Origin of the sequence: Chitinophaga sp. S165 (assembly GCF_003182155.1) — a bacterium.
In the GTDB taxonomy this organism is placed as follows: Bacteria; Bacteroidota; Bacteroidia; order Chitinophagales; family Chitinophagaceae; genus Chitinophaga.
This window is the reverse complement of record NZ_QGTG01000007.1, coordinates 230,687-346,029: the sequence shown is the minus strand read 5'-3', so window position 1 is coordinate 346,029 and position 115,343 is coordinate 230,687. Positions and strand designations below refer to the sequence as shown.

Annotated in this window: 102 protein-coding genes and 2 tRNA genes (2 of these 104 running past the window's edge); 54 read left to right on the top strand and 50 right to left on the bottom strand. The window is 44.6% G+C overall.

Annotation, left to right across the window (positions count from 1 at the left end; translation table 11 throughout):
• Positions 1-418 carry the 3' portion of a YqgE/AlgH family protein gene (locus C7475_RS24640; RefSeq protein WP_110056070.1) on the top strand. It extends 137 nt beyond the left edge of the window, so the window shows 418 of its 555 coding nt (coding positions 138-555); its start codon lies beyond the left edge, outside the window; the stop codon is at positions 416-418.
• 635 nt (positions 419-1,053) lie between these two features.
• Here C7475_RS24640 and atpC read toward each other — a convergent pair.
• Positions 1,054-1,305, bottom strand: a complete 252-nt coding sequence (gene atpC, locus C7475_RS24635; protein ID WP_110056069.1) for an ATP synthase F1 subunit epsilon — start codon at positions 1,303-1,305, stop codon at positions 1,054-1,056.
• A 24-nt stretch (positions 1,306-1,329) separates the two neighbouring features.
• Positions 1,330-2,832 (bottom strand): F0F1 ATP synthase subunit beta, encoded by a 1,503-nt coding sequence (gene atpD, locus C7475_RS24630; protein ID WP_110056068.1) that lies wholly within the window; start codon positions 2,830-2,832, stop codon positions 1,330-1,332.
• 657 nt (positions 2,833-3,489) lie between these two features.
• On the opposite strand from atpD, the gene C7475_RS24625 reads away from it, so the two are divergent.
• Positions 3,490-4,971, top strand: coding sequence for a DUF6600 domain-containing protein (locus C7475_RS24625; RefSeq protein ID WP_110056067.1), 1,482 nt, complete (start codon positions 3,490-3,492; stop codon positions 4,969-4,971).
• An 8-nt stretch (positions 4,972-4,979) separates the two neighbouring features.
• Here C7475_RS24625 and C7475_RS24620 read toward each other — a convergent pair whose 3' ends face one another.
• The 5 genes from C7475_RS24620 to C7475_RS24600 form a co-directional block, all read right to left on the bottom strand.
• On the bottom strand, positions 4,980-5,501 hold the full coding sequence (locus C7475_RS24620) for a GNAT family N-acetyltransferase (protein ID WP_110056066.1): 522 nt from the start codon (positions 5,499-5,501) through the stop codon (positions 4,980-4,982).
• A gap of 815 nt (positions 5,502-6,316) precedes the next feature.
• Entirely contained in the window at positions 6,317-6,919 is a 603-nt protein-coding gene (locus tag C7475_RS24615; protein ID WP_110056065.1) for a hypothetical protein, read from the bottom strand.
• Between the two features lie 36 nt (positions 6,920-6,955).
• Positions 6,956-8,431, bottom strand: coding sequence for a TolC family protein (locus C7475_RS24610; protein WP_110056064.1), 1,476 nt, complete (start codon positions 8,429-8,431; stop codon positions 6,956-6,958).
• Positions 8,424-9,776, bottom strand: coding sequence for an ABC transporter permease (locus tag C7475_RS24605; protein ID WP_110056063.1), 1,353 nt, complete (start codon positions 9,774-9,776; stop codon positions 8,424-8,426). Before C7475_RS24605 ends, C7475_RS24610 begins: the two co-directional genes overlap by 8 nt.
• Positions 9,777-9,780: 4 nt before the next feature.
• Complete coding sequence (locus C7475_RS24600) at positions 9,781-11,031, bottom strand: efflux RND transporter periplasmic adaptor subunit (protein WP_110056062.1); 1,251 nt, start codon at positions 11,029-11,031, stop codon at positions 9,781-9,783.
• 211 nt (positions 11,032-11,242) lie between these two features.
• On the opposite strand from C7475_RS24600, the gene C7475_RS24595 reads away from it, so the two are divergent.
• Entirely contained in the window at positions 11,243-12,403 is a 1,161-nt protein-coding gene (locus C7475_RS24595; RefSeq protein ID WP_110056061.1) for a hypothetical protein, read from the top strand.
• 168 nt (positions 12,404-12,571) lie between these two features.
• Here the strand turns inward: C7475_RS24595 and C7475_RS24590 are convergent, their stop codons facing one another.
• Positions 12,572-13,963 carry a response regulator gene (locus C7475_RS24590; RefSeq protein WP_158286611.1) on the bottom strand — a complete coding sequence of 464 codons (1,392 nt, stop codon included), beginning with the start codon at positions 13,961-13,963 and terminating at the stop codon, positions 12,572-12,574.
• Positions 13,964-14,228: 265 nt separating this feature from the next.
• Here C7475_RS24590 and C7475_RS24585 point away from each other — a divergent pair, with 265 nt between their 5' ends.
• The 9 genes from C7475_RS24585 to C7475_RS24545 all read left to right on the top strand — a co-directional run bounded on the left by C7475_RS24585 (position 14,229) and on the right by C7475_RS24545 (position 24,099).
• Positions 14,229-16,331 carry a M48 family metallopeptidase gene (locus tag C7475_RS24585; protein ID WP_158286610.1) on the top strand — a complete coding sequence of 701 codons (2,103 nt, stop codon included), beginning with the start codon at positions 14,229-14,231 and terminating at the stop codon, positions 16,329-16,331.
• 122 nt (positions 16,332-16,453) lie between these two features.
• Positions 16,454-18,316, top strand: coding sequence for a DNA polymerase III subunit gamma/tau (locus C7475_RS24580; RefSeq protein WP_110056058.1), 1,863 nt, complete (start codon positions 16,454-16,456; stop codon positions 18,314-18,316).
• A gap of 86 nt (positions 18,317-18,402) precedes the next feature.
• Entirely contained in the window at positions 18,403-20,037 is a 1,635-nt protein-coding gene (locus C7475_RS24575) for a pyruvate dehydrogenase complex dihydrolipoamide acetyltransferase (RefSeq protein WP_110056057.1), read from the top strand.
• A 165-nt stretch (positions 20,038-20,202) separates the two neighbouring features.
• On the top strand, positions 20,203-20,592 hold the full coding sequence (locus C7475_RS24570; RefSeq protein WP_110056056.1) for a VOC family protein: 390 nt from the start codon (positions 20,203-20,205) through the stop codon (positions 20,590-20,592).
• A gap of 117 nt (positions 20,593-20,709) precedes the next feature.
• Positions 20,710-21,216, top strand: coding sequence for a GbsR/MarR family transcriptional regulator (locus C7475_RS24565; protein WP_110056144.1), 507 nt, complete (start codon positions 20,710-20,712; stop codon positions 21,214-21,216).
• Positions 21,217-21,279: 63 nt separating this feature from the next.
• On the top strand, positions 21,280-22,224 hold the full coding sequence (locus C7475_RS24560; protein WP_110056055.1) for a TIGR01777 family oxidoreductase: 945 nt from the start codon (positions 21,280-21,282) through the stop codon (positions 22,222-22,224).
• A gap of 84 nt (positions 22,225-22,308) precedes the next feature.
• Positions 22,309-22,677, top strand: coding sequence for a CoA-binding protein (locus C7475_RS24555; RefSeq protein ID WP_110056054.1), 369 nt, complete (start codon positions 22,309-22,311; stop codon positions 22,675-22,677).
• 200 nt (positions 22,678-22,877) lie between these two features.
• Positions 22,878-23,351, top strand: coding sequence for a ribonuclease H-like YkuK family protein (locus tag C7475_RS24550; RefSeq protein ID WP_110056053.1), 474 nt, complete (start codon positions 22,878-22,880; stop codon positions 23,349-23,351).
• Between the two features lie 349 nt (positions 23,352-23,700).
• Entirely contained in the window at positions 23,701-24,099 is a 399-nt protein-coding gene (locus tag C7475_RS24545; protein ID WP_110056052.1) for a hypothetical protein, read from the top strand.
• An 18-nt stretch (positions 24,100-24,117) separates the two neighbouring features.
• On the opposite strand, the gene yihA is transcribed toward C7475_RS24545, so the two are convergent.
• On the bottom strand, positions 24,118-24,726 hold the full coding sequence (gene yihA / locus C7475_RS24540; protein ID WP_110056051.1) for a ribosome biogenesis GTP-binding protein YihA/YsxC: 609 nt from the start codon (positions 24,724-24,726) through the stop codon (positions 24,118-24,120).
• 80 nt (positions 24,727-24,806) lie between these two features.
• Here yihA and ubiE point away from each other — a divergent pair, with 80 nt between their 5' ends.
• The 5 genes from ubiE to C7475_RS24515 all read left to right on the top strand — a co-directional run bounded on the left by ubiE (position 24,807) and on the right by C7475_RS24515 (position 30,768).
• Positions 24,807-25,541, top strand: a complete 735-nt coding sequence (gene ubiE / locus C7475_RS24535) for a bifunctional demethylmenaquinone methyltransferase/2-methoxy-6-polyprenyl-1,4-benzoquinol methylase UbiE (protein ID WP_110056050.1) — start codon at positions 24,807-24,809, stop codon at positions 25,539-25,541.
• Positions 25,526-26,215, top strand: coding sequence for an outer membrane beta-barrel protein (locus C7475_RS24530; RefSeq protein ID WP_233259951.1), 690 nt, complete (start codon positions 25,526-25,528; stop codon positions 26,213-26,215). Before ubiE ends, C7475_RS24530 begins: the two co-directional genes overlap by 16 nt.
• 54 nt (positions 26,216-26,269) lie before the next feature.
• Positions 26,270-27,613 carry a dihydroorotase gene (locus C7475_RS24525; RefSeq protein WP_110056048.1) on the top strand — a complete coding sequence of 448 codons (1,344 nt, stop codon included), beginning with the start codon at positions 26,270-26,272 and terminating at the stop codon, positions 27,611-27,613.
• 192 nt (positions 27,614-27,805) lie between these two features.
• Positions 27,806-29,137: a DNA mismatch repair protein MutS gene (locus tag C7475_RS24520; RefSeq protein WP_110056047.1), complete on the top strand. Its 1,332-nt coding sequence runs from the start codon at positions 27,806-27,808 to the stop codon at positions 29,135-29,137.
• Positions 29,138-29,223: 86 nt separating this feature from the next.
• Entirely contained in the window at positions 29,224-30,768 is a 1,545-nt protein-coding gene (locus C7475_RS24515; protein WP_110056046.1) for a YifB family Mg chelatase-like AAA ATPase, read from the top strand.
• Positions 30,769-30,772: 4 nt separating this feature from the next.
• On the opposite strand, the gene C7475_RS24510 is transcribed toward C7475_RS24515, so the two are convergent.
• Positions 30,773-32,902, bottom strand: coding sequence for a translation factor GTPase family protein (locus tag C7475_RS24510; protein ID WP_110056045.1), 2,130 nt, complete (start codon positions 32,900-32,902; stop codon positions 30,773-30,775).
• 222 nt (positions 32,903-33,124) lie between these two features.
• On the opposite strand from C7475_RS24510, the gene C7475_RS24505 reads away from it, so the two are divergent.
• From C7475_RS24505 to C7475_RS24495, 3 genes are all read left to right on the top strand, one after another.
• Positions 33,125-34,882, top strand: a complete 1,758-nt coding sequence (locus C7475_RS24505; protein WP_110056044.1) for an ABC transporter ATP-binding protein — start codon at positions 33,125-33,127, stop codon at positions 34,880-34,882.
• 14 nt (positions 34,883-34,896) lie between these two features.
• The gene (locus tag C7475_RS24500) at positions 34,897-35,310 is read left to right on the top strand and encodes a DUF983 domain-containing protein (protein WP_110056043.1); all 414 of its coding nucleotides are present in this window, start codon (positions 34,897-34,899) and stop codon (positions 35,308-35,310) included.
• An 88-nt stretch (positions 35,311-35,398) separates the two neighbouring features.
• Complete coding sequence (locus C7475_RS24495) at positions 35,399-35,884, top strand: hypothetical protein (RefSeq protein WP_146217643.1); 486 nt, start codon at positions 35,399-35,401, stop codon at positions 35,882-35,884.
• A gap of 59 nt (positions 35,885-35,943) precedes the next feature.
• On the opposite strand, the gene C7475_RS24490 is transcribed toward C7475_RS24495, so the two are convergent.
• The 5 genes from C7475_RS24490 to C7475_RS24470 all read right to left on the bottom strand — a co-directional run bounded on the left by C7475_RS24490 (position 35,944) and on the right by C7475_RS24470 (position 43,623).
• Positions 35,944-38,397 (bottom strand): TonB-dependent receptor, encoded by a 2,454-nt coding sequence (locus tag C7475_RS24490; RefSeq protein WP_110056041.1) that lies wholly within the window; start codon positions 38,395-38,397, stop codon positions 35,944-35,946.
• Between the two features lie 99 nt (positions 38,398-38,496).
• Positions 38,497-38,799, bottom strand: a complete 303-nt coding sequence (locus C7475_RS24485; protein ID WP_110056040.1) for a hypothetical protein — start codon at positions 38,797-38,799, stop codon at positions 38,497-38,499.
• A 210-nt stretch (positions 38,800-39,009) separates the two neighbouring features.
• Positions 39,010-40,584: a DUF1501 domain-containing protein gene (locus tag C7475_RS24480; RefSeq protein WP_110056039.1), complete on the bottom strand. Its 1,575-nt coding sequence runs from the start codon at positions 40,582-40,584 to the stop codon at positions 39,010-39,012.
• Positions 40,585-40,605: 21 nt separating this feature from the next.
• A complete protein-coding gene (locus C7475_RS24475) occupies positions 40,606-42,252 on the bottom strand; it encodes a DUF1800 family protein (protein ID WP_110056038.1) in 1,647 nt (548 codons plus the stop codon).
• 195 nt (positions 42,253-42,447) lie between these two features.
• A complete protein-coding gene (locus tag C7475_RS24470) occupies positions 42,448-43,623 on the bottom strand; it encodes an acetyl-CoA C-acyltransferase (protein ID WP_110056037.1) in 1,176 nt (391 codons plus the stop codon).
• Positions 43,624-43,732: 109 nt separating this feature from the next.
• On the opposite strand from C7475_RS24470, the gene C7475_RS24465 reads away from it, so the two are divergent.
• Positions 43,733-43,806 (top strand) — tRNA-Lys (locus C7475_RS24465).
• A gap of 276 nt (positions 43,807-44,082) precedes the next feature.
• On the opposite strand, the gene C7475_RS24460 is transcribed toward C7475_RS24465, so the two are convergent.
• Positions 44,083-44,991 (bottom strand): hypothetical protein, encoded by a 909-nt coding sequence (locus tag C7475_RS24460; protein WP_110056036.1) that lies wholly within the window; start codon positions 44,989-44,991, stop codon positions 44,083-44,085.
• Positions 44,992-45,308: 317 nt separating this feature from the next.
• On the opposite strand from C7475_RS24460, the gene C7475_RS24450 reads away from it, so the two are divergent.
• The 3 genes from C7475_RS24450 to C7475_RS24440 all read left to right on the top strand — a co-directional run bounded on the left by C7475_RS24450 (position 45,309) and on the right by C7475_RS24440 (position 46,668).
• Complete coding sequence (locus C7475_RS24450) at positions 45,309-45,578, top strand: hypothetical protein (protein WP_110056034.1); 270 nt, start codon at positions 45,309-45,311, stop codon at positions 45,576-45,578.
• A 189-nt stretch (positions 45,579-45,767) separates the two neighbouring features.
• Entirely contained in the window at positions 45,768-46,196 is a 429-nt protein-coding gene (locus tag C7475_RS24445; protein ID WP_158286609.1) for an SMI1/KNR4 family protein, read from the top strand.
• 73 nt (positions 46,197-46,269) lie between these two features.
• The gene (locus C7475_RS24440) at positions 46,270-46,668 is read left to right on the top strand and encodes a hypothetical protein (RefSeq protein WP_110056032.1); all 399 of its coding nucleotides are present in this window, start codon (positions 46,270-46,272) and stop codon (positions 46,666-46,668) included.
• A gap of 443 nt (positions 46,669-47,111) precedes the next feature.
• Here the strand turns inward: C7475_RS24440 and C7475_RS24430 are convergent, their stop codons facing one another.
• Positions 47,112-47,651, bottom strand: coding sequence for a hypothetical protein (locus C7475_RS24430; RefSeq protein ID WP_110056030.1), 540 nt, complete (start codon positions 47,649-47,651; stop codon positions 47,112-47,114).
• 426 nt (positions 47,652-48,077) lie between these two features.
• On the opposite strand from C7475_RS24430, the gene C7475_RS24425 reads away from it, so the two are divergent.
• The gene (locus tag C7475_RS24425) at positions 48,078-48,686 is read left to right on the top strand and encodes an SUKH-4 family immunity protein (protein WP_110056029.1); all 609 of its coding nucleotides are present in this window, start codon (positions 48,078-48,080) and stop codon (positions 48,684-48,686) included.
• Positions 48,687-48,707: 21 nt separating this feature from the next.
• On the opposite strand, the gene C7475_RS24420 is transcribed toward C7475_RS24425, so the two are convergent.
• Positions 48,708-49,190 carry a GNAT family N-acetyltransferase gene (locus C7475_RS24420; protein ID WP_110056028.1) on the bottom strand — a complete coding sequence of 161 codons (483 nt, stop codon included), beginning with the start codon at positions 49,188-49,190 and terminating at the stop codon, positions 48,708-48,710.
• A 168-nt stretch (positions 49,191-49,358) separates the two neighbouring features.
• Between C7475_RS24420 and C7475_RS24415 the strand changes: the two genes are divergently transcribed.
• Positions 49,359-50,090 carry a hypothetical protein gene (locus C7475_RS24415; protein ID WP_110056027.1) on the top strand — a complete coding sequence of 244 codons (732 nt, stop codon included), beginning with the start codon at positions 49,359-49,361 and terminating at the stop codon, positions 50,088-50,090.
• Positions 50,091-50,813: 723 nt separating this feature from the next.
• Here the strand turns inward: C7475_RS24415 and C7475_RS24405 are convergent.
• On the bottom strand, positions 50,814-52,367 hold the full coding sequence (locus tag C7475_RS24405; protein ID WP_110056025.1) for a phosphatase PAP2 family protein: 1,554 nt from the start codon (positions 52,365-52,367) through the stop codon (positions 50,814-50,816).
• Between the two features lies 1 nt (position 52,368).
• Entirely contained in the window at positions 52,369-53,331 is a 963-nt protein-coding gene (locus C7475_RS24400) for a transporter (protein ID WP_199236282.1), read from the bottom strand.
• 424 nt (positions 53,332-53,755) lie between these two features.
• Here C7475_RS24400 and C7475_RS24395 point away from each other — a divergent pair, with 424 nt between their 5' ends.
• Together C7475_RS24395 and ppsA are read left to right on the top strand one after the other, a co-directional pair.
• A complete protein-coding gene (locus C7475_RS24395) occupies positions 53,756-54,211 on the top strand; it encodes a MarR family winged helix-turn-helix transcriptional regulator (protein WP_110056024.1) in 456 nt (151 codons plus the stop codon).
• A 7-nt stretch (positions 54,212-54,218) separates the two neighbouring features.
• Entirely contained in the window at positions 54,219-56,825 is a 2,607-nt protein-coding gene (ppsA, locus tag C7475_RS24390) for a phosphoenolpyruvate synthase (protein WP_110056023.1), read from the top strand.
• Between the two features lie 69 nt (positions 56,826-56,894).
• On the opposite strand, the gene C7475_RS24385 is transcribed toward ppsA, so the two are convergent.
• A complete protein-coding gene (locus C7475_RS24385; protein WP_146217642.1) occupies positions 56,895-57,425 on the bottom strand; it encodes a hypothetical protein in 531 nt (176 codons plus the stop codon).
• A gap of 159 nt (positions 57,426-57,584) precedes the next feature.
• Between C7475_RS24385 and C7475_RS24380 the strand changes: the two genes are divergently transcribed.
• Together C7475_RS24380 and C7475_RS24375 are read left to right on the top strand one after the other, a co-directional pair.
• A complete protein-coding gene (locus C7475_RS24380; RefSeq protein ID WP_110056021.1) occupies positions 57,585-58,139 on the top strand; it encodes a Crp/Fnr family transcriptional regulator in 555 nt (184 codons plus the stop codon).
• A gap of 108 nt (positions 58,140-58,247) precedes the next feature.
• Positions 58,248-58,637 (top strand): RidA family protein, encoded by a 390-nt coding sequence (locus C7475_RS24375; protein ID WP_110056020.1) that lies wholly within the window; start codon positions 58,248-58,250, stop codon positions 58,635-58,637.
• Between the two features lie 21 nt (positions 58,638-58,658).
• Here C7475_RS24375 and C7475_RS24370 read toward each other — a convergent pair whose 3' ends face one another.
• Both C7475_RS24370 and C7475_RS24365 read right to left on the bottom strand, forming a co-directional pair.
• Positions 58,659-61,184 (bottom strand): T9SS type B sorting domain-containing protein, encoded by a 2,526-nt coding sequence (locus C7475_RS24370; protein WP_110056019.1) that lies wholly within the window; start codon positions 61,182-61,184, stop codon positions 58,659-58,661.
• Positions 61,185-61,337: 153 nt separating this feature from the next.
• A complete protein-coding gene (locus C7475_RS24365; RefSeq protein WP_110056018.1) occupies positions 61,338-62,819 on the bottom strand; it encodes a hypothetical protein in 1,482 nt (493 codons plus the stop codon).
• Positions 62,820-63,068: 249 nt separating this feature from the next.
• Here C7475_RS24365 and C7475_RS24360 point away from each other — a divergent pair, with 249 nt between their 5' ends.
• Positions 63,069-64,016: a hypothetical protein gene (locus C7475_RS24360; protein WP_110056017.1), complete on the top strand. Its 948-nt coding sequence runs from the start codon at positions 63,069-63,071 to the stop codon at positions 64,014-64,016.
• Positions 64,017-64,072: 56 nt separating this feature from the next.
• On the opposite strand, the gene C7475_RS24355 is transcribed toward C7475_RS24360, so the two are convergent.
• The 3 genes from C7475_RS24355 to C7475_RS24345 all read right to left on the bottom strand — a co-directional run bounded on the left by C7475_RS24355 (position 64,073) and on the right by C7475_RS24345 (position 67,043).
• Positions 64,073-64,585, bottom strand: a complete 513-nt coding sequence (locus tag C7475_RS24355; protein WP_146217641.1) for a hypothetical protein — start codon at positions 64,583-64,585, stop codon at positions 64,073-64,075.
• Between the two features lie 215 nt (positions 64,586-64,800).
• Positions 64,801-65,994: a serine hydrolase gene (locus C7475_RS24350; RefSeq protein WP_110056015.1), complete on the bottom strand. Its 1,194-nt coding sequence runs from the start codon at positions 65,992-65,994 to the stop codon at positions 64,801-64,803.
• A 260-nt stretch (positions 65,995-66,254) separates the two neighbouring features.
• The gene (locus tag C7475_RS24345) at positions 66,255-67,043 is read right to left on the bottom strand and encodes a hypothetical protein (protein WP_110056014.1); all 789 of its coding nucleotides are present in this window, start codon (positions 67,041-67,043) and stop codon (positions 66,255-66,257) included.
• A gap of 111 nt (positions 67,044-67,154) precedes the next feature.
• On the opposite strand from C7475_RS24345, the gene C7475_RS24340 reads away from it, so the two are divergent.
• Positions 67,155-67,703, top strand: a complete 549-nt coding sequence (locus tag C7475_RS24340; protein WP_110056013.1) for a hypothetical protein — start codon at positions 67,155-67,157, stop codon at positions 67,701-67,703.
• 85 nt (positions 67,704-67,788) lie between these two features.
• Here C7475_RS24340 and C7475_RS24335 read toward each other — a convergent pair whose 3' ends face one another.
• A complete protein-coding gene (locus tag C7475_RS24335) occupies positions 67,789-68,208 on the bottom strand; it encodes a BrxA/BrxB family bacilliredoxin (RefSeq protein WP_110056012.1) in 420 nt (139 codons plus the stop codon).
• A gap of 343 nt (positions 68,209-68,551) precedes the next feature.
• On the opposite strand from C7475_RS24335, the gene C7475_RS24330 reads away from it, so the two are divergent.
• The 10 genes from C7475_RS24330 to C7475_RS24290 all read left to right on the top strand — a co-directional run bounded on the left by C7475_RS24330 (position 68,552) and on the right by C7475_RS24290 (position 78,211).
• Positions 68,552-69,412, top strand: coding sequence for a DUF2911 domain-containing protein (locus C7475_RS24330; protein WP_110056011.1), 861 nt, complete (start codon positions 68,552-68,554; stop codon positions 69,410-69,412).
• Between the two features lie 32 nt (positions 69,413-69,444).
• Positions 69,445-69,894 (top strand): protein-disulfide reductase DsbD domain-containing protein, encoded by a 450-nt coding sequence (locus C7475_RS24325; protein WP_110056010.1) that lies wholly within the window; start codon positions 69,445-69,447, stop codon positions 69,892-69,894.
• A 312-nt stretch (positions 69,895-70,206) separates the two neighbouring features.
• Positions 70,207-71,886, top strand: a complete 1,680-nt coding sequence (locus C7475_RS24320) for a protein-disulfide reductase DsbD (RefSeq protein ID WP_110056009.1) — start codon at positions 70,207-70,209, stop codon at positions 71,884-71,886.
• A gap of 35 nt (positions 71,887-71,921) precedes the next feature.
• Positions 71,922-73,163 (top strand): peroxiredoxin, encoded by a 1,242-nt coding sequence (locus C7475_RS24315; protein WP_110056008.1) that lies wholly within the window; start codon positions 71,922-71,924, stop codon positions 73,161-73,163.
• A 90-nt stretch (positions 73,164-73,253) separates the two neighbouring features.
• Positions 73,254-74,207: a hypothetical protein gene (locus C7475_RS24310; RefSeq protein WP_110056007.1), complete on the top strand. Its 954-nt coding sequence runs from the start codon at positions 73,254-73,256 to the stop codon at positions 74,205-74,207.
• A 331-nt stretch (positions 74,208-74,538) separates the two neighbouring features.
• Positions 74,539-74,709, top strand: a complete 171-nt coding sequence (locus tag C7475_RS33045; RefSeq protein WP_158286608.1) for a hypothetical protein — start codon at positions 74,539-74,541, stop codon at positions 74,707-74,709.
• A 262-nt stretch (positions 74,710-74,971) separates the two neighbouring features.
• Positions 74,972-75,979 carry a bestrophin family protein gene (locus C7475_RS24305; RefSeq protein WP_110056006.1) on the top strand — a complete coding sequence of 336 codons (1,008 nt, stop codon included), beginning with the start codon at positions 74,972-74,974 and terminating at the stop codon, positions 75,977-75,979.
• An 88-nt stretch (positions 75,980-76,067) separates the two neighbouring features.
• The gene (locus C7475_RS24300) at positions 76,068-76,526 is read left to right on the top strand and encodes a carboxymuconolactone decarboxylase family protein (RefSeq protein WP_110056005.1); all 459 of its coding nucleotides are present in this window, start codon (positions 76,068-76,070) and stop codon (positions 76,524-76,526) included.
• Positions 76,527-76,558: 32 nt separating this feature from the next.
• The gene (locus C7475_RS24295; RefSeq protein ID WP_110056004.1) at positions 76,559-76,900 is read left to right on the top strand and encodes a YciI family protein; all 342 of its coding nucleotides are present in this window, start codon (positions 76,559-76,561) and stop codon (positions 76,898-76,900) included.
• 66 nt (positions 76,901-76,966) lie between these two features.
• Complete coding sequence (locus tag C7475_RS24290; RefSeq protein ID WP_110056003.1) at positions 76,967-78,211, top strand: RNA polymerase sigma factor; 1,245 nt, start codon at positions 76,967-76,969, stop codon at positions 78,209-78,211.
• A gap of 9 nt (positions 78,212-78,220) precedes the next feature.
• Here C7475_RS24290 and C7475_RS24285 read toward each other — a convergent pair whose 3' ends face one another.
• The 11 genes from C7475_RS24285 to C7475_RS24235 all read right to left on the bottom strand — a co-directional run bounded on the left by C7475_RS24285 (position 78,221) and on the right by C7475_RS24235 (position 90,167).
• A complete protein-coding gene (locus C7475_RS24285; RefSeq protein ID WP_110056002.1) occupies positions 78,221-78,997 on the bottom strand; it encodes a succinate dehydrogenase cytochrome b subunit in 777 nt (258 codons plus the stop codon).
• 82 nt (positions 78,998-79,079) lie between these two features.
• A complete protein-coding gene (locus C7475_RS24280; protein WP_110056001.1) occupies positions 79,080-79,436 on the bottom strand; it encodes a YciI family protein in 357 nt (118 codons plus the stop codon).
• A 275-nt stretch (positions 79,437-79,711) separates the two neighbouring features.
• Positions 79,712-80,467, bottom strand: coding sequence for an SDR family oxidoreductase (locus C7475_RS24275; protein ID WP_110056000.1), 756 nt, complete (start codon positions 80,465-80,467; stop codon positions 79,712-79,714).
• Positions 80,468-80,787: 320 nt separating this feature from the next.
• Positions 80,788-83,997 (bottom strand): sigma 54-interacting transcriptional regulator, encoded by a 3,210-nt coding sequence (locus tag C7475_RS33330; RefSeq protein ID WP_233259950.1) that lies wholly within the window; start codon positions 83,995-83,997, stop codon positions 80,788-80,790.
• Positions 83,998-84,238: 241 nt separating this feature from the next.
• The gene (locus tag C7475_RS24265) at positions 84,239-84,616 is read right to left on the bottom strand and encodes a helix-turn-helix domain-containing protein (RefSeq protein ID WP_110055999.1); all 378 of its coding nucleotides are present in this window, start codon (positions 84,614-84,616) and stop codon (positions 84,239-84,241) included.
• A 107-nt stretch (positions 84,617-84,723) separates the two neighbouring features.
• Positions 84,724-85,500 (bottom strand): alpha/beta fold hydrolase, encoded by a 777-nt coding sequence (locus C7475_RS24260; protein ID WP_110055998.1) that lies wholly within the window; start codon positions 85,498-85,500, stop codon positions 84,724-84,726.
• 25 nt (positions 85,501-85,525) lie between these two features.
• Positions 85,526-86,509, bottom strand: coding sequence for a hypothetical protein (locus tag C7475_RS24255; protein WP_110055997.1), 984 nt, complete (start codon positions 86,507-86,509; stop codon positions 85,526-85,528).
• Positions 86,510-86,895: 386 nt separating this feature from the next.
• Positions 86,896-87,348 (bottom strand): hypothetical protein, encoded by a 453-nt coding sequence (locus tag C7475_RS24250; protein ID WP_110055996.1) that lies wholly within the window; start codon positions 87,346-87,348, stop codon positions 86,896-86,898.
• Between the two features lie 110 nt (positions 87,349-87,458).
• Complete coding sequence (locus C7475_RS24245) at positions 87,459-88,166, bottom strand: LytTR family DNA-binding domain-containing protein (RefSeq protein ID WP_110055995.1); 708 nt, start codon at positions 88,164-88,166, stop codon at positions 87,459-87,461.
• A complete protein-coding gene (locus tag C7475_RS24240; RefSeq protein WP_233259949.1) occupies positions 88,163-89,203 on the bottom strand; it encodes a sensor histidine kinase in 1,041 nt (346 codons plus the stop codon). The genes C7475_RS24245 and C7475_RS24240 overlap by 4 nt, the downstream gene beginning before the upstream one ends.
• 88 nt (positions 89,204-89,291) lie before the next feature.
• The gene (locus tag C7475_RS24235) at positions 89,292-90,167 is read right to left on the bottom strand and encodes an AraC family transcriptional regulator (protein WP_110055993.1); all 876 of its coding nucleotides are present in this window, start codon (positions 90,165-90,167) and stop codon (positions 89,292-89,294) included.
• A 217-nt stretch (positions 90,168-90,384) separates the two neighbouring features.
• On the opposite strand from C7475_RS24235, the gene C7475_RS24230 reads away from it, so the two are divergent.
• A complete protein-coding gene (locus tag C7475_RS24230) occupies positions 90,385-92,910 on the top strand; it encodes a family 16 glycoside hydrolase (protein WP_199236281.1) in 2,526 nt (841 codons plus the stop codon).
• A gap of 2 nt (positions 92,911-92,912) precedes the next feature.
• Positions 92,913-94,964, top strand: coding sequence for a glycoside hydrolase family 127 protein (locus tag C7475_RS24225; RefSeq protein WP_110055992.1), 2,052 nt, complete (start codon positions 92,913-92,915; stop codon positions 94,962-94,964).
• 101 nt (positions 94,965-95,065) lie between these two features.
• Here the strand turns inward: C7475_RS24225 and C7475_RS24220 are convergent, their stop codons facing one another.
• From C7475_RS24220 to C7475_RS24210, 3 genes are all read right to left on the bottom strand, one after another.
• Complete coding sequence (locus tag C7475_RS24220; protein WP_110055991.1) at positions 95,066-95,479, bottom strand: OsmC family protein; 414 nt, start codon at positions 95,477-95,479, stop codon at positions 95,066-95,068.
• 139 nt (positions 95,480-95,618) lie between these two features.
• Positions 95,619-96,029 carry a nuclear transport factor 2 family protein gene (locus C7475_RS24215; protein WP_110055990.1) on the bottom strand — a complete coding sequence of 137 codons (411 nt, stop codon included), beginning with the start codon at positions 96,027-96,029 and terminating at the stop codon, positions 95,619-95,621.
• Between the two features lie 11 nt (positions 96,030-96,040).
• The gene (locus C7475_RS24210) at positions 96,041-96,580 is read right to left on the bottom strand and encodes a TetR/AcrR family transcriptional regulator (RefSeq protein ID WP_110055989.1); all 540 of its coding nucleotides are present in this window, start codon (positions 96,578-96,580) and stop codon (positions 96,041-96,043) included.
• A 232-nt stretch (positions 96,581-96,812) separates the two neighbouring features.
• On the opposite strand from C7475_RS24210, the gene C7475_RS24205 reads away from it, so the two are divergent.
• Both C7475_RS24205 and C7475_RS24200 read left to right on the top strand, forming a co-directional pair.
• The gene (locus C7475_RS24205) at positions 96,813-98,138 is read left to right on the top strand and encodes a cytochrome P460 family protein (RefSeq protein ID WP_110055988.1); all 1,326 of its coding nucleotides are present in this window, start codon (positions 96,813-96,815) and stop codon (positions 98,136-98,138) included.
• Between the two features lie 102 nt (positions 98,139-98,240).
• Entirely contained in the window at positions 98,241-99,116 is an 876-nt protein-coding gene (locus C7475_RS24200) for an NAD(P)-dependent oxidoreductase (RefSeq protein ID WP_158286607.1), read from the top strand.
• 124 nt (positions 99,117-99,240) lie between these two features.
• Here C7475_RS24200 and C7475_RS24195 read toward each other — a convergent pair whose 3' ends face one another.
• Both C7475_RS24195 and C7475_RS24190 read right to left on the bottom strand, forming a co-directional pair.
• Positions 99,241-99,531 carry a hypothetical protein gene (locus tag C7475_RS24195; protein ID WP_110055986.1) on the bottom strand — a complete coding sequence of 97 codons (291 nt, stop codon included), beginning with the start codon at positions 99,529-99,531 and terminating at the stop codon, positions 99,241-99,243.
• 132 nt (positions 99,532-99,663) lie between these two features.
• On the bottom strand, positions 99,664-100,641 hold the full coding sequence (locus tag C7475_RS24190) for a c-type cytochrome (RefSeq protein ID WP_110055985.1): 978 nt from the start codon (positions 100,639-100,641) through the stop codon (positions 99,664-99,666).
• A gap of 302 nt (positions 100,642-100,943) precedes the next feature.
• On the opposite strand from C7475_RS24190, the gene C7475_RS24185 reads away from it, so the two are divergent.
• Positions 100,944-101,855: a glycosyl hydrolase gene (locus C7475_RS24185; protein WP_110055984.1), complete on the top strand. Its 912-nt coding sequence runs from the start codon at positions 100,944-100,946 to the stop codon at positions 101,853-101,855.
• Positions 101,856-101,934: 79 nt separating this feature from the next.
• Here the strand turns inward: C7475_RS24185 and C7475_RS24180 are convergent, their stop codons facing one another.
• Complete coding sequence (locus tag C7475_RS24180) at positions 101,935-102,978, bottom strand: aldo/keto reductase (RefSeq protein ID WP_110055983.1); 1,044 nt, start codon at positions 102,976-102,978, stop codon at positions 101,935-101,937.
• A gap of 220 nt (positions 102,979-103,198) precedes the next feature.
• Between C7475_RS24180 and trxA the strand changes: the two genes are divergently transcribed.
• Together trxA and C7475_RS24170 are read left to right on the top strand one after the other, a co-directional pair.
• A complete protein-coding gene (trxA, locus tag C7475_RS24175) occupies positions 103,199-103,495 on the top strand; it encodes a thioredoxin (protein ID WP_110055982.1) in 297 nt (98 codons plus the stop codon).
• Between the two features lie 148 nt (positions 103,496-103,643).
• The gene (locus C7475_RS24170) at positions 103,644-104,519 is read left to right on the top strand and encodes a lipase family protein (RefSeq protein WP_110055981.1); all 876 of its coding nucleotides are present in this window, start codon (positions 103,644-103,646) and stop codon (positions 104,517-104,519) included.
• 155 nt (positions 104,520-104,674) lie between these two features.
• Here the strand turns inward: C7475_RS24170 and C7475_RS24165 are convergent, their stop codons facing one another.
• Together C7475_RS24165 and C7475_RS24160 are read right to left on the bottom strand one after the other, a co-directional pair.
• Positions 104,675-105,211 (bottom strand): carboxymuconolactone decarboxylase family protein, encoded by a 537-nt coding sequence (locus C7475_RS24165; protein ID WP_110055980.1) that lies wholly within the window; start codon positions 105,209-105,211, stop codon positions 104,675-104,677.
• A gap of 107 nt (positions 105,212-105,318) precedes the next feature.
• On the bottom strand, positions 105,319-106,182 hold the full coding sequence (locus tag C7475_RS24160; protein ID WP_110055979.1) for a pirin family protein: 864 nt from the start codon (positions 106,180-106,182) through the stop codon (positions 105,319-105,321).
• Between the two features lie 290 nt (positions 106,183-106,472).
• Between C7475_RS24160 and C7475_RS24155 the strand changes: the two genes are divergently transcribed.
• The 4 genes from C7475_RS24155 to C7475_RS24140 all read left to right on the top strand — a co-directional run bounded on the left by C7475_RS24155 (position 106,473) and on the right by C7475_RS24140 (position 111,560).
• Positions 106,473-108,008 carry a TROVE domain-containing protein gene (locus C7475_RS24155; protein WP_110055978.1) on the top strand — a complete coding sequence of 512 codons (1,536 nt, stop codon included), beginning with the start codon at positions 106,473-106,475 and terminating at the stop codon, positions 108,006-108,008.
• Positions 108,009-109,093: 1,085 nt separating this feature from the next.
• Positions 109,094-109,167: transfer RNA gene (locus tag C7475_RS24150), tRNA-Glu, on the top strand.
• 443 nt (positions 109,168-109,610) lie between these two features.
• A complete protein-coding gene (locus tag C7475_RS24145; protein ID WP_110055977.1) occupies positions 109,611-110,150 on the top strand; it encodes a hypothetical protein in 540 nt (179 codons plus the stop codon).
• 255 nt (positions 110,151-110,405) lie between these two features.
• Positions 110,406-111,560, top strand: a complete 1,155-nt coding sequence (locus tag C7475_RS24140) for a hypothetical protein (RefSeq protein WP_146217640.1) — start codon at positions 110,406-110,408, stop codon at positions 111,558-111,560.
• On the opposite strand, the gene C7475_RS24135 is transcribed toward C7475_RS24140, so the two are convergent.
• The 3 genes from C7475_RS24135 to C7475_RS24125 form a co-directional block, all read right to left on the bottom strand.
• Positions 111,543-112,568 (bottom strand): hypothetical protein, encoded by a 1,026-nt coding sequence (locus C7475_RS24135; RefSeq protein WP_146217639.1) that lies wholly within the window; start codon positions 112,566-112,568, stop codon positions 111,543-111,545. The genes C7475_RS24140 and C7475_RS24135 overlap by 18 nt on opposite strands.
• 67 nt (positions 112,569-112,635) lie before the next feature.
• Positions 112,636-112,953 (bottom strand): hypothetical protein, encoded by a 318-nt coding sequence (locus tag C7475_RS24130; RefSeq protein WP_110055974.1) that lies wholly within the window; start codon positions 112,951-112,953, stop codon positions 112,636-112,638.
• 98 nt (positions 112,954-113,051) lie between these two features.
• Positions 113,052-113,501: a MauE/DoxX family redox-associated membrane protein gene (locus tag C7475_RS24125; protein ID WP_110055973.1), complete on the bottom strand. Its 450-nt coding sequence runs from the start codon at positions 113,499-113,501 to the stop codon at positions 113,052-113,054.
• Positions 113,502-114,018: 517 nt separating this feature from the next.
• On the opposite strand from C7475_RS24125, the gene C7475_RS24120 reads away from it, so the two are divergent.
• Positions 114,019-114,426, top strand: a complete 408-nt coding sequence (locus C7475_RS24120; RefSeq protein ID WP_110055972.1) for a hypothetical protein — start codon at positions 114,019-114,021, stop codon at positions 114,424-114,426.
• Positions 114,427-114,931: 505 nt separating this feature from the next.
• Here the strand turns inward: C7475_RS24120 and C7475_RS24115 are convergent.
• A protein-coding gene (locus C7475_RS24115) for an MFS transporter (protein WP_110055971.1) crosses the window boundary here: on the bottom strand, positions 114,932-115,343 show its 3' end. Its footprint extends 836 nt past the window's final position; only the last 412 of its 1,248 coding nucleotides appear in the window; its start codon lies off the right edge, out of view; its stop codon occupies positions 114,932-114,934.

Below are 115,343 nucleotides of genomic sequence, written 5' to 3'. Positions count from 1 at the left end.
TGACCAACAGTTAAGTGACCTTGTACCCGAAGTACTTGTAAACGATATTAAAATTTACTACGGAGGTCCGGTACAGATAGATACCATCCATTTCATACATCAGCAGCCGGAGCTGATCAGAGGCGGCTTTGAAATTCAGCACGGAGTGTATTGGGGTGGAGAGTTTGATCAGGTAGTATCATTGATCAATAACGGCCAGCTGGACTTAAACAAGATCAAATTCTTTATTGGCTATTCCGGTTGGAGTGGCGGACAGCTTGAAAATGAGCTGAATGAAAAGTCATGGATCCTGTCAGAAAGTAATGTGCCGATCATATTTGAAGAAAAGGAACAAAATATATGGCAGCAGGCTTTGAAGAACCTGGGCAGTAACTTTGCCATCATGGCCAATTTCCCGATAGATCCACTGTTGAATTAACAACGTATATCCTCCTCCGTATGCCGGTAAACCAGCATTAATACCACTTGTGGAAAAAAAAGTTAAAAAAATTATTATAGGCCTACACTTTGAGCCACAATGACTAACGTCTGTGGGTGCATTACCATTGTCATCCCCCCTTGTCCCAAACGAGGATATTTAAAAAAAATCAAATATCTTGCTTAAGCAAAAAAGTAATGTAGTCAGAGCATTCTGTTGTTTGTAAACCTGCTATAGGACACCGTAGGGAAGGGAACTAATATAAGCCGAAACGAATACAATACCTATGAAGGACAAACCAGATCACGTTTACACCTTCCTGGATATATAACAAAAATCTAAAACAATTGACATAAGTAGTGACCCTTTTTTCAATGGGTCCGGACTTTGTTTTTAAACGGTTTAAGCAATAAAATCATTCAAGAGACATAAAATATTCATTTTCATAGGAACAGGCCCTAGTGCCGCAGCAGAATTCATTTTCTGCGCAGCCTGGACCTGATTTGTGCAACGCCCTGGCCAGTAATCTTGCTGCGCCCCTAAACAGGGTTATTTATTAATTAGATTGGAATAGTTAGGACAAAAAGAAAGGCCGGGTAATCCTACCCGGCCTGTTTCTTTTTACAACGAAATATTTATTTCACTTCCGCACCTTCTACAAGCACAGTCGCTTTATTTCTGTATACTTCAACAAAACCACCTTCTATGTTATAGAATTCGCTCTGTGACTTATCTTTCAGCACCTTCATCCTGCCTTTACCCAGGGCAGCGATCAACGGTGCGTGCCTGTCCAGCACTTCAAAGAGACCGTCAATGCCTGGCAGCTGTACACCATACACTTCGCCGGAATACAGTTTTCTTTCAGGTGTTAATACTTCTAATAACATATTAAAAGTTAAGGGTGAAAAATATTAGTTTTTAGCTGCTTCCAGCAGTTTCTTACCTTTCTCGATAGCTGCGTCGATGTTACCTACCAGGTTGAATGCTGCTTCAGGATACTCATCTACTTCACCGTCCATGATCATGTTGAAACCACGGATAGTTTCTTCGATAGGTACCAGTACACCTTTCAGACCAGTGAACTGTTCTGCTACGTGGAATGGCTGAGACAGGAAACGCTGTACACGACGTGCACGGGATACTGTCAGTTTATCTTCGTCGCTCAGTTCATCCATACCCAGGATCGCGATGATGTCCTGCAGTTCTTTATAACGCTGAAGGATCATTTTCACTCTCTGAGCACAGTTGTAATGCGCTTCACCTACGATGTTCGGAGACAGGATGCGGGAAGTTGAATCCAGCGGGCTCACAGCAGGGTAGATACCAAGGTCGGAGATCTTACGATCCAGTACCGTAGTAGCATCCAGGTGGGCGAATGTTGTAGCCGGAGCAGGGTCAGTCAAGTCATCCGCAGGTACGTAAACGGCCTGTACGGAAGTGATTGAACCATTTTTGGTAGAAGTGATACGCTCCTGCATCAGACCCATCTCTGTAGCCAGTGTAGGCTGATAACCCACCGCAGAAGGCATACGGCCTAACAGCGCGGATACTTCAGAACCTGCCTGGGTGAAACGGAAGATGTTGTCAACGAAGAACAGGATATCCTTACCACCACCTGCAGTACCATCTCCATCACGGAAATATTCTGCCATTGTCAGACCAGATAAAGCCACACGAGCACGTGCGCCAGGAGGTTCGTTCATCTGACCGAAGATGAAGGTAGCCTGAGATTTCTTCAGTTCTTCCTTGTCTACTGCTGTAAGATCCCATCCGCCATGTTCCATGGACTCCAGGAATTTACCACCATATTTTACGATACCTGCTTCGATCATTTCACGCATCAGGTCATTACCCTCACGTGTACGCTCACCCACACCAGCGAATACGGACAAACCTTCGTAACCTTTCGCGATGTTGTTGATCAGTTCCTGGATCAATACGGTTTTACCCACACCAGCACCACCAAACAGACCGATCTTACCACCTTTTGCATAAGGCTCGATCAGGTCGATCACTTTAATACCGGTGAACAGTACTTCTGTATCTGTTGCCAGATCTTCGAATTTAGGCGGCTTACGGTGAATAGGATAACCATTGCTGCTGTCTACATCACCCAAGCCATCAATAGCCTCACCTACCACGTTGAACAAGCGGCCTTTGATGCCATCGCCCACTGGCATTTTAATTGGAGTACCCTTGTCGGTAACTGCCATTCCCCTCACAAAACCATCTGTAGAGTCCATTGCTACGCAACGAACGCTGTCTTCACCAAGGTGCTGCTGTACTTCCAGCACTACCTTCTGACCATTTTCGCGGGTAATTTCCAGTGCGTTGTAGATTTCGGGCAACTTTCCATCAAAGTGGACGTCCACCACGGGACCGATAATTTGCTTGATCTTACCTGTGTTAGGCATATTTTTAAGAGGTTTATAAATGCTTAAAATGAGCGGTTTATTAAATTTGGCGCAAAGGTAATTGTTAATAGGGGAAATTCAAAAAATAGTAAAGCCTACCATGGACGATCATCCACAGACTTTAATTATCAATTGTAAGTCAATTAGTTCTTAAAGTGTTAGGCGAAGAATGTATTCTGCAAGATAGCGTTTTTAACTTATACACGACCACCACTCATCGATAGATAATATTTTTTTATTATAAGCGATTCATGATATTAGAAATACCACTAATGGTTAGCCGTACTAACTGCCTCATCCCTCTCCCACTCATCTTCCTCCCATATCAGTCCCGGCTTTTCACTAACATTTTTTTAACGGTTTTTGTGAAGGATTTGCTAAAAAAACGCCCTACCAAACTGATCAAACCCTCTGTAGACAAGGAATCAGGGTTTCAGGCACAGATATTGATTTATTTGAGTCAAGCTAACAATCTGACACCGTTACATCAAAATAGATAGATGCGCAGGCCAGCTTTCAGCCTTAACAATTGATCAACTGTTATCATACCACGCATTCTTCACAATTAAAACTTACGGTCTTCTAGAACTAATCGCTATACAAACTTCGTTTCGGGACAAATTATAAGTTGCCACACCCTTTTTAAAACAATCAGATATGAAAAACATAAAACATTATATCACCCTCTCTGTAGTTGCTGTTTTAATGGCTGTTACGGGCGTATCATGCGCCACTTCGCGGTCAGCCCCACAGCAGGCACAGGTTTCTATATCAGGCTTCTACGATGCCCTGAGCCCATACGGCCGCTGGACCAGCTATGGTAGCTACGGTCAGGTATGGATCCCTAACGCAGGTCCTGACTTCCAACCTTACTCCACCGCCGGTCACTGGGTATATTCCGACTACGGCTGGACATGGGTTTCCGATTATGACTGGGGATGGGCCCCCTTCCACTACGGCCGCTGGGCTTTCGATGATGCCTATGGCTGGATGTGGGTACCAGGCACCGAATGGGGACCTGCATGGGTAAGTTGGAGGAACAGCCCCGACTATTACGGATGGGCGCCTTTAGGACCGGGTATGACAATAGGCGTAAGCTTCAATATCCCTGTCGGATACTGGTCTTTCGTACCTTGTCAGTACATCACCAGCCCTTACGTACACCGGTATTATGTGGATAGAGGCAGACGTGTAAATGTGTATAACAATACCACCATCATCAACAATACGACTATCATCAATAACCGGACATACTACCGTGGCCCTGCTACCCGTGACGTGGAACGTTACACCCGTAACGAGATCCGTCCGGTACGTGTAGTGAGCGATAACCGTCCCGGTCGTGCAACTGTTGACCGTGACCAGGTAAGGATGTACCGCCCGCAGGCATCTTCATTACGTCCTTCACGTTCAGGTAACGCAATTACCAACGGCGGCCGTGATAATAACGACAGGAACAATTCCGACAGACCTAATACTCCCGGCAGAACAGTACGTGTAGACAGGAATAATGATGGTCGTCCGGATAACGTCATAGACAGGAACAACGACGGCAGGGCTGATAATACCCTGCCAGGCAGAACGATAGACAGGGGTATCACCCGTCCTGGCAACATTCCGGACAGAAGCAACAACAATGTTCCAGACAGGAATAACAGCAATGTTCCCGGTAGGATTAATGATCCCCGTACTAACAGACCGGACTTTGACAGGAATAATGATGGCCGCCCGGACAATAACGTAAGGCCTTCAAATCCGGCTACCAGACCGGTTACGCCGGCACCGTCTGCACCTGTAACCAGACCTGCCACACCGGCACCGTCTGCACCAGTTACAAGACCGGCTACGCCACCGTCATCAGCTAATCCGGTTAACAATAATCCAAGACCTGACCGTGTCAATATGCCAGCGCCTCGTCCGATGACGCCGACTCCGGCCCCTGGTCCGACCAGCAGGCCGCCACAACCGCAGATGCAGCGTCCGCAGCCACAGGCTCAACCTCGTCAGGCAATGCCACAGCCACGTCAGATGCAGCCGGCGCCACGTCCTCAGATGCAACCGCAACCGAGGCAACAGCAACAGGCAGCTCCTCAACGTTCCGCTCCGGCTACCCGTGGTGAACGAGGCAACAGAGGGTAACGGCTTAACTAGCAGCCATAGACTTCAAGATAAATTTCACTATTGATTTTTGTGAAGGTATGTTCCTCCGGGGACATACCTTTTTGCATTAACAGCATGTTAAGCGGCGCCCCTCCCACCTGGTAAGGAGGCTGCAGATAGGGATATGCATAAGCTTTAAAGCCCAGTCCTTCATAAAACCTGATACGCCTTACCGCATCATCAGAATGCGGTGGCTCTACTTCCAGCACGATACGTGGATACTTCTGTTCCATCAATCGCATTACTCGACTACCGATTCCACTACCCCTCATTTCCAGCGCTATAGCAAAATGTTCTACGAACACAAAATCAGTCAGCTGCCAGTAAAACACGAAACCGGCATATACCTCATCATTCTCAAGCAATGCCAGCCGCAATGCGCCATTATTCAGCAACAATTGCTGTGCTGGCAGATTACGCCTTTCTTCGTGCGGAAATGCCTGCTCGTATAGCGCTGCAACATTATCCGGTATGGTTACCGGGGATATTAAATTCCGAATCGTTAACATCCACGCAAAGGTAATTCAAGTAATGCTGTACCGGGCTGGTTTTATCAGCTTCGGATGGGACATAACCTGCGGCGTTACTTCCAATCTTACGCCTAATGCTGACTGACGGCATAAACAGCCTTCTGAACCGGTATAAAATGCTTCCTGATAGTACCTGATCTTTCTAATAACTCATAAACAACTCATAGTTTTCCCGTATATGTCCCATATATATCCCATACCTCTTAAATATGGGATATATATGGGACATATATGGGACATCTCTGATAACAGGCTATGGTAGCGACTCCACAGCACTAAATTTAAATACTTACTTTATAAGACATTAATAGTAAGTCCATATTAGTTTACATATGATCTATATACGATCATAGAAAGTTGTAAATGACCATTTTGCGGTGTATACTTTTGAGGAAAGAAAGGTAGCAATGACCATTATGAAGCAGCGGCGGGGCCAGATGGAGACTGCGGGCCTTCGCCCATTTGAGAGCCCGAAACGTTTGATAGGGGTTACATAGCGCTCAAACAGCCCAAACGTTTGATAAAGCCTGATAGCAGGCCTCGAAAAGGGGCATCAGCCCGCAGTCCCATACTGGTACCGCCGCGTATCGCCCACTCATGAAGCATTGCGACTAGTATATTCAAGAAAGACAAAATGACATAAAGCTCTACCAAGTGCCTGTTTCAGCAATACCGCTTCTTCGACGCTTCTTCGATGCTTCTTCGACGCTTCTTCGATGCTTCTTCGACGCTTCTTCGATGCTTCTTCGACGCTTGTTTGACAAGGCCTTAAACTGTGACATTATTACAGCTTACTACTGAGGAGTACACAAATAAGGATCGGGATTACCGGGAGCAGTCGGTTTGTTTGCAGACCAGCAGAAGTTCATTGGCTGGCTGGTAATACTGAGAAGCTTTATAGCGACCTTCTGCCCTTTACGGCTGGAAGATGCATCAACGGATTTTGAGCCCTTTGCAGGCACGTCATTGATGGTATATTGCTCGGTTTTGAAGACTTCGCCACTTCCCCGCATATAGTCAACAGAGACTACGACGTTATCCAGCGGATACTCAGATTGATTCCGTACAATGACCTGTAAGTCTTTGATACCTCCAAGAAAGCCCGTGCGGTAATCGCTGGTAGTTACAGCAATGAACTGTTTCCAGTTACGACGATAATACGTACGTCTTTCGACAAACGTACCTTCAGTACGTTCACGCACTTCGCTCCTGTCGGCAATCTGACGGGCCGTATTACTGTTTACATCAAGCGAGTGCCTGAGATCACGGTTCTCGTTCAATAACCGCTCATTTTCTGATAGTACCTGCTTTACACGTTTCTGCTGCCTGGAATAACTCAGGGCAAGGAAGATGATCAGAAAGATAATTATAACGGTGTAACCTGCATGTCGCTTCATATCAAGCGAGTAGAAAAAATAATGCCAAGTCCGGTTTTATTTTTCCGCGAACTCATATTTTATCTTCTGCGACTTCTCAAAGTCATATAGCGTGAGCAACCTTACTGTGTAGTAAGACGTCCAGAAAGAACGCAGTGCATTTATGTAGTTCTGATTAGCCTGGTTCTTCTCTTGTTGGGCAAGGTTCAGGTCAGTGATGGATATTTTTCCGATGTAGTAACGCTGCTTGGTGATCTCATAACGTTGCTTTGCAATAGTATCTGCTTTGGCAGCACTTTCAAGCAGTTTACGCTGAATATTGAATTGTTGTGTTTGCAGATAGATCTCCTGTTCGAAATTGCGCTCCTGCTGCTGAATGTCAACTTCCACCAGTTCCTGGTTCGCTTTCGCCTGTCTGATCCTGTTACGTGCTTTTCCCCAATCGATGATCGGGATGGAGAGCCCGACAACCAATAACTGGTTTTGCTGTAAATTACCACCACCATATGCATTCTTAAAACTATTCCCCTGCCGCGCCTGTCCGAAGTTGGCAGAGAGATTTAACTGATAACTGTTATTACCCCGGGCTTCAGCCACTTCCTGTTCTGCCTCCAAACGCTGACGGCGGAACGACAGTACAGCCTGTCTGTTGTCCTGTGCTTCACGTTGAGCAACATCCAGCGGGATCTGCAATGATGGTATTGTATCTGGCAGTGATACCTGTACGCTCGTACCCTTCGGTAACGATAGGAATTGCGTTAGCTGCCTGTAAGCAATCTCCTTATTCAGTGTTGACTGTTCCAGGTTGTTGCGGGCATTCAGCAGGTTCAGTTCTATTTGCAACAGCTCATTCTCAGCGATCTTTCCCAGCTCAAACCTGCCCTTTGATATGCGGTACAGCGTATCGGTATTGTCTACGTTCTGCTGGAGGATCAGCTCCTGTTGTTGCGCCATCAGGGCATCAAAGAAATACCCCGATGCTTGCAGCCCAGTATTCTCCAGCGCTTCCACATATTGCTTTTTCGACTCTTCGTATAGCAATGGCCGTATGCGCGCATCCCAGCGATAAGGATTATACAATAGCATCGGTTGCGCATAACTTACAGAGAAAGGAGTGGACAGATAGCTGACAGCTGAAGTAGGATCAAATACGTCATTACGTTGAAGATTGGTAGCTACAGACAGTTGTCCTCCGGTGAACGGTACAATCTGATCAGCTACAAGACTGGTAAAGGTAGAAGAATAAGAGCTACGGCTGAAAGCGTAAGTACCATCCGGTTGACGGATGCTCTCAATGTTACCAAGAAAGCTACTGTTGTTGGTTGCCTCCAATTTTAATTGCGGACGGCGGCCGGAAACATAGTATTTATACGCATACAGGCTGTTTAACGCACTGCTGCGGGCTTTATAATAAGAGGGCGATTGTTGCTGCGCCTGTTGCACAACACCATGTAAGGACAATGTTTGTTGCGCGTGGGTAACAGTAACGGTGAATAATCCGCAAATAGTAAACAGAATAGGTATTTTAGTCATGTCGCAAACATTCTATCGGGTTCTTATGAGCCGCCTTGCGGGCAGGAGAAATGCCAAAGATGAGTCCTACGGCAGATGCCAGCACGAAGGACAGGATGATGGATATCGCTGATACAATTGTGTGGATGTCGGCAAGTTTATCTACCAGATAAGCACCCGACACACCGAGTATAACACCGATCACCCCACCGGTAAGACTGATCAGTACCGCCTCAAACAGGAATTGCATTACAATGTCTTTTTTCTGGGCGCCCAATGCCATACGGATACCGATCTCACGGGTACGTTCCAGCACAGAGGCCAGCATGATATTCATGATACCGATCCCTCCTACCAGCAGGGAAATACCTGCAATGGCGCTTAGTACGATATTGAATACGTCTTTTGTCTTCTGTTGCTGTTTCAGCAATTGTTCGGGAATGGTGATCTCAAAGTCAAGCACGTCATTATGCCGGCGGCGTAACATGCGGCTGATGATAGTAGCCGATTCTGACAATGATTCCGCTGCATGTACCTGTATCACAAGTTGGTCCAGCTGATGGAAGATCTTGTTTTCAGGTGCTTCATTACTTCTTCCGAAGAACATGCCATTGTCGCCGGCACCCAGGTATAACGAAGGGTTCTTGTAGCGAACGAGGGATGTTTGTATAGGTATGTAGATATCCAGGTTATAGTCCCTGATACCCAGATTTTCTTTAGTGGATTTGCTGATGGTTTTGGCTTCTGTTACGCCGATGATCTTCAGCCATTGTGCACCGCATTTAATTGTTTTGCCTATCGGATCTTCCGAGATGAAGAACTTACGTTTCACATCACTACCGATAATACATACACCTTCACCGGCTACACGTTGCCGTTGATTGAATACGGTACCTTCACCTATTTTAATATTGTTGATATCAAAGAATGCGGGTTCCACTCCCACTACTTTCAGCTTGCTGCTTTTACTGCCGTAAATGATATCCTGTTCCAGTATCATTTCCGGGCTGATAGTGGCTACAGTGGGAATAATGCGGCGGATACTCTCAGCATCTGCAAGACTAAGCCCTTTAGAAAAGCGGTTCTTTTTAGCTTCTGTTTTAGCAGCACTTTCCTTATCGTCCGACTGTTGCTGTTGGTCCTCGTCTTTTTTCTCTTCCACTTTAGGTTTGATAACAATGTTATTCACCCCTACAAGCTTCATCTGATCGAGGATCTCGGCCTGCGCGCCGCGGCCAATGGCCAGCATAGCAATAACGGCAGCCACACCAAAAATGATTCCAAGCGCAGTGAGGAAAGAACGCAACCGGTTCGCACCGATAGAATCCAGGGCGATATAGAGATTGTTGAAATTGCGGTCCAGCATTACATTATTTTAATGTCGTTATTTTCATGTCTTTTGCTGATGCCGGTTCGGAGAGATACACAACATCTCCTTCAGCCAGCCCCTTTTCAACAATGACCTCTTCATCATTGGACTTGCCCAGTCGTACCTGTTGTTTGGATATATTGCCTGATTTCCTCAGATAGACATAACTGGTTTTACCGTTGGCAAAAACTGCTTCCAGTGGAATGATCAGCTTACCTGGCAATTCACTTATCAGGATATTATTGGAGGTGGTCATTCCGGGTTTGAGAATGGAATCGACCTTATTGAGTTTTATATTGACTTCAAAAACTTTGGCAGTAGCACCCGGGCGGGTCTCACCGATATTAGCCACCGTCTTCACCACGCCTTCCATCTTCACTTCGGGGAATGCATCCAGCCCCATGGTAACCTTTTGCGCCTGATGTATTTTACTGATGTCTACTTCATTAATATATACTTTAGACAGCATCGTTGAAAGGTCCGGAAGCATGGCCACACGCGGGTCCCATGACCGCACAACGGAGCCTGTTTTCTTCTTGCCGCCGCTGGCCCAGTCACTGATGTATACAAGCAAACCGTTCTTTGGCGCTTTAATAACAAAGCGGCTTTTCAATTCTTCCAGCCTTCCTATTTGCCGGCTGAATTCATCCGCTTCGCGATGTGCCTGTATCATTTTTGTGGCAGCCTGCTGTTGTTTGATCTTGTAGTTATCTTTCATCTGCACGAGGTCTCGCTGTGCCTTTTCAAGATCAATTTCGGCCTGCCGGATAGTAGCGGGAGGCTCGTACTTGCTCAGTTCCAGGGCCAGTTTCTTCTGTTCCATCTGGAATTGCAGATTGGTCATCTGATCACGAGCCTCCCTTAAAGTAAGTGCTGTATCCAGTGCCGTTTGAGTAACTGTTGAACTTGACTTCTCGAAGGATAGCTGCCCATCGCTGATACGTTTATTCACCAACGTTGGGTCCAATGTGGCAATGTAATCGCCTTCTTTTACATGGGAACCTTCGGCCACCATATCCTGGATCTTGATCTCATCATAGATCTGGTTTGCCTGGAGATCAGCAGGCGCAGAGATATACACGGTATTTTCCGCCTGCAGCTCTCCTGAACTGTTTACCACATCACGGAAATTACCTTTGCGTACTTTGGCGGTAATACTGCTGTCGGCAGCCTTACCAGAGAACATAAAATAACAGATCGCAAGAACAGGAATAATAATGGCAGGTAGCAGCCACCTTCGTTTTTTTAGCATAAGTGGGTAAATGGATTATGAAAGGCCGGGACACTATTTAACTACAGACACGTTATAAAAGTAATCGTCCATTTGAAAAATAAATGTTAAAAGTACGCGCTTAAGCAACCATTATCGACGGATGACGTACTTACATGCCCCATTCCCTGTACACTATCGACTATCGACTATCGACATTAAACACTATTTTTGCACCTCAAATTCGCTCCCTATGGAATTGGTGATCGTTAATAATAAGAAGACAGCAAAGGAATTTATTGATACCCATGTGGCTTTAAATAAGCAGATTCCCGAATGGATACGTCCGCTTGATAAAGATATTAACCAGGTATTCGATCCGGAAAAGAACAAGGCTTTCCGGCAGGGAGAGTGTGTGCGCTGGATCCTTAAAGACGATCGTGGTAAACTGATCGGACGTATTGCAGCCTTTGTGAATAAAAGATATAAGACCAAGGGAGATACCCAGCCTACCGGTGGTGTGGGCTTTTTTGATTGTATCAATGATCAGGCAGCGGCTAACCTCCTGTTTGATACCGCCCGTGAATGGCTGAAGGAAAGAGGGATGGAAGCCATGGACGGTCCTATTAATTTCGGAGAGCGTGACCGCTGGTGGGGCCTGCTTGTAGATGGATTCTATGAGCCTTTGTACGGCATGAACTTTAATCCGCCTTATTATCAGCAGTTAATGGAAACATATGGCTTCCAGCCATTCTTCCACCAGATCTGTTATGCGATGAGCGTGGATACACAATTACAGGATAAGTTCTTTGCACGGCATGCGTCCATCGAGAAAGATCCCGGCTACCATGCTGAATATATCGACAAAAAGAACCTCGCTAAATATGCAGAGGACTTCAGTATCGTGTATAACAAAGCGTGGGCGGGCCACCAGGGCGGCAAGGATATCAGCAAACAACAGGCACTGAATATATTCAAACAGATGTCTGCCGCTATGGACGAAAAGGTTGTCTGGTTTGTCTACTATAAGAATGAGCCCATCGCCTGCTGGCTGAACCTGCCGGAACTAAACCAGTTCTTCAAACATATGAACGGGAAGTTCGGCCTGTTCCAGAAATTACAGTTCCTGTACCTGAAACTGATGAAACGGTGTAAGAAATTTACGGGTATCGTATTCGGTATAATACCGGAATTTCAGGGCAAAGGCGTGGATGCTTATATGATAGTGGAAGGAGCCAAAATAATCCAGAAGGAACTTCCTTATACGCAATATGAACTGCAATGGATAGGCGATTTCAATCCGAAGATGTTGAACATTGCTGAGAGCCTGGGTACTCAGCCCAGCCGGAAGCTCACTACTTACCGTTACCTTTTTGACAGAACGAAAGAGTTCCAACGTCATCCTATTCTCTAAAACAGGAGCGATCCAACGCTGTACATACAGATTGTCCAACAGGGGTTAAATGAGCCGGTTACCGTCTGAAATAGCCTGCTTAAAGCGCCGATTGTTCCATGTACATTAAACGCTGATGCCTTAGAGCGCAACTTGTTAAGGCTTTCAGACCGGGCGACGGACCGTCTTTCAGTATTTGGCGTCAATTGTATTGTTTGAAGGAAGCGGCCGGAGGTGGCGGACAATAACATTATAAATATCCTTTTCCCTGAAGGGCTTCAGGAGATAGTCGTTAAATCCGGCTTCCATAAATTCCTGGTTTCCAGGCATGGAAGTATCTGCTGTCAGTGCCAGTACGGGCACCTGGGCCTTGAGCAGGTCTTTATCCCCACGTATCTTTTTAACCACTTCCATACCTGTCATGCGGGGCATTTGCAAGTCAAGCAGCACGATATCGTAATTATTATTAATAAATAACTCATAGGCAGCTACACCGTCAGACGCCTTATCAAAACGGCAATGCCAGCGGGTCAGGATCTTTTCCATGAGCGCCAGGTTCATCTCCTGATCATCCGCCACCAGCGCATACCGGCCATTCATGCAATGACCGGTCATCTGTTCTGCCTCCTGCTGTGTAACGATGATCGTTTGCGGAACCGGCGCTACTTTGTAGCTGATAGAACAGCAAAAACAACTGCCTTTTCCGGGAGAGGTTTCTACGGTTAATTGCCCATTGTGCAGATCGACCAGTGCGCGGACCAGCGCCAGCCCGAAACCCGCACCATGCACAGCGCCTGCAATTGGAGGCGTATTGTGCATATATTGATTGAATATAAAGGGAAGCCTTTCGGGTGCGATACCTTGCCCTGTATCCGTCACCTGCACATCTACCCGCACTTCTCCTGCCGGCCGTTTATCTACGCGCATATGGCAGTGTACGCTTCCGGTATCAGTGTATCTGATCGCGTTTTCGGTCAGGCAGGTGAGTATCCGGTATAGACGTTCACCGTCACCACTTACTTCCAGCAGTTGTTCCCCATCATAGACAACGTCAAATGCAAGATGTTTGCTATGGGTAAGAGGCGATAATCTATCCGTTACAGTATTCAATATTTTATAAGGTGAAAATGAATAATTATCAAGACGCAATTCACCTTTCTGCAACCAGTCAAGTTCCTGGATGTTTTGTTGTATCTGCATCAGCATGCCTGCAGCATTTTCTACAGCATTGAGTAATTCCCTTTGATGTGGGTCCAGGGCGGTATATGACAACTGTTCACTGAAACCAATAATGACATTAAGAGGGGCGCGCACTTCCTGGCTGATATTATTCACAATATCCAGCCTGGCATTTGGGGTTCCGTTCCCGGTACGATTTATGTATAATATCTCTTTCCGGAGATAACGGATATAAAACAAGAGAACGACCACTGTTACCACCAATAACAGCAACAATAAAGATGACGGGCCGATGATAGCTATAACTGCCGGAACAGATATGTCATTGACTGAAGGGGCATTTACGATCACGAACAGAGGAAGGATATTAGGGATTAATCCAAAAGCAACCGATAGATACATCGTATGCATTTAAAAGTTGAAAAAACGTTGGCATTAGACTCACAATTAATAAGAGTTCCTGACTCTCCTAAACCGGTCTTTTAACAGGTTAAATCGATGTACCGAATTTAACTAAAAGCGATGAGACTGAAAATTATTTCCCGCTCGTGTTATGTTCCGGCATGGAAATAAGAATTATATTTATAATGAGCTGAGAAGATTCACCATAACCTGTTGATACTATGTCCAACAACCAATGCGGAGGCTCCCAAGAACTGTTGTGTATATGAACAATACAGCGTCAGGTACGTACTTTAAACAAGAGGTGCTACGAATGACGGGCGGTGTCCTGTTGTTCTATGTTACCTATATCATTTTATTGTTATGCTCATTCCTGCTGATGGCAGCTTGTATATGGAGCGGAAGCTCGCTTATTGTATATGCTTCCTATCAGGGTTTGTCCGGCATTTTTACTTCAATCGCGGGTGCAGCATTATTGCTACTGGGAGTGCTGCAGACAATTTTCATTATGCTGTTCCTGTTCAGCAGGCATAAGACCGTTGTACCCTACCGTACAGTTGTTACAGAGCAGGAACAGCCGGTGTTGTTTGATTTTATATACAAACTTGTAGAGCAAACAAAGGCGCCATTGCCGAAAAGAGTTTATCTCGTACCGGATGTCAATGCGGTAGTATTTCACTCTCCCGGTATTATGGGACTTTTTGGCGAGGCGGACAAGAACCTGGTGATAGGACTTGGTATGGTGAACAGTCTAAACATCAGTGAGTTCAAAATGGTGCTCGCGCACGAATTCGGCCACTTCTCACAACGTAGCATGAAACTGGTCCTGCACGTATATACGATTAACAGGATCATCTACAATATTCTTTATGAAAACAGGAGCTGGCGCAGTGCAATCATATGGCTATCCAACAAAGGTCTGTTAGCAGCGTTATTCTCGCGTGTGTTTGTATTGCTGGCTGCAGGGCTGCATTTTCTTTTCCGGCAGATGCATGAACTGATCAACCGGCAGTATATGCGCTTAAGCCGTGAGATGGAGTTTCAGGCAGACGAAGTGGCGCTTTCAATTTGCGGAACAGACACTGCCATCTCCGCCATGCGACGTGCTGAAATGAGCAATGCCTGTTTCCAGCAATTATTGCAGCGCACAACATCATGGGCGCGGCAACAGCGGTTTATCCGGAATATCTATGAAGCGCACAGCATGCTTATAAAATATCATGCAAAGCAAAACAGTACGCCGCTGGACCATCAGCAGCTGCCACAGTATGATGATGATCAATTCGGAACGACCGTGAAAAGCCAGGTGCAGTTCCGTGATAAGTGGGCATCCCATCCGACGCAGGAAGAACGTGAACAACGTTACCTGGCAGCCGGTATACCCGGTGTGAAGATCCCTCAAAGTGCATGGACGCTGTTCCATGATGCGGAAACCTTACAGGAACAGATGTCACATCAGATCTATGATGTACTGGCACCGGAAGAAATGCCGGCACAGTGGTCTTCCGCAGAAGATTTCATCAGGGAGATCGAAACGTTCCATGAGCAATATGCCTTTCCTGCGCCGTATAACAACTATTATGACGACAGGCCTTTCTCTGACATACCTCCCGGCAGACTGGAACCTTTTTCGGAGGAAGAACAAACTTTATATACGCTGTCTACCCTGTATACGAAGTCGCACCGGCAACGGATCCGGCATTATTTCCGGGATGTGCAGGATGCCGCAACCTTACAGGCAATTATCAGTGGAGAGATACAGGTGACGCAGTTCACTTATGAAAATGTACAGTACCGCAATCATGAAGCGCTGAAGGTCCTGGATAAATTACACCAACAAATAACCAGGGACAAACAATGGCTGCAGGAACAGGACCTGATGGCCCTCCGTTACCACTATACGTTTGCGTTGCAACATGCACTGGAAGCAGCAACCAATTTGCAGGAGCAGTACAGGCGTATACTTTCCCATCAGGTAAAGGCGAATGCCCTTAATGAGATTGCCGGCGTCATCATGGAAAGCATTCCCTCCTTTTATGGAGGTAACAATATGTCGCTGGAAAAAGCAGATGCCCGTCTGGGGATACTCCGGCAGGAAGCGGAACAACTGCTGCACCTGTTACAGGAGCTGTTGTTTCAGCATAATATCAGCGACCAGTGGGAACCTGAGTTACAACAAAAGGTGACGCATTTTATACAATACCAGTATTCATATATGCTGCAACATCCCCCGTTGCCGGAAGAACTGGAAGCGATGTATGATATCAGCGCCAGCGTATCCGACCATTACAACAACAGCATCATCCTGATGAAAAAAGACTTCCTTTATCGTTGTCTCGACTTCAGTGAGCTGTCTGTTCCTCATTGACGGTTTACTTTTCTTAATATGTAAGTTATTACCATAGCGGCAGGTACTATGAACTATCAGTTAGCAGCTAGGGACTATGGACAATTTTGTGTACTTTCGGCCCTCGCGAATGCGTTGTATATATGGAGAATTTTATCGTTTCAGCCCGTAAATACCGTCCACAGAATTTTTCAACCGTAGTCGGACAATCACATATTACGACCACCCTTAAAAATGCGATCCGTAATAATCAGCTGGCACACGCCTTCCTGTTCTGCGGTCCGAGAGGTGTGGGAAAAACAACCTGTGCCCGTATCCTGGCCAAAACAATCAACTGTGAGAATCTGCAACCTGATGGGGAAGCATGTAATCAATGTCATTCCTGTACGTCTTTCAATGAAGGAAGTTCCTTCAATATCCACGAACTGGATGCTGCGTCCAACAACTCGGTAGACGATATCCGTACGCTGGTGGAGCAGGTACGTTTCGCTCCACAGGCAGGAAAATATAAGATCTATATCATAGATGAGGTCCACATGCTCAGTTCCTCCGCATTTAATGCGTTCCTGAAAACGCTGGAAGAACCGCCTTCTTATGCCATCTTCATCCTGGCTACCACAGAAAAGCATAAGATCCTCCCTACCATTTTGAGCCGGTGTCAGATCTTTGACTTTAAACGTATCACCATCCAGGATACGGTAGATCATCTGCAGGAGATCTGTCAGAAGGAAAGCATTCAGGCGGAATCTGACGCGCTGCACCTGGTAGCGCAGAAAACCGATGGTTGTATGCGTGACTCACTCAGTACGCTGGATAAGATCGTCAGCTTTACCGGCGGACATCTGACTTACCAGAATACGCTGGAGCACCTGAACATCCTGGATTACGACTATTTCTTTAAAATAATGGAGGCGGTATTGCAACAGGATGTTGCCACTGCCCTATTGATATTTGACGAGATTCTCCAGAAAGGTTTTGAGGGGGATAACTTCCTGAACGGCTGGTCGGAGTTTCTTCGTAACCTGCTGATGAGCAAGGAGGAGAAAGTGCTGCACCTGGTAGAAGTATCCGGTAATCTTAAGGACAGGTACAAACAGATGTCGGGCAAGGTAAGTCCTTCTTACCTGATCACGGCCCTGCACCTGTTGAATGAGACGGAGATCAATTATAGGATGGCTCGAAATAAACGCCTGCATGTGGAAATGGCGCTGATCAAGCTGTGTTTCCTTCAGCAGGCCGTTACCTTAGTCAGCGATGATCAAACCGGGGAGGTAGTAAAAAAAAAACTGGTAGCTGATGGCGCAGTACCACAGAAATTAAGATCCTCCTTCATACAGGCCGCACCTGCGGCCAAAAATATGGCAGGACAACCGGCCACCAGTGGCTCTATTGCCGCAAATGAGGCCCGGCTGACCATAGAAACACCACCACCGGCTTCTAATCACAACGTACAGCAAACGCCAGTACAGCGTCAGGCGCAACCTGTGGCAAACCCGGTTACAGCGGGAACGGCCACGACATCAAAACCGGCGCAGCCTGCGGCTCCGCAAACCAAGCTGACAGGTCTTGCCGCTATGAAAGAGGCACTGGCAGCAAAACAAGTGACAAAGGCGGTACAGGAGATCATTCCAATGACCCTGGGCGCGCTTCATGTGTATTGGGAAGAATTCATCGACAGGTTCAGGCAGGCTAACAAAATGACAGTCGTGAGTAATCTCGCACTGGCTGTTATCGACATGGCCGGACCGGAAGAAATCACCATTACGAGCAGGAATATTGTGCAATTCCGCTTCATGGAAGAAGAAAAACTGGCCATTTCGGCTTTTTTCAAAGAAAAATTTCACAACCCGGCTCTCGTGCTGACCTTGCACCTGGATGAGACCCAGCAGACGGTGGATATTGGCCCCGCGCCGCTTTCCAGCCGGGAACAGTTCCAGAAAATGACGGAAAAATATCCGCTGATAAAGGAACTGAAAGATAGATTGAATATGGAACTGGATTTTTAAAGAAGGTTTACGGAAATATCTTCCGTAATCTAACTTTCACAATTCGCATTTCTTTTGTAGGTTTGGGCAAAATTTGGAATAATACTATGGCAGAAGTTATCAGAATGCCCCTTTTGAGTGACACAATGACTGAAGGGGTGATCGCGGAATGGCATAAAAAGGTAGGTGATACCGTAAAAGCAGACGACGTAATTGCTGAGGTGGAAACAGATAAAGCCACCATGGAAGTGATGGGCTATGTGGAAGGTACCCTATTATATATTGGTGTCGAGAAAGGTAAGGCTGCTAAAGTAAATGAGATCATAGCAATTGTAGGGAAACCAGGTGAGGATTATAAATCTTTACTCGGTGGAGGTAATAATAATGGCCAGGCAGCAGCGGAAGCCAAACCAGCAGCGCAGGAAACTGCAGCTCCGGCTCCGGTGGCCAGCAGTGCTGACAGCGCAGCTGCGGCAGAAGCACTGAAAAACGCTACCGTTATCCGTATGCCGCTGTTGAGCGACACCATGACGGAAGGTAAGATCGTAGCCTGGAACAAAAAAGTAGGCGATACCGTAAAAAGCGACGATGTACTGGCAGAGGTAGAAACCGATAAGGCTACCATGGAAGTGATCGGTTATGCGGACGGTGAGCTGTTATATGTAGGCGTAAAAGAAGGTGATGCCGCTAAAGTAAACGGTATCATAGCAATAGTAGGTAAGAAAGGCACTAATGTAGATGCGATCCTCGCAGCTGAAGGCGCCGGTGGTGCAAAACCAGCAGCACAGGCAGCACCAGCAGCTACTCCGGCTGCACCTGCAGCTCCTGCAGCCACTCCTGAGGTTTCAGAAAACAAGGACGGACGTGTGAAAGCATCTCCACTGGCTAAGAAACTGGCTGAAGAAAAAGGCATCGACATCAGTAAGGTTCCTGGTTCCGGCGACGGTGGCAGGATCGTGAAGAAAGACGTTGACAGCTTTGTTCCATCCGCAGCTCCGGCAGCAACCAAACCAGGTGCAGCTCCGGCAGCGAAAGTTGCAGCATTCACTCCAGCTGGTCAGGAAGGTCATACCGACGTTCAGCTAAGCCAGATGCGTAAGGTGATCGCTAAACGTCTGAGCGAAAGCAAATTCACTGCTCCTCACTTCTACCTGAAAGTAGATATCAATATGGACAAAGCCATTGAAGCACGTAAAGCTATCAATGAAGTGTCTCCGATCAAGATCTCCTTTAACGATATGGTGATCAAGGCTTCTGCCCTGGCACTGCGTCAGCATCCTGATGTGAACAGCAGCTGGATGGGAGACTTCATCCGTCAGAACCATCACATCCACATCGGTTCTGCCGTAGCGATCGAAGATGGTCTGATCGTTCCTGTTGTTCGTTTTGCAGATCAGAAAACACTGAGCCAGATAGCTGGTGAAGCGAAAGACCTGTATGACAAAGCTAAGAACAAGAAACTGCAGCCGCAGGATTTCTCCGGTAACACCTTCACTATCTCTAACCTGGGTATGATGGGTATCGACGAATTCACTGCAATCATCAATCCGCCAGATTCAGCAATCCTGGCTGTTGGAGGTATCAAAGAAACTGTTGTTTCTGAGAAAGGACAGTTCAAAGTGGTAAATATCATGAAGCTGACCTTGAGCTGTGACCACCGTAGCGTGGATGGAGCTGTAGGTGCACGTTTCCTGGCTACACTGAAGAGCTACCTGGAAAATCCGGTAACTATGCTGGTATAAATTTTATATCATCAACGAACTATAAAACAGGCGTTCCATTAAACGGGACGCCTGTTCTTTTTTAATCCCATACCGGTCATCTTAACACGCTGTTATTCAACATCAGAATTTGGGAGTTGCCGTATAAATGTTTAAATTTAAGTTGCCCCCACAACTAAATGATCAATGGAGATTCCTAAGAATGCGGCAAGCTGGTTCGAAATCCCTGTACACGATATCGACAGGGCCAGGAAGTTTTACAGTCAGATATTCAACTATGAAATGCCTCAGGAGCAGCTGGGTCTTAAGAAGAAAGCTTTCTTTCTGTTTGACAGGCTCAATAATGGTATTGGCGGAGCCATTGTTCAGGGTTCCGAGTATTTTCCCAGCCAGCGTGGTACGCTGATCTACCTGCATGCCGGCGAAGATCTCACTGAAGTACTGGAACGGGTCGAAGCCGCAGGAGGCAAAATAGAACTGGACAAACGCCCGGTATCTGAGTTGCAGGACCTGGGATATTTCGCCATCATCTTTGACCTGGACGGTAATAGGGTCGGATTATATTCAAAAAGATAAACCTGTCATAAACCCTGAGATACAAGGCTATCTTAATTAATATGCCCCGCCTCTTTCATTTTCTTTTGAAAGTTCAATAACTTACCGTTACATTTGGGGAACGAAAATGAGGACTATATGAAATTGGCAGAAGCAAAAGCGCAGTTTATACAAAGCTGGGGATCTTTAGGAGCTCAATGGGGCATTAACCGTACCATGGCTCAGATCCACGCCTTGCTGATGGTTATGCCTGATCCGCTGAGCGCCGATGATATCATGGCTGAGCTGAACATTTCCCGTGGTAATACCAATATGAACGTACGGGAACTGATCAACTGGGGATTAGTTGATCGTGTATTGATCCCCGGAGAAAGAAAGGAATATTTCACTGCTGAAAAAGACATCTGGAAGGTAGCTACTGAAATTGCCAGGGAAAGGAAGCGCCGTGAATTAGATCCGATTATCAAGACTTTGAACCAGTTACAGGAAGTAGAGGGGGATATGAAAGATAAACACGTAAAAGCATTTAGAGAATCTATTCAGGGCATCAACAAGTTTGCTCATCAGACTGACAAAGCCATCAACAGTTTTGTAAAGGCTGAAGAAAGCTGGTTCTATGGAACGTTGATGAAATTATTCAAGTAATATTTTTTGTCTACATGTTTCACTTTTTATTGAAAGTTTTGAAATACTATAAATCTGCTTACCATGAAGTATAAAAAGATAGTCATTGCAGCGGGAACGGGATTCATCGGCACCGGGATGATCGAACATTTCGGCAGTGATAACGATATAGTTATCCTCACCCGAAACCCTATAGCAGGACATGGGCGGGTTAGTTATATCAAATGGGATGGTAAGACCCTGGACAAATGGTCTGAACAGCTGGAAAACACTGACCTGCTGGTCAACCTTGCGGGGAAGAGCGTAAACTGCCGTTATACAGAAGAAAACAAACAGGAGATATTTGACAGCAGGACTAATGCCACAGCGGTATTAGGAGCCGCCATACGTACCTTACAACACCCTCCTGCCCTATGGATCAATGCAGCTTCCGCTACTATTTACAGGCATGCTGAAGACCGGCCAATGGACGAATTTACCGGGGAGATACAAGACGATTTTTCAGTACAGGTATGTAAACGCTGGGAATCGGTGTTTAATGGGGAAGTGGTAACTGGCACCCGCAAGGCAGTGCTCCGTATAGCCGTAACAATTGGTCACCAGGGAGGTGTTATGGCGCCTTACCTGAACCTCATCAAATTTGGACTGGGGGGGTATCAGGGTAATGGCTGGCAAAAATTCAGCTGGATACATATCACTGACTTGTGCCGGATGATGGAGTGGCTTTATGAACATCCTGAACTGGATGGCACGTTTAATTGTAGTGCCCCCCACCCAGTCAGTAACCGGCAGTTTATGAGAACATTACGTAAGGCAGGAGGCCATCTTTTCGGTCTGCCGGCCTTTCCCTGGATGCTGCGTATCGGTGCGAAGATTATCGGCACAGAAGCAGAGCTGCTGCTAAAAAGTCGCTGGGTACTGCCTACCCGGGCCTTGCAGGCCGGTTTTGTCTTTACGTACCCTCAGCTCCAGCCTGCCATGGAAAATATCATCGGCCGACTGCCAAGGCGTCGGTATCATCTTATATAGTTCATTATGGTTTGATGTTTGCTCTTATATAGAAAGTACCTGCCGGGGTATAGACCCTGGCGGGTATATGTAAACAGACTATTTATGAGCGATAAGAAATTCACGGTTGTTTTAGGTGCATCTCCCAATCCGAGCAGATATAGTTACCTGGCAGTATCCAGACTGGCCGGTAAAGGGCATCCGGTACTTGCTATTGGTAAAAAAGACGGTCAAATAGGCGATACGCCTATAACGAAAGAGCATCCCACTCCGGCAGATGTAGATACGGTTACCCTCTATATGAACCCTGTGCTGCAACAGGAGTACTACGATTATATATTGCAACTGCATCCGAAACGCATCATTTTCAATCCGGGCACGGAGAACGACGAACTGGCCGCGCTTGCCACCAGCAAAGGTATTGAGCCAATCGAAGCCTGTACGCTTGTATTACTGAGTACCGGCCAATATTGATACACGGCCGGTACGAATTCCTGTGAAATGCCTTCCCTCCTGCAATAAGGTCCCGTTAATTCTTGCTTTCTCTCATCAGATTGCTGATAAATTTTTGTATATTACTTATAATACTCCCCTACCAGCAAGGATCTAGAACGATAGAACGGCATTTATGTAATCTTAACGACCACGCCTATTCACTCTAATCATATATAATCATGAAATGGAGAAGATTCAACGGCGAACCGATTCATTTGCCCATTAAGGAAGAAGTGCGCCAGGCAATTATCCGGGAAACCGGGAAGGGCTTTCACTTAAAAGTGTGTATTGGCACGGACTCACAGGTAAAAGGTGCAGAAACAGAATTTGCAACGGTGATCGTTTTCCTGCGTGAAGGACATGGAGGTTTCATGTTCATCCACAATGACAAAACACGCGACTCTTATTCCATCAAGGAGCGTATGCTCATTGAAGTGGCCAAGAGTATTGAGATCGCCTACGAACTGTGTGACCTGTTCACCGAATACGATGTGGACATGGAAGTACATGCAGACATTAACACGAACCCCCAGTTCAAAAGTAACCTGGCGCTGCGTGAAGCAATGGGTTATATACTGGGAATGGGATTTGCCTTTAAAGCAAAACCAGATGCCTTTGCCAGCAGTTGCTGTGCGGATAAGGTAGTGAACTAAAGCCTGCAGGCTGATATTACTTTTCCCCGCTGTCAGGATGCGTCTTTTCGCATCCGGGGGCTTTTTTCCCCCAGAAAAATCCCATTCAGATGAGAACACCTACTCCGAAAACACGTCTCTCATACCGCGTAAAGCAGGGTCTAACGAAATTCCCGGACAAATATTGTTTTGTTAAGTCTTTGTAAATAGTTCCAGCTGAAACATAAGCCAGAAGCGGCTAAAGAGATATTGAGACGTCGATGTTCAATTGCCGGGCCAAAACGAGGGCTCGTTTTTTTGAAAAAAATTCCTTAATTTATACTGTAATACTGATATACTGTTATACTGATTTACTGAATAGCTGTCCAACATGCGTGCCTACATAACTGTCATACTATTGCTAGTATTTGCCAACTCTTCGTGCAAAAAAGAAACTATCTCAGACACTTCCTCACAGAAGCTGCAGGGCAGCTGGAGACTTTTATACTCCAATGCATCAAGTAATGCCCTGGTAGCCCGCGACAGTCAGTCGCTCGAGATCCTGAAATTTGATGGTAACAAAATGCTGACCTATAGCCGTGACACGCTCATCTCGAAGGAAACCTTCCTGATGGCCCTGAAAAGCGATCACCAGCCATACCTGGTAGCAGACAGCGATCCATGGAATCCACGGATATTCAGCTGCAACATTACCGGCAATGATACATTATCCCTGCGGTCAGTGCATTCCAACGTTCATGTTGGCCGTGTGTATATAAGAGTAAAGTAATTAACAGCTACTACCGGGTCAGGCTATCGCCCTGAACTCCGTATTCATCTCATCTATAGACGACAGGATAGCGTCCCTGCCGGACTTTTTCACGGTACTTGTTACAAAATGAGCGGGGAGGAATTCCCAGGACTCCCTTAATTTATTCAGGAACGCCTTTACATTCCGGCTGGTTTCGGCCTGGGTGCTCTTATCTGCTTTTGTAAATACCAGGGAGAATGGGATCTGCCACTCACCCAGCTGGTTAATGAACTCTATATCCAGTTTCTGAGGGGTATGACGGCTGTCGATCAGTACGAAGACATTGACCAGGTTTTCCCTTTTACGGAGATAGTTTTCGATCATCTGTTCCCACGACCTGCGTTGCGACTGACTAACCTTGGCAAAACCATATCCCGGCAGATCCACCAGGTACCAGGCCTGATTGATCAGGAAGTGGTTGATAAGCTGGGTTTTACCGGGAGTTCCGGACGTTTTTGCCAGCTTCTCATTGTTAGCCAACATATTGATCAGGGATGACTTACCCACATTGGACCGGCCTATAAAGGCATATTCCGGAAGGTTCGGAGTGGGGCATTTCTGCCAGTCAACATTACTGATGAGGTATTCTGCGCTCTTGATGATCATAATATTAGTCTTCGGGCACAAAGTTCATGAAAATTTACTTATTGCCAGCATTTCTCTATTTTCTCCTAACTTTGCGGGCTATGTCAGATAAGAAGATTGTACCGTTTGCCACATCAGAACTAAGTAAGAAGGAACAGATAGCGACCATGTTCAACGACATTGCCCACCGCTATGATTTCCTGAACCATTTTATGTCATTAGGTATTGATATCCAATGGCGCAAGAAGGCATTAAAGCAATTAAAAGCCCTGCAGCCTAAGAAGATGCTGGATGTGGCTACCGGTACCGGCGACTTTGCCATTATGGCGAACAAGATGCTGAAACCCAATACCATTACAGGAATTGACATATCAGAAGGCATGCTTTCTCACGGTCGTGAGAAGATCAATAAACTCGGCTTATCCGACAAAATAACCCTTCAGCTGGGCGACAGTGAGACAATAAGTTTTCCAGACCAGACGTTTGATGCAATAACGGTAGCATACGGAGTGCGCAACTTCGAGAATCTGGAAAAGGGGCTGTCTGAAATGTTGCGCGTACTTAAACCGGGAGGAAAACTGGTAATACTGGAATTTTCTAATCCAACCGCTTTTCCTATTAAACAATTATATAATTTATATTTTCGTTATATTACACCTTTGATCGGGAAATGGGTAGCAAAGAGCGAAGCAGCATATAGCTATCTGCCGGAATCAGTGAAAGCGTTCCCACAAGGTCAGGAAATGTGTAATATTTTAATTAATACCGGTTTCCAAGCAGTAACATGCAAAAAGCTCACATTCGGCATCAGCTCTATTTATTGCGCATCCCGCTAGTACTTCTGGCCATCCTATGGAATACAGGTAGCGCGAAAGCGCAGACCACCATGTACATGGAAGAACACGATGCCAAGCCCTATTACTTTGGTATTACACTCGCAGGTAATAATTCCAACTTTAAACTGTATCATGACGAGATATTCCTTAAACAGGATTCTATCATGGTTGCAGAACCATTGAGGACCTTCGGTTTTAACCTGGGCTTACTGGGTAACCTGCGCCTGAGTGACTACTTCGATATCCGCTTCAATCCGCAGTTATTATTTGCCTCCAAGAACCTTTACTATAAAGAGAACTACCCGGCAAGGGAAACGACCAAGAATATTGAGTCGATCCTGCTCAGTTTTCCGTTACAGCTGAAATTCAAATCAGACCGTATCGGTAACATGCGTGTGTATACGATCGGTGGTTTGAAATACGACTATGACCTCGCTTCCAATGCGAGGGCACGCCGTGCGGAAGACCTGGTAAAGATCAGGAAAAGCGATTTCGGTTATGAGTTCGGAGCCGGGTTTGAGTTCTATTTCCCAAGTTTTATCTTCTCTCCCGAGTTTAAGATCAGCAATGGTATTGGTAACGTACATGTTAAAGATGAGCACCTGCGTTATTCCAATGTGATCGACAAACTCAATTCCAGGATGATCGTTTTCTCCATTCACCTGGAAGGTTAGGTTCTTAGCGCGGATAGTACTGTTGACAAATTGTCTATTTACTATCTTTGCGCCATGAATTACATTATCCGCAATATATCAGTGGTCAATGAAGGCGCCACTACTGTTCAGGACGTATACATACAGGATGGCCGCATCGCTAAGATCGCTCCACAGCTAAATGTAAGTGGCCAGTACACCGAAATCAACGGCGAAGGCAAACACTTGCTGCCAGGCGTTATTGATGACCAGGTGCATTTCCGTGAGCCAGGCCTTACCCACAAAGCCACTATCTACACAGAAGCCCGCGCTGCAGTTGCCGGAGGTACCACCAGTTTTATGGAGATGCCCAACACACAACCAGCAGCCCTTACACAGGAATTACTGGAAGATAAATATAAAATTGCGGCACAGCACTCACTGGCGAACTACTCTTTTTTCATGGGTGTAGCCAATGACAATGTGGAAGAAGTACTGAAAACAAACGCAAGAAAAGACCAGGTCTGCGGTGTGAAGATCTTTATGGGATCATCTACCGGTAACATGCTGGTGGATAATTACATTACACTGGAACAGATCTTTTCAGGCACTGAACTGCTGATCGCTACACACTGTGAGGATGAGAAGATCATCAAATCCAACATGGAAAAGTACAAGCAGGAAGTAGGTGCAGAAAAGCTTACCACAGAATACCACCCGATCATCCGCAATGAAGAGGCCTGCTTCGAATCTTCTCTCGCAGCTATTCAGTTTGCAAAGAAATTCAATTCAAGACTGCATATACTGCACATATCCACAGAAAAGGAATTACAGCTGTTCAGCAATATGTTGCCACTGGCGGAAAAACGCATCACCGCAGAAGTATGTGTACATCACCTGCATTTTTCAGCAGATGATTATGCTAAGTACGGTAACCTGATCAAATGTAATCCTGCCATCAAAGCCGTTCATAACAAACATGCACTCTGGCAAGGATTGCTGGACGACAGGCTGGACATCATTGCGACAGACCATGCGCCGCATACCTGGGAGGAGAAACAGCAGCCTTATTTACAGGCGCCATCCGGTGTTCCATTGGTACAGCATAGCCTGTTACTGATGCTGGAACATGTATCGCTCGGCAATATCACACTGGAAAAAGTGGTGGAAAAGATGAGCCATGCACCGGCGGTTTGTTTCCAGATCAAGGACAGAGGTTATCTGCGGGAAGGTTATTACGCTGATTGTGTGATCGTAGATCTGCAACAGGCTACTACCGTTGATAAACAAAATATCTACTACAAATGCGGCTGGTCTCCATTTGAGGAACATACATTCCCGGCAGCTGTTACACATACTTTTGTGAGCGGTCACCTGGCATATGAGAATGGTAAGTTTAATGAATCTGAAAGAGGACAGCGCCTGTTATTCAACCGTTGATCATCTTATAACAATAAGAAAAATGCTCTTACCGGTAATGGATAAGAGCATTTTTTCTTTTGTATGCTTACCATCCTCAACATTTTATGGAAATGACGGCGTCTTGCATCTATTAATATTATCGGGCCTGCAAATGGTTATGACACCGATGTTTTTTTCTATTATCCGTATATTCACTAAAAATACCTGTGCATGGAACTGGACAAAACAACCTACTATGATCTCTCTATATTTAACCGTGAAGAAGAATATTCGCTGTTTCATAAACTGGACTTTACCACTACCACAGGTGGCAAGGATTACTTACGGCATCTGTATAGTAACCCTTTAAAAGATATTGCATCCATAGAAGAAAGGCAGAAGGTCCTGCAGTTTATTCTGCAGCAGGAAGACAGCTGGCCGGCAGATATTATCAGTAATGGTACTATTGTCGTAATGGAAAATTACCTGGAAGCGCAAATTGAGCCGATCAGCAATCCGGATGGTATTGGTTTGATGGTAAGCGCCCTGCTGACAAAAACGATCTTTTCGCCCGACTATAGTTTTATTAAGTTCTCTTTTGCCCAGCTGCTTAATCTTCTGAAAGGCTTCCGTAAGCTGGAAACGAATTTTAATACAGACCAGACACCCAAAATACTGAAACAACTGCTAGACAGGGCGCATCATTTGTTGTATCAGAAAGAGTTCAACGATATCATTGTTGCCGATGAAGCAGGTCCCGTGTCTTTTGTGCAGATCCTCCGGTATGATCATTACATCCGAAAGAGACAAAGGAAAAACATTTCAGAACTGCTGGATATCTATCGCCGTCTGGACGCGTATTACGCTATGGCCAAAGCAGTAAGACATTTCAAATTGCAGTTCCCTGTTTTTGAAGACTCGCCTAACCCTTTTGTGGAGCTGAATAACCTGTATCATATCATCCTGCCGAAACCGGTATCATATGATATCACTATGAAACAGCAGTCGCACTTCCTATTCCTGACAGGAGCTAATATGGCGGGAAAAACAACCTTCATCAAAGCTGTGGGAGTAGCAGTTTTCCTGGCACATATAGGCATGGGCGTACCCGCTGCTAATATGAAACTGAGCTTCTTCAACGGGATATTCAGTAATATTTCCGTGCAGGACAACATCTTCAAAGGTGAAAGTTATTTCTATAATGAAGTACAGCGTATCAAGAACACGATCATCAAAATAAATGATAACAAAAAGTGGCTGGTGCTGATAGATGAAATGTTTAAAGGCACGAACGTGGAAGATGCCAAGAACTGTTCACTGGCTGTGGTAAATGGATTGCTGAAGAGCACTAACTGTCTGTTCATACTATCTACCCACCTGTATGAAATTGCGGAAGAGTTGCAGAATGCGCAGAATATCCGCTTTAAATATTTTGAATCGCAGGTAATAGATGATAATCTATACTTCACTTATCAGTTAAAAGATGGAGTTGCAAAAGAGAAGATCGGCTACCTCATTTTGAAGAGAGAGAAGGTACTGGATTTACTGAACGAGATAAGATAAAAAGAACGAGAATGAATAAATATGAATGAACGTCTTTCTATAAATTCGATATCCATATTTATTCATTCTTAATTCTAACCTTATCTATGATCGTTAAAACCTACGGCAGTGCCGTTCAAGGCGTAGAAGCCATTTCCATTGTTATTGAAGTGAATGTTGCACCCAAAGGCACCCAGTTTTATATAGTAGGCTTACCTGATAGTGCTGTCAAAGAAAGTGAAAGACGCATAGAATCCGCCATCCTGAACATAGGCTTTAAGTTTCCACGTTTCAGAACAGTGGTGAACATGGCGCCCGCTAATATCCGCAAGGCCGGTTCTGCATATGATCTTCCCATTGCATTAGGACTTATTGCCGCTTCTGAACAGATCAACGCAGATCTGTTATCTCAGTTCACTATTATGGGAGAGTTGTCGCTGGACGGCACGGTGTTGCCTATCTGCGGAGCGTTACCTATTGCTATTCAGGCAAGAAAAGAAGGGTTTAAAGGACTGATCGTTCCGGCACAGAATGCACGGGAAGCCGCGATGGTGAATAACCTGGAGGTATACGGCGTAACACATCTACGGGAAGTGATAGCATTCCTCCAGGCGCCGGATACACTGGAACCTGTCACGGTAGATACGAGGGCTGAATTTGCCAATGCGCAGCAACAGTTTGATATCGACTTCAGCGATGTTAAGGGGCAATACACCATTAAACGCGCATTGGAGGTAGCAGCTGCCGGCGGACATAATGCATTGCTGATAGGCCCGCCTGGCGCAGGTAAGACCATGCTTGCCCGCAGGTTGTGTACCATATTGCCGCCACTGAGTTTACAGGAAGCACTGGAAACAACCAAGATCCATTCGGTAGCAGGTAAGTTACCGGCGGATGCTTCGCTTATTACACAAAGGCCCTTCCGTTCTCCACATCATACCATCAGTCATACGGCGCTGATTGGCGGAGGCAGTATCCCACAACCGGGAGAAATATCACTGGCACACAACGGCGTATTATTCCTGGACGAACTGCCTGAGTTCAGCAGGCAGGCGCTTGAAGTGATGCGGCAACCGATGGAGGAAAGAAGAGTGGGTATTTCCCGGGCGCGGCTGTCAGTTGAATTTCCTGCCAGCTTTATGCTTGTGACCAGTATGAACCCTTGTCCCTGTGGCTTCTTTAATCATCCTGAAAAGGCATGCACCTGCGCTCCAGGTTCCGTACAGCGGTACCTGAACAAAGTATCCGGCCCTTTAATGGACAGGATAGACCTGCACATTGAGGTGACACCTGTACCCGTGCAGTCCCTGCTGGACCATTCCGATGGGGAATCCAGCGCAATTATAAGGGAACGGGTACTAATGGCAAGAGAGATACAAAGCTCCAGATTCAGGGCTTATAAGGGCATTTACAGCAATGCACAGATGACCAGCAGCTTGTTAAGGAAAGTATGCCGGCTTGATAAAGAAGGTGAAGACCTTCTGAAAACTGCCATGCAGAAGCTCAAATTATCTGCAAGGGCATATGACAGGATCCTCAAAGTCAGCCGCACAGCTGCTGATCTTGAGGCCAGCGAACAAATAAAGATCGAACATCTGGCAGAGGCTATTCACTGCAGAAGTTTGGACAGGCAGGATTGGTGGGACAAATAGCCCGTTATGCCACCAGTTCTGCGCTCTTGTATTCCTCCGACAGTTTCTTTTGCATATCAGGCGGCACAGGCGCATATTCAGCAAAGACAGCTTTGATCTTAGCCTTTCCCTGTGTTACATTACGCAGGGCAGCATATAATTTGTCCAGCTCTGCCTGTGGCGTACGTGCTTTGATAACCTGGTACCCGTTCTGTGAGTCCATACCGGTGATGATACTTCTGCGGGATTGCAGTTCACTCATAATATCTCCCGCCATCGTATCGGGGGCAGAGGTCTCAATATCAAACACAGGTTCCAATAACTGTGGAGCAGCCTGGTGGAAGGCGTCCTTGAAAGCCATCATACCCGCTATTTTAAAGGAGATATCATTACTATCTACCGGGTGCATTTTACCATCATACACGCTTACCCGGATATCCCGCACATAGGAGCCGGTAAGCGGTCCTTCCTGCATTTTCTCCATAACACCTTTCAGGATAGAGGGCAGGAAACGGGCATCTATGGCGCCGCCAACTATGCAGTTATTGAATACCAGCTTACCTCCCCAGTTAAGGGCTATTTCGTCTGTGTCACGCACGGGATGCTCCTTGTAGGGCGGCATGCCATCATAGTATGGCTCTATCGTGAGGAAGACCTCCCCAAACTGTCCGGCGCCACCGGATTGTTTCTTGTGACGGTAAGTAGCTGAAGCATTCTTCCGGATGGTTTCCCGGTAGGGAATCTTTGCGGGCAGGAATTCCACATGCATCTTGTAGATATTTTCCAGCCGCCATTTGGTCAAGGCCAGGTGCAGATCTCCCTGACCGTGCAGGATCACCTGTTTTAGCTCGCGGTTATACTCTATTTCCAGCGTAGGGTCTTCCATATGCAGCTCCGCCAGTACTTCCCCCAGCTTCTCATCATCCGTTTTATTAGTGGCTTCAATAGCTACTCTCACCTTGGGGTTTGGGAAGTCTATCGGTTTTACCTGTTTTCCGGATTGCTTATCACACAACGTATGGTTCGTTAAGGTATTCCTCAGTTTCAGGGTACAACCGATATCGCCGGCACGCAAAACTTCGGCAGGCTGCCTGTTACGTCCGTCGGTAATGAACAGCTGATTCAGCCTTTCAGCAGTATTGCCTTTTTCATTGTATAATTCGCCTCCTGCCTTTATCTCGCCCGCTAACACCTTAAAAAACGAAAGGCGCCCTATATGGGGCTCCTGGAGGGTTTTAAACACAAATAAGACTGGTGATGCTGCCGGATCACAAGGAATTACGCTGCCATCTTCTGCCTGTTCCGGGGGCATATCTACGGCAGCCGGAGCCACATTGTCGATAAAGCCCATTAAACGGCCGCTTCCCATATTATGAATGGCCGACAGGCAGAAAACGGGGAACACCTGGTGTTTCAGCATCCCGATCTTCAGCCCCTGCCGCATCTCATCTTCATCAAGATTGCCTTTTTCAAAATACTGTTCCATCAGGGTGTCATCATTTTCGGCAGCCTTTTCCACCAGCTCATTATGCAGCCGCTCCGCCTGTTCTTTCTCGCTATCGGGGATCGGAAGCTTCTCCGGCTTTCCGCCGTTTTCGGGAAACCGGTACATGGTCATTTTCAGCAGATCAATTACACTGTTGAATCCTATACCCTGATTAACAGGATATTGCATGACGGTCACCGCGGGGCCAAAGACGCGGCGGGCATCTTCCACCGTACGGGTAAAGCTGGCTTGCTCTGCATCTAGCTGATTGACGGCCAGAATGGTCGGCTTGCGGTATTTATCCACATAGTCCCATATCTGTTCCGTACCGACCTCTACCCCATGTTGTGCATTGAGCAGGAGCAGTGCAGTGTCGCAGACACGAATGGAGGAAATGATCTCACCAATGAAGTCTTCTAACCCCGGCGTATCAATGATATTGATCTTGTAATCCCGCCATTCGGTGTGGAGACAAGTGGCATAGACAGAGCTTCCCCGTTCATGCTCTACATCGTGGTAATCGGAAACCGTGTTCCCTTCTTCTACTGTACCGCGACGGGGAATAATACCTGCTTCAAACAGCATGGTTTCGCAAAGGGTTGTTTTTCCGCTCTTTGCGGCACCCAATAGTACAATGTTTCTGATGTGTTTCTCATCATAGGTCTTCATAAACGTAGAATTAAGAATTGCTCAGCCTGAGAGGCTGACTGTAAACAATAAGTTAAGTAAGAAGCAGACGAGGAATGCCGTTTTGGTGATTTTAGCCGGTGCTTGATAAGCTGTGACCGATTCTGAGTATTAAGTTACTCTATTTTTTTCTACCGGGACGGCTCAAACATGTTGCAACATCAATATTAATGTACCTTTGCCACCTAGACTGACTTTAGTATCATGAAATTGTTTTTATATTATCTGAAAAGTTACAAATGGTTGATAGGACTGGCATTGTTATTAGCTACTATTAACCAGGTATTTTCCCTGCTGGATCCCTATATATTCGGCAGGATCGTAGACCTTTTTGCAGACCATCCGCATACTACTGCCAAAGGACTTCCAAGACCACAATCTGAATATGTACAGGGAGTTATTCTCTGGCTGCTGGCATCTATAGGAGTCGCCATGGTGTCGCGTATCGCAAAAGCGTTCCAGGACTATTTTGTAAACGTGATCATTCAGAAATTCGGGGCCAGGATATACACTGACGGGCTCCGCCATTCCCTAAGGCTTCCCTATCAGCAATTTGAAGATCAGAGAAGTGGGGAAACACTGGCTGTGTTGCAGAAAGTGAGGATCGACAGCGAGAAATTCATTACCTCTTTCGTGAACGTGCTGTTTGTGGCCCTTATAGGTGTCATCTTTGTAATGATTTACGCTTTCAGCGTACACTGGAGCCTGGTGTTCGTGTATTTTGGCGGCAGTCTGATACTGGGTTGGCTGATCAACGTACTAAGCAAGAAGATCAAGACCATCCAGAAAACCATCGTCAAGGAAACAACCATGCTGGCGGGCGCAACTACAGAATCACTCCGTAACATCGAACTGGTAAAAAGCCTCGGGCTGACACACCAGGAGATCGGGAGGTTGAACTCTACCACCATACGTATCCTCATGCTGGAATTAAAGAAGGTACGCAGCATTCGCAGTATCAGCTTTATACAGGGTACGTTTGTAAACTTCCTGCGTCAAACGATCCTGTTCCTGCTCCTGTTCATGATTTACAGGGACACCGTTTCCGTGGGACAGATGTTTACGCTTCAACTGTATTCCTTCTTCATCTTCGGACCATTACAGGAGCTAGGTAATATTATCCTGGCTTACCGTGAGGCGCAGGTATCGCTGCTGAACTTCGAGGGTATCATGAATACGCCGGTTGAAGAAACACCGGTTGATCCGATCCAGATTAACCGTATTGACAAGCTGACATTCAACAATGTAGGTTTCAAACATCAGACTGCTACGACCAAAGCATTAGATGATATCAGCTTTGATGTGAACGTTGGTGAGACTATCGCTTTTGTTGGTCCTTCGGGATCGGGTAAGACAACCCTGGTGAAACTGCTGGTAGGTCTTTATTCGCCGCAGGAAGGTTCTATTGCCTATAATAATGTGAACAGCCGTAAAATAGATATCGAGGAGTTAAGGTATCAGATCGGTTTTGTAACACAGGATACACAGCTGTTCTCCGGGTCTATTAAAGAGAACCTGTTATTCGTAAATCCGCAGGCAACAGACGAAGAGATATTGCAGGTGATGAAACAAGCCAGCGCCTACACCTTACTGGAACGTGCTGATAATGGACTGAATTCTGTGATCGGAGAAGGAGGTATGAAAATATCGGGTGGTGAAAAACAACGTTTGTCCATTGCACGTGCATTGTTACGTCGTCCGCGCCTGCTGGTATTTGACGAAGCAACTTCCGCGCTGGATTCCATTACGGAAGAATCTATTTCCAATACAGTACGCGATATTACTTCCACACGTGAGCATATCACAGTGATGATCGCACACCGTTTATCCACCATCATGCATGCCGACAGGATCTATGTGCTGGAGAAAGGCCGTATTACAGAAACTGGTACACATGACCAGTTACTGACTGAAAAAGGTCTCTACTATGCGATGTGGAGGCAACAGATTGGAGAGAGATAATTATCTTTGCGCCCATGAGCAACAAGCGACCCAACTACTTCCTCAGCATGCTATCTATGAGATGTCCGCATTGCCGTAAAGGAGATATGTTTAAGACGAAAAATGCATATGCTAACCTGAGAAAAACGTTTGATATGCATGAACACTGTCCTGTATGCGGACAGAAATACGAACTTGAAACAGGTTTCTGGTTTGGTACCGGATATGTTAGTTATGCTTTAGCTGTAGCCTTTTCCGTAGCAACCCTGATCGCTTACTGGGTAATCTTTGGTATGTCATGGGCCGATAACAGCGTATTTATCTGGCTGGGCATAAACGGCGTTTTACTGATCTTACTGCAGCCATGGTTAATGCGTATCAGCAGAGTGATATATCTCTACTTTTTCGTGTATTATGATGAAAGTACGGCAGACCTGCCGAAAAAATAACCAAGAAGGCTGGCCGGATGGTCAGCCTTCTTCATTTTATGCCAGTATTCATTGCACGACTTTTGCGATACCCTTCAAAAGATCACTCATGCAATCGACTCACTTACTGTATTTATCTGCCTTTGTCCTGCTGTCGGCTTGTGTTACAGCCACACAGGAGACCGAGACCAAGGCCGACAGCGCCAATATAGTAGCCGTTACAGATGAGGCGCCGGCAAAGCAACAAACTGTGGATACCGCCCGCGATAAGCCCCCTACACAGATATTAAAACCACAGGCAGGCTCATACCCTCCGGAATGCTATCAGACAATTACAGACATCATACAAAGTTCCGACTTCAAATCAGATCTGGCGAAGAAGGAAAATATCAAAGTGAGGATAGACCGGCAGGAAAACAGTAAACTGTTCCTGCAACTATTTACCAGTGGAAAAGACAATGAGTCGACCGTCGGCTGGTTACGGCTGGACAAAGCAAATGAGAAACTGGAAGATATTACCGTGGACCCGGATAAACCAGTTCAACTGGATTATGACAGGGCACTGATCAGCGCATTGAGGCAGAGCTGTCCCTGATTAAATAAAAATGCCGCGACTATAGCCGCGGCATTTTTATCGGATTGCTCAAGTCCTGATTATTTAAAGTCGATCGGGATAGATACTTTCATGCTGAAAGTACGCCCCATATTGAATACCCCTACCCTACCCGTTACTTCGTTCTCAGGTGCATATTTCAAACGACTGAGGTGATTCTGATAAGCTACATCTGCCAGGTTATTAGCTGCAAGATGTAGTGAAAACAATACTTTGTTGTTTTTTCTATTTACGAAATCAGTACCGATACCTGCATTCAGCAAGGTATAACCAGGCGTAGCGGTCTCGGTCTGATATGCAAAGAAGATATCGTTCTGGGCAAAGGTTTTGTCCAATTGCACACCTACATATGCATTCTGCATTACACCACCTACCTTTCTGAATTTGCCTTTCAGCTCGGAGATCCAACGTGCGGCCGGAATATTCGGCAGGTATTTCGTGGAATCGGAGCTATTTGAAACAGAGGAACGCACATAAGAAACGGTGTTCTCAAAATGCAACCAGTCTATCGGATGCGGATGAATATCCAGCATGAATTCCCCACCATATAAGTTGGCCGTGTTCTGTTGATATTTGAAAGCAGAATAACCCTCATCATTGTCGGTAGCTGGGATAGAGTCAGTGCCGGCCGCATTCACCAGTTTACGGGCAAAGATGAAGTTATTGATGTGGTTATAGAATACGCTGGCGGTGAGTGAGATATGTTGTGAATTGAACTCCACTCCTACGTCTCCTTGTGTACTTACTTCCGGTTTCAGATTTTCGTTACCGTATTCATATTTGATCGTGCCTTCGTGTACACCGTTAGCCGCCAGTTCTGAAATGTTTGGCGCACGGAAACCACGGGCCACATTCAGCTTCAGGGTAACCTGCTGGCTGGCGGCATAACTTAAGCCTGCACTACCGGACACGTTGGAAAAGTTACGGTCGAAAGTAGCGAATTTGGTTTCGCCGCCATTGTTCACAGGTTCGCCTTCTTCATTCAGGTTTAGCCCTTTAATGTTCATGTGGCGGTTATCGAAACGCAAACCACCGCTTACTGTCAGCTTATCAAAAGTTTTGCTGGTTACTGCGAATACACCGGCATCAAAGAGGTCATAAGCCGGGATCAGGTACTCTTCTCCACCGATGTTGTTCTCCTGGCGCATGCCATTCACACCGATAGTTGTTTGCCAGCCATTCATTTCCGGCAGATAATATTTCAGGCCATAGTTGAATGTGTTTAATTTCAGGAACAGTTCCGGCTCATCCGGCGCCAGCACATCTCCCAGTTCCTTACGACGATTCCATTGATAGCCCAGTGTTAATGCTACACGGCCACCGTTGTGGATATAAAAGTTATTATCCCATACCAGCTTATTATGGGTAATCTTCTGACGAGGAACACCAATACTGTAGGATTTAAAATCATCATCTGTAGCTACCGCTTCGTCTTCTGTACCATTATTGTTAACAGGTTTGATGAATTGTCCATTCTCATTCCGGTCTCCTTCCACCAATCCCAGTTCCTGGTTGAAGGAAGTAAAACGCAGAATGGAGGAACCCCATTGTTTATTCAGACCGAGGCTACCACCATAGTTGGTATTTTTAAATTTGGAATTGAATACGTAGCCATCGTATTTATTCTTGTAGTCATGGGCAAATTTCTGCGTACCAAATGCGCTCCAGCTCAAACCTCCTTTTGTGGTACCTGCAATATCAGCATGGTAGGAAATCTGTCCGTTATTAGTAAGATAGTTAGCGGCAACATTTCCTTTTACCTGACCAGCAGCTACACTGCCAGGAGGAACGATATTTACAACGCCTGCAAGCGCATCTGACCCGTATACGAGGGAAGAAGGTCCTTTGAGTACCTCTACTTTGCTAACATTGTAATCATCGATCTCAATACCATGTTCATCGCCCCATTGCTGTCCTTCCTGACGTATACCGTCACCTACCACTACAACGCGATTGTAACCCAGACCGCGGATGAAAGGCTTTGAGATGGCTGGTCCGGTGGTCAGCTGACTTACGCCAGGCAGTTTGGCGATCGCATCCACAATATTGGTAGAGATGTTCGCATCCAGGTAATCCCGCCTTACGATGCTTACTGGCGTTGGTGTTTTTTTCAATGTAGTAGCCATGTTTACACCAGTGATCACTACCTCATTTTTTTCAAGCAGTGTTTCTGACAGGGAAAAATCCTGCTGTGTGGCGCCAGTGATCTGGACGGTTTCTGTAAATGCGGCGTAGCCGATATAATGCACCTCCACCAGAAATTTACCTTTAGGCAGGTTTTTAATTTCATATTCACCCCGGGCATTGGCAGAAGCGCCAACATGCAGATCGGGCAGGTATACTGTAGCTCCCGGCAATGGGCTATGAGAGGACTTATCGGTCACTGTTCCTTTAAGAGAATTACCGGCATCATCATTCGTGATGGAGGCAAGGCCGGAAGTATATGAAAGCAAGCTGGAAATTATAACTATAATGAGAACACGTAAATAGTGCATAGAAAGATTTGTTTATAGACGATTATCTATATGGCAACACAATGGCTGCTATATAGTAACAACATGGGCTGACGCCCTTTCATAGAGAGTAAGTATAGACTAAACAAAATCTATCGCCGGAGGCGCACGGGGAGAGAGTGTTCTGTAAGGGATGTGCGAAATAACAGGGATGACCGGGATAGCATAATACCAGGTGATCTCTTTTACCAGTGCACTATAAAATACGGTAGTATGTTCGTATGGTTCCGGCTCTATCTGAAGGAAACCGCAATGCACATGTTTAACGGAAAAAGCGGGACCATGTTTTACTGCGGGCGATTCATCCTCTGTATCGTGGTGATCGAAAAACTGGTGTATGAAGGCCCTGGGGGTAGTATTGAAGACAAATACCCCTAACAGCATGATCGCTAATATCCTGTATAATACCTTACGTTTCAGATCACGAGTTTGAACGATAGCAAAGGTAAGGGAAATAAATGCAACAATGTTGCTCCCTAAGTGAATAGTCCATAGAAGATCGAATTAGCTGATAGCTGGTTGGCCGGTCTTATAAAGAAAAAAGCCCATAGCATCGCTGCCATGGGCTTTTTTTGATATCTTATATATTGATTATTAATACTTAACCTTCAACATAGATCTCAGGTGCTGATACACACCATTCTGAAGACGTGCATAGAAGATACCGCTGGCAAGGTTACCGCTATCGAAGTTGATGGTGTACTCCCCTGCGGCCTGGATCTTATTTACAGGCGTCGCCACCAGACGGCCCATGGTATCGAAGATCTGTATCATGGTATGTCCGCCCCTTGTTTTATACTTCAGGGTGGTGCTGGTAACGAACGGATTCGGATAGTTGGTGATCAGGTTATTGCTACCGTTGTTCACATCATCGATCGTGGTCAGTGTACCACAGGCAACACCGCTTACGATAGGTAAACGCTGGTAATCCTTGAACAGTACGGTTTGCAGGGTTGCATTATCAACGCAGAACCACTGTTCCAGCAGGGAGGCATAGACAGAACGGAAATCGTACTGCATAGGCATGTTATCACCTACGCTGGTTTCTGTAGGGATATCGGGAGAAGAACCCAATACACCCTGGAGTACATAATCACCGAATACGATCATTGGAGCAGCAGCGCCGTGGTCAGTACCCATACTACCATTGGACTTGATACGACGGCCAAATTCAGAGAAGGTCATACCTACGACGCGGCGGGAAGCCTTCAATTTAGTCAGGTCGTCCATGAACGCTTTGATAGAATCTGACAGCTGTGCCAGGAGGTTTGCGTGATCACCTTTGGTGGTATCGCCGGCCTGTGCCTGGTTAGCATGTGTATCGAAGAAAGCATGTGTCACCATGTAAAGGCGGGTCTTCAGTCCACCAGCTACAAGGCGCGCTACTATTTTCAGCTGTTCTGCCAGCCTGTTATCAGGATAAGGGCTCTGCTGTGTAACATTCGCAGCGGCCTTTTTGATAGAATCAGCAAATTTATTGGACTGTTTGGCGATCAGACGCACATATTCCAATTCAACACCAGCGTGGGTATTAGGAACTGGGTCGTTGATATCTTCGATGAGGTTATAGAAATCTGTAGAACTGGAGATTGCTACCGCCATATTTGCATCAGCACCCTGGAATACCGGAGATGTCAGAGACCCGATCTGGATAGCCAGCGGCTCAGCGCCTTCGTAAGCGTCAGGGAAACCCGGGAACTGTGTTTCCAGGTAACGGCCTGCCCAACCGGTTTCGATGATCTGGTTCTGATCGGAACCGCTCATCCAGATATCCATTGCACGAAAGTGAGAATAGTCCGGAGAAGGATAACCAACGCTCTGGATCACACATACCTTTCCGTTATCGTACATTTCCTGCAGACCGGTCATTGCCGGGTGAAAACCTGTTTTGATATTGTTAACCAACGGCAATACGGATCCTTCAGGGATGGCAATATTTTTACGGGCGTTCTGATAATCCGCATACACATCCAGCGGAACTATCATGTTAAGACCGTCGTTACCACCGATCATCTGGATCATTACCAGCACGTGGTCATTATCTTCTGCGGATTTCTGCAACGCATTCAGCAGGGATGAGCCACCGAAAGCCTTTACAGCAAATCCATTTATAAAGGTAGGCAGGATAGTTGCCGGAGCGGAATATTTAAGAAAGTCTCTGCGTTTCATAGTTTATAGGTCTTTCTAAGATCAGGCTAATTGGTATTCTGACAAATTCATCAGGTACTTGTACAGTGTCTGCAGGCGGCTTTCCACGATAGCGCGGTTAGCTGCATTCGGATTGGATTTCCATTCGTTCCAGGCATCTGTCCAGTAGTAATCGCTGTCAGGGTTTTGTCCGCTGAGCAGGATGTTGTTCTTCAATCTTGCCTTTGAGTTATCAGATAATTCGATACGGTATAATAAGTCCAGTACATCCTGAATGAGTGTAACAGGATTGGATGGATCAGAGAGTTTTTCGGTGAAAGCCAGCGGATCTATCTTCACACCACCAAAACCTCCGGTGCTGATGATAGAGTCGCTCATCACGTTACGTTTTGGCAGAGTGTCTGTATTGATCCAGATCTCGTGGTACTGAGGCGCCTGACGGTATGCTTCCCAACCTGCTACCTGCGGAGGATCTCCGATATCCTGCAGCATGCTTGCGCAATGACGGCGAATGTCATCCAGCGACTCATGAGCAGCCATATAATCTGTCGGGAATTCAACACCGAATTCACGTACCATACCTACTGCAAATTCGATCGGGCTCTTGATCAATGCTGACATATTCAGCGGATCGAAGAAGTGTTCGCTTTTAAACAGCGCCTTCAGTACAGGCTTCAGGTCAAATTTGCTATCGCGGAAGATCTGTGCCAAAGGCAGAATCACATTTTGTTCTACTGCATCATCTATCAGATAATACACGAAGAAGCGGTACAGTTTACGGCAGATGAATTTTGATACTTCCGGCTGCGCAAAGATGATATTCAGCAGATCATCCAGTTCAGTGGCTCCCTGGGCACCTGTTTTACCGGTGATCTTAGCATTATTATAAAAACTTGAGAACTCTTTGTTTTCGATCACGTGCTGTGTGGACTCAAAATAGGATTCCATTGTAATTGGATTGATCCTATAGCCAGTCAGTACAGTGGCGGTGGTTCTTACATCTTCCTCTGTATAAGCAGATTCAGGTCCTTTACCTACGGTAAACAGCTCATGCAGCTCACGTCCATAGTTCTCATCCGGGCTTTCCTTTCCGTTCAAATAGCCGTTCAGGTATTTGAGCATTGCCGGATCGAGGGTAACGGCTTTTGTTAATGCCTTAAAGTTGCCGGTAGCATTACTTCTCAGCATAACGTTATGCTTATATACGTAGCGTGCGTCATTGATCATATCCATTTCCGTTGCGAAGTGGTTATGCCAGAACAGCACCATCTTTTCCTGGATACTGCGTGACTGATCTATCATGATTTTCAGCCACCATGCTTTGTAGGAAGCCCACCTTTTTCTGTCCGTGTCATTGTCTTCAGGAAGAGGTGCAGAATTTACCCAGGTTTCGCCGGGAGCAATACCTGCTTCATCTTCCCCATAGGTGTTCAAAGGCTGCGTGGTAACAGTGGTAACTGTATCGATCAATGCGTCAACTGCTGCGTCCATACCCAGACCTTTGGCCCAAGCCACGTCTGCAGGTGTAGAACCAAACATAGTGCGTTTCAGCAGGTGTACTGCCTGAGCAGTACCGAATTCTCCCGTGTATTCTGTAATACCAGAATCAGTACGAAAGCCAGTGGTTTCCGCTTGGGCTGCTGTTTGCTGGCGTTTGGCAGGAAGCGTAAGGAATTGTCTGCGATCCATAGATATATGATATGGTTGTATTGTATATAGGGATAAATAAAGGAATAACGTAGCTACTACACAGGTCCCATTTGCGGATCCAAATTAATAAAAAGTTTAATTCAACTAGATTATTTTATTTATTATTCACTACTCAAAAAGAAAAAGGGTTGACTACCATTCCGTTAGTCAACCCTTACTCAATATATAATATTGTTAAAGTCTTTCGATGATACCGGCAATCCCTTGTCCGCCGCCCACGCAGGCGGTAACAATGCCATATTTTTTATCCAGGCGTTTCAGATCACTGAGTATTTGTACTGTCAGCTTGGCGCCGGTACAGCCTAAAGGATGGCCTAACGCGATCGCTCCACCGTTAATATTTACCAGTTCAGGATCGATGCCCAGTTCACGGATCACAGCTACCGACTGAGAGGCAAAGGCTTCATTCAATTCCACCAGATCAATATCATTCAATGACTTACCGGCCTGTTTCAGCGCTTTAGGTACAGCGGCCACCGGTCCGATACCCATGATACGCGGGTGTACCCCTGCTGACGAACAGGCTACCAGTCGCCCGATAGGCTGCAAATTCAACTCTTTCACCATCGTCTCACTCATCACGATTACAAACGCCGCTCCGTCGGATGTCTGAGAGGAGTTTCCTGCGGTAACACTACCTCCCGCAGCAAATACCGGTTTCAGTTTTGCCAGCGCTTCAGGTGAGGTATCTGCACGCGGACCTTCATCTGTATCTACTGTGTATGTACGGGTCTGTTTACGGCCCTTTTCATCCACATATACTTCGTTTACGGCTATCGGGAGGATCCCTTCTTTAAAGTATCCGCTTTCAATAGCTTTGATAGCCTTCTGATGCGACTTGTAAGAAAATGCATCCTGTTCTTCACGGGTTACATTATACTCACGGGCAACCGCTTCAGCGGTCAATCCCATTCCCAAATAATATTCCGGGGTCGTGCTGGCAACAGTGTAATTCGGCACTGTCTTCCAGCCTGCAACTGGTACGAGGCTCATGCTCTCAGTACCTCCTGCTATGATACAATGCGCCATGCCTGACTGGATCTTGGCAGTGGCTATAGCAATTGTTTCCAGTCCGGATGCGCAATAACGGTTCACGGTCATACCAGGAACTTCTATTCCCAATGCCCGCACCGATATCATACGGCCGATCTGTAATCCCTGCTCTGCTTCGGGCACCGCATTGCCCACAATGAGGTCGTCCACCCTTTTCGGGTCGAGCTGTGGTACGCTTTTCAGCAATCCTGTAATTACATCCACGGCCAGGTCATCAGGCCGGTAAAAGCGAAAGCCGCCCCGCTTGGCCTTGCCTACTGCGGTTCTGTATCCGGCTACGATATATGCTGTTTCCATTCCTTTTCTCCTTTTTCCGGGTGTAAAACCCGATTTTTTTGTTTTAAGTTAAAGAAGTTTTGTGAAATAGAAAACTAGGTGTTAAATTTGCAACCCGCACAACGGGAAAGACTCCTTAGCTCAGCTGGTTAGAGCTACTGACTCTTAATCAGTAGGTCCAGGGTTCGAGTCCCTGAGGGGTCACGAAATTTTAAACGCTTCAAGTTCAAAGACTTGGAGCGTTTTTTGTTTTATGCAAATTTACGTACGGCGCTCATTATCAACAACTGACAAGGTTCGAGTCGTGTTCGATCAAGTTGAAAACTTGGGCCATGATGACATCTTTGAGATACATATCACCTAGCTAGGCATTCCATATTTATCTAAAATCATCTATTATCTTTACTGTCACAGTTAGCTAATAAATAGATGCCAAACTCTTTTGATTAACCTAGAACTATTCCAATATTATTTACCTAATTAGGGATATATACGGCGTTTAGGCTGCTGCAATAAAACTGATTTATTACGTTCTGCGGGATTAATTTCTAATTGGCGAAGAATATTTTCAGCTTTACCATGTCCTAGTTGTTTAGCTTGTTTAATATATTCCAAGCCTCTTTCGAAGTCTTTTTCTCCGGTTAGTAATTCTACTCCGTAAGTAAAAAGGTATTCACGGGTAACTGGGTGGTATACAACTTCACCGGTTTCGATATTGAGTTTATGATAGTCTTCCGCTACTTTCTTACTCTTGTATGATCGAAATTCATTGATATGGTAAACGTTCAATAGAGTGTTGCCATCCCATTTGATTCTATCAAAATTTCTAAAGTCGAAGTTTCCTAACAAGAATAATTTATTATTCGATTTACGGTCAGATACTTCAACGTAAAGTTCTTTTCGTTCTTTTGAAAAATAGGCGTTCATTTGAGCTTCATGCTTTTTGTCCGGACTTACTTTCTTTTCTTTATAAACACTATTAAAAACAAAGCCATTAGCGATTATTTTCTCTTCTACTTCCTGAAATAAATGAAATTGTATATCATTTATCTGGCAAAGTCTCCGCAAGCCTTTAGAAAGTAATTCGAGCAAATATTTCAACTGAGTCTGCTCATTCATCAGCATTAGCTGGTCAAAATTGAAATACACATATATAGCTAAAACGTTAAATGAGTCATCTATTTCTAAATCCTTCTCTTGGCATGTGTTAAGCTTAACAATATATCGGAAAACATTCCGACCTGTATCAATTTTTTTGGGCAAAAAAAGATTAAAAAGATCCTCAATTATCCTCATTGAAGAAAGAACTTCCTGTTGTTTAGTGGTCAGTGGGCGCTTAAAATCTTTTTGATCAACACTAAACATAATATCTTGCAAATATTTTCCCATTATTTAATTGAATATTGATAAATCAAAAATAAAAAGGCAGTTTTTCTTTTAATCTCTGGTCTATATAACATTAATCTCCTATCGTGCAAGTTCATTTTGCTTATTTTTAGCTTTTGAAAGCTGTCCTCACAAATGTAGCAGTTCCAAATTATGAAGATGCCACTTGGACTAACTTTCTCTTCCTCCTTCATGGCGGGTGTTGATCAGGATGCCTTATGATAGAAAAAACGCGCTGGTAGGAGCGATTTTTGTTGCCCAGATATTACTGAAAGTCGCTGAGTGCAACATATGAGGTTTTATATACCAAACGTGTACCATTGAATCATTATAAACATAACGAAGATCTTGTTTTTACCTATCCAGAAGAGTGGACAGGTCGTTACAACGATGGTTTGATAGAATTCTATAACGACCAGGATGGCCTTGGCGCACTACAGTTTTCGATTTTCTACCCGCCTCCAAATGAGGAAGTTGACTTGGCCGCCTGGCTGGAAGAAATGCTGGAGATAAACGCAAAAGACTACGCAGTACTCGCGGATCAGCGTTATGCCCGCTTTCAATACGATAACAAAAATGAATCGTGCTAGCGCTATTGGGCCATCAGGAAGTCCGATATGGTGCTTTTCGGCACCTATAACTGCGATGAGCAGTACAAAGGCATAGAAGATGATATCGTAGATCAGATTATCGAATCGATTTGGGATAAGTCAAATATAAATGCAGGGACGTCGGGCAAACTTGAATGTGTAGTAAATCTCAACTTAAATAGTAAACATATGGATCGCGACATTACCCACCTAACCAGTGAGATGGATAAAAATCCGCCAGCAGACCCCAAAACGTTAATCAACATCATAACCCGTCTTGGTTTTAATTTTGCCCCGGATTATATCGATTTTATGTCTGAACACAATGGTGCCGAAGGAGCGGTGCTGGAAGGTGAGTGGCTCAGACTCATCCCAATTGAAGAGTTGGAAGTATACAATCAGGATTACGAGGTATCGGAATACCTTCCCAACATATTTTTTATCGGTTCAAATTGTGGTGGAGATGCATTCGGCATTCGGAAAGCTGAGGGAACTTTTATTCAGGTGCCATTTGTTGATATGGAAGAAGAAGCAATATGGGAACATGGAAATACTTTTAAGGATTTCCTGACCTCAATATCCAAGGCATTTGATGGAATGGCGAATGAAGATGAATGATTAAATAATCCTCTAATTAACTCACCACAATCCATTGATTAATCAGTATCTTCAGCAACAAAGCGTATATTATATGCAACACTATCATCACAACGAAAATCTAAAATTCGACTATCCGGATGATTGGACAGGTAGATATGATGACGGTCTAATTCTTTTTCTAAATAAAGAAGCTACAATTGGTGCATTACAGTTTACCGTATTTTATCCACCGGAAAAGAAAGAAGTATCATTAAAGGATTGGCTTGAAGAACAGCTAGTGGACTACTACACCGGATTTACGGTGATGGAAAATAAACATTACGCCCATTCCAGATACATAATTTCTGATGGAAGATGCTGGAGGCATTGGGCAATAAGAAAAGATGATATGGTACTTTATGGTACATACAATTGTGATGAGAGTAGTCAGGGCATAGAAGACAAGATTGTAGACGCAATTATCGACTCAATATTTAAGATGAAATACTAGCGCCAAAAGAACCTCGAACTTTATTGTACTATTTGATTTTATTTAACTCCATATCGTATAGTTGCGTCAAATCATCAACAATCTGCTTCGATTTTTCCATACATGGGATCACAAAAATATTAAACGCTTCAAATTCAAGAATATCAGTAAGAGGGTTGAAAGTGCAGAGTGGGGACAATCTGTCGTTAAAGATTTGGCGGAATATTTACAATCTAACGAACCAGACTTAAAAGGTATCGGCCTTCAATATTTCAACATAGCGACTCCCATGTCAATTGCCCAGAAAGTGTCTGGATAATTGGGGGTTACATTAATTGATTAAGTCACGGCTACGCCTATCCACTTTTAGCGTGGAATAACACATATCAAATAATCCAAGCCAGCTGGCAAGTCAACCGCATTCGGGAATGATCCCTAATCGGAAAGAGCAGTGATTACATTTTCTATGTAAGCAGCAATTCCTTCACCGTTTGAATCCCCGGCAAACTTTTCGCCACCACAATGACTTTACCACCCGCAGGCAGTGCTGCTGCTTTATAATGCCAGTCTACTCCGTTCCAGCCCAAAAATGCCCGCCCGCGTTCTGTGATAACCCCCTCTGCGTCAACTACCTTTACCTCTACTTCTGCTACCCGGAACTCATTTTGGGCAGTTACTACCACCTCCTCTTTTTCTAATCTGATATTCTGGACTTCAGGACTTCGGTAAGCATCCTTTACCGCTATGTTATAAGCATTTTGCCCCGGTCCTGCCAGCGACTGATAGTAAGCCTTTATCTGCGGATCTTCCATCATCAGCTGCGCCCGTGCTGAAGCAATGGTCATCTTAAGCCTTGCCTCCAGCTGCTTTTGTGTAGGCTTTTTCCTGGAAGGGCCGCGTTTCTTCGCCATAATAATCTGCCCATTCCTTTCGTAGATCGTGATTTGCTTGCCGAGAGAGCCTCGGACAAGTTGCATGAGGATATTGTCTTTAACAATGGCCATAAAAAGGTCGTTTTGAGGTTAGTAATACAAGTTTCCTGTATCGTTTCTCTAAGGTACGTATAAGTACATTAAATTGTCATTAAAAGATCATTTAAAGGGTACTTCAATATCGATTTGATATATAAATGACCTCTTAATACCCTTTTGGCTACCTTTTAATAGCCTTATATGAAGCCGATAGAAAGCCTATTGGACCCCTTTAGAAGGGTTGACTATACTGGCGTAGGCTATATCTGAACACACAAATCTCCTAAGTTTCCAATCTGGTCCACTTTTTCCCCGCCAAAAAATATCAGAATGCGTATTGTATATTCTGGCAAGGTGCGTAAGTTCGTAGGAGATAGAGACCTGGTACCCTTCCCGTGAAAAGGCTTGTAAAAACATCGTTTAAATGTCCATAAAATTTTAGCTATAAATAGGTGTATTATGATCAATAATGAACAATTACCGGATTTATACAAGCAGAAAGCAACTACATTTACTGATGAACAACTGAACAGTGCACAACTGCCAGCTGCAACAAAAACCTGGCTGAAAAAAAATGGATTGCCTGCAACATCTGAAGAAATCGCATTAGGTATTCATCTCCCAGGCAGTATTGAGGAATTTCAGTTTAATGGAAAGAGCTACTGGCAAATCGGATACGAATGGGAGCACGTCAGCATTATTGCTTTGGAAGAAGGTTCCGGGGCTGTTTTTAGCATCACTGTTTCAAAAGGAACGCCACAGGTATTTATCAATACTGACCTACCCGCCTTTTTAACTTTTCTGCAGTATTATAAACAATACCAGGGACGTAAATCAGCGGTGGAAATACCTATTGCTACCTACTCCCGTGATGAGATGCTAAAACGACTGCAGGAAATGAAGAATAGAACTATAACTCCACCGCCACCACGAAAGGAAAAATTTGATCAGAAAAGGGAGTTTAAAGCCATGAAGCAGTTCTTTAAACAAAATGACGCAGCCGCCATCCAGGACGAAAATAATTGGTGGAGCATAATATTGGAGCAGGTAGAGGATGACCTGCTTTAAGAAGAAGGGATCTCATTATCCCTATTCCAGTTTATAAATAAACTCCTCTATCTCTGCTCCCCGCGCATTTGCAAAACCTCTATCCTCCCCTATCCTGATAAAACCACATTTTTCCAACACCTTCTGCGAACCGAAATTATCAAACGCTACCCGTCCAAATATAGGCCTTGCACTTTCAACGGTTAGAAGATATTTAAGCGCCGTAGTCGCAATTCCCTGCCCCCAGAACTTTTTGTCTATCCAGTATGTGATTTCCGCATCCCCTTCCATTACAAATTTTGCAATGCTACCTGCGATAGTTTCATCAACTAAAATTGTCTGCATATTGATTGTCGGATCATTCAGATGTCTTGTATATTTTTCAAAATAAGCTTCTTTGTTGGTGGGATCTTTGGGCGTAAATGCAGCTAGATAAATAGCCTCCTTGTCAAGTTGAAATTGGAAGAAAAATTCTAAATCGGATTGTTGGGTTTTTCTAAATTTTACTTGCTTATCCTGCTTCATGTTATTGCTATTTTGCAATGGTTGTGATAATAGGTATTACTTTATAAGATACACAATAGCCCTGGATGTCAATAGAATTTTTTTAATCCGCTCACGTCTAAAAAGGCCTTTATTTATACTAAATAATCTATATATTACTCCCTGATTAAACCCTAAAAACGTATAACCATGTCAATGTGGGACATAGAAGCGCTGATAGAGTATAGCATAAAACTCGTAGATAAAACAGAAGGGACCAACAAAGAAAAAATGAAACTGATCGGCAACCTCTATGCTGTACAGGAAATGTTCGATTGTTCGTTCACCAACTTCCGGGTAATGCCCATCCTACTCAAAACAGGCTACACAAAAACGATCGACTACAAAGAACATCCCGACTACAAAAGAAATGAGGATTTCTTCGAAAAGCTACTTCAAAAAGATGACATTGAATATATCTACAAGAATATTAGGAAGCAATGGAGTGAAAGGAACAAAATGGTCGCTTACCTCGAAAAAGATAGTCGTAAGATCTATATTGACTATGGCTCCCCATTAAGAAAAGGAGAGCCCCGTTTGAAAAAGATGTACATATATGATCTGGGACTACATCTCATACGGGAAGCTCATAAATTACAGGACAAGGAACTTGTATATGATTGGACCGCATATCTCATGAAATATGGTTCTATGGAGATCGATGATGAGACTACAACTGCGGAAGAGATGATCGAAAAGTATTTCAAAGAGATCAAAGAAATATGGTGTAGCTACGATTATTCAGATTACGAACCTATCCATGAATCGTTGACCATATTTATTCCCGGCTCCGGAAAATCCGACGGCTATAATGAATGGGCTATGAGCGAAGATAACATTCAAGGAAAACTGATTCATTATTTCTTTGATAAAACTGCGTAACTATGACAAAAGAAGAGTTTCATAACTCTGGAATTTAATGTATCCGGAAACAGCTTAACTACGGAAGATCATTTTACAATCGTTGTATCCTAAACTACTATGCTCAAAATTCTACTTAAAAATATTTGCCTTACGACGGTCTTATCGTTCATAGCAACCTCCATCCTGTTCACGGTTTATTATGAATCTATGCACGAGGGACTTGAAGAAAAGCAATCATTATTTATATTATTTGCCGTCGCCGATGTCGTCCAGCATTTACTGCTGTTTATATTTTCTCTACCGGCCCTCATTTTAACAAAACCTGCAATCCGCGCCAGCAAGATACAAAGGCCGCTATTTTACTTTGGTGGAGCAGTATTGGTAACTTTGATCACATTAATATCCGTTATCACTAATAGCATGAACGACATTCCGTTATTAGTTCCCAACGTATTATTTCTAGCTATACATGCAGTATTCTATTTCAGGCTACCTAAACCATAATAGGCCTTTTGAATCAGTCCAGCTTGCACCCTTGTTGCACCAGGTAAAACAATGAAATTTCCCCGGAAAAAAAAATGTCCCCATATTAGAAGTCAAATCGTCATTCAGGTATAAAAACACTTTAACATGAAAGACTTCTTATTGATTTACAGAGCAGACTACAACACAGACACTCGCCAGGGAAATAAAACGGCTGCAGGATCAACTGTAATGTTGACCTACAACAACCTCCGGATACTATTCAGCACCATCCGTCTTTGCTCTTTGCACAGCGTAGTTACCAACATTCCTTCCTACGACTAATCCGACGCCACAGTCACTTTTGTTGTAGTGAAGCCCGCCAACGAATCTGGACCTGGCAGCTTCTTCTGCCATCGCATCATAAGCAGCGGCCCTTTCCGGAATAAGATGTCCCAGTAACTTTGATGCCGCGCCACTAAATGTTGAATGCCCTGATATATAGGAAGGGAAATTCGGAACACCTGTAAGTGACTTTATATTCGGGTCCATCTGGCTTGGACGAGGATTGAAATAGTAGAACTTAGTATCCCAACAAACAATAGCGGCATCCATTTCAGCCATGGCCAGCAGTGCGATATTGCGCGCCCAGCGAACTTCGCTGAAATTTTTCTTAATAAAATCCTCTGCGGCGATCGACATCCAGTGCCCGGTCGGCGTATAAGTGCCGGCGCCGTCTGACCAGAAATGTATAATGCGAATGTTCTCCCTGGTGGCACGTGAGGTCTGATGATATACCTCATCGCACTCATCTTTCATCTCTTTACTTGATGTTGAAGGCGGCGGACCAGGACGTAATGCAATAACTGTCAGTGAATCGAAAAGAAAGGGTTTAACCTTTCCGAATAATGGCAACATCGGCGGACGTTTAGGCGTTTCAAGACTTACCCAGGGCGTTTCACCTCTGGCTATGCAATCATCTTCCAGTTGTTTCCATAACGCAGGATTTCCGCCAGCTACTCCAGCTCTGTCGCCTCTTGCCCTTGTTACAAATTTCTGTGCCACTGCTTTACCTAAAACCTCACCAGCTTCTATATCGCTGCGCACATTAGCGCCCGCAATAATGCGTGCACGCTTCTGCTCTTCAGCTTTTTGTTGAATAAAATCCTGATCGCCGGGAAACAGCAATTTCATCATTTCTGCTGCTGCACCAGCCAATACTGCGTCTTCCGAAGGATAAGAAGGAAGATCGGATTGCGGAATAAGCACTTTCAGCGAACTATCCACTTTATAGGGAGCAGCACGATTGTATAATTTTTTGTAATACCAGGCAGCGATCAACGCATCATACTGGGCAGCTGCTACATAAGCATAAGCTCTTGCTGCATAAGGAGGATTAGCAAAAGGGAATAGCGGATAGGCCAAAGGATTAGCAGCACTCGGCACAGGATAGGTGCCATCCTCATTTTGATAGGGTGGTAAATTATGTTTGGCTACCAGCTCACGCATTATTTCATTCCACCTTAAAACGCCTCCGGCACTCCAGTATTTTACTATTCTTTCCTCTTCTTTGGTCATATCTGCCTGCCATGCTTTTATTTCATTGATCTGTGCAATATAGTCGGGGGATGTAGTAACACCAGGAGCTGCTACTGCAAATTCCGATGGTGATGTAAGCAACACAGGCTTCCATGCTCCGGCATTCAGATCAAGATTAGCTGGAGCCAGCGCAGGAATATTATCTGTTCTTCCTTCTATATCCTTGTTACAAGCGATTATCACTATAACAGCCGCCATAAACACAATGACGGAGTAAAAAACTATCTTCTTCATATCACTTAGCATTTGAGGTAGGGTTAGGAGATTTTGACTTACGTGAAAAGTCCAGAATATAAAAAATGGAACCGTAAACAGTCCTTGCCTGTCCCACGTTTCTACCGGCAACAGTCGTATTACCACCTGCCACTAACTGCAGCTGCGGCAAGGGAGGAATAACATATTTGAAATTTGCCCCGACCATGGTAGCATCCATATTATTGCTGGGGAAAGGCATATTGTTCCGTGTAATGTCAAAACCACCCAGCGTATTCCAGATATTTACCACGGCTTCCGCTATCCACCGTCTATTTCTAAAGCCCGCCCGAAAATTATAATTAGCGGCATCCGGCATTTTTACCTCATGGGTATTGTGCATTTCTGTGGTATAATAGGACTCCCGGTCAATATCGATATTATCGCGAAGCAGATAGGTGGCAGAAGCTGTAGCAAAAAGGCCCATGTCCAACTTGTAATCTACCATTAACCGGCCTAAAGCCGTTTTACTACGTAACCCGATAGACAGTGGCAGGTAGTCAGGCGTATAATCAGTTAAAGGGAAAGACACACCGGCAATACCAAAGACAGACAATTTCCCTTTGCCCATCTCCTTTTGCAGTGGCCGCCACTTTAGAAAAAGGCTCAGGTCCTGAAGGCCGTCCATGCCTTGCAATGTCCCTGCGGATGCTTTAGTTTTTACATAGGGCACGCTAAAAAGCACATTTAACCTCTTGGAGATGCCATAGTTCCCCATTACAGCGGCCATTTTTGTAGATACGGTCCCCAGGTTCTCATTATCTCTTTTCAATGTTCCTTCCCAATAATTTTTCCAACTGCTATAGCTGTACATAGGTCCTACGCAAAACGCATTTTTCGCCATCATAAGCGCATCTATATCTGTTTGTGCAGACAATGAGCGGGGCAGCATCATGGCAAACAATAACATTGCTGCCACAACCATCCGGGGGGATATTTTTTTCATTGTTCAGACGATTTTGGTCAATAATCTCATAGACAGGCCGATTTCATAACGTACACCTTCTTAAAATACATTATCTAAAAATCCATATATAACTACATGTAAATATTCCGGAACTGAGAGGCTGTAATAATATGTTCATGGAAGGGATATACCTTAAACTTCTATTACATTATAATAACCCATTCTGCAACAGTATTGTTCATTTGGGCTAAATTTTGCACATTGGGGTCCCGATTGCCATGCCAGAAACCCTTGCTCCTATTTCTGCATGCAAGCGTCTCCCTAGCCTGCTCATTGCAGTAAATATTCGTCCACAACAAGTAACCATAAACAAACATTGCCTCTGTAACGCCGAAATTATTCCTGCATATTTCTAAGATAATATTATCTTAGCTACTAAGATATTTATCCAATAAGATATAAAATGGACAACGACGAAATAACACGCGTAAGAAGACTAAGTCAATCATACGCATACACCTCTATTCAGATGCATGAAGCCGTTGCCCGAAAAGCGGGGCTATCAGGTACTGATCATAAATATCTGGGCTTTTTAATGCAACAAGGACAAATGACGGCGGGTGAACTCGCTAATCTGACGGGCCTGACTACCGGTGCAGTTACCGGTTTAATAGACAGGTTTGAAAAGAAAAAACTTGTCACAAGGAAATTTGCTGAAGACGATAGGCGAAAAGTGATCATCGAACCGAACACTAAAAACATAATGGCGCTTTTAGTGCCTCTTTATAAAGAATTCCGGAGCAAGTCGGAAAAATTGCTGGCTTCATTCTCAGGCAAAGAGCTCAAGATCATTGAAAGCTACTTTTTAAAAGCAACGGAGATAATGAACGAGACTACCGATAAACTCAACAAAAAATAAACGTGCTATGAATTCCTACGTATTCGGATTTCAGGAAATTGACAGATCAAAGTTTTCAATGGTCGGTGGCAAAGGCGCCAATCTTGGAGAACTATCCAGGATTGAAGGCATACAGGTACCCGACGGTTTTTGCGTTACCACGGAAGCATACAAAAAAATTACAGGAACCAGTGTTGAGCTCAATGCGTTGCTGGATCAATTGATCACTTTAAAACCGGAGAATAGGAAAGACATCAGTGAAACCAGTGCAAAGATCCGTAAGGTGATCGAAGAAATAGCGATCCCGGAAGATATAGATAATGAGATCACTCAGCATCTTGTACAACTCGGTGATAAAAATGCTTATGCCGTACGCTCCAGCGCTACAGCAGAAGACCTTCCTACAGCCTCCTTTGCAGGCCAGCAAGATACTTATCTGAACATCGCAGGAAAAAAGGACATTCTGAAACATATCAGCAAATGCTGGGCGTCACTATATACCGACAGAGCTGTTATTTATCGTTTGCAAAACGGATTCGACCATAGAAAGGTTTATCTGTCTGTTGTTATTCAGAAGATGATCTTTCCTGATGTAGCAGGTATCCTGTTTACTGCCGATCCGGTTACCGCTAACAGAAAGACGTTATCCATTGATGCCAGCTTCGGTCTGGGAGAGGCATTGGTTTCCGGGATCGTTACTGCCGATAATTATACAGTTCAGGAAGACCAGATCACTGGCAGGAAAATCTCTGCAAAGAAACTTGCCGTCAGGGCATCAGAAGATGGTGGTACGAAGCAACAGGAGATCAGGCCCGATCAGCAAAATGCGCAGTCACTTACCGACAAAGAAATTCTGGCACTTAATCACCTCGGAAGAAAGATCGAAGCTCATTTTGGCGCTCCCCAGGACATCGAATGGTGCTTGGCTGATGATACGTTTTATATTGTTCAGAGCCGGCCTATTACCACTTTGTACCCCATCCCCGAAGCGAATGATCAGGAAGACCACGTCTATGCCTCTGTTGGCCATCAACAAATGATGACAGACACCATGAAACCACTGGGACTATCCTTCTTTCTTTTAACGACCACTGCATCTATGCGTACGGCCGGAGGAAGACTATTTATTGATATTACACAAATGCTGGCTTCACCTACCGGCAGGAAAAGGCTGATGAACACACTGGGACAGTCTGAGCCGCTCATAAAAGATGCACTTACCACCATCATAGAACGCGACTTTATAAAATCATTACCGGAAGATGAAAAAGAAGCCGGACCTGGTCAGACAACACCACTTCCTGACTTTCAAAAAAAACCTACCGAAGCAGATCCTGACATCGTTAATACCCTGATCGATAGTGGTCAGGCATCAATACAAGAACTGAAACGAAATATCCAATCAAAATCAGGATCAGGCCTATTTGATTTTATCCGGGAAGATCTCCATCAATTAAAGAATACGCTATTCAAGCAACAAAGCCTGGATGTGATTATAGCTGCAATGAATGCCTCATCATGGATCAATGAAAACATCAACAAGTGGTTAGGCGAAAAGAATGTGGCAGACACCCTTTCTCAATCCGTACCAAACAATATCACCTCGGAAATGGGCCTCGCATTGTTGGATGTTGCAGATGTAATTCGCCCTTTTCCGGAAGTAATTGACTACTTACAACAGGTAAAAGATGAACCTTTTTTAGAGGAACTGGTAAAGTTCAACGGTGGAGAGGAAACCCGGGACGCGATCCAAAGCTTCCTCACCAAATACGGTATGCGATGCAGCGGTGAAATCGACATTACCAGGACCCGCTGGACTGAAAAACCTAATACGCTTGTTCCGATGATCCTCAATAATATTAAGAGCTTTGAGCCGAACGCCGCCAGCAAAAAATCCCAACAAGGGTTGCAGGAAGCGTTGAAAAAAGAAGAAGAGATATTAGACCGGCTGAAGCAATTACCGGATGGCGAGGAAAACGCCAGAGAAACAAAACGAATGATCGATGTGATCCGGAATTACAGCGGTTACCGTGAATATCCCAAATATGCGCTGGTGAATCGCTACTTCATCTATAAACAGGCTTTGCTGAAAGAAGCGGAACACCTCTTACAAGCAAACGTTATTCATGAAAAAGAAGATGTCTTCTATCTCACTTTTGATGAATTTCGCGATGTTGTACACACCCGCAAATTGGACTATGAGATCATCAGCAAACGAAAAGAGGAGTACAAATTATATGACAAGCTAACGCCTCCACGTCTTATTACTTCTGACGGTGAGATCATTACAGGCAAGTACAAGCGTGAAGACCTCCCTGCTGATGCTATTGCAGGCCTGGCTGTTTCTTCCGGTATTATAGAAGGACGGGCACGTGTCATCTTAAACATGGAAGATGCCGATCTGGAAGACGGTGATATATTAGTCACCTCCTTTACGGACCCTAGCTGGACGCCATTGTTCGTATCCATAAAAGGCCTGGTTACCGAAGTCGGAGGAATAATGACCCACGGAGCCGTTATCGCTCGTGAATATGGTCTGCCGGCTGTTGTTGCAGTGGAAAATGCCACCAGGCTAATCAAAGACAAACAGCGGATCCGGGTGAATGGAACAGACGGATATATAGAAATTTTATAACCTGAGGGGTTCTTTTTAATACCGGCCGCGCCGGATACGGGCGCGGCCGCATTGATCGTGATTGCAGACCTACTCATTTACTATAATCTCCCAATCGGTATCAACATCTTTACCCATTAACAGGTTTAGATCGAGGTATTTGTCAGCCCCTTTTACAACAAAATGCATATCAGCTCGCGATGCAAATCCATCAGCCGTATGCTGCTCCGACATGTTACCATATGGCACAAAAAAAATATCCTTTATAGCACCCGTCTCGCTTTGTATAGCATGATTGGCCCTGATATATTCTTCAGCCTTTGCATAGGTGTCTGAATATGGAACAGCAATAAAAATTACACATTTGGTAATTATCACTATTACCTGGACCCCGATGCCTATTTTTTCTCCTATGGCCTTCCCTTTCCGGGCTTCTTCTTTTTTTATCCTGTCAAGCAGAAAGAAGATCAACGTAACAAAGAAAAGTACCCAACCTATGCTTTTGCTTTCCCAGAAGAAGTAAAGCCCGGCGAACCGGCAGAGATAGCCGTATAGTAAAAATATGGCAGTAATGATCATTAATACCCTTGTTCGCAGGGAGAAAAAGTCCAGATATTTCATTGGTATAGCCCGTATTTGATATCGCGGTTAATCTACCGCTACATAAACATACTAAAATTCCTCAAAGTATAAACGAAGCAAGCACAGTTCCTGGATCGCAATGGGTGGCCTATCAAAAAAAGTTTACTTTTGATAGATAACATAGCCTGTTTTCAATCTATGCGTCAGAAACTCAGAGAACATATCGAAAAAATAATACCTCTCAGTGATGACGAGTTTGAGTTTGTATTTAGTCATTTCACCACTAAGAAGTTCAAGAAACACCAATATCTTATCCAGGAAGGCGACCCCGTAAAGTATGCATACCTTATAATTTCCGGGCTTTTAAAGCTTGTATTTACAGATAATACCGGGAAGCAGCATATCGTTTCTTTTGCTATGGAAGACTGGTGGGAAAGCGATTATTATGCCTTTTATACGCAGACGGTAGCGACAATGTCCTTAGAGTGTCTTGAAAATACGGAGGTATTCTGCCTCTCCTTCGAAGATTACAAAAAGCTGTGCGACGGCCTTCAGAAGATGGAACGGTTTTTCCTTCATAAATCAAACTTTGGTTTCCTGGCAGCACAGCGCCGCATACTATCCCTGCTAACATCCGACGCGAAAGAGCGTTATGAACAACTCGTCAGGCAATCTCCATCACTTATTCAACGTGTACCCAAAAGCCTTCTGGCTGCCTATCTGGGCGTTTCCCGCGAGACCTTGAGCAGATGATCATTCTCCGCAGCTGTGACATTTCTCACTTTATAATCGTGATGAATGTCAAACCTCATTACACGGGTTATCCAAAACTTTGCAGTATAAAATTAAAAGCAAAGTATCATGGAAAAAAGGATCATCAATCCCTGGCAATGGCAGGACGAACGAAGCTACGTACAGGCAGTTGAAGTAAAACACGCGGAAAGCACGCTTTATTGCGCGGGACAGGCCGCCGTGAACGCCGATGGAACATCCAGTAATGAAGATATGGGCGCGCAGTTAAAGCTGGCCATACAAAACCTGGAAAAAGTAATCACAGAAGCAGGGTACGAATGTAAGAACATTGTACGCCTGAATCTCTATACAACCTCCTCGGCAGAGTTTTGGGACCACTTCCATATTTTTCAGGAATGGATTGCCAAACACGGTATTAAACAGGCAGTCACTTTATTGGAAGTGAAAAGCCTTTTCGAAACATTGAAAGTTGAACTGGAAGCAACAGCAGTGAAATAAAATGCCTATGCTCAATCCGGATCATTTAACAAGGATCACACTGCCCTTTCGTAAAAAATCGCCGTCACACGCATTCCAGGCTTTCACGAACCAGTAGTATGCTCCCGGCTCCTGCAACACACCCTTGAAAGTACCGTCCCAGCCCCGGGCACTATTTCCGGTGAAAATCAACTCTCCCCAGCGGTTGAACACACCGAAGGCTTTCACGGTATTTGCTCCGGTGGAAATGACACGGAATACGTCGTTCTTACCATCTCCATTCGGAGTAAATGCTGTGGGCAGGAGAATATCGGCACCGCCTATCTTGTTAAAGAACACTTTGATGGAATCCTGGGCAGAGCAGCCCATTGAGTTATAGGCTGTAACGGTATAAGTGGTTGTTTCAAATGGGCGGACCACCGGATTGGCAATGGTGTCACTGCTTAATGAACTGGATGGCGACCATTCGTAACGGCGGCCTCCCGATGCGATCAGCTGGGCGAAGCCTAAGGTGCAGCTGATGTCATTGGATTTGAAGAGCTGTAGGTCCGGAACGGGATCGATAGTGATCTGTACATCCAGTTGTTTACTCCGGTTACATACCGTATCAGAGATCAATAAGCTATATGCAATAGTAGAAGTGGGAACGCCCACCGGATTGCTGATGTCGGGGTTATTTAAATAGGTATCCGGGGTCCATCTGTAAACGTCGCCTCCACCAGCTATAAAGTTTATTGCAGATGGTACGCAGTAGGCAGTATCGCTGGGATATACAGACATATCGGTCTCATACCGGTACGCCACATTAATGGCGTCTGAAAATACATTATTGCAATAGTCAGTGGCCCTTACCGAATATTGACCTGCCACCAATGTCACTGCGTAGGTCTGGGCAGTACTGCCATCCTGCCATCTGTAATTCCGGAATCCGGGACCGGCGTCCAGGGTTAAAACAGTAGAATCGCAAAGCGTACTGTCTGGTCCCAATGCCAGTACCGGACTAGGGATCACCCGCACAAGGAAGGTATCCCTTTTTACTTCGCAGCCTACTGTACCTTCGAATCGTATCTCGTGAGCGCCTCCTGCACTAAATAGCACCCTGATAGTGGAATCATTCACCGTTCTTGAATACACATTCGGTGACAGGGTCCAACTACCATTTGTAATAACGCAGTTCCCGTCAATGTGAGCGACATAGGTCAGCGTATCTACCAGGTTGCAAACGGTATCTTCACCGCCTATTCTGATGTCTCCGCAGCTGGTAGAGTAACAACGTGTGTCTACCTGGAAATCAAATGCCCTGACAGTAGGTGAGAAATGTATATTCTGGAAATTGTAGCTGGTGATTTCATTCCAGTTATAAGCCATACTGGTATAGGTTGTAGGAGTAGTACTCCTTAAGACTTCTTCATTGGTACAGTTTTCAAATGTCCCATTCGGACTTAGCTTAATAACCATGACATCAGTATTATCACTACCCACCACCCAGATAGATTTGTCTGAAGCCTCAATCGTAGCCGCTGTATACATCGGATTAGGGGAGGTAAATCTCTTACTATATACCAGGTTATTTCCCTTATCAAATTTATAGAGGTAGCCTTCGCCACTACCCTGAGGACTACCAGTAACTAAATACCCGCTATCTGCCGTTTGCACGAACCCGGTGTAGTACATATTATCACGAGGCGATACATCCAGCTTAAATGTTTTCAGCGGATTCAGATTCTCGTCGAAAATGACAAATCCTTCCTGCATTTGCGCATATGAGGCGCCATCGAGGATGTGCACACTGACCCTGTATTCTTTGGTGGGCGAATATTGGATCTTACTACCAAAGGCGCCCCTGCCATCTATAAAATAGACATTAGTACTGTAAACAGTACCATCTGCGAGGGACATCTTCACGTAGGTATCGCCATATTCATAAGGTAAACGGCCGGTTCCGGACACGATCAGGGTATCTCCTTTCTGTACGGCAGAATAAGCCGTTTCATCCGTACCATATTTAAATCTCTTCGTCCACAAAGTGTCACCCGAATTATCCAACTTTACGACCATCCAATCAGATTCAAAGTTACGATCGTATTGGATCGCGCTTAAAACATATCCGTTATCTGTCGTACTAAGTATATCCAGGCCCAGGGCAGATTCGCCCTGAGTACCTTCTGAGAATTTGGATGACCACAGCACATTACCGTTCAGATCTACCTTCATGGCAACCGCTTCACCTATGGTATTACCAAAAGACTTGGTCTGAGCGGCTAACAGGATCGATCCGTCAAGGGCCAGGCTCATTCTTCTGAACTGTTCATAGCCTGCTCCTCCATATGTCTTACTCCATATGATCCTGCCATCTTTTGCCATCCTTATCAGGAAAATATCTGCGTCTCCGGAGCCATAACTGGTAGTTTCCCCACCAATGATCAAATCTCCACCTGCTATTTCTATGATGCTCTGGGCTGATTCAGTGTTATTTCCCTTCAGGGTGAGTCTGAAGGTATTGTTATTACATTGTGAGTAAACGTTGGTGGCAACCAACAATGTCAGAATAAAGAAAACAAACCTCATAGGGTCAAAATGTAATGGGATAATCGCAATTCAAAAATATTGTCCGCTTTGGGCAGCAAAAGTATTGATATTTAGCGATATTCGATTATTTGGACGCAAAATAAATGCATCGCAATTATGAGGTTAGCAACACTTGACTAGACGATATATTGATCATTGACGATGGACCTCTTTGGCATTATACATTGAATAGGCAACCCGTCCTTCAGCTGTAATAACCAGCGCCTTTGTAAGCGAGGCATCCTCCACCCTTGATTTGATAGCCCTACCCGCCACAGGCAGTTTACGCCTGGCCAGCTCCTCTAAAATACTTTCTGCTTTTTCAGCGGTAGAATGGTCCCCACCAGCTACAAAAAAATTAATATCCTTCAGTTGATTAAACGGCACCAATTCCGGGGTACTATCGAATAGTCTAATTATAGCACCGATTACGGTCCTCCCTTTTGCCATGAGGTCCATACTATGCAAAAGCGCATTATAACGTTTACCCTCAGATGTCGCTGTCATGGCGACCGTTATGCAAGGCCCCATACCGTCTGTCCATAACCCATCATTTATTAACGCAAAGGGAGCATTATATTGGATAGGACCGATCTCACTTGCATCTTTCGCCAATTCCCTCAACTCCTCATAGGACAACTCTTTTATAGAAAATCCTTTCCCAATCCAATCATCCAGCGCACCACCATCCTTTCCGCCCCACTCTGTCAATCTTTCTGCGGCGGTCAGTAATTCATCAAGACTTGCATATTCAATAGGGGCCTTTTCCTTAATGGCTTTTTCAACACCATTATACGAAGTGCCATCATATATTTCATTAGCCTGGTCTCCATATTTTTCCTGAAGTAACATTGCAATCCTGAATGCCGGAACTCCAGAAAACCGTTTCAGTTCATCCGTCCAGTGTTTTTCCACCCCTCCCATTACTTCTTCCTGCTGCTCATTTACGACCTGCGGCTTCACCTCCGCTATTTCCCGCTGATCGAACCCTCCTATTTCCTGCATACCGCCTACAGTCATCTCTTCATTTACCACTTGCGGCGCCAATTCCATCATTTCCTGTTGATCGAACTCACCCATTTCCTGCATACCACCTACATTTACTTCTTCTTCGTCTGATTCATCCCAATCATACAGATCCAATTCGTCTGACAAAAAACGCCACTGGAAGCGATTATCTACAAAGCTGACAAAATATCCCCATTGTTCCGGATTACCAGGATTGATATAAGGCAACAGTATCCGTGCTACCCTACCCTTATCAGGCCCGGTATTTATTTTAACCAGGGTATACCATTTCAAACCTTTAGGCACCATTCTTTGAACAACAGCCCCGGAAACTGCACCAGGCCCCACCTGCTGCTTAACCGGATCACTGCCCTTCAATTGAAAAGGTTGAATATCCGTTGTTCCGGATTGATCAATTTTTTTCTGCAAAGGAAAAACAGCGGGGACATTCTCTGAAATGTGATCATCAGAGACAGAAAGAAGATGCTTATCTTCAGGTCCATTATTGGTTTGCATCTTCTGAATTGGCCTGACCGCCTGTCTGGACATTCCGGACAAATTCTGACTATCCGCGGCGGGAGAAGAAGCCAGATGTGTTTGTTCAGCTTTGCTATTTTCAGGTGCCATAGTACTATTGAAATGCTCTTTTAATATATGGCATAATTCTGATGTGAAGTTTTCCAAATTAGTTAGGTCACTGCTGGCGGGCCTCCCTGGCAGATAAAAAATTTAACCTTTTTTCCTGTTCTGTGTTATTAAGCGTAACCATTCCGATCCTCAAAACCATAAACCACTGATTTCGCTTTAACGCCCCGGCTACTGTCTGGCCATTGAAACTATATACCATATTCCTCATTTAGACTTTAAACCTCCATTATGAAAAGAATTGTATTAATTGGCAACAAATCATGGGAAGTTGAACCTATTTTAAATGCCTTATTGAACGTAAGGATCCGCCCTCAGGAACTGCCCGACCCTACCTTGCTGAACTATCCATGGACATTCCCGCAAGGTACCGCAAAGCCCCGCGCAGTATGGGATACATTCCAGCAGATCACCATTGAACTTTGGTGTGTGCAGGATATCATGGACCCTAAATGGAATCCTTCCAGCTCGCAGGGAAAACACGAATGCCTCCCAAAAATACTTAAGTACCGGGCTGAAAAACCCGATCTGGTAGTAGCATTAGGTACGGCTGCCCTCGGTCTGAACGGAGGTAACAACAATGGTTGTGTGGTATTTGGCAGCAATATCTTCATTCATAACTACCATCCCAATGGAGAAAATCCGCAAAGCGTATGGGACGATCCGGCACATTTCGAAAAAGTACTTTCTTCTGCAGTCAACGCAAATATCTTCAATCGACTGGATGACAGTACCATCAAATTAATAGAGCAACGTTTGCTGAAGCCTTACCTGAATCCTTCGGATAAGATCAGCGTTATGTCCGATAAAGACTACATAGGAGTGAGTGTAGTGAACATCACCAACTATGCAGATTACCAATACTCCGATGAGAGCGGGCTAAAGGTACTTGCCGGCACAGGCAACACGCTGCCTGTAGGCTCAGTAGAAACGACTCATGGCGTGATACGTCTGTTATGCGATGCGCCTTTCCTCTTTATTTCCGGTATTACTGACCGCGTAGGGCACTTCGCTGATGATGTGGATGGAACAGATGCAAACGGCAACGTAAAAACAGAAGCACAGAATTTCACGGCAGCATTTAACATCGGTGTTTGCCTGAGTCACCTGATACCTAAAATGGCAGCATTTGTAGCGCCACCATTAACGAAAACATCAAGAGTAACAGAAGAAGCATAAAAGCAAAGAGGCCGTGGAATGTCCCGGCCTCTTTTTTTTATAGCTAACAAATTGGTTTACTTGTTACGGCGATCATCCAGAATAAGATCAAGTATTGTTCTTTTCTGCTGCCACTCCTTTACATCTCCATTGATCACAATTGTTTTTCTTCTCTGGACCAAATCAATGATAAGCCCTATAGCAGCACCTGTTGCAATGCCGGCAAGCGTACTTTCGGCAATGATGCTTCCGGTTTCGCTTTCTTCCACATCAAAACCAAAATCGTCCTCAAGTACATTATTTGTTGCAATCCCTAAAGTTAATCCCGACAAACTGCCTATAGCAGCGCCAATTGCCATAGAATGCCCGATAGCCCTTTTTGTCTTAATGGTGCCTATATCTTTCAGATGGACCTCATGTAATATTTTGTTACTCCGAAGTAAGATGGAAGTATCTGTAGTTGCTACAAGATTTCCTTTGGCAATTTTGTGCCCCTGCATATCAAACACTCTCACAAATGTACTTTTAGCATATGTTGGGATTATGCAGAAAAACAACGTCAACAGCAGCAGAAAAGCATTCTTTTTCATAACCAGTATTTTTATAATTGACATACCGATAAATTCAGCAAAGCGCGTTGTAGTTCCTGGAGTTTATTAAGATATGAGGCTATTGGGGAATCTTATTTTGAGGGGAATAATTACATCAAAGGTACAGGATTTCTCTCCGACCGGCAATAAATAGCCGGCCGGAAAGAAGCATATTTATCAAATATCATTGAAACCGGGACAGAGCCAATCTCCTGTTACTTCTTACCGGTCGCAGCGCTATACAATGCGCCCACGACACGCGAAACCCCATCAGAGGTATTATTCTGAAAAGTGATAACACCCGTTTTCTTTTCACGATCGAAATACAAGAATGTCTGAATACCGGGATCAAGACCAGAATGCCCCCATAACGTCACCTTACCGGATGGCGTTTCGAATTCGGATGTACGCCATGTTAACCCTTGCGTCTTATCCAACTCCAATTGTGTTGTAAGCATTTTGTCAAGCGTCGCTTTTTTCAGTATCCGTTTGCCATGCAGTTCACCGCCATTCAGTATTGCCGCCAGATAATAAGATATTTCACGTACGCTGGTCCTTACAAGTCCGTCGGGATAATTGGGGAAGCTATACAAACAATTCTGTACATAGGTACCGACCTTAAACTCAGATTCATTACGGTATAATCTTGTAATTGTCAGAATATCCTTTTTGTTCTGTTCCGTGATGTAGGCATAGGGCCGGATATAATTGCTCGTATCTACTTCACTAATCATCCATCCGGTGTTTTTCATACCCAGGGGTCGGAAAATATTTTCCTCACAATACAAATTGAAAGGTTGTTTGGCTACCTTTTCCACAATCAGCCCAAGTAGCCCGAATGCAACATTTGAATACCTGCGCTTTTCTCCCGGAAGCCAGTCTGCAAAGCTGTCACCGTTATTATATAACTTTCCATCAGCAGCCAGCACACCACGGATCCAGTCGTTCAGGGTAAGGGTCGGATCTCCGCAGGCATAACTGTCTTCATACGCCTTACTGTCAATGATAGAGGAGGTATGTGTTAGGATCTGGAAAACAGTGATGGGCTTATCCGGATGTTTTGGATTGATGATCTTAAAATCAAGATATGTGTTAATATCCGCGTTCAGATCAATTTTTCCTTTTTCCCATAGCTGCATCAAAGCCGTTGCTGTAAATGTCTTGGACACTGATCCGATGTTCATTATACCATCAATGCTCATCGCTTTGTTATTAGCAATGTCAGCTTGTCCATAAGCCCTGGACCATGCTAATTTTCCATCTTTGACAATAGCGGTAGCAAAACCAGGGATGTGCTGTTCCACCATTAGCCTTTTTATTTGTACGTCGGCAGAATCATATGCCTCCTGCGCTATTCCCCGAATGGTGCAGCATAGCATTAACATCAGATAAACGAAAATCCTTTTCATATGCAATGTATATTGTGGTTGAATCTGTCGCGGGTGTCTTTCCGTATACAGTAAGTTAACGAATTCCCAATGCTGTACCAACGATGCAGCTTCCTTTATTTCAAACAGTTATATTATACGGTAACCTGCTGACTGTTCGATTGTGAACAATCACTGTACGTATAAGGGCATATTACAGGGGCTGAAGATAAAGTCCAATAATGCAATATCTTTGCTCCCATGCAAGAAGATGTCCTCAGATAAAGCACATTGCCATGAACTCAGTCCGCCAGGTTAATCATTGCGTTGAACTGCTTAATAAACGCTTTGATCTGCCCCTCTGGCTGCTGACCTATTACTGTAAGGGAAAAGCCGCGATTAAGCTTATATGCGGTACTGTGTTCATATTCCAGCTCCCTCAAATGCACTATACCAAACAAGTTATTCTTTTCATTAAATAATAATTCCAGTCTGATAGGCGACGAAGGACCATAAGCAACACCTCCATTGAGGGTATATGACGTGTATCCACAACTCGTGGATTTCCCAAACTGATATCCTTTGATAAAATCTTTTAACTGTGCCAATCCAACAGTAGGCTGGTTAATAATCCTGCTCAATACCGTTTCAGGTAAAGTTTCAGTTCTTATATTTTGTACTGAGGTATATCCTGTCAGCACGCCTGTCAATTTATTCTTCTCATTAAATACTTCATCCAATTTTAGCACTGCCAGAGCAGTACCCACTGCTTCCCCATTTACATACAGTGTACTTCCCTTTTCAATCCGGTGAGATTTGAATTGAGCAGGAGACAGATCTAATATTAGACCTATCACGTACCACTTATTCGTCTCTTCCGCAGTTTCTACAGGGACATTATCATTTAAAGTAAACAACAGCGCGCCTCCTATTTTATCCCTGACATTTGCCGGGCCATCAATCCTTTCACTTATGATAAGAGGATCTACCAGTTTCACCGTTTGAGTAACTATATTACTATCTGTCTGTGCAAAGCAATAACAACAGCAGTATGTAAGCGTAATAAACAGCAGTAATGTGGGCTTAAGCATCTTTCTTAGGTATGAGATAAATGTAAATTATGCATTATTTAAGTTACAAAGAAATCATTCCCTGAAGTCATTTTTCTATATTTAATCTCTATCACTATAACCTTAACTCATATGTCAGAACTAAGTTCCCTATACGTAAAACTTAAAATAAAGAAGGATAACCTGGAACGTTTCTTCCAGGACAAGCCAATGGCAGCTGAAGTTGATCAGGACTGGGCATCCTGGTGGGAGAGCCGTGAAATGTATTCTCCGTCACCATTGACCGAAATCCCTGCTTGTTCGTCAGCGACGAACCGGGACATGCTGGAATCCCTCATAAAAGATCCACAAACAGCAGGGCATGAGCAGGAGGAAGAAGGCCAGGGAATATGGTCTTTCAGTGTCGTATTCTTCTGTGAAAATTATTATGAAAGCTTGCCAATCCTGGCCTGGCTAAAGGGCATTGCACATTATATGGAAGCAGGCGATGAAGGTGTTGCGCTCATTTATGACTTCTTCTGGGGTAGCGAATCTGTTATGGCGCACCTGGTGTTCCGTGAACAAAAAGCATTGCTTGCACACACTAAAAGTACTTCTCAGATTGAACAGAGCATACGGGACGCAGCAAAAAACACACTGCAGACCGCGGTCGATTTGATCAGCGCCAAATACGGGGGCTGATAGAAATAATATAAAGCCAGTCACACGTTAGTATTCCCGGGAAGTAACTACCTGATGCAGCTATTTCCCGGGATTGGCCGGATACTTAAGCGTATTCTTCAAAAACAGCCAGTAAATCGCTAGTCAACGCTTCTGAGGAACGTCCCTCTATTCTATGTTTAGGGATAAAGAAAATAAGCTCTCTATCTTTAAAAAGTGCAAAAGAAGGTGATGATGGGGGAATGTCAGGAATATAACTGCGGAGGCGAGCAGTAGCTTCCAGATCCTGTCCCGCAAATACACTCACTACCCTGTCAGGCTTCCTGCCCGAATCGCTTTGCATCAATCGTCTTACAGCCGGACGTGCTACACCAGCGGCGCAGCCACAAACGCTGTTCACTACAACAAGCGTAGTGCCAGGCAGATTAAGTGCTTTATCCACATCTTCCGAAGTCAGTAATTCTTCAACGCTAACGTCTGTTAGTTCTTCTCTGAACGGTTTTATCAGCAGTGGAGAATAAGGCATAAAATAGAGTTTTAAGATGAACAAAATTGAGGGAACTAGAGTAACGTGTCTGGTAAATTAACGTTCCTGAAAATAAATTGTTCATGCATTTATTTGATTGTAATACCCTGTAAATAAATCAATCGATTCCAGCCCTAATACCGTATAACATCTTCCAGGCTCCACAGGTAGTACCGTCCGGCAGTCTACAACCCGGGATAAATTCGCCCCCTCTCCTGTCCACTTCGCCCGTTTATTTGTCTGCTTGCCTGTTTTCCACTACGCCATCAGCACGGATTCCCGTCTATTTGCATTGTATTTCTGCCAAACAAAAGAAAAAAGTAAAACGATAAACATAACGTAAATGAAGAAGACAATTAACACGATGATCATAATGATACTGGTACTGTTCACAAGCGTAACTACTTATGCACAGGTACCAGGTGTTCCAAATACAAGTACAACGCAAACCCTGACCCAGGAATTAGGCATAGGAAAGATCACGCTCACCTATTCAAGACCTAATGTTAAAGGAAGGGAAATATTCGGAGCGCTCGTCCCTTATGGCGAAGTATGGCGTACAGGTGCGAACACATCTACACAGATAACATTTACGGAAAATGTGTTACTCGAAGGACATGCCATTCCTGCCGGCAGTTATTCATTGTTTACCATCCCCAATAAAGATTCCTGGACTATCATTCTGAGCAAGAAAGTGGGCGATTGGGGTTCTTATTCTTACAAACAGGAGAACGACTTCCTGCGTTTCAATGTCAAAGCAGCTGCTGCAAAACAGAAACAGGAAACTTTAACGTTCGGATTTGAGAATGCCACTACAGAAAATACTGTTCTTAATCTTAGCTGGGACAAAATAAGCGTGGATATACACATGCAATCTAACGATGAAGAAAAGATACTTGCGAATATTGACCGCCTGATGGCAGAAAAAGAAGTATCGAACCTGGTTTACTTTACATCTATCCAATACTATTACCTACATAATAAAGATACAGATAAAGCACTCGGATGGATAGCCAGGGCAAAAAAGGATTTTCCAAAGAGAGGTTCTTACAGGGTGTACGAATCCCGTATGCTGCTGAGAAAAGGAGATAAAGCCGGTGCTATCAAAGCCGCTGAAGAAGGTATCAGGATATCCACAGAAAGCAATGACAGCGAGTACCTGCGCCTGAACCAGGAAGCACTGGCCATTGCCAAGAAGAAATAAACATTACGTTCACCAGTATAAACATTACAATTATGAAATCTATAGTCCTGCTTAGTATGCTTTGCTCTTTGATATGGTCTTCTGTAGATGCACAGATATTGAAACCAGTAAAATGGAGTTATGCTGCGAAGAAAACATCTGCAACAGAAGCGACCATCTTCATAAAAGCAACAATGGAGAAAGGATGGCACATCTATTCTTTAGATACGCCGGAAGGAGGCCCTGTCGGTACTTCCATCACCTTCACTCCCGATCGTTCATATCAGCTGACAGGTAGCGTTCAGCAACCGAAGCCTGCCAGTAAACTGGAAAAACAGTTTGGTGTAGAAGTAAAATACTTCGAGAATACTGTCATCTTCCAACAGAAAATAAAATTACAGGAGACCCAGGCCTCTGCCAAAGGGGAGATCAGTTTCATGGTGTGCAGCGACCAGCAATGCCTGCCTCCTTCAATGATCGCATTCAACGTCGATATAAAATAGCTGGAAATTTCATACAAACAGGAAAAGTGGGACTACACAGTCCTGCTGGGGTTACAACAAACAGGACAAACAACAAACAAAAAGAAGCGGGCGGGTATCAGCGCCTGCTTCTTTGTTTTTACACATTATCAGTATGAACATGCACCATTTCAGATTGCAATAACGCCAGATATTGAACACATTAAACGCCTGATTCAATCTGCAATTTGTCCGGTTCAGCATGTTCCTGCTTATTCTTCGTACCGGCCTTGTCTACATTTGAATTGTATTGTAAAACATCAGATATCACGTAAGACAGAAAACGATAAGCGCATGAAAAAGATATTATACAGCCTCTTCACTATACTCTCCCTGTTCTGCATCAGCGGCACTTCATGGGCACAGCAAAAAGCCGATGCAGATACTGAAGCGCTGATCTTTTCAGACATCAACGATCTTTCAACAGTCGACAGCATTGCGGGAGTTGACACCACTGTAGTATCATCCGCATTACAGCAAATAGGCTCACAGGCAGCAGCACAGACACATCATCCGGACCTGTTCACTATATTCCTCGGCGGACTGCTGGGTGGTTTTGCAGCGGTATTGTTACCCTGCATCTTCCCCATGTTACCGCTTACTGTAGGCTTCTTCACCAAACGGAATCAAAGCAGGCGGAAAGGCATACTTGACGCCCTTACATACGGACTTTCCATTATCCTCATCTACGTCGGACTAGGTATCCTGATCACGATCATATTCGGGGCGGACGCACTCAACGCACTCTCTACAAACGGCATTTTCAACTTTGTGTTCTTCCTGTTGCTGGTACTATTTGCTGCATCTTTCTTTGGTGCGTTCGAGCTCACCCTGCCTGCCAGCTGGATGAATAAAGTTGGTGGCAACAGCGGGAAGAAAGGTTTTACCGGTATCTTCTTTATGGCCGCAGCGCTGGCCCTGGTATCCTTCAGTTGTACAGGCCCTATCATTGGCACCTTGCTGGTGGAGGCAGCCGTTTCCGGAGCGCGCCTGGGACCAGCCATCGGTATGCTGGGCTTTGCAGTAGCGTTATCACTTCCGTTTGTATTATTCGCATTGTTCCCATCCTGGCTAACCAGTTTGCCTAAATCAGGGTCCTGGCTGAATAGTGTGAAGGTTTGTCTCGGGTTCCTCGAACTGGCACTGTCATTAAAATTCCTGAGTAATGTAGACCTGGTGTATCACTGGCATCTCTTTGACCGGGAGGTATTCCTGGTACTCTGGATCACTATTACCGCCCTGGCAGGCTTCTATTTACTGGGAAAACTTAAATTCAGCCATGATGGCGATGAAAAACATGTCACAGTTCCCCGCTTATTCATGGCCATTATCGTATTTTCATTCTCTGTTTATATGGTTCCGGGACTTTGGGGTGCACCGCTGAAAGCTATTTCAGCGTTCCTGCCCCCTCAGTCAACGCAGGACTTTGACCTTTATACCCGCCAGTTGGGTGCAGGTACAGAGAATCAACAGTCAGGTCAAGCAGGCGGTCAGCAGGATGATCAGCCCAGAAAGTACGCAAACCTCTTTGACAAACCTTTAAACCTCCAGCCCTTCTTCGATTATAAGGAAGGTGTGGCATATGCAAAGAAAGTCGGTAAACCTGTTATTATTGACTTCACCGGACATGCCTGCGTAAACTGCAGAAAAATGGAAGCCGCCGTATGGCCTGATAAAGATGTACTTGGCTTATTAAAAAACAGTTATGTGCTTATTCAATTGTATGTGGATGATAAAACAGCACTCCCTGCAAACGAACAGTATGTGAGCCCCTTCAGCAAACGGAAGGTGACTACTATCGGGGCGTTAAACAGTGACATACAGGCCAGACAGTTCAATGCGAATGCACAACCTTTCTATGTGCTGCTGGACCCATCCACAGAAAAAGAGCTTGTAGCACCCAAAGGGGCCGATTACAACCCTTCTAACTACGCAGCTTATCTACGATCAGGCATTACATCTTTTGGCAAATAAAGCAACAACAGGCACTTAAAATAAAAAGCAGATACATGATAAAGCGACAACTAGTAATGGCCTTCTGTCTGATCTGGACAATAGCCGTGACTGCACAGCAAAAGAAAGAAGACCTGAAACCGGGAAAATGGAATGCCACCCTGCAGAGAAATGATGGGAAACAGATCCCCTTTGTCATAGACCTGCGGTACGAACAGCAGCAACTCTTTGCATACATCTTAAATGGAGAAGAAAAGATTAAAACAGAAAAGATCATTTTTACCGGAGATTCGGCCATCATGCGCCTGCCCGTATTTGAATCCTATTTCAGGGTAAGGAAAACAGGGATAGACAGCCTCACCGGCGTATGGGTAAGTGGTGCTGCGGATGGTGATATCCTTTTCCCCTTCTCTGCTCACCCTGCCGGAAGTCATACAGCAACGATGGCGGCAAATGCAAGCGGAAACATCCAGGGAAAATGGTCGATGGAGTTTACACGCCCCAATCAGACCAAGCGGCCGGCAATAGGCAGTTTCACTCAAAATAACAACAAGGTATCAGGCTCTATTCTTACTCCCTCATCCGACTATCGTTACCTGGAAGGAACTATTTTCAGAGATTCGATCATCTTTTCCACATTCGATGGTAGCCATGCTTTTCTTTTTGAAGCAAAGATAAACGGCGACTCTATGACCGGTACTTTTTACAGTGGTGCAAAAGGTAAAGAGAACTGGGTAGCGGATCGGAATGCACAGGCAGCCCTGCCCCTACCGGCCGCTCCTGTAACTGAAGTAAAGAACACCGCCGAAGGAAAACTCAACTTCAGTTTCAAGAACATTGACGGGAATGCAGTTTCTATTAATGATACACGGTATAAAGGCAAAGTAGTGATCATACAGATCATGGGATCATGGTGCCCCAATTGTATGGACGAAACAGCTTTTCTCAGTGAATACTACCGGAAGAATAAAGACAGGGGCATAGAGGTCATTGCACTGGGATATGAGTTAAGTACTGACGAAAGCAGATCGGTACAAAGCCTGAAGAAGTTTCAGCAGAAATTCAACGTACCATACGAAATGCTGAACACCGGCGTGCAGGCGTCTGATCCGGAAAAAGCAGAAAAGACCATCCCGCAGGTAACGGCACTTAAAAACTTCCCGACAACGATCTTTGTGGATAAAGATGGAAAGATCGCTGCTATCGAGACTAACTTCTACGGCCCTGCCGCCAAAGAGTATCACACGAAATTTAAACAGGATTTTGATGCGACAATAGATAAACTACTTAGCAGATAGATCTATTATGATACTGCATAAAAAGCCTCCAAATCACTATATTTGGAGGCTTTTTATCTTATATCCCTGTATCAAATAAGATCGCTTACAATGCTAAAATATACCTATACCCTACTGTTAATCGCCTGTAGCGCCGGCATCGGTTATTCCCAGAAAATAAATACTGCACCTGGAACGGCCAAAAGATTATTCATCAAAAATGAGATAGACAATGAATACCGGAAGAACTGGAGTACCAATCGGCTCAAAGGCCATGTAAAGACTATCATACAATTTTACTATAATGGTCCTGCTACTGATACTACAACGCCCGAATTTCAAACAAGAGAATATATGCACTACGATAGTAAGGGTAATCTGACAGAGCATATTAAGCAGGAAGAAGATGCGCGCCCTGACAGGACTATCTATAAGTACAACTCTGATAACAAGTGGACGGAAATGTCCTTTTATAGCGGGAACGGAATTACTGACTATGAAAATTATAACGTCTTTGACACCAAAGGAAACCTGATTGATGAAGGTGAACGTTACGGAGACGGTAGCGTTCACCATGACAGGGTATCGGAATACGATCAGTATGGGGGAAGAACTAAAGCGACCATACCAGGACGGGTTACAACATTTTTAAACACTTATGATAAAGAAGGCCTTCTGGTATTGCAGGTAAATCTGGTCAACAAAAAATTTGATGGCAAGACCACCTGGAAATATGATAAAGTCGGGCACGTAATTGAAAAAGCGGAGTACGCAAAAAATGGTGAACTATTAGCAAGGACCAATACACGCTTTAATAAATTTCATCTGCCCGATAGCATGGTCATTATAAGAAAAGGCTACGCCGGCAATACACACATCTTCCAATATGATTCACTTGGACGCGGGATCAGCCAGGGAATGAAAGACCCTAAAACAGATGCCTGGCTGATAAAATGGGAATTCAGCTATGAGGTCGATGCACACGGCAACTGGACAAAGTGCATCGAATATGACACGCTGCACGCAACAACGACCACCACTATCAGGATAATTACCTATTATTGACAGCCGCATAGTTACCTGAATTCATAGATCATCTTATTCCCCTACCGCTACGCACTCAGCAGCTTGGCCAGAGCCCCCAGTCCCTTACCTTCTGCCACCTTTGTATTTCTTGTTACCTAAACTATCGATGTTCCCGGTTGTTATTGTAAAGACAGGGTATATAGACACTATATACCGTGAAAAAACTTCGCTATTTACGAAATATAGTGACCCTTCCCCTGCGCAAATAACAACAACTGTATAATAATCAATCGTTTAATTACATGGCACATGGGTTGTAATTCATAGCACGGAATCACGAACATGAATTTCATATCTAAAACTATAAGTTATGCTACCGTTTTCTCACTTCCTGCAAAGCTTTTTTACCCAGAACTATCCCAAAGCAACACAGGTGCAAACTGCACTGGGGCCGATACATGAAGAGAATCTTACAATGGGAGTTGAATTTATAGACGATCTGGACACGCGAGATGATACTGCCGAGGAGGAAACAGAATAACCGGAGGCTAAACATTACAAATGTGAAAGAATTTCTATTGGTATTTCGAAAAGACGACGGAACAGAAGATCAGGATTATAGCAGGGAAAATAAGACAGTAACAGGAGGCGTGTACCAAAGAGATCCATGCGTTGCATGATTATCATTAAGGCGGTTAATTATGATCATGCTGTGGCTATTGCCCATCAGGCTCCTTCACCGGAGCTTGGTGGTACAGTAGAAGCACGTATGTCAATTTAGTTTTCAAACAGTTAGTTTTTATATGCACGTTGGTAAATCTTACAAATTCTTCGATTTTCTCATCTGGACAAGACGGAAGGTATACACACTGATCATCCTGGGCACCCTACCCGTCATACTCTATCATCTCCTTGATCTGAAATGGTTAATAGTTCCATGGCAAGTGGTATCAATTTTAGGTACTGCCACAGCTTTTATTGTCGGCTTCAAAAACACCCAGACATACAATCGTACCTGGGACGCTCATGGCACCTGGACAAATATTGCTACTTACAGTAAGGCCTGGGCCATTATGTGCCGCGACTATTTCAATGATCAGGAGAAGACCAGGCTGCTCATTTACCGTCATTTCGCATGGCTGACGGCCCTGCGCTATCAGATGCGGGAAGAACGCGTATGGGAAGTGGTGGACAATAAACAAAATGCCGAGTATCAGAAGTACTATACTATTCCCGAGCGGCAGACGCCCGTTGAGGATGAACTGGCGAAGTATCTTCCGGCAGATGAACTGCGCCATATTCTGAAGTCCCGGAATAAAGCTTCACAAATACTGGCGCTCCAAAGTAAGACGCTCAAAGAGATCTATGACAATCAGGCGATATTGCCGCTTCCGTTCATCGACATGCAACGAACGCTGGGCGCCATCAGCAGTCAGCAGGGACAATGTGAAGCCCTCAAGGATACACCTTATCCGCGACAGTATTCTATTATCAATACCATCTTCGTCCGGATATTCTGCTTCCTGCTTCCTTTTGGCATGTTGCAGGAGTTCGACAAGCTGAATAATGTTGTATCGGGCTTTATGAAAGGCCACATGATCTGGCTGGTAGTCCCTTTCAGCGTGATCATATCCTGGATGTATACATCATTGGAGCAGGTAGGAGAAGGCACGGAGAATCCGTATGAGGGAGGTTCCAATGACGTTCCTATCTCACAGATCTCGAGGGAGATCGAGATTGACCTGCGGGAAATGCTGGGTGAAACAGAATTACCTCCGCCGATTAAGCCACAGAACGATATTCTCGTATAACAGTTATATAACACCTAAAAAGCCTACCGGGACTTTGTGCAATTACAAAGACCGGTAGTCATTAAACCACATAAAAATTAACTTGTAAATGGAACAAAGGATCAATTATCAGCAGAAAGGACAGAATGCATTAAAAACACTTTTCGGCATTGGCGCATATCTTAAGAAATCTACGCTGGAGCCAAAGCTGCAGGAACTCGTGCTCTTTCGTGTATCTCAGATCAATGGCTGCGCTTACTGCCTGGATATGCACTCAAAAGATGCCCTCGCACACGGAGAGGATGCGCAACGCTTATTTACGCTGAATGCATGGCGCGAGACCCCGTTCTTTTCAGATCGTGAAAGAGCAGCGCTTGCATGGGCAGAAGCGGTTACAGCCTGCCAGGTACCCGATACAACCTATAGCCGTGTAAAGGAACAGTTCACCGAAGAAGAACTTATAGACCTGACGCTGGTTGTTACGACCATCAATACCTGGAACCGCTTCAATATCGCCTTCAATAATCCGGAAGCTGTGGGTACATACAGGGCTGGTCAATTTGGTTGAGTTATCTTTACAGCATACTAAACCCAGATCGTATGAATGAATTTTTGCTCCTATTCCGCAGAGATTTCAAGACAAAAGAATCCCAGCCGTCACCAGAGGAGCTACAGGCCCACCTGAGCCGATGGAGGGAGTGGTTTCGTAATCTGGAAGCGCAGGATCAACTCGCAAGGCCCCTGCAACCCTGGGAAGCCACAGGAAAGGTCCTCAAACACGACAAAAGTGTAACCGACGGACCTTATGCGGAAATCAAAGAGTCCATAGGTGGCTTTATAGTAATAAAGGCATCTGATTATGAAGAAGCCGTTCAAATTGCTAAAGGCGCGCCTATACTGGAATTAGGGGGCAGTGTGGAAATACGTATGGCTGTTAAATAATATCACCGGAAGCTATAAATAAAAATGCCTTCTTATTTTTGTAGTAAGAAGGCATTTTATTTTGTCATGGAAGAGAGAGAGCTATTACCCCACTTATTCAGAACGGAGTACCAGAAAATAGTTTCAGTACTATGTTACCTGTTTGGCATTGACCATATTGAAGTCGCAGAAGATATTGTCAGCGATACTTTTCTTGACGCCACAGAATTATGGAGCGTAAAAGGAATACCTGAAAATCCTACTGCATGGCTGTACATTGTCGCCAAAAACAAAACCAAGAACTGGCTGAAAAGGAACTCAATTTTTCAGGACAAGATCATGATCAACCTTCAACACAGTATACCGGCGGGAGAAGAACTGGAAATAGATCTATCCGAGCAAAACATCTCGGATAGTCAGCTGGCAATGATATTCACTGTATGTCATCCTGCAATTGCCAACGAATCGCAGATAGCGCTTGCATTAAACCTGCTCTGCGGATTTGGCGTCCAGGAAATTGCAGACGCTTTTCTTACGAATAAGGAAGTCATCTATAAGCGTATCAGCAGGGCCAAAGACAAACTGAAAGAGATCAAAATAAAGATCCAGCAGCCAACACTTACAGAAATAAACGAGAGGCTGGAAACAGTGCTGAAAACACTGTACCTGCTCTTTTCCGAAGGTTATTACTCCACTTCCTCCGACAGGCTGCTTAGAAAAGATCTTTGCCTGGAAGCCATGCGGCTGAATTATCTGCTGTTAAGCCACCCACACACCAACAAACCTGCCGTAAATGCATTAATGGCCCTCATGTGTTTCCACGCTTCGCGTTTTGACGCCAGGTTCGATGAAACGGGAGAAGTGATATTGTATGCAGACCAGGATGAAACACGCTGGAACCAGGAACTGATCGAACGAGGCCGGTTCTATCTGAGTGAGGCAGCAGCTACACATACACTAAGCAGGTACCACCTGGAAGCGGCTATTGCCTACTGGCACACCTATAAAGAGGATACTGCCGAAAAGTGGGATAATATCCTTGATTTGTATAACCAGCTGTTAATACTTGAGTATTCCCCCATTGCAGCATTAAACCGCACCTTCGCAATTGCCAAGGTCAGAGGGAAAGAACAGGCCATCGGTGAAGCAGAGAAACTGGGGTTAACCGACAATTATTTTTACTACTCGCTATTAGGCAATTTGTATACTGACCTCAACGACGATAAAGCGCTCCAACACTATGAAGTTGCCTTAAAGCTGGCCAATACTGCGGCCGACAGGACCATGATGACAAAGAATATTGAGCAGCTGAAACAAAGACAAGGCAATTAAAAGTTATTACTACAGACTTTTTATATAGAAAATGATCGGCATCGATGCAAACAATAAAGGAATAATAACTGCAAAGAACCAGATCCCTGTAGCCTGTATGATGGGCGTATATTTCTTATGCACCACCCCGACCGTCCGGAATGCGCTTTGAAAGCCATGGTACATATGATAGGAAACCGCGACCATAGCAAACAGATAGAGCAGCACATACCACCAGATGCTAAAACTGGTTGTCACTATTTCATACAGGTCCTTTACACGTACGATCTCAATATTATTTTCTGTCGTTACAGAATACTCAAATTCGGGTGATGTAGGCTGATAAACACTATTCGTCATTTTGCCATTCTGCAGGTCCGTCCTGTATTCCCTGTAAGTACCCTCCAGGAATTTATACCGGCCCCAGAAATTGCTCATATGTATGATAAGGAACAGGAAAATAATGCTGCCCAGTAGCCCCATATTCAATGAAGCCCAACGAACAGGTGCTTTTGACGCTACCGCATATTTTACAGGACGCGCCTTCTTGTTAGCCAATGTCAGCATAAGCGCATAGAAAGCATGCACCAGGATAGATATATACAGGATGTAACCCGCAATTTCAACAGGTGGGAAATGCGTCATAAAATGCGCATAAATATTAAATGTGTAGCCTTCATCTCCGGCAAACAATGTAAGATTACCGCCCAGGTGTACAATAAGGAAGAGGCATAGGAACAGTCCTGTCATAGACATAATCAGCTTTCTGCCTATTGAAGAACTAAAAAATTGAGAGAAACTCATCATAAACAAAGGGTTTTAATAAAGCCTTTGCAATAATGCAAAGGCTTTATTTATTATTTTTCAATACCGTTTTTCAATACCTTTTTCAGGCTGCGGTGATAGCCATACGTACTTCAACGATAGCACCATATTTGATGATAGGACAGCCTTTCGCGATCTCTACCGCTTCATCGTAGTCTTTTGCCTTGATCAGGAACAAACCACCGATAGATTCTTTTCCTTCAGCATATGGTCCACTTGTTACATGCTCTTTCTTTTTATCGTGTTTGATTACACGACCATCAACATCCCAACGTTTAGGAGGCGCCACCAATCTGTCCTGTGCTGCGATACCAGCTACCCAGTCCTGGTAAGGTTTCAGGGCTTCTTTCATCTGTTCAGGAGTTGGAGTTGGGTTGCTACTGGTAAAATCTCTGTGGATCACTAATAAGAACTCTTGCATTTCTTTTTCCGTTTTTAATGTTAATAAATGTGATGATGATTGTAGTAGAATAATGAAACGTTATGATAGAACCTTCAGGCTTGTCAGGCGCTGATGTGTCGTTGTGTTGTTGACCGGATGTCGCGGCAGAATACCGCGCCGGCGTTAGGTACCAATATGCGCGAACGGGTGGAAAGCGCAAACCATATACAACAGCCTCAACGAGCTGACACCCGTCATCTTCGTTACAGGCAACACAGGACAAACCGTGAAAGTTTGTTTAAAACTAAGATCGGTTATGCTTTAACAGGTTGATTAGCAAACCATGTTTCGAAATCGATCTTGCCGATGTGCGCACCAGGGCCAGGAACCAATGAGTTCTCACTAAGCTTTGCCCCGAAGTACAATGCATTTTCATCAGCTACTATACCACGTGAATCGCCTATTTTGTCTAAATAACGGTCAGCCAGTTCTGCCAGGCCTACCTTTTCAGGACCTGCAATTTCTACGATGCCATTGATTGGCGCTCCCAGCGCAACTTCCGTCATTGCTGCTGCTACGTCATCTGATGCGATAGGCTGTACAAATGCCGGCGACAAATGAACGGCTTCACCCGTTGCGTTAGAGGCAACAATACTTCCCAGAAACTCAAAGAACTGCGTTGAGTGTACAATAGAGTATGGCACTCCAGAACTTTTGATCAGGTTTTCCTGTACCAGTTTCGCACGGAAGTAAGCACTATCCGGCAGTCTGTCCGTACCAACTACAGACAAAGCAATGTGATGTTTAACACCGGCTTTGATCTCTGCCCCCAGCAGGTTCTTGCCGGAAGTCTGGAAGAACTCCATAACTGCTTTTTCTTCGAAAGAAGGAGAGTTTGCGAGGTCAATTACAACGCTTGTTCCCTCAAGCGCTTCTGCAAGACCTTCTCCGGTAATAGTGTTCACACCAGTGTTAGGAGACGCTGCAATTACTTCGTGACCAAGTTCCCGAAGCCTGTTCACTGTTTTGGAGCCAATGAGACCTGTGCCGCCAATTACTACGATTTTCATAATTTCAGTTTTTGTAAGCCTGTATTCAGGCAGGAGTTAATAAATTCTGTTTTATCTGTTTTCGGTATTCCTCCGTTCCTGTGCCGGATAGTTGGGAGTCCATTTACCGTTCGCTGATCTGCTAGTATTTTGCAATCAAGATGCCATACAGTCAAGTAATTACTAATCAATCGATTAAACAAAAAACACACTATCTCTGTTCACTGTATTAAGTGGATTCTCTTCTTATTTCACTAAATACAGTGAAATCGTTATTTACATGAATAAAAAAGGCCGGAACCACGTAAGTTCCAGCCTCTCATTTTATCTCTACCAACAGGTTATTTTATAAAATAATCCACCTTCGTGATACCCAGTTTTTTCATCTTGGAATGAAGCGTTGTACTGGGCAGTTCCAGTATTTCAGCAGCCCCACCAATGCCGGAAATTTTACCGCTGCATCGTTTCAGGACATCAATGATATAAGAACGCTCTATCTGCTCCAGTGTTACGTTATAGAAACCCTGCATTGGCTTAGTTTCCTCACGCCGTGGTAAATGGATCTCCTTTAGCAGCGGACCGTCGCACAAGAGGATACTTCTTTCTATCAGGTGTTCGAGCTCCCTGACGTTACCCGGCCACGGATAGTACTTCAATTCCTGCAATACCTGCGGAGAAACACCGGCTACCTTCTTACCGCTATTCTTACTGAATTTGGCAACGAAGAAATTAACCAATGGCTCGATGTCTTCCTGCCGTTCTCTTAACGGAGGCAAACCGATCGGAAACACATTCAACCGGTAATAAAGATCAGATCTGAAACGGCCGGCCTGCACTTCCGCTTCCAGGTCACGGTTAGTAGCTGCTATTACACGTACATCCACTTTGATAGTCGTTCTGCCGCCAATTCGCTCTAACTCCCGCTCCTGTAGCACACGTAACAATTTAACCTGTAACTCCAGCGGCATCTCCCCTATCTCATCCAAAAACAAAGTACTGTTATTAGCCAGCTCGAACTTGCCGATCCGCCGATCTATCGCACCTGTGAAGGCACCTTTTTCATGACCGAAAAGTTCGCTTTCTATAAGATGAGCAGGCAAGGCCGCGCAGTTAACCTTTACCATTAACTTACTCTTGCGTGGAGATGCATTATGAATGGCCCTCGCTATCAATTCCTTACCAGTGCCTGTTTCGCCTGTTAAAAGCACTGTTGACCCTGAATCCGCGACGTTCGTTATGAGATGATATACCTTCTGCATCTCAGCGCCACTTCCCACTATCTCTGAAAAATTGTAGATCGTCTGGATCTGTTCTTTCAGATAAGCATTCTCTCTTTCCAGCTTCTGCTTATACTCCATGACTTTTTCATTGGCCCGGATATTTGAGATAGCTATCGAGATCTGTGCACAAATACCCTTCATAATAGGAAGGTTAATTTCATCTGTAAACAACCATAGTGTTCCGACAGTAACATCTCCGAAACGTAAAGGCGCGCCGTATACTTTTTTCTTTCCCGCACTTCTCCACAACTCTACATACGGATTCCTGTTATCCCGCTGATACTCCTCCTCAACATCGAAAATAACCGGCGCTTCACTGTTCAGCACCCTTGCGGACGATTCTTCATGAATATTAAGCGTCTTTACAACCATTGCTTTGAAGATGCTATCATCTTTCTCGAAGACGCTTTTGTCATACATATAAGGAGTAAGCGTAACGCCGTCATCTTCCAGGATACGGATCATAGCAAGCTTCATGTTAAGCACCTTATGCAATACACTTGAAATGGCAATCTGCAATTCCTCTTTTGTACGTACTGACGCCACATTATGACTGAATTCAACGAGTAAGGCCTGCTCATATTCCCGCCTCAACAGCTCTTCATTTGCCAAACTGTTATGCATGGCAATGGAGATCTGTGCACATATACCCTGCAACAGCGGCATATTAATTTCATCGATCCCCAGCCATAACACTCCCAGCTTCGTATCACCGGTACGCAAGGTCATACCGACCATTGTCCGGAGGCCGATCCTTTTCCAGAAATGCAGGTACTTAACATTGATGCCCCGGTTGATCTCGGAATTCACACTGAAGAAAATAGGTATTTCACTATTGAGCACACGGTCTTGCAATCCATCTTTAATAGGGAATTTTGTAGCCATTATTTCCTTCAGCTCTTCGTCATCCTCTGCAAAATTAGTGTCATCGCAAATGTAGTGGCTCATGGTGGTCTGGCATTCGTCGATCCTCCGGATAACATATCCCAGGTCGGGGTTTAATTTCCGCAAACACCTGCTCACCGCTTCAGCAAGATCCTCCTTGCTTCTCACAGCCGCAATATCACTACTGAAGTCTAACAGGAACGATTTCTCATTCTCCCTTTTTAAGATCTCTTCATTGGCAGATATATTACTGATAACTGTGAAAAGCTGGGCGGATATCCGCTGAATGATGTTTACAGCCTCTTTACCAAAACTTCCCACCTGGTCCGCAAACAAGATCAGGCTATACTTGGATGAGCCTTCGTCTCCCAGGATCTTCACGATCATTTCCCGGGCGCCTGCCTCGTGATGCAACTTAAACCATATGGGCGTCCTGGTCATATCGAAAGACTCCATATTAAAAACAAGCGGCTTGTAATAAAGGGAGGCAATATCATAAATGCCATCCTCAACAGGCGTGGGTATAGAAAGGGCGTCCCCGACATCCGTCAGCTCGCGGAACCGCGCTTCTTCGTCAACCAGGTAAGCCTTATAACACTCCTCCGATTCATCCATCACTGTGATCATACTGTGAGAGAAGGAGAATACCTCTTTAAGGCCTGAACTGATGATCTTCAACAAGTCCTGGCGGGTCCTCACTTTTACCATATCATTGCTCAATGACAATAATACCTCATTGATCCACTCCTCATGCCTTGCTTCCTCATTTTTTATGATATTGGTTACTGCATTAGTGATCTGAGGAGCAATACCATTGATGATCCGTTTGAATTCAGGCGTGAAACTGACGGTATCGTTTGCATATATATGCAGGAAGGCAATTGGTTGTCCTTTACTTTTTAATGGCGTCATCAGGATCTCCCTGATGCCGGCTTCATAGTTGGCGCTCAAAAACCCCGGACATTGAGGATCATCCAACTCATCTTCCAGAATATAGGTCGTCGGTCCGTCGTTACTTAGTATTTGCCGAATGAATGGTACATTCAAAGGAAAACGTCCTTCAATCAATGAAGAATAATCCGGACGGTTTTTAATTGGTGAAGAACTGTGATCGAGTAGAAATGGGGTATATATTCCTGCTTCAAGATCTATTAAAGTAATAATGGTGTGGGAAAAAGGAAATAACTCCTTGATCCTTGAGGCAAACAACTTTATCAGATCGTCTTTCTCCCTGATCTTTGTAATGTCGTCACCTAATTCCAGGAGTATCCTACGCTCATTTTCCAATGACTGTATCCGCTGCTCTAATGTTTCACTAGCATTTTCAACGGTAAGGCCATTTACTTTCCGGTTCCCGGCGGTTGTACTAACCTTCATTTTTTCCATGCTATAAATTGACAGATTGAAAATTCAAAATTCACTGCTTTATATACATGACAACTGACAACGCCGTATCTGGACAAATTTTGCCAAAACAGTTTACTCCGTACTATAAATTAGTCAATTTATATTGAAAATCAAAATCTTGTGCACTGACAATGATTACACATCATGCCATTTCACAAATTACCTCTTTGCCTTATATGGCTTTTTCCGGTTGTCACATACAGTATTACTAGTGGGGCATCTATACCTCGATAGGTATCTGTTTGTTTTTATCTTTAATAAAGATCTTTCCCCATGCATCCAGTGCTTCAAAAACGTCTTCCAGTGATTTTCCAAGTTCTGTAAGCCGGTATTCCACTTTGGGAGGTACTTGTGGATATACCTGTCTTGTTATCAGATTATCTGCTTCCATTTCCTTCAGCTGGGCCGCCAGTGTCTTGTCAGAGATGTCGCTTATAGCCGCTCTCATCTCATTAAAACGCAATACTCCCTTAAACCGGAGTGCTTTGTAGATCTTCAGTTTCCATTTTCCTCCTAATATAGCCAATGCAGCTTCCACTGAACAGTCTGCATTAAATGTATTCTCGCAGTGAAGGACGGATGTTCTATTGTAGCTCATTTAGTGAAATAGCTCTAAAAGGTGTCTGAAATATTTCAAAAAATCCGGGAGCCCAATCCCGGATTTTTCTCTTTGATAATTGTCCCCTTGTACAGGCGGGCCTGTTTCTATAATTCACCAGCTGCGCGAATGATGAACGCCGCAACCTTGTCTGGCTGCGATAACATCGGCACGTGACTGGTCTTAAGTTCTAACGTCTTTGCCTTGATCATTTTGGCTTCAGCACGTGCCAGATCAGTTGGTACCATATGATCTTCCAAGCCAATAATAAACCATGATGGTCTGGTCTTCCATGCCGCTGTAGTTACTTTCGTCATTGTGGCCTTTACTGCCCATGGAGTCTGGGTAGCATAGATCACACTTCTTTCTTTCTCCGGCAGATCCTGTGCAAAATGCTCATGGATGCCTTTAGATGACAGGTTTAAGAAATCAGATGCATCTTTCTGGAACTCTGCACTACCCGGCCCCGGAGGGAATGCGGATGTAACGTCTCCTACAGACTGACCCTCGTCAGGCACTAAAGAACAAACATATACCAGCCCCTTTACCTTCGGATCATTCCCTGCTTCCGTGATCACCATTCCACCATATGAGTGTCCTATCAGTAATACCGGTCCATCCATTCTGGCTATCGCCCTTTTGGTAGCCGCCACATCCTCTTCTAATGAGATAAGCGGGTTCTGCACGGCAATTACATTAAATCCTTTCGCCTGAAGGATGGGAATAACCCTTTCCCAACTGGAACCATCGGCAAACGCCCCATGCACTAACACCAGATTTTTAATACCTTTTGACACTGTTTGTGCCTGCGCATTCTGCACTAATGATAAAAATGCAATTCCCGCGATTAACGCTACCGACATAAGCTTTTTAATAATGTTCATGATTTTTTTTAATTATAAGGGGTGATTAATAACCAGAAGACATTTCCTCTATCCAGTCTTCTATATAAGTAAGCAGAACTTTTGAGCCGGGCCAGCCTTCATTCTTCACATATGCACCTGAAACTACCTGACCTAACGCAATACAATGAGCCGTTTCCAGTTGAAGCAACATCCCCAGCCGGTAACCTGCATCAAAAAAGTCTTTCCCATACCGGGGGATATAAATATTCTCGAACGATCTGCCACCGAACTGGGATTGCTCTCCCCTGGAAAAATGTGATGCCCGGTTAGAAGAAAGCACGACCAGCGAGTCCACTTTCATCGTATTAAAAATGTACGCGTACCTTTCCCTCGCCGCATGTAACCTGGTAGCAGAAACAGCTTCATCGTATACAATCCCGTTCAGCTTTGTCCACAATTTGTCTGCCTCGTTATTGTCAAGTACCAGTGTTACCCTTCCATACTCAGAATACTGTCCTATTATATCAAGGACCTCATCTACTTCGAATACGAACCTTCTTGAGATATCGCCCAGATGAAATACGAATTCAAAATTCCGCTTGCCAAGTGGTTCTATTACATCATAAAATAGTCCGTCCCAAAAATCGGAAGCTCCTGCAACGCTTGCCCACTCTGCAAACTGAATGATCGAACTGCACCTGAAAAGTGTCTTAAGCTCTTCCACGATCTCATCATTCTTTACGTCGTTCCATCTGTAAGCCGTTTCTTCTCCATCAGTTTCTACATGCCAATGATCTGGAGTTTCCTGTCTGCTATGGAATGCATTTAATACCAAATGGCGGATCCCCAGTCTTTCCCAGAACTTGTAGGGAATTGGTTTATCGATTCCCATGGAACTTCCACGCACATCACCGCGAAAGGGATTGAAAACCTCATACTCCTTCATATGATTTAGGTACAGATCTACTGATTCGTTAAAATCCTGAATACTACCCGCCAGTTTTGTCAGTAAGGCCCCCGCGTTAGGTTCATTATTTATTAGGTACATAGCTGCTCGTTTTAAGTTTATAAACCAAGATGTCCGAAATCCGTTTGCAGGCAACAAAGTCTTCCCTGCTCTGCATTTCGCAAAGCGGAGAGTAAGCCAGGAGTAGGTGCTCCCTGGTGACAATAAATCCCGTTGCTTATAAAAACTCTGGCAATTACGATATGTTGGCCAGATACGGCCTAAGAAAGCAAGTGGCGGGCCAGCTAAACAAACGATTAAATATCAACTACTTATAAAAAAGTAACAAGAATCCGTTACACTATATTTCGCCAAATGACGAATAATTGTTCTGTATTTCGATGTTTTTTCGTGACTCATTGGATCACAAAAAAAAGGTACATAGCCTCCAGACCATGTACCCTTTATATATAACCCTGAGTAAAAAGCTATTTAAACCTGACTGACGCCAGCAACATTTCCGGTTCATATAATTCCTTCGCCACATAACGCAAACTGAGATCACTTCCCTGATGTTGCTTTTCTACCTGTAACAACTCTTTTACTGATATCTCCATGTTTTTCTCATCATCCTTAAATGTCCATTTCTTCAACACATCCCCTTTTTCATCTTTTATAACGATGCTCCGGCCTGTACCAATGCCTTTATTGGTACAATGGATATAGACGATACGCAGACGGTCGTTTTCATCTGCTTTGTCCAGCTGCAATTTCCTCAGCACGAGCGGATCGTTCACTGCCTGTTTCAAAATAAGCTTGTTATTGAGATAGATCTCATATCTGTCCAGTCCCCTGTTTGCGGTAAAACCAAATACGGCAATACAGAGTACGACCAGCGCTAACAATTTTAACAACGGTTGCTTGAATGTTGTATGCTTCATGGCAATTCTTTTTTAGTGAATGAATTGGTAGTATCTGAAGACAATACTAGACCAAAAACCAAAGGAGTAAAAAATTAGTCTACCAACAACGGGAATAATATACCAACGCCTTAATGACCGGTGATCAGCTTGTCCATAACTGCTTTATAATTCCTGCCAACCGGTATCTGCTGGTCGGCAATAATTATCCTGTTTTTCTCCACCCGCCTGATCTTATCTTTCGCCACAATAAATGATTTATGTACCCGTATGAAAAGTGTTTCCGGGAAAAGTTCCTGCATAGATTTGATGGAGCCTTTGATTACGATCCTGCCTGTTGATGCATGGATAATGGCATAGTCCTTCAGCCCCTGTATATATGTAACATCTGCGAAAAACAGCTTTATTTTCTGTACACCGCTTTTCACAAAAATGAATGTCGGGATATCGCCACTGGTCTCCAGATTAGCATCGTCTTTCTCTAATGATAAAAACTCTTTGATCTTATCGATCGCCTTCCGGAAACGATCGTATGAAATAGGCTTTAATAAAAAATCGATCACACCCAGCTCATAACCTTCAAATGCATAATCGCGGAAAGCGGTTGTAAATACAGTGATCGGCGGTTGCGATAAAGATCTGAGAAAATCTATTCCGCTTATTTCCGGCATTTCAATATCAAGAAATAATACATCCACTGCACAATGTTTCAGGAACTCCGCTCCTTCCAGCGCATTGCTAAAACTGCCGGCAAGCTCAATAGTCTCATGCCGCGCTATATAGCCTTCCAGTATTTCGCGAGCCAGGGGTTCATCGTCTATGAGCACACATTTCATCATGACATGTTAATTTTCAGGTGTACAGCATAGCTATCCGGTGCTTCAACAATCTCCAGTACATGTTTACCCGGATACAACAACTCCAATCGCTTCTTCAGATTTAACAGCCCAATACCGCCATTATTTGCAGCTCGCTGGGTGTTGCCCTTATTGTTCTCAATGCGTATTTCAAGATCATCTGCAATATGAACAGAGATGAACAGGTAAGCGTTATGCACCGCTCTGTTCACACCATGCTTAAAAGCATTTTCTACCAGCGGCAGTATCAGGAACGGAGGCACCCAGCACTTATCCATATTCCCTTCCACCGTTAAACGGATGTCTGCATTATTTCCCTGCCTGATCTTTTCCAGTTCCAGATAATTTTTCAGATAGTTAATCTCCTTCTCCAGCGGTACAAAAGCATCTTCACTTTCATACAACATATATTCCATCAGCTCTGCCAGCTTCAATACCACCTCCGGCGCCTCGTCCGATTTCTTCAGGGTCAGCGCATATAGGTTGTTCAATGCATTAAAGAGGAAGTGCGGATTTACCTGTGAACGGAGATAGTTCACCTCTGCCTGTAGCTTTTCAACCTGTATCTCCTGTAATTGTTTCTTTTGTTCATACCAGTCCATACTGAATTTCAACGCAATGGTCAGTAGCAAGTACAAGGAAGTATGTGTAAAATTATAGATCAGCGAAGTAGAGAGCTTAGCATTACTATTTGGGCCTAGCACATATCCGAACAGGTAATAGTCGTAAAGGCTCTGTAACACCAGATAACCCAGCACTAATAGCAGCACCCACACAAAGTACCCGCCATACCTGCGTTGCAAAAGATAACGGGGAATGAGCCAGTGAATGTTAGCCCAGGCAAGGGCGATAAGAAGAGATACCCTTACCACGGCGCAGATGAAAAAATTAGGCAGACCAGCTTTCTGGATCAGATAGGTACGGTCATATAAAAAAATGAGGGTGACCATCACCCAGTAGGCTGCATAAAAATAACGCCGCCGTGCTATCAGGCCCTTATCAATCGTAGCACTCATCATATCGGACTTTTTACTATATACGCCATTAATGAGGAAAACGAAAAATCCAGTAGAGCAACTGCACAAAAAGTAGATGAACGGGGTTTGACTATGTTATTGCCTTCTGTTTAATACCCGTGGAAAATGCTTTCTTATATTCAACCGGCGTTTTCTGCGTCATAGACTTGAACTTCCTGTTGAAGTAAGAAATATTATTGAAGCCGGATTGTATACTAACCTGGTTCACATCCAATGTATGCTGCTGCAATAATTTGCAGGCATGCCCTATTCGGATCTCTATTAGAAATTCTGAAAACGTTTTACGGGTGTACTTTTTGAAATAACGGCAAAATGCTTCCGGCGATAAACACGCAATAGATGCAATTTCGTTTAACGTGATCTCTTCGCTGAAGTTCTTGAGAATATAATCAAACACCTTTCCCATCCTTTCAGATTCCACGTGGTCCAGTTTACTGGTGAAGCCCCGGCTGGAAAGCAGCTCAAACTCTGACGATTTGGATAAGATATCAAGAATAGCCAGCAGTTGAATGATCACTTCTGTTTCGTCCAGTCTTAGCAAGGACTTTATCATGGAAGTCACTTTGACCAGTGTATGCCCTGTAAAGGTATACCCCCGTACCGACTGGTCCAGCAATGCCCTGATCAGCTTAAAAGGAGCCTTGTCAAAGAAATCTTTGCCCAGGAAATCCTCATTGAACTGTATAACGATCTGGTGAATATCCCGGTTCTCTGATAGATGTTTGTTGTTGTAGGTATGTGGAAGATCGGGGCCGAACAGACAGAGATCGCCGGATGAAAACTCAGAAATATTATCACCGACAAAACGTTTACCTGATCCCCGAAGGATCAGCAGTAATTCATATTCCGGGTGGTGATGAAGTGGAAACTCACTGATCTCAAAATGTTCCTCTTTAACTACCAGAATATTGGATGAAGGTATAATACTCTCTCTATACAGTTTCATGAACGGCCTCCATTGATCATTGAATTAGTAATATAAGCAAAAAAAATGCAGATTCCAGCCTTATCAGCAACCCTATCTTCGTCAATCTGGTGCAATTTCAGGCTAAGATAGTGCTATCGCAACTTTAATATAAAATGCAATTTTGTCTTCAGATGAGGCCGGGCTTTACCGCTCTCCTTATTCATATTCAAATTCTTATAAGTAAATTTTAGCAGCAATGCTTGTACGCAGGTCTTCCATGTTCCAGGCACTCGTTTGCCTGGTGTTCACGTTTTTTCCATTCAGGCTCACCTTCTCGCAAGATAACCGCATACTGATTGATGTTAATCAGACAATGAACCGGATCCCGTCCACGATCTATGGCAGCTGCATAGAGGATGTCAATCACGAGATCTACGGAGGCTTTTACGCGCAACTGATCTTCGGCGAAAGCTTTGAAGAACCCTCTACCGGGGCCAATTACAGGGATTGGAGAAAATACACAGGTTATTGGGCAGCCGATAACGAGTATAGTTCAGGCAGCATATCAATAGTGCCCGAACGCGGTACTAAACGCGTGATCGGGAAAATAGACATCGGTGTTGAACCGGATGATCATGCCCGGCTTATCTACCAGCCTTTAACTTTAAAAAACGGTATCATCGCCTTCGATATCCGGATGCCTGATCCCAAAGGAGAATCAGCAGGAATACTATTGAGAACATCCTGCGAAGGGACGGGAGAAAATAGTCTGAGGGGCTACGGCATCAGTGTTAGCAGGGATGGCAAAAAGATGTTGCTCACAAAACACAACAATAACTATCAGCTTCTAAAAGAAGCTTCAATATCTATTGATGCAATACGCTGGAATCACGTACGGGTAGCAGTACAGGAACGGACGATCAAGGTCTGGCTCAATAACAGTATAAACCCTCTTATCGATTATGAAGATAACAACGAACCTATCCTCCAGGGCAAAATAGGGTTGACTACCAACAGGGCTCCTGCTGCTTTCCGGAACCTGATATTTATAAACGGAACCGATTCCACCAGGCTTCCGCTGGAAATGGCCCCTGACCAGCAAATAAGTTATAATTGGGATGCCATTGCTACGCAAGGTGCAGTGACCCGCTTCTCCCTAACCCAGAACAATGTATTCCATGGCATCAGCGCACAGACCATTGAACTGTTAAGCGGAAAAGGCCGGGCGGGCATCACCAATAGAAGTCTTAACCGTTGGGGAATAGCGGTAATCCAGGGACAGCAGTTCAACGGATCGGCCTATCTGAGAACAGAAAGCGGCACTGTTCGTGTAACTGCCGCCCTCGAAAATGCGGATGGTACCAGGACGTATGCCAGTCAGACGATGGACCTGAAAGACAATACCTGGAAGAAATACTCCTTTAGCCTGACGGCGAATGCGGCAGATACCAATGCCAGGTTTGCACTCTATATCGAAGAGAAAGGAAAGATATGTGTTGACCAGGTATCATTGTTCCCTTCGGGCGATAAGTTATTCAAACAGCTTCCGCTTCGCGCGGATATTGCGAAAGCTATCATCGGAGAAAACATCACCTTCCTTCGTTATGCCGGATCTATGGTGAATGCTGACGGGTACCGGTTCAAAAAAATGATCGGCCCACGGGATACCCGCCCTCCGTACAATGGTCACTGGAATAAGTATTCAACTAATGGTTTTGGCATTGAGGAATTCCTTCAGTTTAGCGAAGCTGCAGGTTTCGAAGCTGCCTTTGCCATCAATATAGAAGAGACGGCAGAAGATGCCGCTGATATGATCGAATACCTGAAAGGCGCTCCTGCTACCACCTGGGGCAAGAAGAGAGCAGAAAACGGCCATCCGACGCCTTACAAAGTAAAATATATCGAGATAGGGAATGAAGAAGGGATATTCAGAGGAGACAACAAAGAGGACTATGAACATTACATCCAGCGATTCAATGCCCTTTACGATGCCATGCATGCTAAAGATCCCGGTCTTGTATTTATCAATGCTGCATGGTGGCGTCCGGAATCCAAAAACATTGAAAAGGTATTCAGGGCATTGGATGGTAAAGCGGCTTACTGGGACTACCATCCCTGGACCGATGGCAAGAATGCAGGAACGGACGTCGACAAAGAACTTACCAGGATGAAGGAGTTATTCCATTCCTGGAACCCGTCCACTACAATGAAATGTGCCATTTTCGAGGAAAACGGAGCGCTGCATAATATGCAACGGGCACTGGGCCATGCAACAACATTGAACACAGTACGCAGACATGGCGATTTCCTGCTTACCTCATGTCCGGCGAACGCCCTGCAACCTTACCTGCAAAATGATAACGGATGGGATCAGGGACAGATATTTTTCACCCCCACCCAGGTATGGGAAATGCCTCCTTTTTATGCCCAGCAGATGGCAGCACTCAATCATCTTCCTCTACGTGTAAAAGAAACTGTTACCGGAAATCTTGATGTGACAGCTACCTGTAACGAAAGAAAAGATACACTAGTACTGCATATCGTCAATGCAGATAAAGCGGCCATCACGAGCGCCCTTGAATTTAATCATTTCGGGAAATGGGAACGCCAGGTGCAGACATGGACACTGGAAGGTCCGCTTTCTACCGAAAACTTACCTGAAGCAACTAACAATGCCATAACCAGGAAAGGCACATTTAATGCACCTGCTGATGCATCTGTCAATTATACCTTTCCCGCACATTCTTACACCATTCTTCGTTTCACCAGTAAAAAGAAATAACGATGACCCTATATAAAAGATCAGTAGCAACATTTGCTTTATCCGCCAGCCTTCTGTTCACATCTGATATTTTCTGCCAGGCACAGTCAGTAGCCGCAAACCATAACGTCCAACCTGCGGCACTGTCACAGGTCAGCATACAAGACCCTTTCTGGTCGCCCAGGTTTAAGATCTGGACAACCAGGACGGTATATGACGTCTTCGATAAACTTGAAGGCAAATATAAACCCGACAGATCCGACCTGATAGACGAGAAACAAAAACTTGGCAGGACAAGGGATGCGTTCCTGAACTTTGACCGGGTGGCGCGTGGAGAGAAGAACTCACAAATACATGATGGTCCGCCGTGGTATGATGGCCTGGTTTATGAAACGATCAGAGGGGCCGCCGACCTGCTCAGGCAATATCCTGACAAACAGCTGGAAAAGAAAATAGACGCTTACATAGACCGGATCGCAGCAGCACAGGCAGTTGATCCCGATGGATATATCAATACCTACACAACCCTGGAACGCCCAGATAAGCGTTGGGGCACAAATGGCGGCGACGATAAATGGCAACACGATGTTTACAATGCCGGCATGTTAATAGAGGCGGCAGTGCATTATTACGACGCCACAGGCAAAACGAAGTTGTTAGATGTTGCCGTAAAATTCAGCAACTACATGTGTAAGCAAATGGGACCTCTGCCAAAACAAAATATTATTCCCGGTCACGGCGGGCCAGAAGAAGCGTTGCTCAAATTATACTGGCTGTTTAAAGCGCAACCTGCCCTTAAAGGCAAGATGAGCGCACCGGTACAGGAAGCACAATATTATGCACTCGTGCAGTTCTGGATAGAGAACAGGGGCGACTATGGCGACAAGGATGGCCGTCATACCCGTACCAGTGATGGCGCCTATAACCAGGACCATATGCCGGTACTTCAGCAAAAAACGATCGAAGGACATGCGGTAAGGGCTACCTTATTAGCTACTGGCGTTGCAGCCATGGCTTTGGAGAATAAAAATCCGCTATATACAAACACCGCCATCCATTACTGGGACAATATGACCGGCAAGCGGATGTTTGTTACAGGAGGCGAAGGCGCTATTGCCGACCAGGAGAAATTTGGCCCCGACTACTTCCTGCCTGAATCTGCCTATCTCGAGACATGTGCTTCGATCGGGTCGGCCTTCTTCAGCCAGCGGATGAACCAATTGTTGGGGGGTGGGAAATATATGGATGAATTCGAAAGAGTGATCTACAACAACCTGTTGTCAGGAGTCTCCCTCTCCGGCGATCATTATTTCTACGAAAATCCGCTGATCGCTACTGACCATAAACGCTGGGGATGGCATAGCTGTCCTTGTTGTCCGCCGATGATCCTGAAGCTGGTATCAGCCCTGCCTTCGTACATCTATGCGACTGACAGTACCGGGATCTTCGTCAACCTGTTTATCGGAAGTGAGTATAAGGGCAGCATTGCAGGGAAAGGCCCTGTCTCCCTGAAACAGATCACACAGTATCCATGGAAAGGCGAGTCCCAGATTCAGGTCAATCCGGACCAGCAAAGTAACTTTACCGTGAGTGTACGTATTCCCGGCTGGGCACAGGGGCAAGAGAACAACCAGGGGCTGTATCATTCAACAGTGACTGAGCCGGTATCCATACAGGTGAATGGGGAACAAATAAAAGCGGTTCCAGTGAACGGATATGTATCTATCAACCGCCACTGGAAAAAAGGAGATAAGATCCGTTTAAGTCTTCCGGTGCAACCACGGCTTATCTTCCCCAGTGATTCTATTCAAACCGTCAAAGGGAAGGCAGTAATAGCCGCCGGACCGGTCATTTACGGCCTGGAGGGTATTGACAACCCAAATCTCGACAAAACGTCGATTAGCCCCAATACGGCCCTCAAAATGGCATATAAGCCAGGTATGCTGGGCGGGGTTAATGTAATTACCGGCAAGGCCATCAGTGGAAAGTCACCGTCATTCGTGGCTATACCGTTTTATTCACTGGCAAACAGGAAAGTCTCCCCATATAAGGTTTGGCTTCCTGTGACTAATTAGCTCAATACCAAAGGCACTGGCTACAGAGGCTAAAAAAACAAATCCTCACCGGTCGACCGGCGAGGATTCAGATACAGATATATGTTGATTTGTTGAACTTATCAGCCTACTAATTCCGCCTGCAGGGACATTTCCAGGTTCAAGGCCCTGCTTACAGGACAACCTAGTTTTGCGCCAGCAGCAATTTCCTGGAATTGCTCGTTGGTAATACCCGGCACTTTCGCTTTCACTACCAGATCAGAACGGGTAATTGTACCATTGTCCAGCGTTACTGCGGATGTCGTTTCCAAAGTTTCTGCTTTAAAGCCTGCTGCTTCAAGGTCAACGGTAAGTTTCATGTTAAAACAACCTGAGTGTGCTGCAGCGATCAATTCTTCCGGATTGGTACCTACACCTTCTTCGAAGCGGCTCTTAAAAGAGTATTGTGTTTTGCTAAGCGCAGTGCTTTGTGTAGTGATGTTACCGTTACCTTCCTTGATAGTGCCATTCCAGATGGCGGTTGCTGTACGTTTCATAGTTCTGTTAGTTTAAGAGTGGCTTGTTTGTTTGTTGATCATTAACTGATGACACAAAATTAAGCCGGAGATACAGGGCAATCAATGCACATTTGGCGATTATTATTGTACTTTTTACCCCACAGCCCTTTTTTGCCGGTTACAACCTTCTTTCCGACTCCTGGATAGGCAGGTCATTAATGCTCGCAAACCTGCGCTGCATAAGGCCGTTCTCATCAAACTCCCAGTTTTCGTTGCCATAAGCCCGGAACCATTGCCCTTCTTTATTCTGGTATTCATATTCAAACCTGACAGCGATCCTGTTATCCATGAACGCCCACAACTCTTTTTTTAATTTATAGTTCAGTTCTTTCTTCCATTTATCTTCCAGGAATTTCTTTGCTTCCTCCCTTCCGTTCAGGAATGTAGAACGGTTCCTCCACTCCGTATCAACACTATATGCCAATGATACTCTTTCAGCGTCCTGTGAGTTCCATGCGTCTTCTGCCAGCTGTACCTTCTGGATAGCTGTTTCTAATGTAAATGGTGGTAACGGATATCTCTTTTCCATGTTATATTTATTTAATTGATTAATGAATTAACTATTTTCCTCGCCCTGTTCACCGGCCACTGGTCTCTGTATAACTGGCTTTCTACAAATGCGCCTTCATATAACAGGTAGATATGATCTGCCAGTTCTGCGTGTTGCAGCAATTCTTTAAAAGATTGCCTGATATTACTTTTATGTGAATGAATGACACTTCTCACCTTCGTATTTTCTACAGGGATCTCGGAAAGAATATTCAGGAAAGCGCATCCACGGAAATCTTCTTTCTCGTTCAGCAGGGCGATGAGATCGAAAGAAGCGAGGATCTTCATTTTGGCACTTCTCTTCTGTGCAGACAATGCCTGCAGTTGTTCTTCTATATAATTGTGACGTTTCTCCAGTACACCTACACACAGATCTTCCTTCGACTTAAAATGCTGGTAAAAGCTGGCTTTAGCCACATCTGCTTCTTCAATGATCTGGTTGATCCCGGTTGAGTTATATCCCTGCCGCAGAAAGAGCTCGTAGGCAGTTTCCAATATCCGCTCCCGCGGTTGTGATGCTTCTTTACTCATGACACAAAGGTAAAAGAATTAGCCAACAAACAGACAAGTCTGTCTATTTATTTTTTCAGGGTGCAGGAAATCCCATTCTAAAAAAATTCAGATTCCCGATGATATGTTCATCTGTTATACTCACCCCTCATTTTGCCACATTCAGCTATTTATTTACCCCATACAACCATTTTAACTTTCCGGTGTTTTACTCTTCGCGCAACTTTGCAAATACGACTAAACTGGACCAACTATGTCTGTATCTGCTTTCCTGAAGAAACGACTTGTTATTATTGCCCTGATCATCACCGGCGGCTTGATCTCTATACAGTTCATCAGGCCTGACATCCCGCATCCGCCTGTTACCGGAGAGATTAAGGCGCCTGCGGATGTTGCGCATATTTTACGGGTATCCTGTTATGATTGCCATTCCAACGAGACTAATCTGAAATGGTTTGATGAAATAGCCCCTGCATCCTGGCTGGTGGCTGGTCATATCAGGGAGGGAAGAAAGGCGTTGAACTTCTCTAACTGGGACAGTCTGGCCCCTGGCGATCAAAAGGCTAATCTCTTTTTATCTGTAAACCAGGCAATGTTCGGAGCAATGCCGCTGCCCTCATACACTTCCTTTCACGGTGATGCCAGGTTAACAGAAAAAGATCTCAACACACTAAAAGCATATGTCGGAAGCCTGGCCCCGCTCAAAATATCGGATACATCACGTATTACCGTGGCGCAACAACAGTTCCGTAAATGGGTCGTAGGTGCGCTTCCCGCTGTTCCGGAGGTAAAACCTGCTCCTAATGGCATTGAGTATATACATAACTACCGTGACTGGCAGATCGTTAATATTACAGACAGATTTGATAATGGTACGATGAGGGTTATCCTGGGCAATGATGTTGCGATAGATGCAATTAATAAGCACAAGACCAATCCCTGGCCCAATGGAACGATCTTCGCTAAAGTTGCCTGGGAAGAGCTGACAGACAGCAACAGTGTTTCCAATACGGGAGAGCTCAAACAGGTCGAGTTTATGATTAAAGATGATAAACAATACGCTCAGACAGGAAGCTGGGGTTGGGCAAGATGGAAAGGGAACGAGCTGAAACCTTATGGCAAAACACTGACGTTCTCCCAGGAATGTATCAACTGCCACAAGCCAATGAAAGATAAAGACCTTGTTTTTACAGAAGCGATGGCGGATGCAGACAGACCTGACAAAGCACTGAATATGCCGCAACAACAGCTGATCAGCTCTGTTATTGATAAAAAGCGGCAGACGCACAGCGTACTTTATGGGAATGCTGTTGCTGTACAATATGCACGGAGCGGCGCCACAGGGCCATATCCCGCCGGGGCAGAACTGAGACTGGCTACATGGTCACAGCAGGAAGACGCACATTGGTTTGGCGCAAAGGTGCCTGAACATCTGCAAACGGTAGAAGTAGTGAAAGTAGGAACAAACATCTCTTATGAAGGATATCAGGCGCCAGGCTGGAAACAGATGCCTGCAGCAGATCATTCAGACAGGATCGATTATATAACACACTTAAAAGCATCGGTGATATTTAATTAAACGCCGTAAAGGTCATCTGGCAGGCACTTCCATTACCAGGAATAATTTGTGCCCTTTACCATGTTTTTCCTAGATTTATACAGACCATCAAAATGCAGTCTTATGAATCAGTTGAAAATAGGATGGGCGGGTCTTGGCAACATGGGCACCCCAATGGTAAAGAACCTCGTAAAAGCCGGTTTCAATGTAAAAGTGTATAACCGCACTGCTGCGAAAGCTACTGAATTGCAGGAGAAGCTAGGCGTACAGGTGGCTACGTGCCCCAAACACCTGGTGGAAGATGTGGACATTGTGATCACAATGCTTACTGATGATGTGGCGTTGAAAGAAGTATATGAGGGGCCTGAAGGCATTCTCTCCGTGACACTTCCCATAGATATGCTGGCCATTGATATGAGCACTGTTTCTCCCGATACTACCAGGCAGCTGGCCACATTATGTGAAGCAGCAGGCATCTGGTATATGGATGCACCGGTATCGGGCAGTGTGAAACCTGCGGAAGAAGCACAACTGGTCATTATGGCCGGCGGGCGACCGGAAGATTTTGAACGGGCAAAACCCATATTTAATGCACTCGGTAAAGCAGCATATCTGCTGGGCGAAAACGGGGCCGGTAATTACGCCAAATTAGCCATTAATACATTCCTCGGCATCACCCTTCAGGGGTTATCTGAAGCCGTTGTATTTGCAAAGAATAACGGTGTCTCTCCCGAACAAATACTTACACTCATCAACGGCGGACCAATAGCCAGTGTTATTTCCAATACAAAGTCCCGCAATATCATCAATCATGATTTCACACCGGCATTCCCATTAAGTCTGCTGGCGAAAGATATCCGGCTTGCAAAGGGCCAGGGAATGGATACGCCGATGGGCAATGCGCTTTTTATTACTCTACAGGAAGCCCTGGCAAAAGGATTGGGAGCCGCTGATATGATCGCTATCTATCAATATCTTGAACACGAATATGCTGTATAAAGCAAAAGCCGGTCTGACGACCGGCTTTGCTCACAACGTGTGTGTGTCTTCTAAGGGATAATCAGGATAATAACGCTTCATCACTCTTAAAATATCAGGTTCTTCAATAAATGTATATAGCAGGTTATTTAATCTTTTTAATGTAAAATGGTCCCGGAAAAGGGGGATACTGGCTGATATCATATGCCTCTGCCCTTATATGTTCCAATACCAGCATTGCGTCGTACGAAAGTGTATCCGTACTTATCTGAGAGCCACTGCTTTCAAACGCTTTCAATACCACAGAAGTTTCATCTGCTTCAGTACTGGCGGTAACAGCAGCCGTTGATTTAAGGTAGATGTACGCTCCCACTATGATCAGCAGCATCACACGCATTAGCATACTGGTTATGCGTGTCATTATTTTATCTTTCATGTCAGGTAAGTTATTGTTCACTGTCCGGTTGTATATTCTTTCAATCCGGTTCGCAAAGTTATCCGGATCCTGTGATTATTTATGCCACCTAATATGGTAGCAGCCTACCCCCAATTAAGGGGATATACCCTGTCAGGGCGTAAATTTTTCGATCTTACGATGCACAGGTTTCACTGTTCGGAGGTATGCATAAATAGCCCGCAGATCGCTGGTATCCATGCCTGAATAGATCTTCCAGGGCATGACACTGTTAAATGTTCCTTTCGGTGCAGGCTGACTATTCACTGTACTATCTGCAAACAATTTAAACTTTGCTACAAACTGTTCTGCCGTCCAGTTACCTATTCCTGTTTCCTTATCGGGCGTAATGTTGGCAGGACGGGTTATTCCACCGGTAGGTAATGGGAACGCATTCCCTCCGGCAAAGACATCTCCGGAATCCTTTCCCTTCACTTTATAGGTATGACAATCCCCACAGCCGGCGCTCATTACCATGTACCTGCCATAAGCAACTGTGTCGCTACGGTCCACATGCGCAATAGGATCTGCAGCGGTCGGCCCCATATTGATTAAAAGGCTGGCCGGGAAATCGATCTGGGTAGGTGGCACGTCATTCGGAATGGGCTTCATTGTACGGAGATAGGCAATGATGGCATAAATATCTTCCGTTTGCATTCTTCTATAGTTGAAGAAAGGCATGATCGGGAAAAGCGTTTTCCCTTCTTTATTCACACCGGTGGTGATGGCGCGGAATATTTCACCATCGGTCCAGGTACTAAGGCCGTAGGGTGTAATATTCTTCGAATAGATCACGCCGGGGAAACCGAACCTTTGATCAAAACGTATGCCTCCGGCACCCAGGGAATCGGGGAAAATAGGTCCGGCAAGTTTAGAGAAATCACGTTGTGAATGGCAGTCTACACAGGCGGCTACATTGTTCACCAGGTACCTTCCCCGTTCTATCCTGGCAGGGGTCCGTTCTATGGTAATGTCCGGGGCTGCTCCTACATTCGGGAGCGCAAATCTGAGGTAAGCATAACCACTGATAATAAATAAAGCAGCTAGCAATACAATGGTGACTAATGCACGCAGGATTGTTTTCTTGTTCATATAAAGTTATGGTTGTTGGTTCTCGAACTATTCATCGGATCGTGACCACAAAGTTATTGCCGCGTGTATGTTGTTGTTGCTACCTAAAACGGTTGCAAAACATCCCCATATGAGGGGATAATGAAGATATGACTGTTGCAGGTTTAGGAGCTATCATATCATTGATCACTGATTTTCAGATAGTAGTTACCGTAAGGTGGTAATACCTGTGAATAATAACATTAAATGATATCAAAAATCAATATCATTGCAAACGAATTTTGAGTATAACCATATTCTGAAGCCAACTTAAATATCCTGGAATGACCAAATTGAAACTCGCGCTCTTAATGAGCTTATCCCTGTTTATCGCCTGCAGTAAAGACACAAAAGACGATACTGTTCCCGATCCTACTCCCGGTGGCGGAGGTAACGGAGGCGAAAACGAAGTTGTTTATGAAGCACCTAAAACCGGCAAAAAAGGTGCAGACTTCAGCACACAAACCGTTTATGGTACCTGGTATGCAAACGTTGTGGGATTGAAAAGCCATTGGTTCTATACATGGGGCACACCGTTACCAGCTAAGACAGTACCGCAGAACTGCGAGTTCGTATCGATGTTCTGGGGCAAAGGCAATGTAACCGATGCGCAGATAGACTCTGTGAAAAAGATGAAGGCCTCCGGCACCGTGAAATATGTATTAGGTTTCAATGAACCCGACCTTGCCGATCAATCCAAACTGACTGTGGATGAAGCACTGGCACTCTGGCCTAAACTGGAAAGCATCGGTCTCCCATTGGGAAGTCCTGCTGTTGCATGGCCTACAGTGACATGGCTGAGTGAGTTTATGGACAAAGCTGCCAAGCAAAAACGCCGTGTAGACTTTATTTGTGTGCATATGTACGTAGGACTTGACGATGTACACTTTGAACATCTGTTACAGGAGATCTATGACAAATATAAAAAGCCTATCTGGATCACGGAATTTGCAACAGTGGATAACGATGCAAAAACCATAGAAGAGAACGACTATACACCGGAAGAGGTACTCGCATTTATGCAACGTTTGCTGCCCAGACTGGAGGCTTTGCCGTTTGTACATCGTTACTCCTGGTTCTCCGGTTCTCCTACCAGTACAAGGTTATGGCCTTCCGCACTTTTTGCTGCTGATGGTAAACTCACTACACTGGGTCAGTGGTATGCCGATTACAAACCTAATACACAGGTAAAATAATCACAGCTTCTTATAAAACGGAGCCCCGCGCCAATACTGACGCGGGGCTCCTTATTTTTATAAACAGATGTCAATGATCTTAATAAAACCTGGGCAATGGGTTTAAGGTCAGGTTACCACGCTGATGCCAATATGGATAAATGGTAGGAGCATCACTTGCGGCGTCCAGTTTCTTCAACTGATCAACAGTTAAATTCCATCCAACTGCTGCAAGGTTCTGTTTCAATTGTTCCTCGTTCCTGGCCCCGATAATGATACTGGATACTGTGGGTCTCTGCAATACCCAGTTGATCGCCACCTGTGCAATAGTTTTGCCTGTCTCTGCGGCTACCTCATCCAACGCATCAACGACTTTATACAACAGCTCATCCGGAACTGCAAATGAAGGTACAGGACTGCCACCCTGCGCTACGCGGCTATCGGCAGGAAACGGCTGATTACGACGGTATTTGCCGCCCAGCATACCGGCAGCCAGCGGGCTCCATACCAGCGCGCCTACCTTCTGGTCAAGGCCGAGCGGCATCAGTTCCCATTCGTATTCCCTGTTCACCAGCGAGTAATAGACCTGGTGGGCCACATACTTGTTCCACCCATATCTTTCGGAAACAGACAAAGACTTCATCAGGTGCCATCCGGAGAAATTGGAAGCTGCGATATAGCGTACTTTCCCACTCTGTATCAGATCGTCCAGGCTACGTAACACTTCCTCTACAGGTGTATTTCCGTCAAAACCATGCATATGATAGATATCGATATAATCGGTGTTCAACCGTTTTAAGCTGGCTTCGACATTCCTGATGAGCTGAAAACGGGAAGAGCCCTGGAAATTGGCGCCTGATGCGTTACTCATCGGGAAAGTCGATTTTGTGGAAATAAGTACCTGGTTACGCTTCCCGGCAATCGCTTTTCCCAGGATCTCTTCAGACATACCGTCGGAATAAGTGTTTGCAGTATCAAATAAATTAACGCCGGCATCCAGGCAAAGATTAACCATCCGTGCAGCTTCGTCTCCATGTGTACTACCCCACGCCTTAAAGAACTCGGTACTTCCACCGAATGTAGCTGTGCCAAATGTTAATACAGGCACCTGCAATCCTGATCCTCCTAGAAATCTATATTCCATATCTATTTACGTTAATCAATTAAAAAATCGGATATCCTTACAAATATCACATTTCCCTCCTTTCGGAGCTTTGTAAAAATGATTGATATACATGTAAAAATAGGGGAAGCAAAGCGTACCCGTCCAGCTGTCTTCAAAAAATAGCAGGGACTGCCACAAGTACAGGTACGGCACTTTTGCATATTTTTTGTGTGACCATAGGTAACTAACAATATAAATTATGGCAACGTTTTCAGAGCTTATAAATAGTGATAAACCGGTATTAGTAGATTTCTTTGCAACCTGGTGCGGTCCCTGTAAGATGCAGGCCCCTATCCTGGACCAGCTGAAGCAGAAAGTAGGTGATGCCGCTACGATCATTAAAATAGACGTGGACAAAAATCCTGCTGCCGCCAATGCTTATCACGTGCAGGGAGTTCCGACGCTGATCCTTTTCAAGCAAGGGAAGATAGTTTGGCGCCAATCTGGCGTAGTTCCGGTGAATAATCTGGAACAGATTGTCAGGCAGAACGCCTGACAGTTACCCTTATTTCTGACTATCCACCCATTCCCCTCCTCCAACCACTTATACCCTCAAAAACTCATTTTATGCCTTTTCCTTCCACCGGAGGGGCTGTAGCCGCTACCTTCACAATATCATTACTACCGTTTTAAAAAGTGAGGTTATGGTGAAGGCTGCACAGACGGCTGCGTTGAAATACGCTTATTTCATCCATGCTGCGTACCAGGTCAGGGAGCAGAGTCCGTTACAGGAACAATACCCGTTTTTCCCGGCGGGTTATACATTGGTGTATAACATTCATATGAAGGATGCCAATAAAGGGAAAGGAGGATTAATCTATTGCGGGTTCCTCGCCAAAACCAATTTCTCCCCGGACTCACCAGCCACCTATGTGCTGGCGCTCAAAGGGACGGAAAATTATCTCGACTGGGCGGAAACACTGGATATACTGCCATCCCCTGGTCCATTTGGTAATAATAGCGGCAATATCGTATCAGGCTTCCTGGATATGTTTAACAATATGACCTTTTCGGATCCGGGGCAGAGTAAGCCCAAAGGATTACTGAAGTATATCAGGTATAGCATTCGTTATACGGATATGCAGTCGGAAGATGATGCACAACCTATGGTTTGTACCGGCCATGGCGTCGGTGCTGCGATGGCGACTTTATTTGCAGCGGGAGATGCTTATTCGCTTTTTCCCTGCCGCTCTTATACGTTCGGCTCTCCCTGTGTAGGTGATCAGGCATTTGTTTCTTTTTATAAAACGCTCATCACAACCAGCGAGCGCTATTATAATCTGCCCGACCTCGTGCCAACTATGCTGGATGCATTTGGCTACGACCATGTGCACAGTGGTATTCCACTGGATTCACTGGAAGATTCTAAGATCAGCTGGTTGCCTGGCTCTACGCATTCACTTAACACATACATGTACCTGTTAGGGGCCGGTCCGTCGGTGTTGCACGGTAATAACCTTATCTCGAATATAGACGATGACGTCATTATAAAAAAACTGAGTTTTCGTAGACGATATTAGTACACTATGGTTATGTTAATCAGGAAGGAAAGCCGCTTCGTTTATACGAGGGGGCCTTTTTTTTGGAGGTTGCTAAATGCGAAAACCGCGCCTCCTTTAGTAAGGAGAAGCGGTACGCCCCTGTTCTATATGAATTATATGACGATTAAGATTGTTTAAACCAGTGCCGGAGCAGCAGGAAAATCAACCGGGACCTTTGTAATACCGTGCAGGTAGTTAGTAACCATTTTGTCGCCTATCAGTACAACTGTATCCACCAGATTTTCGTTGGTATAACCTACCACAAAGAAACGATCAACCAATGCAGGTTCTGGTTTGCCTTTATTTTCAACAGCGCTTTTTACAAGACCGGCCAGTGCATCCAGTTTAGGATCGAATGAAGCACCACCTTTACGGATCTCGATGATCTGTTCATCTGTAAAGCCATTCAGTTTACCAATGTATGTATGTGCAGCCAAACAATATTCACATTCATTCACCTGGCTTACTACCAGATTCACTACTTCTTTTTCTTTCGCTTTCAGAGAGCTTTTGCTGCTCTGCAATGTCAGGTAAGCACCCAGTGCGTTTTCGGAATGAGCCAATGTAGCGTACAGATTAGGAACCTTGCCGATACCTTTCTTCAAATTGTCAAACAACACCTGGTTAGCGGGACTTACTTCTTCTCTTGTAGGAACGTTAAATGTTTTCATTTTTATAAGTTTGATCTGTTTTGTTCGTCGTTATTGACGATGTAAAATTGCAACAAATTCAAGCCGCTAAAAATGGACATACTTCCCTAAGACTTGTATTTTTTTCCCTAAGGCTTGATAGAGCCATACTTTCCATCAAAGAAATCCCGGTAAGCCTCGGCTATTTCCTGTCTGTTGTTCATCACAAAAGGACCTTGTGCAATAAACGGTTCGTTCTGGGATGCGCCTCCAAACACCAGGATATCTATTACATATGTCTCTTTATTAGAAAAAATGAGTTCATCACCGCCAAAATCAAAAACGGTCAACCTTGAAGGGCCTTGCCGTTGTCCGTTTACCATGGCTTCTCCGGCTGGTACGAACACGGCAAATTCATACCGCTTTTCTACCGGCATCTTGTACTTCGCTCCCGGGTTCAGGCGCAGGTGACAAATGAAGTGGTTATTATAAACAGGCACCGGGGACGTATCTGTTCCCATATTGCCGATCAGCAATTTCGCGGTGCCCACATCATCCGGCAGGGTAATGGAAGGGAAGTCTGATCTGTCCAGGAACATATATACAGGCGTTTCTCCCTTGTTGGCCGCAGGCAGGTTGATCCACCATTGGATGGCATGTAAAGGGCGCCCCTGGGTCGTATTACGGGGTATTTCTTCATGGAGGATGCCATTACCGGACATCAGCCAGTGTGCGTCGCCGGCTTTGGCGGTGGCGCGGTTTCCATAACTGTCAGCATACTCCATTTCTCCATCCAGGATGTAGCTGAAAGTAGCCACTCCCCGGTGAGGATGTACATGTTTTCCGGCTTCTGAGGGCTGTTCACCGGATACATTACTGACGGGGCATATCTGATCTATTAATACAAAAGGGCCAATTGCTTGAACATACCGGTTAGGGAACAGGTGATTGATCGACAGCGGGCCCACTTTTGTACTTCTACCTTCAAGGGTAGCCAACAATGCTTTTTCCATTTACGTTATTTTAAGCTTCACTTGGGACTTAATACCCGACATAAGGGCTGGCTGCAAGGGCATGCCAACGGATAGTTTTCACAACTTTTTATACAGTGGTCTGGCTGTTTAAACAAAGGTAACCATATACTTATCTATGCCGAATGACATTTGCCGAAAAATAGACTTGACATTTATCAACCGGCGCTGACAAGATAAGTTCTGAGAATTTTTAAAAAGAATTTTATCCTGCGCAAAAAGAGTGCGCACACACATTACAACTTTGTATCATCAAACAAACAATAACGGTCATGAGATTCAATTTTATTAAAACTACGAAGCCGGTTACGAACCACGAAAACGCGAAGGCATATACGCTTATGCCGGAGCTGGAGCTATACAGTGCTGTAGTTACCGCATCTCTGCAGGACCAGTTTTATGAGAAAACCACAGATAAGCTGGAACGTATCCGGTCCCTGATCGCTAAGACCGATCCTGCTTTCGTAGCAAGACTTGCGGTGTATACACGTGAAAAGATGTACCTGCGCTCAGTACCAATGGTACTGGCAGTTGAACTGGCACGGATACACAAGGGCGATAACCTGGTAAGCCAGATGACGGGTCGTGTTGTTCAGCGTGCAGATGAGATCACGGAATTGCTGGCATATTATACACTGGCCAACAACAGGACAGAGGAAAAGAAACTGCATAATCTGAGTAAACAGTTACAGAAAGGATTGGCTATTGCGTTCAATAAATTTGACGAATACCAGTTCGCAAAATATAACCGTAAAACAGCAGTGACCTTAAAAGACGCACTGTTTGTCGTACACCCGAAGGCGAAAGACGAGTCACAACAATTGCTATTTAACAAGATAGCAAAAGACAGCCTGGAAACGCCTTACACCTGGGAAACAGCATTATCTGCTGCGGGTAAGACAACCTACGAGTCTGCAAACCACAAAAAAAAGGCTTTCAGAAAGGTGTGGGAAGATCTGATAGACAGTGGTCAGCTGGGATATATGGCAACATTACGTAACCTGCGTAATATGCTGGATTACGACGTCAGCGCAGAACACCTGCAAAAGGTATGTGCAATGCTGTCTGACAAAAATGCCGTACTGAAATCAAAGCAGCTACCTTTCCGTTATCTGTCAGCTTACAGGGAGCTGAGTAACATACAGCATGGTATGATCATCAGCATCAAACGAGCATTGGAGAACGCTTTACAAACGAGCGTACAGCATCTGAAGGGCTTCGATGTAAAGACCCGTGTAGTGATTGCCTGCGACGTATCCGGTTCTATGCAGAAACCGGTTTCGGCTAAGAGTTCAGTAAAGCTGTATGATATCGGACTGCTGTTAGGAATGCTGTTACAGCATAAGTGTGAATACGTTACCTCCGGTATGTTCGGGGACACCTGGAAGATCGTGAATATGTCTCCGGATAATATTCTTGGTAATGTAGACGAGTTCTATCGCCGGGAAGGGGAAGTAGGATATGCAACAAACGGATACCTGGTACTGGCTGACCTGATCAAAAGAAAGCAGATTGCTGATAAGATCATGCTTTTCACTGATGGACAGCTGTGGGATAGTACGTCTAATTACACTGCACAAACATCAAAACCGAACACCATGTCGGCGATGTGGGAAGCGTACAAAAAGATAGCGCCAAACGCGAAGTTGTATCTCTTTGATCTTGCCGGGTACAATACAGTACCACTGGACGTACGGAGAAATGATGTATTCCTGGTAGCAGGATGGAGTGATAAAATATTCGAGATCATGGATGCCATTGAAAAGGGTAGCGACGCTATCACAGAGATTTCCGGCCTTGCTTTATAGCAGTTCATTTTTTGTAACCTCATAAAACATCCCTCCAAAAGGGAGGGATGTTCAAGAAAAAGCAGGTGTCGTTGGTAAGCATTACTTCGTATGGTTCCGGAGGTTCGTGGGTTCGAGTCCCACTCTGCTCTGACAAGAGCGGATAGCTCAGATGGGTGAGAGCACCGGAAAGAAAAACATGTTTATCGTTTGTTACCCTGCTTTATTCTTTTAAATTCTTCAGAATGGGTGTCGTTCAGGAAAGTGTTACTTCGCCATTGCTCATGCCGTTGATGGTTTGCAGCTGCCAGAGAGCAGCGGAACCGTCAATCACTTCCGGCTATTGCCCCATTCTGTTTTTTAAACTTCTTTAAGAAGGGTGTCGTAGGTAAGCGCTACTTCGGTTCGATTCCTTCTGCCTCATAGGTGGAACGCTCAACTTGGTGAGCAGTATAAACGGTTTCCGCTTTTTACCTCTTCTTAATTTTCATTAAGCTCTTTTAAGCCAGGTGTCGTAGGAAAGTGTTACTTCGTGTGTCGGGGGTTCGAGTCCCTCTCTGCCGAAAGGTGGATAGCTCAGTTGGTAGAGCAATAGTCACTTCCGCTTTTTACCCTGCCTTATTTATCTTCTTTAAGCCGGATGTCGTAGATAAGCGTTACTTCGTTCTGAAATCTGCATACGGGGGTTCGATTCCCTCTTCGCCCGAAGTAGGGAGAATGGCTGAGATGGTTAAGCACAGAACGCTTCCCGGATGTTACTCCGGCTTATTTATTTTCTTAACGGGTGTCGTTAGTAAGCGTTACTTCGATTCAAGCGGTGGATGAGGGTTCGACTCCCTCTTCGTTGCAAAGCGAATAGTTTAATGGTAGAACAACTGGATAGTTGCTTACACCTTATTACCCCGTTATCTTTTTAATACCTACTTAACAGGTGTCGTAGGAAAGCATTGCTTCGACTCCAAACCAAAGTGGCTTCCGCTTATTACCCTGTTTTATTTAATTATTGCGATCATTTCTGCATAGAAGTGATCGCTTTGTTTATGCATTATGAAATAAATAAAAATAATAATGTATACTTGTAGTCTGTTACGGCAAGTAACGGAGATAAACCAGTAGTTCAGTTGGAAGAACACCTCCCTTTCACGGAGGAGGTCACGGGTTCGATTCCTCGTCTGGTTTACAGATAAAGTCTTCAGGTCGAAAGATTTGAAGGCTTTTTTTTACCATAAACTGAAAGAAGCCTTTGTGCGGAAAAACTGGATCAAGTTGAAAACCTGGAGATTGTGTGTTCAGCATAAATTTCAGAACGTCCAAACAAGACAAATTCTATCCGTTACCTCTTGTGTTGCAGTCCTGAACCGGATGGCTTTGACAATCCGGCAATTTCCCGATAATAGGCTCCCCCAGTATAATTATCCTTCTACAGTGTTCTGATAGGCTTTCTATCGGCTTTATATAAGGCTATTAAAAGGTTACCAAAAGGGTATTAAGAGGTCATTTATATATCAAATCGATATTGAAGTGACCTTTAAATGATATTTTGATGTCCATTTAGTATCCTTATACGTACCTTTGAGAAACGATACAGGAAACTTGTATTACTAACCTCAAAACGACCTTTTTATGGCCATTGTTAAAGACAATATCCTCATGCAGCTGGTGCGGGGCACCCTCGGCAAACAGATCACGATCTACGAAAGGAACGGGCAGATCATTATGGCGAAGAAACGTGGCCCTTCAAAGAAAAAGCCTACACAAAAGCAGCTGGAGGCAAGGCATAAGATGACCATTGCTTCGATGCTCGCGCAGCAAATGCTGGAAGATCCGCAGATAAAGGCTTATTATCAGTCGCTGGCAGGGCCGGGGCAAAATGCTTATAATATAGCGGTAAAGGATGCTTACCGCAGCCCTGAAGTCCAAAATATCCGATTGAAAGGTGATGAAGTTGTAGTGACTGCCGAAAATGAGTTCCGGGTAGCAGAAGTGGAGATAAAGGTAGTAGACACGGATGGTGTTATTACCGAGAGCGGTCGGGCGGTTTTAGGCCGGAACGGCGTAGATTGGTATTATAAAGCCACTCTACTGCCAGCAGGCAGTAAAGTCATTGTGGTAGCGAGAAATTTACCGGGGAATCGAACGGTGAAGGAATTGCTGATTACATAAAAACGTCTTCAGGGTTTATGAATGGCTTCTTTCTGGTTAAGAAACATTCTCAAATACGTTTTAATTTACCAGCCTGACATGGATTATTTGGTATGTGTTGTTCCACATTAAAAGTGGGTAGGCGTAGCCGTGATTTCAACTTAATCCATCAACGGTCAATGCGAACATGTATTGGCTGATAAAGCCCCTCTTGCCGAAAAATAAGTCAGGACTCCCTTAATAGCCTGATTAGCCCTATATTTAAACCTGAAATAGATGCGACCCATGAAACAGGATTTCCCTATTGCCACCTTTCTTGAAATAAAACGGAACCTCGGTGCAGCACGTAATCATCTGGAAAAAGAGAAAGCCGCATGGAGAACAGTTAGAAATACCCTGACAGAAGCAGAGAAAGATGAGCTGGACAAACAGTTTAAAGCTACCTTTGAAAATGTGGAACAGACGGGAAATGACAGGTCCGTCACTAAAGCACAGGACACCCTCCATTCATTACAGCAGCTGGTAAAAAAAGGTGCTTCCGCGCACCTGATGGGCAACAGCGAGAACGGACCATACAATCTGGCAATGCTCATCGTAGACATCGCCTCCATCAATGATAAAGAGGAACTCCGGATTGTAGCCGACATTATCAGAACAACTATCATTGCAGATGCAGATCTCTTTTCACAGGAAGCATATTGGGGAAATGGGGGAATTAACGCGTTGGAATGGCTTTGTATTCTTCTGGCACATGGTATAGATCAGGAGTATACCGATCTGCGTACTATCGATCAGTACCATTGCTGCTACAATATATTCCCCATGCTGGCAGATCAGACACAGGCTATTAAAAAAGAGTATGCTTCGCTCCACCCCTTTGATGATTTTCTGATTTCCTTGCGGGTATCCCCTCAGGTAACAGACCTTCAGGAAAAAATAATACTGCACATCATATGTCTGGATTGGGCTCCGCTAGCAAAAGTACAGGAATATTTTGGCGGCTCTTTTTTTCGCAGGCTCGCTATATTCAACATTGATTGGCTGACTATGCTCTATCCGTTTGAACATGAACACTTAAAATCTTACATAGCAGCCGTATTGCAAAATTTAGATCCAACGAATGTAAAATATCTTCTCAACAGCTTTACCATTGATAATAAAACCCGGAAACATTTCAGGGCGTGCTTTTCTCAAAGGCCTCATTGGCTATTAAAACATATTGTCAGCAGTATACCTGATATTATCTTCGACCTGATCAGAAGAAATGAAAAAGAGCTGCTGGCCCCATTCCTGAAACATTATAAGCGGGAGCTGGTTATGCTGCAGAATAAAAACGGCCATACGCTATTGCAGCATGCAATGACATCAAGAGGAGTAGTGGAAAATACAGTTCAGTTGTTGCGTCAGGCAGGGCTAGTTCAGAGTAAATGATACTACCTGGTCCTTCAGGAGGACGTATAGTGTTGCGTCATTGACATAATAAGATAAAACGTTCCGTTTATCTACAGGAAGATAAAAGCTACCTACATAACTGCCCGTTTCAATGTGATAGGTATCGAGCACAGGATACTGTCTGAATGTATCTGCTTTCTCATTATCTGCCTGAAGCTCTGATTCTACAAATAGTAGCTGGTCATTCGCAAAAGCACGTTTATTCACCTTTGCACGAGGCTTAGATGCATATAACTTCTGCATGTCACCGGAAGCCCTGTTTGTAACTTCAATATCACTATTAAAAACAGTGTCAATAGTAGGATGTTTGTAGCGCAACCGGATATTGTTATCCATACAGTAAATACCATTTTCAAAATAAGGTATATAAAACAGGCGGTCCTTTTTTGTATTACTACACAGGATCCCATCACTGGAGAAACCTGCATCTGCTTTTTCAGATAGTATATCAGACTGGCGCTGCTCCCCATTATGGGTATTAATGCGCATGAACACGGGTCTTGGGCTACCAGGCATAAATCCTCTTATTACCACTGATGAATCGGACAGTTGCAGAGACTTCACAAACGGCCCTTCAGATAGTTTTACAGAATCAAATGCTGCTGCCTGTATGCCTTTAGAAAATACATTCCCGCTATTATACTCATGTACATAAATATGGCCTGCACCTGCAAAGAAATTAACCGGGGGCTTGAGTTGTTTATTAACATTTAAATGCACAGTATCTATGATACGCAGATCACCGTCAAGACGATACACCTGGCGATGTGAGGGCTCGGATAAATAGAGGCTATCACCAGCTCCAAATAATCTTTCACCGGCAAATGGCAACTGATATGAATGTTGCTGGCGAAGCGTCAATTTAAGCCACTGCCTGTTAAAACCATTTTTCTTATCGTTGGGCATGCCTGATACTGCCACCAGCAAAGCCAGGCAACCAAGAGCCAGCAGCATTGTGCAACAGATCAAAATTAGCGTTCGTTTCATATTTATAAAGCATACAGGAAAACAGAGACTACCCGAAAGTAGTCTCTGTTAATTACTTAATAAAGAATTACAGATCAGTCATAAATACTTCCCAAACGTATGTCTTTCCTTGTGACTGGAATGTAGTTGCGCAGCAGAAGTATCCGTCGCCGCTACAGTTGCTGGCGCTATTTGCATCAGCTACGCTTTTTACTGAGTTACCGAATGACAGGACGAGGTTACCGCCATAAGTAGCGGTACGATCGGACGGCAGTCCGGGAATAGTAACTGTACGGTAACACGCGTCTTGTGTTTTTTTAATGATTGTGCCTGCATTAGTAGAGATGGTTAATCCAACGGCAGCTACAGCTACCAGCGCAGCAAAACTGATTTTCATCTTTTTCATGTGTTAGCTTTTTATGATTAGGAATTAATAACAACCACAACTGGTTGCCTCTGCTTATACAGGAGGAGAGGGTCCTGTTTTATTGATCAATAAAAGAGTTAAGACAATGAAATAGTTTGCCTGTTCAGTACAGCTATCCGGCTTTGCAGCAATATGGCGATCGCTGTAAGCAAGGTTAACATACAATTGACTACAAGGTGCTGTTCCCAGGTTAACAGTTCAATAATTCCGCCACAACTACACGGGAGATCATAGGCATAATGCAACATAACATATACATAACCAGTGAACAGGGTCATCAGAAACAATGATGCATATAAACCTGCTACACGCGTTCGTCTGAAGATCAGCAATGCAGCTATCACAAGCTCGCCCGCAGGTAGCATCATGGCTACCAGTGGTGCTATATGTTGCAGAAAAGGAGAACGGCCGGTTTCGAAACTGAATTTGTCATAATGGATCAGTTTATTGAGGCCAGTATAGATCCACAGTAAAAGCAATACAGCAGTAATTGCTTCAATGGTTAAATTGAAAGCCCTGAGTTTCATATGTTCAGTGTAAAATGAAAAACAGCTGGCGAGACTAGTGTTTCATTAGCGTTTTGTAATGGATTTCTTTAATGGATTTTTCTTATGGTCAACAGGTCAACTTCACGTGGTTACTTACTTAATAAAAGTAACAAAACCGGATGAGAATTACAATACTTTTTTAACAGCTGACAAGCAAATGACCTAACGCTGTTATGATCTTACCGGCATTCGTCCAGCATAACGCATTAATGAGCTGTATAGCAAAGCGATATTTCGTATATGAGATGTAGTTATTATTAACAGGTAATGAAACCAAACAACGAATTATTTCTACGAATGATAACTGCATTATTTTTTTTTAGTGCTAACTAATTGTCTTACTGTTTATTTAATCAACACAATAAAAAAACATAAGGTCGCTTGCGCAACGAATTAAATTAAAGTATATCTTTATTCACGTTACCCGTTATGCATAACATTAACAGAAACCATTAACACATTTACGTAAACAAAACCCGACAAAACAAATTATTTTATGAAAAAAATGTTGCCCATTGCGATGCTGACAGCATGCGCACTATTATCCTCTAGCCTGGTTTCAAATGCTCAAACTATCAAGGCTGACAAAGCACCATGTACGGACACTGTAGCTGTTAATCCAGTTGCCGTTAATGCAGTTGCTGCTAATGCTGTTGCTTTACCACCATTAACCTGGCCTATTACCGGTACTTATGGCGCTTTCACTTATTCCATTTCTGGCACAAACAACATTTACTTCTATCAGAATGGAAATTTTGTAGCTTATTATAACTTCACTCAGGAAGGAGGAAAACAGGAATGGCGTGCGACTATTGACAGCAGTGTAATTTCTGGCCTGTTCACTGTAATCCTGAACATTTATGGCACACCAGAGCAATACAATCTGACCTTCTGGGACTTTTGATTGCAATCGGTAGGAGGAGTTATTTAACGATAACAACACGCTATCAATACGTAATTTTAAAAGGGGCTGACCAATACTTTTGGTCAGCTTTTTTTTTACTACGCATGACCAGTGCGTAACCACAAACTATCTTTGTTTTATCAAACGATGATAGCAGAAAACCCTACCATTGTTTGTTAATAAACCCCAAAACTCATGATAATACCCCGACTCAGTTAACCATTAGTTGAACCCCAACCTGCACAACTGAAATACAGTCATCTGTTTCTTATGATGGTGGTCAATGTGGCCGGGCTACGCCTGTCCCCATTGGCCACGGTGCGGGGCTTAACTGTCTAACAATGAACTTGTGACAGATCTTACCGAATTCAGTTACTACCTGCTCAAATAGTCCTGTTACCTAAACCCTGAAATGTTAACGGCCTCACTATCAATGCAAGCGGCAGGAAATCTGTTGCTATGCAATGATAGAAGTGAGGCCGTTTGTAGCGCTCTGATATTTACTTTATAAACGTAAATGTCTTACACGTATCACGTGTAACAGTCTTATCCAATGTGTTACTCCTCTGTGATGCAGCATAAACACCAGGACGATCAGCAACCCCAGTATTCCTTCCACAAACACCACTACTCCCACACCATAGAAATGCGCCAGGTATCCTATCAGCAAACTGCCGATAGGCAACATACCCTGGTAAGACATGATATAATAACTCAGCGTTCTCGCTCTCATCTCTGAAGAAGCATGTGTTTGCAGGTAAGTATTGATAGCTGAGTTCTGGATCATCAGTCCTGCACCTGTAGCTGCTGTTGCTACCAGTGCCAGGAACATCGAAGATGAAACTGCGAGTCCAAGCAATGCCACGGCAAATACGGTACTGGACATTACCGTCATCCTTACCAGGTCACGGCCGGGT

What these genes read in the sequence shown, in the direction of transcription:
- atpC (WP_110056069.1), bottom strand. Translation starts at nt 1,305, where the DNA reads ATGTTATTAGAAGTATTAACACCTGAAAGAAAACTGTATTCCGGCGAA.
- atpD (WP_110056068.1), bottom strand. Translation starts at nt 2,832, where the DNA reads ATGCCTAACACAGGTAAGATCAAGCAAATTATCGGTCCCGTGGTGGAC.
- C7475_RS24625 (WP_110056067.1), top strand. Translation starts at nt 3,490, where the DNA reads ATGAAAAACATAAAACATTATATCACCCTCTCTGTAGTTGCTGTTTTA.
- C7475_RS24620 (WP_110056066.1), bottom strand. Translation starts at nt 5,501, where the DNA reads ATGTTAACGATTCGGAATTTAATATCCCCGGTAACCATACCGGATAAT.
- C7475_RS24615 (WP_110056065.1), bottom strand. Translation starts at nt 6,919, where the DNA reads ATGAAGCGACATGCAGGTTACACCGTTATAATTATCTTTCTGATCATC.
- C7475_RS24610 (WP_110056064.1), bottom strand. Translation starts at nt 8,431, where the DNA reads ATGACTAAAATACCTATTCTGTTTACTATTTGCGGATTATTCACCGTT.
- C7475_RS24605 (WP_110056063.1), bottom strand. Translation starts at nt 9,776, where the DNA reads ATGCTGGACCGCAATTTCAACAATCTCTATATCGCCCTGGATTCTATC.
- C7475_RS24600 (WP_110056062.1), bottom strand. Translation starts at nt 11,031, where the DNA reads ATGCTAAAAAAACGAAGGTGGCTGCTACCTGCCATTATTATTCCTGTT.
- C7475_RS24595 (WP_110056061.1), top strand. Translation starts at nt 11,243, where the DNA reads ATGGAATTGGTGATCGTTAATAATAAGAAGACAGCAAAGGAATTTATT.
- C7475_RS24590 (WP_158286611.1), bottom strand. Translation starts at nt 13,963, where the DNA reads ATGTATCTATCGGTTGCTTTTGGATTAATCCCTAATATCCTTCCTCTG.
- C7475_RS24585 (WP_158286610.1), top strand. Translation starts at nt 14,229, where the DNA reads ATGAACAATACAGCGTCAGGTACGTACTTTAAACAAGAGGTGCTACGA.
- C7475_RS24580 (WP_110056058.1), top strand. Translation starts at nt 16,454, where the DNA reads ATGGAGAATTTTATCGTTTCAGCCCGTAAATACCGTCCACAGAATTTT.
- C7475_RS24575 (WP_110056057.1), top strand. Translation starts at nt 18,403, where the DNA reads ATGGCAGAAGTTATCAGAATGCCCCTTTTGAGTGACACAATGACTGAA.
- C7475_RS24570 (WP_110056056.1), top strand. Translation starts at nt 20,203, where the DNA reads ATGGAGATTCCTAAGAATGCGGCAAGCTGGTTCGAAATCCCTGTACAC.
- C7475_RS24565 (WP_110056144.1), top strand. Translation starts at nt 20,710, where the DNA reads ATGAAATTGGCAGAAGCAAAAGCGCAGTTTATACAAAGCTGGGGATCT.
- C7475_RS24560 (WP_110056055.1), top strand. Translation starts at nt 21,280, where the DNA reads ATGAAGTATAAAAAGATAGTCATTGCAGCGGGAACGGGATTCATCGGC.
- C7475_RS24555 (WP_110056054.1), top strand. Translation starts at nt 22,309, where the DNA reads ATGAGCGATAAGAAATTCACGGTTGTTTTAGGTGCATCTCCCAATCCG.
- C7475_RS24550 (WP_110056053.1), top strand. Translation starts at nt 22,878, where the DNA reads ATGAAATGGAGAAGATTCAACGGCGAACCGATTCATTTGCCCATTAAG.
- C7475_RS24545 (WP_110056052.1), top strand. Translation starts at nt 23,701, where the DNA reads ATGCGTGCCTACATAACTGTCATACTATTGCTAGTATTTGCCAACTCT.
- yihA (WP_110056051.1), bottom strand. Translation starts at nt 24,726, where the DNA reads ATGATCATCAAGAGCGCAGAATACCTCATCAGTAATGTTGACTGGCAG.
- ubiE (WP_110056050.1), top strand. Translation starts at nt 24,807, where the DNA reads ATGTCAGATAAGAAGATTGTACCGTTTGCCACATCAGAACTAAGTAAG.
- C7475_RS24525 (WP_110056048.1), top strand. Translation starts at nt 26,270, where the DNA reads ATGAATTACATTATCCGCAATATATCAGTGGTCAATGAAGGCGCCACT.
- C7475_RS24520 (WP_110056047.1), top strand. Translation starts at nt 27,806, where the DNA reads ATGGAACTGGACAAAACAACCTACTATGATCTCTCTATATTTAACCGT.
- C7475_RS24515 (WP_110056046.1), top strand. Translation starts at nt 29,224, where the DNA reads ATGATCGTTAAAACCTACGGCAGTGCCGTTCAAGGCGTAGAAGCCATT.
- C7475_RS24510 (WP_110056045.1), bottom strand. Translation starts at nt 32,902, where the DNA reads ATGAAGACCTATGATGAGAAACACATCAGAAACATTGTACTATTGGGT.
- C7475_RS24505 (WP_110056044.1), top strand. Translation starts at nt 33,125, where the DNA reads ATGAAATTGTTTTTATATTATCTGAAAAGTTACAAATGGTTGATAGGA.
- C7475_RS24500 (WP_110056043.1), top strand. Translation starts at nt 34,897, where the DNA reads ATGAGCAACAAGCGACCCAACTACTTCCTCAGCATGCTATCTATGAGA.
- C7475_RS24495 (WP_146217643.1), top strand. Translation starts at nt 35,399, where the DNA reads ATGCAATCGACTCACTTACTGTATTTATCTGCCTTTGTCCTGCTGTCG.
- C7475_RS24490 (WP_110056041.1), bottom strand. Translation starts at nt 38,397, where the DNA reads ATGCACTATTTACGTGTTCTCATTATAGTTATAATTTCCAGCTTGCTT.
- C7475_RS24485 (WP_110056040.1), bottom strand. Translation starts at nt 38,799, where the DNA reads ATGCTGTTAGGGGTATTTGTCTTCAATACTACCCCCAGGGCCTTCATA.
- C7475_RS24480 (WP_110056039.1), bottom strand. Translation starts at nt 40,584, where the DNA reads ATGAAACGCAGAGACTTTCTTAAATATTCCGCTCCGGCAACTATCCTG.
- C7475_RS24475 (WP_110056038.1), bottom strand. Translation starts at nt 42,252, where the DNA reads ATGGATCGCAGACAATTCCTTACGCTTCCTGCCAAACGCCAGCAAACA.
- C7475_RS24470 (WP_110056037.1), bottom strand. Translation starts at nt 43,623, where the DNA reads ATGGAAACAGCATATATCGTAGCCGGATACAGAACCGCAGTAGGCAAG.
- C7475_RS24460 (WP_110056036.1), bottom strand. Translation starts at nt 44,991, where the DNA reads ATGGGAAAATATTTGCAAGATATTATGTTTAGTGTTGATCAAAAAGAT.
- C7475_RS24445 (WP_158286609.1), top strand. Translation starts at nt 45,768, where the DNA reads ATGGATCGCGACATTACCCACCTAACCAGTGAGATGGATAAAAATCCG.
- C7475_RS24440 (WP_110056032.1), top strand. Translation starts at nt 46,270, where the DNA reads ATGCAACACTATCATCACAACGAAAATCTAAAATTCGACTATCCGGAT.
- C7475_RS24430 (WP_110056030.1), bottom strand. Translation starts at nt 47,651, where the DNA reads ATGGCCATTGTTAAAGACAATATCCTCATGCAACTTGTCCGAGGCTCT.
- C7475_RS24425 (WP_110056029.1), top strand. Translation starts at nt 48,078, where the DNA reads ATGATCAATAATGAACAATTACCGGATTTATACAAGCAGAAAGCAACT.
- C7475_RS24420 (WP_110056028.1), bottom strand. Translation starts at nt 49,190, where the DNA reads ATGAAGCAGGATAAGCAAGTAAAATTTAGAAAAACCCAACAATCCGAT.
- C7475_RS24415 (WP_110056027.1), top strand. Translation starts at nt 49,359, where the DNA reads ATGTCAATGTGGGACATAGAAGCGCTGATAGAGTATAGCATAAAACTC.
- C7475_RS24405 (WP_110056025.1), bottom strand. Translation starts at nt 52,367, where the DNA reads ATGAAGAAGATAGTTTTTTACTCCGTCATTGTGTTTATGGCGGCTGTT.
- C7475_RS24400 (WP_199236282.1), bottom strand. Translation starts at nt 53,331, where the DNA reads ATGAAAAAAATATCCCCCCGGATGGTTGTGGCAGCAATGTTATTGTTT.
- C7475_RS24395 (WP_110056024.1), top strand. Translation starts at nt 53,756, where the DNA reads ATGGACAACGACGAAATAACACGCGTAAGAAGACTAAGTCAATCATAC.
- ppsA (WP_110056023.1), top strand. Translation starts at nt 54,219, where the DNA reads ATGAATTCCTACGTATTCGGATTTCAGGAAATTGACAGATCAAAGTTT.
- C7475_RS24385 (WP_146217642.1), bottom strand. Translation starts at nt 57,425, where the DNA reads ATGAAATATCTGGACTTTTTCTCCCTGCGAACAAGGGTATTAATGATC.
- C7475_RS24380 (WP_110056021.1), top strand. Translation starts at nt 57,585, where the DNA reads ATGCGTCAGAAACTCAGAGAACATATCGAAAAAATAATACCTCTCAGT.
- C7475_RS24375 (WP_110056020.1), top strand. Translation starts at nt 58,248, where the DNA reads ATGGAAAAAAGGATCATCAATCCCTGGCAATGGCAGGACGAACGAAGC.
- C7475_RS24370 (WP_110056019.1), bottom strand. Translation starts at nt 61,184, where the DNA reads ATGAGGTTTGTTTTCTTTATTCTGACATTGTTGGTTGCCACCAACGTT.
- C7475_RS24365 (WP_110056018.1), bottom strand. Translation starts at nt 62,819, where the DNA reads ATGGCACCTGAAAATAGCAAAGCTGAACAAACACATCTGGCTTCTTCT.
- C7475_RS24360 (WP_110056017.1), top strand. Translation starts at nt 63,069, where the DNA reads ATGAAAAGAATTGTATTAATTGGCAACAAATCATGGGAAGTTGAACCT.
- C7475_RS24355 (WP_146217641.1), bottom strand. Translation starts at nt 64,585, where the DNA reads ATGAAAAAGAATGCTTTTCTGCTGCTGTTGACGTTGTTTTTCTGCATA.
- C7475_RS24350 (WP_110056015.1), bottom strand. Translation starts at nt 65,994, where the DNA reads ATGAAAAGGATTTTCGTTTATCTGATGTTAATGCTATGCTGCACCATT.
- C7475_RS24345 (WP_110056014.1), bottom strand. Translation starts at nt 67,043, where the DNA reads ATGCTTAAGCCCACATTACTGCTGTTTATTACGCTTACATACTGCTGT.
- C7475_RS24340 (WP_110056013.1), top strand. Translation starts at nt 67,155, where the DNA reads ATGTCAGAACTAAGTTCCCTATACGTAAAACTTAAAATAAAGAAGGAT.
- C7475_RS24335 (WP_110056012.1), bottom strand. Translation starts at nt 68,208, where the DNA reads ATGCCTTATTCTCCACTGCTGATAAAACCGTTCAGAGAAGAACTAACA.
- C7475_RS24330 (WP_110056011.1), top strand. Translation starts at nt 68,552, where the DNA reads ATGAAGAAGACAATTAACACGATGATCATAATGATACTGGTACTGTTC.
- C7475_RS24325 (WP_110056010.1), top strand. Translation starts at nt 69,445, where the DNA reads ATGAAATCTATAGTCCTGCTTAGTATGCTTTGCTCTTTGATATGGTCT.
- C7475_RS24320 (WP_110056009.1), top strand. Translation starts at nt 70,207, where the DNA reads ATGAAAAAGATATTATACAGCCTCTTCACTATACTCTCCCTGTTCTGC.
- C7475_RS24315 (WP_110056008.1), top strand. Translation starts at nt 71,922, where the DNA reads ATGATAAAGCGACAACTAGTAATGGCCTTCTGTCTGATCTGGACAATA.
- C7475_RS24310 (WP_110056007.1), top strand. Translation starts at nt 73,254, where the DNA reads ATGCTAAAATATACCTATACCCTACTGTTAATCGCCTGTAGCGCCGGC.
- C7475_RS33045 (WP_158286608.1), top strand. Translation starts at nt 74,539, where the DNA reads ATGCTACCGTTTTCTCACTTCCTGCAAAGCTTTTTTACCCAGAACTAT.
- C7475_RS24305 (WP_110056006.1), top strand. Translation starts at nt 74,972, where the DNA reads ATGCACGTTGGTAAATCTTACAAATTCTTCGATTTTCTCATCTGGACA.
- C7475_RS24300 (WP_110056005.1), top strand. Translation starts at nt 76,068, where the DNA reads ATGGAACAAAGGATCAATTATCAGCAGAAAGGACAGAATGCATTAAAA.
- C7475_RS24295 (WP_110056004.1), top strand. Translation starts at nt 76,559, where the DNA reads ATGAATGAATTTTTGCTCCTATTCCGCAGAGATTTCAAGACAAAAGAA.
- C7475_RS24290 (WP_110056003.1), top strand. Translation starts at nt 76,967, where the DNA reads ATGGAAGAGAGAGAGCTATTACCCCACTTATTCAGAACGGAGTACCAG.
- C7475_RS24285 (WP_110056002.1), bottom strand. Translation starts at nt 78,997, where the DNA reads ATGATGAGTTTCTCTCAATTTTTTAGTTCTTCAATAGGCAGAAAGCTG.
- C7475_RS24280 (WP_110056001.1), bottom strand. Translation starts at nt 79,436, where the DNA reads ATGCAAGAGTTCTTATTAGTGATCCACAGAGATTTTACCAGTAGCAAC.
- C7475_RS24275 (WP_110056000.1), bottom strand. Translation starts at nt 80,467, where the DNA reads ATGAAAATCGTAGTAATTGGCGGCACAGGTCTCATTGGCTCCAAAACA.
- C7475_RS33330 (WP_233259950.1), bottom strand. Translation starts at nt 83,997, where the DNA reads ATGGAAAAAATGAAGGTTAGTACAACCGCCGGGAACCGGAAAGTAAAT.
- C7475_RS24265 (WP_110055999.1), bottom strand. Translation starts at nt 84,616, where the DNA reads ATGAGCTACAATAGAACATCCGTCCTTCACTGCGAGAATACATTTAAT.
- C7475_RS24260 (WP_110055998.1), bottom strand. Translation starts at nt 85,500, where the DNA reads ATGAACATTATTAAAAAGCTTATGTCGGTAGCGTTAATCGCGGGAATT.
- C7475_RS24255 (WP_110055997.1), bottom strand. Translation starts at nt 86,509, where the DNA reads ATGTACCTAATAAATAATGAACCTAACGCGGGGGCCTTACTGACAAAA.
- C7475_RS24250 (WP_110055996.1), bottom strand. Translation starts at nt 87,348, where the DNA reads ATGAAGCATACAACATTCAAGCAACCGTTGTTAAAATTGTTAGCGCTG.
- C7475_RS24245 (WP_110055995.1), bottom strand. Translation starts at nt 88,166, where the DNA reads ATGATGAAATGTGTGCTCATAGACGATGAACCCCTGGCTCGCGAAATA.
- C7475_RS24240 (WP_233259949.1), bottom strand. Translation starts at nt 89,203, where the DNA reads ATGATGAGTGCTACGATTGATAAGGGCCTGATAGCACGGCGGCGTTAT.
- C7475_RS24235 (WP_110055993.1), bottom strand. Translation starts at nt 90,167, where the DNA reads ATGAAACTGTATAGAGAGAGTATTATACCTTCATCCAATATTCTGGTA.
- C7475_RS24230 (WP_199236281.1), top strand. Translation starts at nt 90,385, where the DNA reads ATGCTTGTACGCAGGTCTTCCATGTTCCAGGCACTCGTTTGCCTGGTG.
- C7475_RS24225 (WP_110055992.1), top strand. Translation starts at nt 92,913, where the DNA reads ATGACCCTATATAAAAGATCAGTAGCAACATTTGCTTTATCCGCCAGC.
- C7475_RS24220 (WP_110055991.1), bottom strand. Translation starts at nt 95,479, where the DNA reads ATGAAACGTACAGCAACCGCCATCTGGAATGGCACTATCAAGGAAGGT.
- C7475_RS24215 (WP_110055990.1), bottom strand. Translation starts at nt 96,029, where the DNA reads ATGGAAAAGAGATATCCGTTACCACCATTTACATTAGAAACAGCTATC.
- C7475_RS24210 (WP_110055989.1), bottom strand. Translation starts at nt 96,580, where the DNA reads ATGAGTAAAGAAGCATCACAACCGCGGGAGCGGATATTGGAAACTGCC.
- C7475_RS24205 (WP_110055988.1), top strand. Translation starts at nt 96,813, where the DNA reads ATGTCTGTATCTGCTTTCCTGAAGAAACGACTTGTTATTATTGCCCTG.
- C7475_RS24200 (WP_158286607.1), top strand. Translation starts at nt 98,241, where the DNA reads ATGAATCAGTTGAAAATAGGATGGGCGGGTCTTGGCAACATGGGCACC.
- C7475_RS24195 (WP_110055986.1), bottom strand. Translation starts at nt 99,531, where the DNA reads ATGAAAGATAAAATAATGACACGCATAACCAGTATGCTAATGCGTGTG.
- C7475_RS24190 (WP_110055985.1), bottom strand. Translation starts at nt 100,641, where the DNA reads ATGAACAAGAAAACAATCCTGCGTGCATTAGTCACCATTGTATTGCTA.
- C7475_RS24185 (WP_110055984.1), top strand. Translation starts at nt 100,944, where the DNA reads ATGACCAAATTGAAACTCGCGCTCTTAATGAGCTTATCCCTGTTTATC.
- C7475_RS24180 (WP_110055983.1), bottom strand. Translation starts at nt 102,978, where the DNA reads ATGGAATATAGATTTCTAGGAGGATCAGGATTGCAGGTGCCTGTATTA.
- trxA (WP_110055982.1), top strand. Translation starts at nt 103,199, where the DNA reads ATGGCAACGTTTTCAGAGCTTATAAATAGTGATAAACCGGTATTAGTA.
- C7475_RS24170 (WP_110055981.1), top strand. Translation starts at nt 103,644, where the DNA reads ATGGTGAAGGCTGCACAGACGGCTGCGTTGAAATACGCTTATTTCATC.
- C7475_RS24165 (WP_110055980.1), bottom strand. Translation starts at nt 105,211, where the DNA reads ATGAAAACATTTAACGTTCCTACAAGAGAAGAAGTAAGTCCCGCTAAC.
- C7475_RS24160 (WP_110055979.1), bottom strand. Translation starts at nt 106,182, where the DNA reads ATGGAAAAAGCATTGTTGGCTACCCTTGAAGGTAGAAGTACAAAAGTG.
- C7475_RS24155 (WP_110055978.1), top strand. Translation starts at nt 106,473, where the DNA reads ATGAGATTCAATTTTATTAAAACTACGAAGCCGGTTACGAACCACGAA.
- C7475_RS24145 (WP_110055977.1), top strand. Translation starts at nt 109,611, where the DNA reads ATGGCCATTGTTAAAGACAATATCCTCATGCAGCTGGTGCGGGGCACC.
- C7475_RS24140 (WP_146217640.1), top strand. Translation starts at nt 110,406, where the DNA reads ATGCGACCCATGAAACAGGATTTCCCTATTGCCACCTTTCTTGAAATA.
- C7475_RS24135 (WP_146217639.1), bottom strand. Translation starts at nt 112,568, where the DNA reads ATGAAACGAACGCTAATTTTGATCTGTTGCACAATGCTGCTGGCTCTT.
- C7475_RS24130 (WP_110055974.1), bottom strand. Translation starts at nt 112,953, where the DNA reads ATGAAAAAGATGAAAATCAGTTTTGCTGCGCTGGTAGCTGTAGCTGCC.
- C7475_RS24125 (WP_110055973.1), bottom strand. Translation starts at nt 113,501, where the DNA reads ATGAAACTCAGGGCTTTCAATTTAACCATTGAAGCAATTACTGCTGTA.
- C7475_RS24120 (WP_110055972.1), top strand. Translation starts at nt 114,019, where the DNA reads ATGAAAAAAATGTTGCCCATTGCGATGCTGACAGCATGCGCACTATTA.